The sequence below is a fragment of the Azospirillum sp. genome (genome assembly GCF_050789165.1).
The window spans coordinates 155,451-249,667 of record NZ_JBOZRT010000155.1 but is presented as its reverse complement, the minus strand read 5'-3'; the positions used below and the strand labels follow the sequence as shown (position 1 = coordinate 249,667).

92 protein-coding genes, 1 pseudogene and 1 riboswitch (1 of these 94 only partly in view) are annotated in these 94,217 nt (G+C 70.6%); of the genes and pseudogenes, 47 read left to right on the top strand and 46 right to left on the bottom strand.

Annotation, left to right across the window (positions count from 1 at the left end):
* Nucleotides 1-125 (top strand): annotated as a pseudogene (locus ACRWK7_RS33165) (methionine adenosyltransferase); the annotation flags it as partial.
* Nucleotides 126-278: 153 nt separating this feature from the next.
* Nucleotides 279-1,001 (top strand): tRNA (guanine(46)-N(7))-methyltransferase TrmB, encoded by a 723-nt coding sequence (gene trmB, locus ACRWK7_RS33160; protein WP_431861797.1) that lies wholly within the window; start codon nt 279-281, stop codon nt 999-1,001.
* Between the two features lie 124 nt (nt 1,002-1,125).
* On the opposite strand, the gene ACRWK7_RS33155 is transcribed toward trmB, so the two are convergent.
* Nucleotides 1,126-1,440: an antibiotic biosynthesis monooxygenase family protein gene (locus ACRWK7_RS33155; protein ID WP_431861796.1), complete on the bottom strand. Its 315-nt coding sequence runs from the start codon at nt 1,438-1,440 to the stop codon at nt 1,126-1,128.
* A 236-nt stretch (nt 1,441-1,676) separates the two neighbouring features.
* On the opposite strand from ACRWK7_RS33155, the gene rimP reads away from it, so the two are divergent.
* The 8 genes from rimP to pnp all read left to right on the top strand — a co-directional run bounded on the left by rimP (nt 1,677) and on the right by pnp (nt 11,798).
* On the top strand, nt 1,677-2,168 hold the full coding sequence (gene rimP / locus ACRWK7_RS33150; RefSeq protein WP_431861794.1) for a ribosome maturation factor RimP: 492 nt from the start codon (nt 1,677-1,679) through the stop codon (nt 2,166-2,168).
* A gap of 54 nt (nt 2,169-2,222) precedes the next feature.
* A complete protein-coding gene (nusA, locus tag ACRWK7_RS33145) occupies nt 2,223-3,764 on the top strand; it encodes a transcription termination factor NusA (RefSeq protein ID WP_431861793.1) in 1,542 nt (513 codons plus the stop codon).
* Between the two features lie 24 nt (nt 3,765-3,788).
* Nucleotides 3,789-4,484: an RNA-binding protein gene (locus tag ACRWK7_RS33140; RefSeq protein WP_431861791.1), complete on the top strand. Its 696-nt coding sequence runs from the start codon at nt 3,789-3,791 to the stop codon at nt 4,482-4,484.
* 13 nt (nt 4,485-4,497) lie between these two features.
* Nucleotides 4,498-7,278: a translation initiation factor IF-2 gene (gene infB, locus ACRWK7_RS33135; RefSeq protein WP_431861789.1), complete on the top strand. Its 2,781-nt coding sequence runs from the start codon at nt 4,498-4,500 to the stop codon at nt 7,276-7,278.
* 236 nt (nt 7,279-7,514) lie between these two features.
* On the top strand, nt 7,515-8,090 hold the full coding sequence (rbfA, locus tag ACRWK7_RS33130) for a 30S ribosome-binding factor RbfA (RefSeq protein ID WP_431861787.1): 576 nt from the start codon (nt 7,515-7,517) through the stop codon (nt 8,088-8,090).
* Nucleotides 8,080-9,018 (top strand): tRNA pseudouridine(55) synthase TruB, encoded by a 939-nt coding sequence (gene truB / locus ACRWK7_RS33125; RefSeq protein ID WP_431861785.1) that lies wholly within the window; start codon nt 8,080-8,082, stop codon nt 9,016-9,018. Before rbfA ends, truB begins: the two co-directional genes overlap by 11 nt.
* Nucleotides 9,019-9,034: 16 nt before the next feature.
* Nucleotides 9,035-9,304: a 30S ribosomal protein S15 gene (gene rpsO, locus ACRWK7_RS33120; RefSeq protein ID WP_431861783.1), complete on the top strand. Its 270-nt coding sequence runs from the start codon at nt 9,035-9,037 to the stop codon at nt 9,302-9,304.
* 283 nt (nt 9,305-9,587) lie between these two features.
* A complete protein-coding gene (pnp, locus tag ACRWK7_RS33115) occupies nt 9,588-11,798 on the top strand; it encodes a polyribonucleotide nucleotidyltransferase (RefSeq protein ID WP_431861781.1) in 2,211 nt (736 codons plus the stop codon).
* A gap of 67 nt (nt 11,799-11,865) precedes the next feature.
* Here the strand turns inward: pnp and ACRWK7_RS33110 are convergent, their stop codons facing one another.
* Nucleotides 11,866-12,453 (bottom strand): hypothetical protein, encoded by a 588-nt coding sequence (locus tag ACRWK7_RS33110; protein WP_431861779.1) that lies wholly within the window; start codon nt 12,451-12,453, stop codon nt 11,866-11,868.
* A 96-nt stretch (nt 12,454-12,549) separates the two neighbouring features.
* A complete protein-coding gene (ypfJ, locus tag ACRWK7_RS33105; RefSeq protein WP_431861777.1) occupies nt 12,550-13,467 on the bottom strand; it encodes a KPN_02809 family neutral zinc metallopeptidase in 918 nt (305 codons plus the stop codon).
* A gap of 113 nt (nt 13,468-13,580) precedes the next feature.
* On the opposite strand from ypfJ, the gene ACRWK7_RS33100 reads away from it, so the two are divergent.
* Nucleotides 13,581-14,093: a TspO/MBR family protein gene (locus ACRWK7_RS33100; RefSeq protein ID WP_431861775.1), complete on the top strand. Its 513-nt coding sequence runs from the start codon at nt 13,581-13,583 to the stop codon at nt 14,091-14,093.
* Here the strand turns inward: ACRWK7_RS33100 and ACRWK7_RS33095 are convergent.
* Entirely contained in the window at nt 14,090-15,112 is a 1,023-nt protein-coding gene (locus ACRWK7_RS33095) for a lysine-2,3-aminomutase-like protein (RefSeq protein ID WP_431861773.1), read from the bottom strand. The genes ACRWK7_RS33100 and ACRWK7_RS33095 overlap by 4 nt on opposite strands.
* A 65-nt stretch (nt 15,113-15,177) precedes the next feature.
* On the opposite strand from ACRWK7_RS33095, the gene ACRWK7_RS33090 reads away from it, so the two are divergent.
* The 6 genes from ACRWK7_RS33090 to ACRWK7_RS33065 all read left to right on the top strand — a co-directional run bounded on the left by ACRWK7_RS33090 (nt 15,178) and on the right by ACRWK7_RS33065 (nt 20,950).
* Complete coding sequence (locus ACRWK7_RS33090; RefSeq protein WP_431861771.1) at nt 15,178-15,918, top strand: glycerophosphoryl diester phosphodiesterase; 741 nt, start codon at nt 15,178-15,180, stop codon at nt 15,916-15,918.
* Between the two features lie 170 nt (nt 15,919-16,088).
* Nucleotides 16,089-17,486, top strand: coding sequence for an NAD(P)H-dependent flavin oxidoreductase (locus ACRWK7_RS33085; RefSeq protein WP_431861769.1), 1,398 nt, complete (start codon nt 16,089-16,091; stop codon nt 17,484-17,486).
* Between the two features lie 155 nt (nt 17,487-17,641).
* Nucleotides 17,642-18,091 (top strand): iron response transcriptional regulator IrrA, encoded by a 450-nt coding sequence (irrA, locus tag ACRWK7_RS33080; protein ID WP_431861767.1) that lies wholly within the window; start codon nt 17,642-17,644, stop codon nt 18,089-18,091.
* A 159-nt stretch (nt 18,092-18,250) separates the two neighbouring features.
* Nucleotides 18,251-18,670 carry a rubrerythrin family protein gene (locus tag ACRWK7_RS33075; protein WP_109118202.1) on the top strand — a complete coding sequence of 140 codons (420 nt, stop codon included), beginning with the start codon at nt 18,251-18,253 and terminating at the stop codon, nt 18,668-18,670.
* A 177-nt stretch (nt 18,671-18,847) separates the two neighbouring features.
* Nucleotides 18,848-20,203, top strand: a complete 1,356-nt coding sequence (locus ACRWK7_RS33070; RefSeq protein ID WP_431861765.1) for a heterodisulfide reductase-related iron-sulfur binding cluster — start codon at nt 18,848-18,850, stop codon at nt 20,201-20,203.
* A 153-nt stretch (nt 20,204-20,356) separates the two neighbouring features.
* Complete coding sequence (locus ACRWK7_RS33065; RefSeq protein WP_431861763.1) at nt 20,357-20,950, top strand: DUF3501 family protein; 594 nt, start codon at nt 20,357-20,359, stop codon at nt 20,948-20,950.
* Between the two features lie 26 nt (nt 20,951-20,976).
* Here the strand turns inward: ACRWK7_RS33065 and ACRWK7_RS33060 are convergent, their stop codons facing one another.
* On the bottom strand, nt 20,977-23,256 hold the full coding sequence (locus tag ACRWK7_RS33060) for an NADP-dependent malic enzyme (RefSeq protein WP_431861761.1): 2,280 nt from the start codon (nt 23,254-23,256) through the stop codon (nt 20,977-20,979).
* Nucleotides 23,257-23,539: 283 nt separating this feature from the next.
* Here ACRWK7_RS33060 and ACRWK7_RS33055 point away from each other — a divergent pair, with 283 nt between their 5' ends.
* Together ACRWK7_RS33055 and ACRWK7_RS33050 are read left to right on the top strand one after the other, a co-directional pair.
* The gene (locus ACRWK7_RS33055) at nt 23,540-24,001 is read left to right on the top strand and encodes a (2Fe-2S)-binding protein (protein WP_431861759.1); all 462 of its coding nucleotides are present in this window, start codon (nt 23,540-23,542) and stop codon (nt 23,999-24,001) included.
* Between the two features lie 2 nt (nt 24,002-24,003).
* Complete coding sequence (locus tag ACRWK7_RS33050) at nt 24,004-26,184, top strand: molybdopterin cofactor-binding domain-containing protein (protein ID WP_431861757.1); 2,181 nt, start codon at nt 24,004-24,006, stop codon at nt 26,182-26,184.
* 119 nt (nt 26,185-26,303) lie between these two features.
* Here the strand turns inward: ACRWK7_RS33050 and ACRWK7_RS33045 are convergent, their stop codons facing one another.
* Together ACRWK7_RS33045 and ACRWK7_RS33040 are read right to left on the bottom strand one after the other, a co-directional pair.
* The gene (locus ACRWK7_RS33045) at nt 26,304-27,050 is read right to left on the bottom strand and encodes a creatininase family protein (protein WP_431861755.1); all 747 of its coding nucleotides are present in this window, start codon (nt 27,048-27,050) and stop codon (nt 26,304-26,306) included.
* A gap of 73 nt (nt 27,051-27,123) precedes the next feature.
* Nucleotides 27,124-27,516 (bottom strand): hypothetical protein, encoded by a 393-nt coding sequence (locus ACRWK7_RS33040; protein ID WP_431861753.1) that lies wholly within the window; start codon nt 27,514-27,516, stop codon nt 27,124-27,126.
* Nucleotides 27,517-27,618: 102 nt separating this feature from the next.
* Here ACRWK7_RS33040 and ACRWK7_RS33035 point away from each other — a divergent pair, with 102 nt between their 5' ends.
* Nucleotides 27,619-29,145, top strand: coding sequence for a YifB family Mg chelatase-like AAA ATPase (locus ACRWK7_RS33035; RefSeq protein ID WP_431861751.1), 1,527 nt, complete (start codon nt 27,619-27,621; stop codon nt 29,143-29,145).
* A 474-nt stretch (nt 29,146-29,619) separates the two neighbouring features.
* Here ACRWK7_RS33035 and ACRWK7_RS33030 read toward each other — a convergent pair whose 3' ends face one another.
* A complete protein-coding gene (locus tag ACRWK7_RS33030; protein WP_431861749.1) occupies nt 29,620-31,113 on the bottom strand; it encodes an alpha/beta hydrolase in 1,494 nt (497 codons plus the stop codon).
* A gap of 204 nt (nt 31,114-31,317) precedes the next feature.
* Between ACRWK7_RS33030 and ACRWK7_RS33025 the strand changes: the two genes are divergently transcribed.
* Entirely contained in the window at nt 31,318-31,515 is a 198-nt protein-coding gene (locus ACRWK7_RS33025) for a hypothetical protein (protein ID WP_431861747.1), read from the top strand.
* Between the two features lie 364 nt (nt 31,516-31,879).
* Nucleotides 31,880-32,260, top strand: a complete 381-nt coding sequence (locus ACRWK7_RS33020; protein ID WP_431861745.1) for a MarR family winged helix-turn-helix transcriptional regulator — start codon at nt 31,880-31,882, stop codon at nt 32,258-32,260.
* On the opposite strand, the gene gcvA is transcribed toward ACRWK7_RS33020, so the two are convergent.
* Complete coding sequence (gene gcvA / locus ACRWK7_RS33015; RefSeq protein ID WP_431861744.1) at nt 32,257-33,129, bottom strand: transcriptional regulator GcvA; 873 nt, start codon at nt 33,127-33,129, stop codon at nt 32,257-32,259. The genes ACRWK7_RS33020 and gcvA overlap by 4 nt on opposite strands.
* A 94-nt stretch (nt 33,130-33,223) precedes the next feature.
* On the opposite strand from gcvA, the gene ACRWK7_RS33010 reads away from it, so the two are divergent.
* Together ACRWK7_RS33010 and chrA are read left to right on the top strand one after the other, a co-directional pair.
* Nucleotides 33,224-33,985: a chromate resistance protein ChrB domain-containing protein gene (locus ACRWK7_RS33010; RefSeq protein ID WP_431861742.1), complete on the top strand. Its 762-nt coding sequence runs from the start codon at nt 33,224-33,226 to the stop codon at nt 33,983-33,985.
* Nucleotides 33,982-35,319 (top strand): chromate efflux transporter, encoded by a 1,338-nt coding sequence (gene chrA, locus ACRWK7_RS33005; protein WP_431861740.1) that lies wholly within the window; start codon nt 33,982-33,984, stop codon nt 35,317-35,319. The genes ACRWK7_RS33010 and chrA overlap by 4 nt, the downstream gene beginning before the upstream one ends.
* A 1-nt stretch (nt 35,320) precedes the next feature.
* Here the strand turns inward: chrA and ACRWK7_RS33000 are convergent, their stop codons facing one another.
* The 3 genes from ACRWK7_RS33000 to murJ form a co-directional block, all read right to left on the bottom strand.
* Nucleotides 35,321-35,920: a pyrrolidone-carboxylate peptidase gene (locus ACRWK7_RS33000; protein ID WP_431861738.1), complete on the bottom strand. Its 600-nt coding sequence runs from the start codon at nt 35,918-35,920 to the stop codon at nt 35,321-35,323.
* A 13-nt stretch (nt 35,921-35,933) separates the two neighbouring features.
* On the bottom strand, nt 35,934-36,932 hold the full coding sequence (trpS, locus tag ACRWK7_RS32995; RefSeq protein WP_431861737.1) for a tryptophan--tRNA ligase: 999 nt from the start codon (nt 36,930-36,932) through the stop codon (nt 35,934-35,936).
* Between the two features lie 68 nt (nt 36,933-37,000).
* The gene (murJ, locus tag ACRWK7_RS32990; RefSeq protein ID WP_431861735.1) at nt 37,001-38,575 is read right to left on the bottom strand and encodes a murein biosynthesis integral membrane protein MurJ; all 1,575 of its coding nucleotides are present in this window, start codon (nt 38,573-38,575) and stop codon (nt 37,001-37,003) included.
* A 128-nt stretch (nt 38,576-38,703) separates the two neighbouring features.
* On the opposite strand from murJ, the gene ACRWK7_RS32985 reads away from it, so the two are divergent.
* Complete coding sequence (locus ACRWK7_RS32985; RefSeq protein ID WP_431861733.1) at nt 38,704-38,991, top strand: hypothetical protein; 288 nt, start codon at nt 38,704-38,706, stop codon at nt 38,989-38,991.
* Between the two features lie 120 nt (nt 38,992-39,111).
* On the opposite strand, the gene ACRWK7_RS32980 is transcribed toward ACRWK7_RS32985, so the two are convergent.
* Nucleotides 39,112-39,372: a hypothetical protein gene (locus ACRWK7_RS32980; RefSeq protein WP_431861732.1), complete on the bottom strand. Its 261-nt coding sequence runs from the start codon at nt 39,370-39,372 to the stop codon at nt 39,112-39,114.
* Between the two features lie 4 nt (nt 39,373-39,376).
* The gene (locus tag ACRWK7_RS32975; RefSeq protein WP_431861730.1) at nt 39,377-42,223 is read right to left on the bottom strand and encodes a [protein-PII] uridylyltransferase; all 2,847 of its coding nucleotides are present in this window, start codon (nt 42,221-42,223) and stop codon (nt 39,377-39,379) included.
* 197 nt (nt 42,224-42,420) lie between these two features.
* Between ACRWK7_RS32975 and ACRWK7_RS32970 the strand changes: the two genes are divergently transcribed.
* On the top strand, nt 42,421-42,618 hold the full coding sequence (locus ACRWK7_RS32970) for a hypothetical protein (RefSeq protein WP_431861728.1): 198 nt from the start codon (nt 42,421-42,423) through the stop codon (nt 42,616-42,618).
* A 9-nt stretch (nt 42,619-42,627) separates the two neighbouring features.
* Here the strand turns inward: ACRWK7_RS32970 and ACRWK7_RS32965 are convergent, their stop codons facing one another.
* On the bottom strand, nt 42,628-43,143 hold the full coding sequence (locus ACRWK7_RS32965; RefSeq protein WP_431861727.1) for a phasin family protein: 516 nt from the start codon (nt 43,141-43,143) through the stop codon (nt 42,628-42,630).
* A gap of 79 nt (nt 43,144-43,222) precedes the next feature.
* Complete coding sequence (gene metZ / locus ACRWK7_RS32960) at nt 43,223-44,428, bottom strand: O-succinylhomoserine sulfhydrylase (RefSeq protein WP_431861725.1); 1,206 nt, start codon at nt 44,426-44,428, stop codon at nt 43,223-43,225.
* Between the two features lie 83 nt (nt 44,429-44,511).
* Nucleotides 44,512-44,591: riboswitch (SAM riboswitch) on the bottom strand.
* A gap of 136 nt (nt 44,592-44,727) precedes the next feature.
* Here metZ and ACRWK7_RS32955 point away from each other — a divergent pair.
* Entirely contained in the window at nt 44,728-45,150 is a 423-nt protein-coding gene (locus ACRWK7_RS32955) for an STAS domain-containing protein (RefSeq protein ID WP_431861723.1), read from the top strand.
* A gap of 7 nt (nt 45,151-45,157) precedes the next feature.
* On the opposite strand, the gene mutS is transcribed toward ACRWK7_RS32955, so the two are convergent.
* A complete protein-coding gene (gene mutS, locus ACRWK7_RS32950) occupies nt 45,158-47,794 on the bottom strand; it encodes a DNA mismatch repair protein MutS (protein ID WP_431861809.1) in 2,637 nt (878 codons plus the stop codon).
* A gap of 163 nt (nt 47,795-47,957) precedes the next feature.
* On the opposite strand from mutS, the gene ACRWK7_RS32945 reads away from it, so the two are divergent.
* The 4 genes from ACRWK7_RS32945 to ACRWK7_RS32930 all read left to right on the top strand — a co-directional run bounded on the left by ACRWK7_RS32945 (nt 47,958) and on the right by ACRWK7_RS32930 (nt 51,114).
* A complete protein-coding gene (locus ACRWK7_RS32945) occupies nt 47,958-48,467 on the top strand; it encodes a hypothetical protein (protein WP_431861722.1) in 510 nt (169 codons plus the stop codon).
* A gap of 105 nt (nt 48,468-48,572) precedes the next feature.
* Entirely contained in the window at nt 48,573-49,223 is a 651-nt protein-coding gene (locus ACRWK7_RS32940) for a hypothetical protein (RefSeq protein WP_431861720.1), read from the top strand.
* A 130-nt stretch (nt 49,224-49,353) separates the two neighbouring features.
* Entirely contained in the window at nt 49,354-49,776 is a 423-nt protein-coding gene (locus tag ACRWK7_RS32935; protein WP_431861718.1) for a YciI family protein, read from the top strand.
* A gap of 60 nt (nt 49,777-49,836) precedes the next feature.
* Complete coding sequence (locus tag ACRWK7_RS32930) at nt 49,837-51,114, top strand: RNA polymerase sigma factor (RefSeq protein WP_431861716.1); 1,278 nt, start codon at nt 49,837-49,839, stop codon at nt 51,112-51,114.
* On the opposite strand, the gene ACRWK7_RS32925 is transcribed toward ACRWK7_RS32930, so the two are convergent.
* The 3 genes from ACRWK7_RS32925 to ACRWK7_RS32915 are packed head-to-tail and all read right to left on the bottom strand — an operon-like array spanning nt 51,111 to nt 53,444.
* Entirely contained in the window at nt 51,111-52,463 is a 1,353-nt protein-coding gene (locus ACRWK7_RS32925) for an ATP-binding protein (RefSeq protein ID WP_431861714.1), read from the bottom strand. The genes ACRWK7_RS32930 and ACRWK7_RS32925 overlap by 4 nt on opposite strands.
* Entirely contained in the window at nt 52,463-53,122 is a 660-nt protein-coding gene (locus tag ACRWK7_RS32920; RefSeq protein ID WP_431861712.1) for a response regulator transcription factor, read from the bottom strand. Before ACRWK7_RS32920 ends, ACRWK7_RS32925 begins: the two co-directional genes overlap by 1 nt.
* A gap of 1 nt (nt 53,123) precedes the next feature.
* Complete coding sequence (locus ACRWK7_RS32915; RefSeq protein WP_431861710.1) at nt 53,124-53,444, bottom strand: PepSY domain-containing protein; 321 nt, start codon at nt 53,442-53,444, stop codon at nt 53,124-53,126.
* Between the two features lie 114 nt (nt 53,445-53,558).
* Here ACRWK7_RS32915 and ACRWK7_RS32910 point away from each other — a divergent pair, with 114 nt between their 5' ends.
* Nucleotides 53,559-53,837, top strand: coding sequence for a PepSY domain-containing protein (locus ACRWK7_RS32910; protein ID WP_431861708.1), 279 nt, complete (start codon nt 53,559-53,561; stop codon nt 53,835-53,837).
* 3 nt (nt 53,838-53,840) lie between these two features.
* Here the strand turns inward: ACRWK7_RS32910 and ACRWK7_RS32905 are convergent, their stop codons facing one another.
* The 5 genes from ACRWK7_RS32905 to rsmI form a co-directional block, all read right to left on the bottom strand.
* Nucleotides 53,841-54,575, bottom strand: coding sequence for a molybdate ABC transporter substrate-binding protein (locus tag ACRWK7_RS32905; RefSeq protein ID WP_431861706.1), 735 nt, complete (start codon nt 54,573-54,575; stop codon nt 53,841-53,843).
* A 137-nt stretch (nt 54,576-54,712) separates the two neighbouring features.
* Nucleotides 54,713-55,666: a glutathione synthase gene (gene gshB, locus ACRWK7_RS32900; RefSeq protein WP_431861705.1), complete on the bottom strand. Its 954-nt coding sequence runs from the start codon at nt 55,664-55,666 to the stop codon at nt 54,713-54,715.
* 127 nt (nt 55,667-55,793) lie between these two features.
* A complete protein-coding gene (locus ACRWK7_RS32895) occupies nt 55,794-56,627 on the bottom strand; it encodes a SirB1 family protein (RefSeq protein WP_431861703.1) in 834 nt (277 codons plus the stop codon).
* 39 nt (nt 56,628-56,666) lie between these two features.
* Nucleotides 56,667-57,035 carry a YraN family protein gene (locus tag ACRWK7_RS32890; RefSeq protein WP_431861701.1) on the bottom strand — a complete coding sequence of 123 codons (369 nt, stop codon included), beginning with the start codon at nt 57,033-57,035 and terminating at the stop codon, nt 56,667-56,669.
* Nucleotides 57,032-57,964, bottom strand: a complete 933-nt coding sequence (rsmI, locus tag ACRWK7_RS32885) for a 16S rRNA (cytidine(1402)-2'-O)-methyltransferase (protein WP_431861699.1) — start codon at nt 57,962-57,964, stop codon at nt 57,032-57,034. Before rsmI ends, ACRWK7_RS32890 begins: the two co-directional genes overlap by 4 nt.
* A gap of 149 nt (nt 57,965-58,113) precedes the next feature.
* Between rsmI and ACRWK7_RS32880 the strand changes: the two genes are divergently transcribed.
* Nucleotides 58,114-59,151 (top strand): penicillin-binding protein activator, encoded by a 1,038-nt coding sequence (locus ACRWK7_RS32880; protein ID WP_431861697.1) that lies wholly within the window; start codon nt 58,114-58,116, stop codon nt 59,149-59,151.
* A 97-nt stretch (nt 59,152-59,248) separates the two neighbouring features.
* On the opposite strand, the gene ACRWK7_RS32875 is transcribed toward ACRWK7_RS32880, so the two are convergent.
* Nucleotides 59,249-59,434: a hypothetical protein gene (locus tag ACRWK7_RS32875; RefSeq protein WP_431861695.1), complete on the bottom strand. Its 186-nt coding sequence runs from the start codon at nt 59,432-59,434 to the stop codon at nt 59,249-59,251.
* Nucleotides 59,435-59,619: 185 nt separating this feature from the next.
* Here ACRWK7_RS32875 and ACRWK7_RS32870 point away from each other — a divergent pair, with 185 nt between their 5' ends.
* Both ACRWK7_RS32870 and ACRWK7_RS32865 read left to right on the top strand, forming a co-directional pair.
* Nucleotides 59,620-60,792, top strand: a complete 1,173-nt coding sequence (locus ACRWK7_RS32870) for a zinc-dependent alcohol dehydrogenase (RefSeq protein ID WP_431861693.1) — start codon at nt 59,620-59,622, stop codon at nt 60,790-60,792.
* Nucleotides 60,793-60,805: 13 nt separating this feature from the next.
* Nucleotides 60,806-61,321 (top strand): cyclase dehydrase, encoded by a 516-nt coding sequence (locus tag ACRWK7_RS32865; RefSeq protein ID WP_431861691.1) that lies wholly within the window; start codon nt 60,806-60,808, stop codon nt 61,319-61,321.
* Nucleotide 61,322: 1 nt separating this feature from the next.
* Here ACRWK7_RS32865 and hemW read toward each other — a convergent pair whose 3' ends face one another.
* The 3 genes from hemW to rph all read right to left on the bottom strand — a co-directional run bounded on the left by hemW (nt 61,323) and on the right by rph (nt 63,920).
* On the bottom strand, nt 61,323-62,480 hold the full coding sequence (gene hemW / locus ACRWK7_RS32860; RefSeq protein ID WP_431861689.1) for a radical SAM family heme chaperone HemW: 1,158 nt from the start codon (nt 62,478-62,480) through the stop codon (nt 61,323-61,325).
* On the bottom strand, nt 62,477-63,076 hold the full coding sequence (gene rdgB / locus ACRWK7_RS32855; protein ID WP_431861688.1) for an RdgB/HAM1 family non-canonical purine NTP pyrophosphatase: 600 nt from the start codon (nt 63,074-63,076) through the stop codon (nt 62,477-62,479). Before rdgB ends, hemW begins: the two co-directional genes overlap by 4 nt.
* Before the next feature lie 124 nt (nt 63,077-63,200).
* The gene (gene rph / locus ACRWK7_RS32850; protein WP_431861686.1) at nt 63,201-63,920 is read right to left on the bottom strand and encodes a ribonuclease PH; all 720 of its coding nucleotides are present in this window, start codon (nt 63,918-63,920) and stop codon (nt 63,201-63,203) included.
* Nucleotides 63,921-64,085: 165 nt separating this feature from the next.
* On the opposite strand from rph, the gene hrcA reads away from it, so the two are divergent.
* The 3 genes from hrcA (at nt 64,086) to ACRWK7_RS32835 (ending at nt 66,269) form a co-directional block, all read left to right on the top strand.
* Nucleotides 64,086-65,120 (top strand): heat-inducible transcriptional repressor HrcA, encoded by a 1,035-nt coding sequence (hrcA, locus tag ACRWK7_RS32845; RefSeq protein WP_431861684.1) that lies wholly within the window; start codon nt 64,086-64,088, stop codon nt 65,118-65,120.
* Nucleotides 65,059-65,775, top strand: coding sequence for a nucleotide exchange factor GrpE (gene grpE, locus ACRWK7_RS32840; protein ID WP_431861682.1), 717 nt, complete (start codon nt 65,059-65,061; stop codon nt 65,773-65,775). Before hrcA ends, grpE begins: the two co-directional genes overlap by 62 nt.
* 128 nt (nt 65,776-65,903) lie before the next feature.
* Entirely contained in the window at nt 65,904-66,269 is a 366-nt protein-coding gene (locus tag ACRWK7_RS32835; RefSeq protein WP_431861680.1) for a response regulator, read from the top strand.
* 147 nt (nt 66,270-66,416) lie between these two features.
* Here ACRWK7_RS32835 and ACRWK7_RS32830 read toward each other — a convergent pair whose 3' ends face one another.
* Nucleotides 66,417-67,304 (bottom strand): DUF1848 domain-containing protein, encoded by an 888-nt coding sequence (locus ACRWK7_RS32830; RefSeq protein WP_431861679.1) that lies wholly within the window; start codon nt 67,302-67,304, stop codon nt 66,417-66,419.
* A gap of 59 nt (nt 67,305-67,363) precedes the next feature.
* Between ACRWK7_RS32830 and ACRWK7_RS32825 the strand changes: the two genes are divergently transcribed.
* Nucleotides 67,364-67,846, top strand: coding sequence for a hypothetical protein (locus ACRWK7_RS32825; RefSeq protein ID WP_431861677.1), 483 nt, complete (start codon nt 67,364-67,366; stop codon nt 67,844-67,846).
* A gap of 30 nt (nt 67,847-67,876) precedes the next feature.
* Here ACRWK7_RS32825 and ACRWK7_RS32820 read toward each other — a convergent pair whose 3' ends face one another.
* Entirely contained in the window at nt 67,877-68,080 is a 204-nt protein-coding gene (locus ACRWK7_RS32820) for a hypothetical protein (RefSeq protein WP_109118871.1), read from the bottom strand.
* A gap of 592 nt (nt 68,081-68,672) precedes the next feature.
* Here ACRWK7_RS32820 and dnaK point away from each other — a divergent pair.
* From dnaK to ACRWK7_RS32805, 3 genes are all read left to right on the top strand, one after another.
* Nucleotides 68,673-70,604 carry a molecular chaperone DnaK gene (gene dnaK, locus ACRWK7_RS32815; RefSeq protein WP_431861675.1) on the top strand — a complete coding sequence of 644 codons (1,932 nt, stop codon included), beginning with the start codon at nt 68,673-68,675 and terminating at the stop codon, nt 70,602-70,604.
* 112 nt (nt 70,605-70,716) lie between these two features.
* Nucleotides 70,717-71,871, top strand: coding sequence for a molecular chaperone DnaJ (gene dnaJ, locus ACRWK7_RS32810; protein ID WP_431861673.1), 1,155 nt, complete (start codon nt 70,717-70,719; stop codon nt 71,869-71,871).
* 305 nt (nt 71,872-72,176) lie between these two features.
* Nucleotides 72,177-73,304 (top strand): diguanylate cyclase, encoded by a 1,128-nt coding sequence (locus ACRWK7_RS32805; protein ID WP_431861672.1) that lies wholly within the window; start codon nt 72,177-72,179, stop codon nt 73,302-73,304.
* 22 nt (nt 73,305-73,326) lie between these two features.
* Here the strand turns inward: ACRWK7_RS32805 and ACRWK7_RS32800 are convergent, their stop codons facing one another.
* The 4 genes from ACRWK7_RS32800 to ACRWK7_RS32785 form a co-directional block, all read right to left on the bottom strand.
* Entirely contained in the window at nt 73,327-73,470 is a 144-nt protein-coding gene (locus tag ACRWK7_RS32800; protein ID WP_431861670.1) for a hypothetical protein, read from the bottom strand.
* Nucleotides 73,471-73,590: 120 nt separating this feature from the next.
* Complete coding sequence (locus ACRWK7_RS32795) at nt 73,591-74,316, bottom strand: Bax inhibitor-1/YccA family protein (RefSeq protein WP_431861668.1); 726 nt, start codon at nt 74,314-74,316, stop codon at nt 73,591-73,593.
* A 132-nt stretch (nt 74,317-74,448) separates the two neighbouring features.
* The gene (locus ACRWK7_RS32790; protein WP_431861666.1) at nt 74,449-76,962 is read right to left on the bottom strand and encodes an ABC transporter permease; all 2,514 of its coding nucleotides are present in this window, start codon (nt 76,960-76,962) and stop codon (nt 74,449-74,451) included.
* 1 nt (nt 76,963) lies between these two features.
* Nucleotides 76,964-77,695: an ABC transporter ATP-binding protein gene (locus tag ACRWK7_RS32785; RefSeq protein ID WP_431861664.1), complete on the bottom strand. Its 732-nt coding sequence runs from the start codon at nt 77,693-77,695 to the stop codon at nt 76,964-76,966.
* 57 nt (nt 77,696-77,752) lie between these two features.
* Here ACRWK7_RS32785 and ACRWK7_RS32780 point away from each other — a divergent pair, with 57 nt between their 5' ends.
* Genes ACRWK7_RS32780 through ACRWK7_RS32770 form a run of 3 tightly spaced genes read left to right on the top strand, consistent with a single transcriptional unit; the run spans nt 77,753 to nt 80,634 of the window.
* Nucleotides 77,753-78,412, top strand: a complete 660-nt coding sequence (locus tag ACRWK7_RS32780) for an arylesterase (RefSeq protein WP_431861662.1) — start codon at nt 77,753-77,755, stop codon at nt 78,410-78,412.
* A gap of 4 nt (nt 78,413-78,416) precedes the next feature.
* Nucleotides 78,417-79,568, top strand: a complete 1,152-nt coding sequence (locus ACRWK7_RS32775) for an FIST signal transduction protein (RefSeq protein ID WP_431861660.1) — start codon at nt 78,417-78,419, stop codon at nt 79,566-79,568.
* A 22-nt stretch (nt 79,569-79,590) separates the two neighbouring features.
* A complete protein-coding gene (locus ACRWK7_RS32770; RefSeq protein WP_431861658.1) occupies nt 79,591-80,634 on the top strand; it encodes an NADP(H)-dependent aldo-keto reductase in 1,044 nt (347 codons plus the stop codon).
* Between the two features lie 111 nt (nt 80,635-80,745).
* Here the strand turns inward: ACRWK7_RS32770 and ACRWK7_RS32765 are convergent, their stop codons facing one another.
* The 6 genes from ACRWK7_RS32765 to coaBC all read right to left on the bottom strand — a co-directional run bounded on the left by ACRWK7_RS32765 (nt 80,746) and on the right by coaBC (nt 85,392).
* Nucleotides 80,746-81,183: a DsrE family protein gene (locus tag ACRWK7_RS32765; RefSeq protein WP_431861656.1), complete on the bottom strand. Its 438-nt coding sequence runs from the start codon at nt 81,181-81,183 to the stop codon at nt 80,746-80,748.
* 7 nt (nt 81,184-81,190) lie between these two features.
* A complete protein-coding gene (locus tag ACRWK7_RS32760; RefSeq protein WP_431861807.1) occupies nt 81,191-81,973 on the bottom strand; it encodes a HesA/MoeB/ThiF family protein in 783 nt (260 codons plus the stop codon).
* 214 nt (nt 81,974-82,187) lie between these two features.
* Entirely contained in the window at nt 82,188-83,141 is a 954-nt protein-coding gene (cysK, locus tag ACRWK7_RS32755; RefSeq protein ID WP_431861654.1) for a cysteine synthase A, read from the bottom strand.
* Nucleotides 83,142-83,216: 75 nt separating this feature from the next.
* Nucleotides 83,217-83,672, bottom strand: a complete 456-nt coding sequence (locus tag ACRWK7_RS32750; RefSeq protein ID WP_109118885.1) for an RrF2 family transcriptional regulator — start codon at nt 83,670-83,672, stop codon at nt 83,217-83,219.
* A complete protein-coding gene (dut, locus tag ACRWK7_RS32745) occupies nt 83,672-84,148 on the bottom strand; it encodes a dUTP diphosphatase (RefSeq protein WP_431861651.1) in 477 nt (158 codons plus the stop codon). Before dut ends, ACRWK7_RS32750 begins: the two co-directional genes overlap by 1 nt.
* On the bottom strand, nt 84,145-85,392 hold the full coding sequence (gene coaBC, locus ACRWK7_RS32740) for a bifunctional phosphopantothenoylcysteine decarboxylase/phosphopantothenate--cysteine ligase CoaBC (RefSeq protein ID WP_431861649.1): 1,248 nt from the start codon (nt 85,390-85,392) through the stop codon (nt 84,145-84,147). Before coaBC ends, dut begins: the two co-directional genes overlap by 4 nt.
* Before the next feature lie 222 nt (nt 85,393-85,614).
* On the opposite strand from coaBC, the gene ACRWK7_RS32735 reads away from it, so the two are divergent.
* Both ACRWK7_RS32735 and ACRWK7_RS32730 read left to right on the top strand, forming a co-directional pair.
* Complete coding sequence (locus ACRWK7_RS32735; RefSeq protein WP_431861647.1) at nt 85,615-87,000, top strand: sigma-54-dependent transcriptional regulator; 1,386 nt, start codon at nt 85,615-85,617, stop codon at nt 86,998-87,000.
* Between the two features lie 194 nt (nt 87,001-87,194).
* Entirely contained in the window at nt 87,195-87,404 is a 210-nt protein-coding gene (locus ACRWK7_RS32730) for a cold-shock protein (RefSeq protein WP_431861645.1), read from the top strand.
* 69 nt (nt 87,405-87,473) lie between these two features.
* On the opposite strand, the gene ACRWK7_RS32725 is transcribed toward ACRWK7_RS32730, so the two are convergent.
* The 5 genes in view from ACRWK7_RS32725 to ACRWK7_RS32705 are tightly spaced (at most 39 nt apart) and all read right to left on the bottom strand, a layout consistent with a single transcriptional unit that may run on beyond the window.
* Nucleotides 87,474-90,380, bottom strand: coding sequence for an ATP-binding protein (locus tag ACRWK7_RS32725; RefSeq protein WP_431861643.1), 2,907 nt, complete (start codon nt 90,378-90,380; stop codon nt 87,474-87,476).
* Nucleotides 90,381-90,419: 39 nt separating this feature from the next.
* Nucleotides 90,420-91,403 (bottom strand): metal ABC transporter permease, encoded by a 984-nt coding sequence (locus ACRWK7_RS32720; protein WP_431861641.1) that lies wholly within the window; start codon nt 91,401-91,403, stop codon nt 90,420-90,422.
* Complete coding sequence (locus ACRWK7_RS32715) at nt 91,394-92,587, bottom strand: metal ABC transporter permease (RefSeq protein ID WP_431861639.1); 1,194 nt, start codon at nt 92,585-92,587, stop codon at nt 91,394-91,396. The genes ACRWK7_RS32720 and ACRWK7_RS32715 overlap by 10 nt, the downstream gene beginning before the upstream one ends.
* Nucleotides 92,580-93,374, bottom strand: a complete 795-nt coding sequence (locus tag ACRWK7_RS32710; RefSeq protein ID WP_431861637.1) for a metal ABC transporter ATP-binding protein — start codon at nt 93,372-93,374, stop codon at nt 92,580-92,582. Before ACRWK7_RS32710 ends, ACRWK7_RS32715 begins: the two co-directional genes overlap by 8 nt.
* A gap of 12 nt (nt 93,375-93,386) precedes the next feature.
* A protein-coding gene (locus ACRWK7_RS32705; protein ID WP_431861635.1) for a metal ABC transporter solute-binding protein, Zn/Mn family crosses the window boundary here: on the bottom strand, nt 93,387-94,217 show its 3' portion. It continues 135 nt past the right edge of the window; the window shows 831 of its 966 coding nt (coding positions 136-966); the start codon falls outside the window, past its right edge — the gene reads right to left on this strand; it ends in the stop codon at nt 93,387-93,389.

The following is a 94,217-nucleotide window of genomic DNA, read 5'->3' as shown; positions in this document are numbered from 1 at the left end:
TGAACAAGCCGATCTACGCGCGCACCGCGGCCTACGGCCACTTCGGCCGCGAGCCGGACGCCGACGGCGGCTTCTCCTGGGAAAAGACCGATCTGGTGAACGACCTGCGCAACGCCTTCTTCTGATAGCAAGCGCATCGTGGTATCGAGCGCAGGGGCCTTCGGGCCCCTGCGTTTGTTTTTGGGAACGACCTGAACTTTCCCTTCTTTTCCGTCATCCCCGCCTTCGCGGGGATGACGGTTGAAGGAAGGTGTGCGCCTCATGGAAATGTGCCGTTCATGACCGAAGACACCTCCCCGGATTCCACCCAAGACCCCACCCGCCGCCTGTACGGCCGGCGCAAGGGCCGGCCGCTGCGCAAGCGCAAGTCCGGCCTGATCGACACGCTGCTGCCCGCGCTCACCATCCCGGTGCCGCAGCCGGGCGAGCGCCTCGACCCGAAGGCGCTGTTTTCCCGTCCGGTGGACGAGGCGTGGTTGGAGGTCGGTTTCGGCAGCGGCCACCACCTCGCCTGGCAGGCGGAGCACAACCGCGCGATCGGCCACATCGGCGCCGAGCCGTTCGTCAACGGCGTCGCCGGCCTGCTGGCGCTGGTGGATCAGGCGAATCTGGACAATGTCCGCGTCCTGCCGGACGACGCCCGCCCGTTGCTCGACGCGCTGCCTGACCAGTCGATCGGCCGCGCCTTCGTGCTGTTCGCCGACCCCTGGCCGAAGAAGCGCCATTGGGAGCGCCGCTTCATCGGGCCGGCGAACCTGGAGAAGCTGGCGCGCGTGCTGAAGGACGGGGCGGAGCTGCGGCTGGCCAGCGACGACATGGGGCTGGTGCGCTGGATGCTGGAGCACACGGTGAAGCACCCGGCCTTCGAGTGGACCGCCCGGTCGCCGCGCGACTGGCGCGAGCGCCCCGCCGACTGGCCGCCCACCCGCTACGAGCAGAAGGCCATCGAGGCCGGGCGCAAGCCGGTGTTCCTGCGGTTCGTCAGGAAGGCCCGGGCGTGAGCGGCTCGTCGGGCCTGAAGGTGACGTTGCGATAGAGGGTGGCGAGCGGCACCTCCAGGTCCGGCCACGGGATCCGCAGCACCGCCTCCGGTCCGACGAGGTCTTCCGGTCCGCGCCAGCTGCCTCACGCGCCCGGCTCCAACGCCTCCACCACCGGCGCGCCGTAGTGCCCCACCGTCGGGAACGGGTCGTAGAAGTGGTGAAGTAAGGCCTTCCAGCGGGTATAGCGGTCCGAACCGCGGAAGCCCACCTCATGGTCCTCCACGGCGCGCCAGCGCACCAGCAGCAGGTAGCGGTCCGCCGCCTCCAGGCAGGGGCGCGCCTCCATCCCCAGGAAGCCGGGCGTGGCCGCGATCAGCGGCGTTGCCTCGGCCATGGCGCGTTCGAAGGCGCCGCTCTGGCCGGGGCGGACGGAGAGGATGGCGAGTTCGACGATCACGGGCGGGCGCCTCCGGCTGGTGGGACGCTGCCCAGCGTACAGTATCCTGCCTGGGCCGGGAAAAGGGCTTGCAGCCCGCCGAAAGACGGCTATATTCGAAACCGAAATCCCATACGGCTTGGCGGCCCGAGCGATCGGGCCGGCGAGACGCTTTGCGGGTGCGCCTTGGCGCACCTATTTTTTTAATCTGGCGTGTGGAATCCCCTGGGGACGCGCTCCGGGGCAGGCTTGGTGGAATGGACGCAACCGGTCGGATCGAGCAGATCATCACCCCTTCGGTCGAGGCCCTCGGCTACGAGATCGTGCGGGTGCTCCTGTTGGGCGGGCAACGCCCGACGCTGCAGATCATGGCCGAGCGCACCGACGGCGCCCCCATGACCGTGGAGGACTGCGCCGACATCAGCCGCTCCGTGTCGGCGCTCCTCGACGTCGAGGATCCCATCGCCGGGGCCTACACGCTGGAGGTCAGCTCGCCCGGTCTCGACCGGCCGCTGACCCGGCTCAAGGACTTCGAGCGCTTCGCCGGCTTCACGGCGAAGCTCGAGACGCGCCTCGCGATCGACGGTCGCAAGCGCTTCAAGGGCACGCTGAAGGGCGTCGAGGGCGAGGAGATCATCCTCGACGCCGAAGGCGGCCCGGCGCGCGTGACCTTCGACAACGTGCTCCGCGCCAAGCTGGTGATCACGGACGAGCTTCTCCGCGCCGCCGGCGGCCAGGAACAGGGGTGACCGGACCGCATCCGGTCCGGGAAAGAACAACGGTCAGTCCAGGAAGTATGACGGATGGAACTGCTGCAAGTCGCTGACGCGGTTGCCCGCGAAAAGAACATCGACCGGGACGAGGTCCTGGAGGCGATGGAGCAGGCGATCCAGAAGGCCGGTCGCTCGAAGTACGGCCACGAGCACGACATCCGCGCGCGCATCGACCGCAAGACCGGCGACATCCACCTCGCCCGCTACCTCGAGGTCGTCGAGACCGTCGAGAACGAGGCGACGCAGGTGAGCCTGGCCTATGGCCAGAAGCAGCGGCCGCCCAAGGGCCTCGGCGAGTTCATCATCGACCAGCTGCCGCCCATCGACTTCGGCCGCATCGCCGCGCAGACCGCCAAGCAGGTCATCGTCCAGAAGGTCCGCGACGCCGAGCGCAAGCGCCAGTTCAACGAGTACAAGGACCGCATCGGCGAGGTCGTCAACGGCCTGGTCAAGCGCGTCGAGTACGGCAACGTCACCGTGGACCTGGGCCGCGCCGAGGCGATCCTGCGCCGCGACGAGCTGCTGCCGCGCGAGCACTTCAAGAACGGCGACCGCGTGCGCGCCTACATCTACGACGTGCGCGAGGAGGCCCGCGGGCCGCAGATCTTCCTGTCCCGCACGCATCCGATGTTCATGGCGAAGCTGTTCGCCCAGGAAGTGCCGGAGATCTACGACGGCATCATCGAGATCCGCGCCGTGGCGCGCGATCCGGGCAGCCGCGCCAAGATCGCCGTGGTCAGCCACGACAGCTCCATCGACCCGGTCGGCGCCTGCGTCGGCATGCGCGGCAGCCGCGTCCAGGCGGTGGTCGGCGAACTGCAGGGCGAGAAGATCGACATCATCCCGTTCAACAACGACGCCGCCACCTTCGTGGTGAACGCGCTGGCCCCCGCCGAGGTGGCCAAGGTCGTGCTGGACGAGGAAGGCCGCCGCATCGAGGTGGTGGTGCCGGACGACCAGCTGTCGCTGGCCATCGGCCGCCGCGGCCAGAACGTGCGCCTCGCCACCATGCTGACCGGCTGGGACATCGACATCCTGACCGAGCAGGAGGAGTCGGAGCGCCGCACCGAGGAGTTCCGCACCCGCTCGCAGCTGTTCATCGACGGCCTCGACGTGGACGACGTGATCGCCCATCTTCTGGTCGCCGAGGGCTTCAGCTCGGTCGAGGAGATCGCCTACGTCGAGACCGAGGAGCTCGCCGAGATCGAGGGCTTCGACGAGGACGTGGCCAACGAGCTGAAGCAGCGCGCCCTGAGCTTCCTCGAGGAGCAGGACGCCCGCGCCGACGCCCGCCGCCGCGAGCTGGGCGTCGAGGACGCGCTGGCCGAGGTGTCCGGCTTGACCGCGTCTCAGCTGGTCAAGCTGGGCGAAGGCGGCGTCAAGACGCTGGACGATCTGGCCGATCTGGCCGGCGACGAGCTGCGCGACATGCTCGGCAAGGACGGCCCGTCCGAGGACGAGGCGAACGAGATCATCATGGCCGCCCGTGCGCACTGGTTCGACGGTGAGGGCGACGGCGCCGCGGCGCCGCAGCCCGCCCCCGGCGGCGGCGCGCAGCCGGCGGCCGAGTAACGGTTCGAGGAAGCAACGCAAGGGATGGCAGGCCAGACCGACGCGATCGAGCAGGACCACGGTGCCGAGCCGGCGCACGAGGCGGACAAGGAGAAGGGTCCGCTTCGCCGCTGCATCGCCACCGGGGCGGTCCAGCCCAAGGACGGCATGATCCGCTTCGGGATCGCGCCGGACGGGGAGGTCGTGCCGGACCTGGAGGAACGCCTGCCCGGCCGCGGCCTGTGGCTGACCGCCGAGCGCGCCGCCCTTGACAAGGCGGTGTCCAAAGGCCTGTTCTCCAAGGCGGCCCGGCGCGCCGTCCGGCCGCCCGCCGATCTGGCGGACCGGTTGGCGCGGCTGCTGCGCCGGCGCTGTCTCGACCAGATCGGGCTGGCGCGCCGCGCCGGCCAGGCGGTGGCGGGGTTCGAGAAGGTCCGCGAGGCGCTGAAGGGCGGCCGCGTCGGCACCAAGGGACCGCCGCCGGGGCTTCTGCTGGAGGCGGCCGACGGGTCACCCGACCAGCGCGGCAAGGTGACGGCGCTGGCGCCGGGCCTGCCGGTACTGGATCTCTTCGAGTCGGCGGACCTCGCCGCCGCGCTCGGACGCGATCACGCCGTCCATGCCGTCGTCGCGGCTGGCCGGCTGGCCGACGGGTTGAGCCGCGATGCGGCTCGGCTCAGGGGCATTGAAGGAATGACCGACGGCACGGTGCCGGCGGACCATGGCAAGCAACGTATTTAACTGACCGGATCCGATGACCGACAGCAACGACCAGGACCACAAGAAAGTCTTGCACCTCAACGCCGGTGGCACCACCGGGAAGGGCAAGCTTGAGTTGAAGAAGCCGGTCGATGGCACGGTCCGGCAGAGCTTTTCGCATGGCCGCACCAAGACCGTGACCGTCGAGGTGAAGCGCAAACGCACCGTCGAGAAGGGTGCCGTCCCCGGCATCGCCGACGGCGGTGCCGCCGCCCGTCAGGCGGCGCAGGGCATGCCGATGCGCGGCGGGCCGGGCGGTGGACGTCCCGGCGGCCGCAGCGGCATGGGCGGCGCCGTGCGCCAGCTCACCAAGGAGGAGCGCGAGGCCCGCGAACGCGCCCTGCGCGGCGCGATCATCGAGGCCGAGCAGCGCCGCTACGAGCCCGAGGAGACCTACGAGGAGCCGGAGATCGCGGTGACCGAGGCCCCGGCGCCCGAGCCGGTGGTCGAAGAGCCGGAGATCCTCGACGCCGACACGCTGCGCCAGCGCGAGCTGGAGGAGCTGCGCGGCATCCAGGAGGCCGAGCGCCAGGTGGCCGAGGAAGCCGAACGCCGCCGCAAGGAGGAAGAGGCCCGGCGCAAGGAGGCCGAGGAGGCCCGCCGCGCCGCCGAGGCGCCCGCCACCCGCCGCACCGACGACCGCGGCGTGCAGGGTGCTCGCATGGCGCCGGCTGCCCGTCCGCCGGCCAGCACCACCAGCGAAGCCCCGTCGGCCCGTCCGCCGGTCGGCGGCCTGCCCCCCGCCCGCGTCGAGGAGGACGAGGACGACGGCGGCCGCAGCCGCGGCCGTCCCGGTGGCGGCGGCAAGGGCCCGGCCAAGGCGCCGGCCGCCCCGGCCCGCAAGCCCGGCGGTGCTGCCCCGGGTGCCGACCGCCGTCGCGGCGGTGCCAAGATGACCGTGTCCCAAGCCCTCAGCGAGGACGGTGGCGATCGCACCCGCTCGCTCGCCGCGGTGCGCCGCGCCCGTGAGAAGGAGCGGCTGCGTCAGCTGTCCCGTCAGGAGACCCAGAAGGTGACCCGCGACGTCGTGCTGCCGGAAGTCATCACCGTCCAGGAGCTGGCCAACCGCATGGCCGAGCGTGGCGCCGACGTCATCAAGGCGTTGATGCGCATGGGCGTGATGGCCACCATCAACCAGACCATCGACGCCGATACGGCTGAGCTGCTGATCACCGAGTTCGGCCACCGCGTCCGCCGCGTGTCCGAGGCCGACGTCGAGCTGGGCCTGCGCGGCAACGAGGACATCGACGAGGCGTTGGTGTCGCGTCCGCCGGTGGTCACCATCATGGGCCACGTCGATCACGGCAAGACCTCGCTGCTGGACGCGCTGCGCCAGACCGACGTGGTCAGCCGCGAAGCCGGCGGCATCACCCAGCACATCGGCGCCTACCAGGTGCAGCTGGAGTCGGGTGCGAGGATCACCTTCATCGACACGCCGGGTCACGCCGCCTTCACCGAGATGCGTGCCCGCGGCGCCAACGTCACCGACGTGGTCGTGCTGGTGGTCGCCGCGAACGACGGCGTCATGCCGCAGACCATCGAGGCGATCCACCACGCCAAGGCGGCGAAGGTGCCGATCATCGTGGCGATCAACAAGATCGACCTGCCCGACGCCAAGCCGGACCGCGTCCGCCAGGAGCTGCTGCAGCACGAGCTGGTGGTCGAGGAGCTGGGCGGCGACATCCAGACCGTCGAGGTGTCGGCCAAGGCCAAGCTCAACCTGGACAAGCTGGAGGAGGCCATCCTCCTGCAGGCGGAAATCCTGGAGCTGAAGGCCAACCCCGGCCGCAGCGCCGAGGGCGTGGTGGTCGAGGCCAAGCTGGAGCGCGGCCGCGGCTCGGTCGCCACCGTGCTGGTCCAGCGCGGCACGCTGAAGGTCGGCGACGTGTTCGTCACCGGGTCGGAGTGGGGCCGCGTCCGCGCCCTCGTCAACGACCGCGGCCAGAGCGTCGAGGAGGCCGGCCCGGCCAGCCCGGTCGAGGTGCTGGGCCTCAACGGCACGCCGCTCGCCGGCGACGACTTCACCGTCGTCGAGTCGGAGGCGCGCTCCCGCGAGATCGCCGAGTTCCGCCAGCGCAAGAAGCGCGAGGCCGCCAACGCGGCGTCCGCGCGCGGCTCGCTGCAGGACATGTTCAGCCGCATCCAGGCCGGCGAGGCCAAGGAACTGCCGGTCGTCATCAAGGGCGACGTGCAGGGCTCGATCGAGGCGATCTCCACCTCGCTGGAGAAGCTCACGGCCGAGAACACCGAGGTCAAGGTGCGCGTCCTGCACGCCTCGGTGGGCGCGATCAACGAGTCGGACATCACGCTGGCGAACGCCTCCAACGCGATGGTCATCGGCTTCAACGTCCGCGCCAACCCGCAGGCCCGCGACATGGCCAAGCGCGACGGCGTCGAGATCCGCTACTACTCGATCATCTACAACGTGATCGACGACGTGAAGGCGGCTCTGACGGGCATGCTGTCGCCGACGCTGCGCGAGCGCTTCATCGGCTACGCGACGATCCGCGAGGTCTTCAACATCACCAAGGTCGGCAAGGTCGCCGGCTGCATGGTGACCCAGGGCACGGTGAAGCGTGGTGCGGGCGTCCGCCTGCTGCGCGACAACGTCGTGATCCACGAAGGCACGCTGAAGACCCTCAAGCGCTTCAAGGACGAGGTCAAGGACGTGCGCGAGGGCTACGAGTGCGGCATGGCCTTCGAGAACTACGACAACATCGAGGCCGGCGACATCATCGAAGCCTTCGAGATCGAAGAGATCGCGCGGGTGCTCTGATCGGCCCAACATCACCAAGGGGGGCCGCGGTTCGCCGCGGCCCCTTCGCTCTCCTTCTCATTTTCCCGTCATCCCCGCGAAAGCGGGGATCCAGGCTTTCCGTCAAAGCGCCTGAACCGGCTGGATTCCCGCTTTCGCGGGAATGACGGAAGAGGGAACATGGTTGAAACACGGTGACGGTCTCCGTTGCCGGTTTCCCGCGGTGGCCGCGCGGCCGCAAGACGAAAGACACCATCATGGCGAAGAAGAATTACGCCACCATCCGTGCGGGCAAGGCGCCGTCCCAGCGCATGCTTCGCGTCGGCGAGGAACTGCGCCACGCGCTGGCGGCGGTGCTGCAGCGCGGCGACTTCCACGATCCGGACCTGCAGGGCCACCTCGTCGTCGTGTCGGAGGTGCGCATCAGCCCGGACCTCAAGGCCGCCACCGCCTTCGTCTCGCCGCTCGGCGGCGGCGACATGGATCAGATGCTGGCGGCGCTGCGCCGGGCCGGCCCCTACCTGCGTGGCCAGATCGTGCGCGCCGTCAACCTGCGCCACGCGCCGACGCTGAGCTTCGAGCCGGACACCTCCTTCGACTACGCCGGCCGCATCGACGCCATCCTGCACAGCCCCGACGTCGCCCGCGACCTCGGCAAGGGCCGCAACGGCGACGACGAGGACGATTCCTGGGACGAGGAGGAGGACGCCGAGGGCGCCGACGACCTCGGCTACGAGGAGTCCGACGACGTCGACGACGCCTTCGAAGAGGGCGAGGAGACCGACGACGTGCACGACGAGCCGGCCGGCGGCGGGGGTAAGCGTGGCACGTAAGCGGAAAGGCCAGCCGATCCACGGCTGGCTGGTGCTCGACAAGCCGGAGGGGCTGACCTCCACCCAGGCACTGTCCAAGGTGCGGCGCCTGCTCAACGCCGAGAAGGCCGGACACGGCGGCACGCTCGACCCGCTCGCCACGGGCATCCTGCCCATCGCGCTCGGCGAGGCGACCAAGACCGTGTCCTACGCCATGGACGGGGCGAAGACCTACCGCTTCACCATCCGCTGGGGCGAGCGCACCGCCACCGACGACCGCGAGGGCGAGGTCATCGACCGCTCCGACGCGCGCCCGGACGAGGCGGCGATCCGCGCGGCGCTGCCGGCGTTCCTCGGCGAGATCGATCAGGTGCCGCCGCAGTACTCCGCCATCAAGGTGGACGGCGAGCGCGCCTACGACATCGCCCGCGAGGGCGACGTGGTCGACCTCGCCGCGCGCCGCGTGCGCATCGACCGCTTCGAGCTGGTCGAGATGCCCGACGCCGACCACGCGGTGTTGGAGGTGGACTGCGGCAAGGGCACCTACGTGCGCTCGCTGGCCCGCGACCTTGCCGAAGCCCTGGGAACCGTCGGGCACGTCGCCGTGCTGCGCCGGCTGCGGGTCGGGCAATTCACGCTGGACAAGGCAATTTCCCTGGACGAATTGGCCGCCATGGATCATGGTGCGGCCGTCGAACGACTTCTGCTTCCCATCGAGACCGCGCTGGACGACATCCCGGCGCTGGCCCTGACGGAAGCCGAAGCGCACCGACTGAGACACGGCCAAGCGGTGGCGCTCCTCACCCGGCAGGACCTCGAACGCCTCACGGCGATCCGCGGTTCGGTCGGCGAGGACGGCATCGTCATTGCGCTTTCCGGCGGCAAGCCGGTGGCGCTGGTCCGCGTCGAGGGGGCGGAGGTCCGTCCGGTGCGCGTGATCAACCTTTAAGATTATAGGAGCCACGATGTCGATTACGCCCGATCGCAAGCAGGAACTCATCAAGGAATACAGCCGCGGCACCGCCGACACCGGCTCGCCCGAGGTGCAGGTCGCGATCCTGTCGGAGCGCATCCGCAACCTCACGGAGCACCTGCAGGGCCACAAGAAGGACTTCCACTCGCGCCGTGGTCTGCTGGTCATGGTCGGCCAGCGCCGCCGCCTGCTGGACTACCTGAAGAAGAAGGACCAGAGCCGCTACGCCACGCTCATCGAGCGTCTGGGCCTGCGCCGCTAAGTCCGGCTTCACCAGGTCAAGAGGTCCGTGAAAACCCGCACCACCGCATCCCACACCCAGGCGCCGGACACACGCGGCGCCACCGGGGCGGATGTGCGTGCGGCGGGTTCTTCATCAGCATCGGTACGCTAGACAGGCGGCCGGCCCGGGTTGACCGGGTCCGGCCGTTTGTCATTTTTGCTTAGGTCTTCATCGCGATTTCATACGGGGTCTGACGACTGGTGGCCCCGGCTCCGGGCAGGCAATCCGGCCTGACGGGGTGTCGGACGGAAGGAAAGACAGCATGTTCAACGTTTACCGCAAAGAAATCGACTGGGGCGGACGCAAGCTCACCCTCGAAACCGGCAAGGTCGCCCGCCAGGCGGACGGCGCCGTTCTCGTCACCTACGGCGAGACCACGGTGCTGTGCACGGCCGTCGGCGCGAAGGCGCCGAAGCCGGGCGTCGATTTCTTCCCGCTGACGGTCAACTACCAGGAGAAGACCTTCGCGGCCGGCAAGATCCCTGGCGGCTTCTTCAAGCGCGAGGGGCGCCCGACCGAGAAGGAGACGCTGGTCAGCCGCCTGATCGACCGTCCCATCCGTCCGCTGTTCGCCGATGGCTACCGCAACGAGACCCAGGTCGTCGCCACCGTGCTGAGCCACGACCTGGAGAACGATCCGGACATCGTCGCCATGGTCGGCGCCTCGGCGGCGCTGACGATCTCCGGCATTCCGTTCCTGGGCCCGATCGGCGCCGCCCGCGTCGCCTACATCGACGGCCAGTACGTGCTGAACCCGACGCAGGAGCAGGTCTCCGGCTCCGACCTCGACCTCGTGGTCGCCGGCACCACCGAAGGCGTGCTGATGGTCGAGTCGGAAGCCAAGGAGCTGACCGAGGAGGTCATGCTCGGCGCCGTCATGTTCGGCCACAAGAACTTCCAGCCGGTCATCCAGGCCATCATCGAGCTGGCCGAGCTGTGCGCCAAGGAGCCGTGGGACATCCCGGCCCCGGCCTACGACCGCGCCGCCCTGAAGGCCCGCGTCAGCGACCTCGTCCGCGCCGACGTGGAGGCCGCCTACACCGAGACGGTCAAGCAGGTCCGCTACGAGAAGATCGGCGCCGCCAAGGCCAAGGCCGTCGAGGCCCTGACCGCCGAGGGCGTCGAGGGTTCGCACATCTCCGCCGAGTTCAAGGAGCTGGAGGCCGACATCCTGCGCGGCTCGGTCATCAAGACCGGCAAGCGCATCGACGGCCGCGACACCAAGACGGTGCGGCCGATCATCTCGGAGGTCGGCGTGCTGCCGCGCGCCCACGGCTCGGCGCTGTTCACCCGCGGCGAGACGCAGGCGCTGGTCGTCACCACGCTGGGCACCAGCCAGGATGAGCAGATCATCGACGCGCTCGAGGGCGAGTACCGCGAGAGCTTCATGCTGCACTACAACTTCCCGCCGTACTCGGTGGGCGAGGCCGGCCGCATGGGCTCGCCGGGCCGCCGCGAGATCGGCCACGGCAAGCTGGCGTGGCGCGCCATCCACCCGCTGCTGCCGAGCAAGGAGAAGTTCCCCTACACCATCCGCGTGGTGTCGGAGATCACCGAGTCGAACGGCTCCTCCTCGATGGCCACGGTCTGCGGCACCTCGCTGTCGCTGATGGACGCCGGCGCGCCGCTGGAGCGTCCGGTGGCCGGCATCGCCATGGGCCTCATCAAGGAGGACGAGGGCGTCGCCGTGCTCTCCGACATCCTGGGTGACGAGGACCACCTCGGCGACATGGACTTCAAGGTGGCCGGCACCGAGCGCGGCGTCACCGCGCTGCAGATGGACATCAAGATCACCTCGATCACCGAGGAGATCATGAAGGTCGCCCTGGCCCAGGCCAAGGACGGCCGCATTCACATCCTCGGCGAGATGGCGAAGGCCATCGGCGGGGCGCGCGAGGCGGTCAACCAGAACGCGCCGCGCATCACCGTGATCAACATCCCGAAGGAGAAGATCCGCGACGTGATCGGCTCCGGCGGCAAGGTGATCCGCGAGATCGTCGAGCAGACCGGCGCCAAGATCGACATCGAGGACGACGGCACCGTCAAGGTGGCCGCGGTCGACTCGAAGGCGGCGCAGGCGGCCATCGACTGGATCAAGGGCATCGTGGCCGAGCCGGAGATGGGCGTGATCTACACCGGCAAGGTCGTGAAGGTGGTCGATTTCGGCGCCTTCGTGAACTTCCTGGGCTCGCGCGACGGTCTGGTGCACATCTCCGAGCTGGCGCCGCAGCGCGTCGGCAAGGTGGCGGATGTGGTGAACCAGGGCGACGAGGTGAAGGTCAAGGTCATCGGCTTCGACGACCGCGGCAAGGTCAAGCTGTCGATGAAGCAGGTCGACCAGGCCACCGGCGAGGACATCTCCGGCAAGGGCAAGCCCGAGGGTGCGGACGAGTCCGCCCCGGCCGAAGCCCGCGAGCCGCGTGAGCCCCGCGAGGACCGCCCGCGCCGTGAGCGCCGCCCGCGCGGCGAGTGACGTGAGGCCGAGCCTTACGGTGTGAGTAAGGGAAAGGGCGCCTTCGGGCGCCCTTTTTTCTTTCCGCTCAGCGCCCATCCTCGGGATGCAGGGCTGGCTTCGTGGCTTGTTTCTCCCAGTCCGGAAGGTAATTGGCCATCTTTGCCTTGACGCTGGGCATGTTCTCGCGCGCCCAGTCCCCGGCTGTCGGGCCGTTCTCGACCCACTTGCAGTTGTTCAACTCCCCGGCCAGTGCGGACGTGGATGCGGGAACCGGCTCAAGCACGAACCGCGCCTTCCAAATGCCCATTTGGGGCTCCACCCGGGCGTAATAGGTGCGCGCCGTGCCGAGTTCCGCATCCAGGAAACCGGCATTTTCCCCAACCACCATGAGCCGCCGCTTTCCCGGCGGCGAGGCATAGGCGAGCTTGGTGGACGCCGACACGATGCCCACGAACTGCGGGGCTCCATCCGTGACATCGAAGACCGGTGATTGGATGGCACCGCCGAAGAGCGATGGGCGAAGAAAAACCAGGGTGGCCTTGTCCGGCGCAGGGGTGGAGACGACGGCCGGTTCGGACACATTGAGCATGTGCTTGCTGGGGTTGGCGCAGCCAGACAGCAGGAGGGCTGCAGCTCCCATCACGCCCAGGATTAATTTCTTGCGTGCCTTCACTATCTCCTCCTGCGTTTTGTGCGTCATGCAAGGAGAAGATCATAGCGCAGAGCCACCATCCATTGTGGAAACGCGAATTGTCGCAACAAGTGGTAATTACAGCCGCTCCGCCGAGAACGTGTCGCAGGCGTCCAGCCGGCCGGTCTCCATGCCGCGCTTGAACCAGCGCACGCGCTGGGCGGAACTGCCGTGGGTGAAGCTGTCGGGGGTCACCCGGCCGCGGGCCTGCTGCTGGAGGCGGTCGTCGCCGATGGCGGTCGCGGCGTTCAGCGCCTCTTCCACGTCGCCGGGCTCCAGGACGCCGCGGCGCTGCGCGGCGTTGCCCCACAGGCCAGCGAAGCAGTCGGCCTGCAACTCCAGGCGCACGGACAGCGCGTTGGCCTCGGTCTTCGCGGCGCGCTGCTGCGCCTCGCTGACCTTCTGCGAGATGCCCAGCAGCGTCTGCACGTGGTGGCCGACCTCGTGCGCGACGACGTAGGCCTGGGCGAAGTCGCCCGGCGCATGGAAGCGGTCGCGCAGGTCGCGGTAGAAGCTGAGGTCGATGTAGACCTTGCGGTCGAGCGGGCAGTAGAACGGCCCCATCGCCGACTGCGCCATGCCGCAGGCCGAGTCCACCGCGCCGGAGAACAGCACCAGCCGCGGTTCCTGATAGGTGCGCCCCATCTGCTGGAAGGCGGCGTTCCAGGTGTCCTCGGTGTCGGCCAGCACGTGGCTGACGAAGCTCTTCAGCTCGTCCTCGGCGCCGGAGCGTGGGGCGCGCTGCACCGTGGTGGTCGGTCGTGATCCCTGGGGCGCCGTGGTGACCGTCGGGTCGCCGCCGCCCAGCAGCGCCATCGGGTCGATGCCCAGCACCCAGGAGATCAGCAGCACCGCCACCAGCCCGCCGATGCCCAGGCCGCCGCGGCCGATGGGGATGGGGATGCCCATGCGCCCGCCGCCGAAACCGCCGCCGGAATAGCCCTCGCCGCGCCGATCCTCGATGTTCTCGCTCTCCCGCCCGTCCTGCCAGCGCATGCCGTCCTCCCATTCCGATGCAGGGAAAACCAGCGGCAGCGGGGCGGCGTTCCCGCACCCGCCCTGATCCGTTCCGCACCGGCCCGCGTATACGCCGGCACCAAGGAGGTTCCATGACCGATACCGCTCTTCACCACCCCGCCGGCCCCGTGCGCTGGCGGCACGCCGTGCTGTTCTGGATCCTGGTGAGCATCCCCGGCTACCTCACCCGCCACAGCGGCGTGCCGTTCGACGGCTATGTGGTGGTGCCGCTGCAGCCGCCGCCCTGGGTGTTCCCGGTGGTGTGGTTCGTCCTGAACGTCTTCCAACTGTGGGGCGACGTACGGCTGCTGAACCGGCGGGCGGCGATCCGGCACTGGCGGGTGCTGGTGGCGATCCACGCCGTGCTGTGGCTGCTGTTCGCCACGTTTACCGGCGTTTACTTCGTGCTCGGCAGCCCGGTCCTGGCGGCGGTGTGGACCATCGCCTTTCTCGTGCTGACGCTGATCAGCATCGCGCTGGTCTGGCCCGACGACCGCGCCATCGCGCTGAGCTGGGCACCGATCATCCTGTGGACGGGCTTCGCGTCGGTGGTCGCCGTGCAGCAGGCGATGGTCAACCCCGACCGGGTGTTCGGCGGCGTTTAGGGCTCGTAGCGGTGCTTGGTGCCGGTGAAGTCCTCGACGGTGCCGTCCTCGGCCACCCAGGCCGGCGCGGCCGGCGCCTTGCCGTGGCCGCCGGGGATGTCCAGCACGTAGGTCGGCTGGCACACGCCGGACACCCGGCCGCGCAACGCCTTCACCAAGGCCTGCCCCTCGGCGATGGTGGGCCGGAAGTGGCTGGTGCCGGGGGCGAGGTCGGGATGGTGCAGGTAGTAGGGCTTGACCCGGTGGCGGACGAGCGCGCGGAACAGCGCCTCCAGGCTCGCCGCGTCGTCGTTGACCCCCTTCAGCAGCACCGTCTGGCCGAGCAGCGGGATGCCGGTGTCGGCCAGCCGCGCCAGCGCCGCCGCGGGCTCGGCGGTCAGCTCGGCGGCGTGGTTGGCGTGCACGGCGACCCAGGTCGTCACGCCCTCGGCGCGCAGGGCGGAGACCAGCTCCGGCGTCACCCGCGCCGGATCGGCGACCGGCACGCGGGTGTGGAAGCGGACGACCGCGACGTGCGGGATGTCGGCCAGCGCCCGCACGATGGCGGACAGGCGGCGCGGGCTGAGCAGGAAGGGGTCGCCGCCGGTGACCACCACCTCCCACACTTGGCTGTGTTCGCGCACGTACGCCAAGGCGGCGTCCAGCTCGGCGGGGGACAGCGCGTCGCCGCCGGGGCCGACCATCTCGCGGCGGAAGCAGAAGCGGCAGTACACCGCGCAGGCGTGCAGCGGTTTCAGCAGCACGCGGTCGGGATAGCGGTGGACGATGCCCTTGACCGGCGAGTGGGAGTCGTCGCCGATGGGGTCGGCCAGCTCCGACGGCGCAGTGTACGCCTCCTCGGGGGAGGGGATGTACTGCGCGTACAGGGGATCGTCCGCTTCCGCGCCGGCCAGCCGCTCCAGCACGTACGGGGTGAGCGCCACGGCATAGCGGTCGGCCACCGCAGACACGGCCCGTCCGGCCTCCGGCGTCATCAGCCCGGCGGCCACCAGATCGGCGACGCTGTTCGCACCCTTCATGTCCCGTTCCCGCGCGCGCTGCCGTGCGCCATAGTGAGGGCCCCGCTCATACTCCCGCAGGACCCATGCTGTCGACCCTTCCCCGCCTGATCGGCCACCGCGGCGCCAAGGAATCGGCGCCGGAGAACACACTGACCTCGATCCGCGAGGCGGCGCGCCAGGGCGCGGCCTGGGTCGAGATCGACGTGGCGCTGACCCGCGACGGCGTGCCGGTGGTGATCCACGACGACACCCTGGAGCGCACCACCTCCGGCCGCGGCGCCCTGGCGGCCATCGACTGGGCGGAGCTGCGGACGCTCGACGCCGGCTCCTGGTTCGGCGCGCCGTTCGCCGGCGAGCCGGTGCCGCACTTCGAGGCGCTGCTCGACCTTGTCCTGGATCTCGGCCTCGGCCTCAACGCCGAGATCAAGCCGACGCCGGGCCGCAGCCTGGAGACCGCCGAAACGGCGATCAACACGCTTAAACGCCGCTGGCCCGCCGACAGACCCCTGCTGGTCTCCAGCTTCCAGGTGGAGTGCCTGGAACTGGCCCGCACGCTGGCGCCGGAGATCCCGCGCGGCTACCTGATGGACAGGCCGCCGGCCGACTGGGCCGCCGTCGCCGACCGCATCGGGGCGGCCACCCTCAACGTGAACCAGAAGCGGCAGACCGCCGAGACCATCGCCGCCTACCGCGCCACCGGGCGGCCGGTGCTGGCCTATACGGTCAACGATGCGGCCCGCGCGAAGGCGCTGTTCGACTGGGGCGCGGCGGCCGTCTTCACCGACGCGCCCGGCCGTTTGGCGGAGCAACTCGGCCGGATGTGACGCTTTCCTGCGGAGGCCTATGCAAATCCGCTCGTCCTCCGTCGTTTTTCCTCCTATAAATGCCGCGGGAACAGGCGGGGCGCGCCGGCGGAGACGACACCTCTCCGGCGGAGCGCTCCCTTGACCCTGTTTCCGGTTCCGTGCATCGCTCGATCGGTTTGGAGGTTTCGTTGAAGGCGCTGAAGCCACTGGTCATGTCCGGCCGGGAAGTGCTCCCCCTCGTCGAAGGCGGCAAGGGTGTGGCGGTTTCCAACGGCGAAAGCTCCGGCGCCTGGGCGGCGGCGGGCGGCATCGGCACGTTCTCCGGCGTGAACGCCGACAGCTACGACGAACACGGGAACCTCATCCCGCAGATCTACCACGGCAAGACCCGCCGCGAGCGGCACGACGAGCTGATCGCCTACGGCATCCAGGGTGCCGTCGCCCAGGCCCGCATCGCGCACGAGCGTTCGAACGGGCAGGGCCGCATCCACATGAACGTGCTGTGGGAGATGGGCGGCGCCGAGGAGATCCTGCACGGCGCGCTGGAAGGGGCCAAGGGCCTGATCCACGGCGTCACCTGCGGCGCCGGCATGCCCTACCGCATCGCCGAGATCACGGCGCGGTACGGCTGCTACTACTACCCGATCGTGTCCTCGGCGCGCGCCTTCCGTGCGCTGTGGCTGCGCGCCTACCAGAAGTTCCGCGACAACCTCGGCGGCATCGTCTACGAGGACCCGTGGCTGGCCGGCGGCCACAACGGCCTGTCCAATTCCGAGGACCCGCGGGTTCCCGAGGATCCGTTCCCCCGCGTCCTGGCGCTGCGCCAGATGATGAACAGCTTCGGTCTGGAGCACGTGCCGGTCATCATGGCCGGCGGCGTCTGGTGGCTGAGCGAGTGGGAGGACTGGCTGGACAACCCGGATCTCGGCCCGGTCGCCTTCCAGTTCGGCACCCGCCCGCTGCTGACGCAGGAGAGCCCGATCTCCATGGCGTGGAAGAAGAAGCTGCTGGGACTCCAGGAAGGCGACGTGCTGCTGAACCGCTTCTCGCCGACCGGCTTCTACTCCTCGGGCGTCAAGAACCCGTTCATGCAGGAGCTGATGGCCCGCTCCGACCGTCAGGTCGCCTACATGCCGAAGCCGGTGGGCGAGCACGCGGCCGAGTTCCCCATCGGCCCGCGCGGGCGCCCGGTCTACCTGACCGAGACCGACAAGCAGCGCGCGCAGTCCTGGGTCGACCAGGGCTTCACGGCGGGTCTGAAGACGCCGGACAGCACCATCATCTTCGTCACGCCGGAGAGGGCGGAGCAGATCCTGCAGGACCAGATCGACTGCATGGGCTGCCTGTCGGCCTGCCTGTTCTCGAACTGGTCGCAGCACGGGGACGGATCGACCGGCAAGAAGGCCGACCCGCGCTCCTACTGCATCCAGAAGACGCTGCAGGCGGTCAGCCACTCGGACGACTGCGAGAACCAGCTGATGTTCGCGGGGCACAACGCCTATCGCTTCGCCAGCGACCCGTACTACAAGGACGGCTTCATCCCGACGGTGCAGCAGCTCGTCGAGCGCATCGCCACGGGGTACTAAGGCCTGAAGGGAAAGGCCCGGCGCGCGGTGCGCCCGGCCTTTCCTTCAGCGATTGCTTGCCGACCCGCTAAAACCGTTCTAATCTTACTTTCGGCTGCGGCGGTGTGTCGCGGCCCGGCGGCCGACGCCGTGGACCCCTCACGCCGACTCGACGCATGAACGGAACCCGACCCTACAAGCGCGCTCTCGACCGCCTGCACGCCGTCGGGCTCCGCCCCACGCGGCAGCGCCTTGGGCTGGCCCGGCTGCTGTTCGACGCCGGCGATCGCCACGTCACCGCCGAGCAACTGCACCTGGAGGCGATGGGCGCCAACATCCGCGTCTCGCTGGCCACCGTCTACAACACGCTGAACCAGTTCACCGCCGCCGGCCTCCTGCGCGAGGTTGTGGTGGAGGCCGGGAAGTCCTATTTCGACACCAACACGTCCGAGCACCACCATTTCTTCCTGGAAGGCACCGGGCGGCTGGAGGACATCCCCGGCGACCACGTCCTGGTCGCCAACCTGCCGGCCCCGCCCGACGGAACCAAGGTGGCGCGCGTCGACGTGATCGTGCGCCTGGCACCCTCGGTGCAGGCTCCGGCGCCGGCCCAGCCGCGGAACTGATCGGTTCCGCGGGCGGGCCTTTGTGGCCATATTTGGAAAAATTCTAAACCGTTGACGTCCGTTTCGGTCGGTGGCAGCCTAGTGTGTGCCCGGCCCGAACCGGCGCGCCTCGACGCATGCCGTGGTGCCGGCCGCCAATCCTTCAGGAGGGAACACACCATGCCGTCGCTCAAGGGCACCAAGACCGAGGACAACCTCAAGGCCGCTTTCGCTGGCGAGAGCCAGGCCAATCGCCGCTACCTCTATTTCGCACAGAAGGCGGACGTCGAGGGCTACAACGACGTGGCGGCGGTGTTCCGCTCGACCGCCGAGGGTGAGACCGGGCACGCGCACGGCCACCTGGAGTTCCTGGAGGAGGTCGGCGACCCGGCCACCGGCCTGCCGATCGGCGAGACCGCCAACAACCTGAAGGCCGCCATCGCCGGCGAGACGCACGAGTACACCGACATGTACCCGGGCATGGCGCGCAGCGCCCGCGAGGAAGGCTTCGACGAGATCGCCGACTGGTTCGAGACGCTCGCCAAGGCCGAGAAGTCGCACGCCGGCCGCTTCCAGAAGGCCCTGGAGCAGATGGCCTAAGGAAGGCTTCATGCCCCTCTCCCTTGACGGGAGAGGGGCTGGGGAGAGGGTGGCGAACGTACCTTTCGCGCGCTACCGCGCGCTGCCCCCCTCTCCCCAAACCCCTCCCCCGCGAGGGGGGAGGGGCTTTCGGGCAGAAACCGCAGACCGGGAGCGAACCCGGCCGCAGGAGGAACCATGCGCGAAGGCAGCCTCGAGGCGCCCGTCCGCCACCCGCTCGACTGGCAGAACCCGGACTTCTACGACGAGGCCAAGCTGGACGCGGAGATGCGCCGCGTCTTCGACATCTGCCACGGCTGCCGGCGCTGCTTCAACCTGTGTGACAGCTTCCCGCGGCTGTTCGACCTCGTCGACAACGCCGGCCCCGGCGAGATGCACGACGTGAAGTCCGAGGACTTCCGGCAGGTGGTCGATGCCTGCACGTTGTGCGACATGTGCTTCATGACCAAGTGCCCCTACGTGCCGCCGCACGAGTGGGCGCTGGACTTCCCGCACCTCATCCTGCGCGCCCGCGCCGTCGATGCGAAGACGCGCGGCGTGCCCTTCGCGGTGCGCCAGCTGGTGGAGACCGACCGCAACGGCAAGCTGGCCGGCCTGGTGGCGCCGCTCGCCAACTGGGCGTCGGACACCGGCAACACGCTGACCCGCCCCGTGATGGAGAAGGTCGCCGGCCTCCACCAGGAAGCCCACCTGCCGAAGTTCCACGGCCACACCCTGGTGCGCCGGGCAAGCGACACGCCGGTGGAGATCAACCGCGACGCGCCCGCCTACGCCAAGCGCAAGGCGGTGCTCTACGCCACCTGCTTCGCCAACTACAACAACCCGTCCATCGGCATGGCGGCGCGCGCCGTGCTCGCCAAGCTCGGTGTCGAGGTGGAGGTCGCCTATCCCGGCTGTTGCGGCATGCCGCAGCTGGAGCAGGGCGAGCTGGAGCGGGTCAGCCGCAACGCCGCGACCGTCGCCGGCGGGCTCGAGTCGTGGATCGACCGGGGCTACGACGTGGTGGCGCTGATCCCCAGCTGCGCGCTGATGCTGAAGCTGGAATGGCCGTTGCTGGTGCCGAAGGACGCGCCGCACCGCGCCCAGGTCGAGAAGCTCAGCCAAGCCACCTTCGACCTCTCCGAGTTCGTCGTCGACATCGCCAAGCGGCACGGGTTGCCGGAGGGGATGGAGCCGGTGCCGGGTGGCGTCGCCATGCACCTCGCCTGCCACGCGCGGGCGCAGAACATGGGAGCGAAGTCGGCGGAGATGCTGCGGCTGATCCCGCAGGCCGACGTCAAGGTGATCGAGCGCTGCTCGGGCCATGGCGGGTCGTGGGGCGTGTTGAAGGAGAACTTCCCGACCGCGCTCAAAGTTGGCCGCCCGGTCGCCAACCAGGCGGTGAAGGCGGGCAAGCGGTACGTCTCCTCCGAATGCCCGCTCGCCGGCATGCACATCATGCAGGGGATCGAACGGCTGGACGGCGAGGCGGCGGCGCCGGAGAACCTGCACCCCATCGAGATCTTTGCCCGCGCCTACGGCATCACCGTTTAAGCGCGTTTAACCGCGCTCGCCTCGTCATCGTCATCCCCGCGAAGGCGGGGATCCATAACCCCCGAAGCATGCGGGTGTGGAGCTTATGGATCCCCGCCTTCGCGGGGATGACGGCCGAAGAATGGAAGCATCTGGGCCAAGGAGCCGAATCCCATGACCGCCCTTAAGACCGAGATTACCCGCGCCGACATCATCCCGCCGGCCGAGTACGCCAAGGAGCGCGCCGCCCGCCGCAAGGCGCTGGTCGAGGTGAAGAAGCACCGCCGCGTCTCGGTCGGCCCCTACGCCACCTTCTACTTCGAGAACTACGACACGATGTGGCAGCAGATCCACGAGATGCTCCACATCGAGAAGGGCGGCGAGGAGCAGATCGCGGACGAGCTGCGCGCCTACAACCCCCTGATCCCCAAGGGGCGCGAGCTGGTCGCCACGGTGATGTTCGAGATCGACAACCCCGTCCAGCGCCAGACCTTCCTGACCCGCCTCGGCGGTGTCGAGGAGACCATGCAGCTGCAGTTCGCCGGCCACACCGTCCAGGCCCGGCCGGAGGCCGACGTCGAGCGCACCAACGAGGAGGGCAAGGCGTCGTCGGTGCACTTCATGCACTTCGACTTCACCGACGCCCAGGTGGCGGCCTTCCGCACGCCGGGCACCCAGGTGGTGGTCGCCTTCACCCACCCCAACTACGGCCACATGGCCGTGATGCCGGAGCGGGTGCGCGAGGAGCTGGCGAAGGACTTCGCGTGAGGGGGCTTTCGCCCCCTCCCTGACCCTTACCGCGCGATCGAGTCGTGCGCGGCCAGCGCCGCCATGGTGACGATGTCGTTCACGGTGGCGCCCATGGTGACGATCTGCACCGGGTGGTCCAGGCCGATCAACAGCGGGCCCACCACCGTGCCGCGCGTCATCTTCTGCAGCAGCTTGGCCGCGATGTTGGCGGCGTGCAGCGCCGGCATGACCAGCACGTTGGCCGGTCCGGACAGGCGGCAGAACGGGTAGACGCGGCGCATCAGCTCGTGGTCCAGCGCCACGTCGGCCGACATCTCGCCGTCGTACTCGAAGTCCACCTTGCGCTGGTCCAGCAGGGCGACGGCGTCGCGCACGCGTTTAACGTTCTCGCCGTGCCGGTTCTGGCCGAAGTTGGAGTAGGACAGCAGCGCCACGCGCGGCTCGTGCCCCATCTGGCGGGCCTTGGCGGCGGCCTGCACGGCGATGTCGGCCAGCGTCTCGGGGTCCGGCACCTCGTTCACCGTGGTGTCGGCGATGAACACCGTGCGCGAACGGTTGATCATCGCGGTCAGGCCGAACACCCGCTCGCCCGGCTTCGGGTCGAACACGCGGGTGACCTCGTCGAAGCTGACCTGGAAGCTGCGGGTCAGGCCGGTGACCACGGCGTGCGCGTCGCCCAGCGCCACCATCAGCGCGGCGAAGACGTTGCGGTCCTGGTTCACCATGCGCTGGCAGTCGCGGTGCAGCAGGCCCTTGCGCTGCAGGCGGCGGTACAGGAAGTCGGTGTAGCGGCGGTTCGAGTCGGAGAGCCGGGCGTTGTGGATCTCCAGCTGCCTGGCCATGGCCGCCTGCCCCATGGAGGCGAGCTGCTCCTTGATCACCTCCTCGCGGCCGATCAGCACCGGCGTGCCGTAGCCGGCCGCCTTGAAGGCGAGGGCGGCGCGGATCGCCCGCTCCTCCTCGCCTTCGGCGAAGACGACCCGGCGGGGCTGCGTGCGCACCTTCTCGAGGATCATCTCCAGCGAGTCGGCGGTCGGGTCGAGGCGGGTGCGCAGCGTGGCGCGGTAGCCCGCCATGTCGACGATCGGCTTGCGCGCCACGCCGCTCTCCATCGCCGCCTGCGCCACGGCGCAGGGCACGGTGACGATCAGGCGCGGGTCAAAGGGCGTGGGAATGATGTAGTCGGGGCCGTAGTTGAGGCGGCGGCCGGAATAGGCGGCGGCCACCTCGTCCGGCACGTCCTCGCGCGCCAGGGCGGCCAGCGCCTGGGCGGCGGCGAGCTTCATCGCCTCGTTGATGGTGCTGGCGCGCACGTCCAGGGCACCGCGGAACAGGTACGGGAAGCCCAGGACGTTGTTCACCTGGTTCGGGTAGTCGGAGCGCCCGGTGGCGACGATGGCGTCGGGACGCACCGCCTTGGCCTCCTCCGGCGTGATCTCCGGATCCGGGTTGGCCAGCGCGAAGATGATCGGCTTGTCGGCCATGCTCTTGACCATGGCCGGGGTCATCGCGCCCTTGGCCGACAGGCCGACGAACACGTCGGCGCCGGCGACCGCCTCCTCCAGCGTGCGCTTGTCGGTGTCGATGGCGAAGGAGGACTTCCACTGGTTCATGCCGTCGGTGCGGCCGCGGTAGACGACGCCCTTGGTGTCGCACAGCGTGATGTTCTCGCGCCGCACGCCCAGGTCGTTGAACAGCTGCGCGCAGGCGATGCCGGCCGCGCCGGCGCCGTTCACCACCATCTTCACGTCGGCGATGTCGCGCCCGGTGATGTCGCAGGCGTTGATCAGGCCGGCGCCGGCGATGATGGCGGTGCCGTGCTGGTCGTCATGGAACACCGGGATGTCCATGATCTCGCGCAGCCGCTCCTCGATCACGAAGCAGTCCGGCGCCTTGATGTCCTCCAGGTTGATGCCGCCGAAGGAGGGGCCGAGGAAGCGCGCGCAGTTGATGAACTCTTCGACGTTGCGGGTGTCGACCTCCAGGTCGATGCCGTCGATGTCGGCGAAGCGCTTGAAGAGGACGGCCTTGCCTTCCATCACCGGCTTGCTGGCCTGCGCGCCCAGGTCGCCCAGGCCCAGCACCGCCGTGCCGTTGGAGATGATCGCCACCACGTTGCCCTTGGCCGTGTAGTCGTAGGCCAGCGAGGGATCCTCGGCGATGCGCAGGCAGGGCGCGGCGACGCCCGGCGAATAGGCCAGCGACAGGTCGCGCTGGGTGGTCAGCGGCTTGGTTGCGGTGATTTCCAGCTTGCCCGGACGGCCGCTGGCGTGCAGCAGCAGGGCTTCTTCGTCGGTGACGCGCTTGGTGTCGGTTTCGGCCATGGGAGTGCAGTCCTCGGAGTCTGACGCTTCGCCGGTTCTTTGGTGCTGCCGGCTGTTCGGAACCGGCGATGTTAACGGCGACCAGCGCAACCTGCCAGCGCGGTGTGCACCGCGAAAGCACGATTCGATCATTTTTTTGTGTCGGAAGGACAGAAACGGCACACACTCGAAAGTCCATCCTCTCCTTCCGTCGGAATTGCATATCACTGAACCGAGGCGTTCACTTGCGCCTGACGCAAGCCCCGTCGAAGAGGGCGCGACACGCATTCCGCAGGAGGGTTCCATGGCCATCAGCCTCGTGCTCAACGGCCGCACCGTGACGCTGGACGTCGATCCGGAGATGCCGCTGCTGTGGGCGATCCGGGAGGCCGCCGGCCTCACCGGCACGAAATTCGGGTGCGGGCAGGCGCAGTGCGGCGCCTGCACCGTGCACATTGAGGGGGCGCCGGTGCGCTCCTGCTCCATCCCGGTGTCGGAGGCGGCGAACCGCGCCGTCACCACCATCGAGGGCGTCCAGGGCAAGGTCGCCCAGGCGGTGCAGGCCGCCTGGCAGAAGCTGGACGTGGTCCAGTGCGGCTATTGCCAGTCCGGGCAGATCATGTCGGCGGTGGCGCTGCTGACCAACACGCCGAAGCCCAGCGACGAGGACATCGACGGGGCGATGCAGGGCAACCTCTGTCGCTGCGCCACCTACCACCGCATCCGCGCCGCCATCCACGCCGCGGCCAAGACGCTGGAGGCCTGACCATGCAGCCCGGATTCCGTTTCGCGCTTCCGCAAGCCTCCCGCCGCGACGTGCTGAGGGCCGCCGCCGCGACCGGTCTGATCGTCGGCTTCCAGCTGCCCGGCCGCGGGGCGAAGCTCGCATACGCCGCGCCGGCCGACGGCGTGTTCAGGCCGAACGCCTTCGTCCGCATCGCGCCGGACAACAGCGTCACCGTGCTGATCAAGCACCTGGAGATGGGGCAGGGCACCTACACCGGCCTGACCACCCTGGTGGCCGAGGAGCTGGACGCCGACTGGGCGCAGACGCGCGCCGAGCACGCGCCGGCCGACCCGCTGCTCTACAACAACCTGATGTGGGGCCCGGCGCAGGGGACCGGCGGGTCGAGCAGCGTCGCCAACTCCTTCGAGCAGCTGCGCAAGGCCGGTGCCGCCGCGCGCGCCATGCTGGTGCAGGCGGCGGCCGACAAGTGGGGCGTGCCGGCGTCGCAGGTCGGCGTGTCCAAGGGTGTCGTCTCGGCCGGCGACCGCAAGGCGACGTTCGGCGAGCTGGCCGAGGCCGCCGCCAAGGTCACCCCGCCCAAGGACCCGCCGCTGAAGGACCCCAAGGACTTCACCCTGATCGGCAAGCCGGTGCCGCGCCTCGACTCGGTGGAGAAGACCACCGGCAAGGCGGTGTATGCCATGGACTTCACGCTGCCGGGCGCGCTGGTGGCGGTGGTCGAGCGGCCGCCGGTGTTCGGCGCCAAGGTGAAGGCCTTCGACGCCAGCGAGGCGAAGAAGGTGCCGGGCGTCGTCGACGTGGTGCAGATCCCGCGCGGCGTCGCGGTGCTCGCCACCGGCTTCTGGGCCGCCAAGCGCGGGCGCGAGGCGCTGGATGTGACCTGGGACCAGACGGGCGCGGAGGTGCGCGACTCGGGCACGCTCTTGGACATCTACCGGGGTTTGGGCAAGGCGCCCGGCCTGCCGGCGTGGAAGGACGGCGACGCCGACGCGGCGCTCGGCACGGCCGCCAAGGTGGTGCGGGCGGAGTTCGACTTCCCCTACCTCGCCCACACGCCGATGGAGCCGCTGAACTGCGTGGCCAAGCTGGCGCCGGACGGCAGCGTCGACATCTGGGCCGGCGACCAGTTCCAGACCGGCGACCAGGGCAACGCGGCGAAGCTGCTGGGCATCAAGCCGGACCAAGTGCGCATCCACACGCTGTACGCCGGCGGCAGCTTCGGCCGGCGCGCCAACCCGGAGTCGGACTACATCGTCGAGGCGGTCTCCATCGCCAAGGCGATCAACGGCAAGGCGCCGGTCAAGCTGATCTGGACGCGCGAGGACGACGTGACGGGCGGCCGCTACCGGCCGATGTACCACCACGTCATGGCGGCCGGGCTGGACGCGCAGGGCAAGCTGGTGGCCTGGAAGCACCGCATCGTCGGCCAGTCGATCCTCATCGGCACGCCGTTCGAGGGCATGATGGTGAAGGGCGGCATCGACGCCACCTCGGTCGAGGGGGCGGCCAACCTGCCCTACGCCGTGCCCAACGTGCTGGTGGACGTGCACAACACGGACGTCGGCGTGCCGGTGCTGTGGTGGCGCTCGGTCGGCAGCACGCACAACGGCTTCGCCACCGAGGTCTTCATCGACGAGCTGGCGCACGCCGCCGGGAAGGATCCTTACGCGTTCCGGCGCGAGCTGCTGGGCAAGCACCCGCGGCATCTGGCGGTGCTCGACCTCGCGGCGGAGAAGGCGGGCTGGGGCAAGCCCCTGCCGGCCGGCCGGGCGCGCGGCATCGCGGTGCACGAGTCGTTCAACTCGGTCGTCGCGCAGGTCGTCGAGCTGTCGATGAGCGGCGGCCGGCTGAAGGTGGAGCGCGTGGTCTGCGCGGTGGACTGCGGCCTTGCCGTCAACCCCGACGTGGTGCGCGCCCAGATGGAGGGCGGCATCGGCTTCGGCCTGGGCGCCGCGCTGGGCGAGGCGATCACCCTGGCGCAGGGCAAGGTGGAGCAGTCGAACTTCCACGACTACACGCCGCTGCGCATCGACCGCATGCCGGACGTGGAGGTGCACATCGTGCCGTCCGCGGCGCCCCCCACGGGCGTCGGCGAACCCGGCGTGCCGCCGATCGCGCCGGCGGTGTCCAACGCGCTGTTCTCGCTGACGGGGAAGCGGGTGCGCAGCCTGCCGTTCGCGACGCAGGGCGTGGAGGTATGATCCGATAAAGCCCCTCTCCCTGGACGGGAGAGGGGTTGGGGAGAGGGTGGCGCCGCGAGGCGGCCACGTCGCCTTCCCCCTCTCCCCAAACCCCTCCCCCGCAAGGGGGAGGGGTTTTATTACGCCTCCGCAACGAATTTTTGGTACTGATCGGCGATGGCTGCGGTGGCGGCGTCGAGCAGGCGCTTGCCGTGCTCCGGCCGGGCCAGCGAGGGGTCGGAGCCGATGCGGCCGTCCGGGTAGCGGCGGCGGAAGTCGCGGGCGTCGTGGAAGCTTCCCGACGGCGCCACCTGCGGCGACATGGTGGCGGTCTTGATGGCCTCGGGATAGGCGTGCTGGGTCAGCGAGACCTCCGACGGCGTGGCGTGCGAGCCCTCGACGCCGGCGTACAGCTCGCGCGACAGGCGGCCCACCGCCTCGTTCTCCCACCAGTTGACCAGCGCGCAGCGCAGCTCCGGCGCGTTTCCGCCCTTCTGCGCGCGGTTCGCGGCGTAGACCTCGTAGAAGGCGGCGCGGATGCTGGCGATGTTACCGCCGTGGCCGTTGACGAAGAAGAAGCGCTCGAACCCGTGCTCGGCCAGGGACAGCACGTAATCCTGGATCACCGCGATCAGCGTCGACGGGCGCAACGTCATCGAGCCCGCGAACTCCATGTGGTGCACGGCCATGCCCACCGCGATGGTCGGGCCGACCAGCGCGCCAGTCGCCTCGCCGACCGCCTTGGCCACGACCTCGGCGCAGATGGCGTCGGTGCCCACGAGGCCGTTCGGCCCGTGCTGCTCGGTGGAGCCGATGGGCATGACGATGCCCTTGGACGTCTTCAGATAGGCCTCGACCTCGGCCCAGGTGCACAGGTGGAGTTGCACGGGTCTCTGTCCCCTCGATGGGTGTTGCTTGGCAGTGATCATAGAGCGGCGGGTGGCGAGGCCCAAGCCCGCCTCAGCGCGCATCCGCCCTGCGCAGCTCCCGCACCCGCATCATCACCGGTGTGGCGTGCGGGCCGGGGTTGGCGCCGAACAGGGTGCCGGCGGCCACCACGCGCGTGTCGGGCAGCGACACGACGCGGCTGTAGACCTCGTGCGGCAGCTCCAGCTGGATCTCGCGCACCGCGTCGCGGGCGGCGTTGACGCCGGCGCTGCCCGGCTTCGCATCGACGCAGGCCGGGCGGTCGAGGCGCAGGTACCAGTAGACCTGCGGTCCTTTGACGCCGGGCACCGGCCGGCGCGTCAGCGTGCCGGCCAGCTGCTCCGGCGCGTCGTAGCGCAGGCAGGCCGCGGCGGCCTCCATGGGGCCGAGGGCCAGCACCGCCATGACCAGTCCGACGCGCAACATGCCGATCTCCTTCCGGCGCCGAGCATAGCCGCGTTCGGCGGCTGGCAAAAGCGGGCTGCCGCGCATACACTCGCGTGCATTTTCGACGAGGGGTGCAGCGGCGTGGTTGCGCGGGTCAGGACGGTCGCCTTCCAGGGCATCGAGGTGATGGACATCGACGTGCAGGTGCAGATGTCCAGCGGCGTGGTGGCCTTCACCGTCGTCGGGCTGCCCGACAAGGCGGTGGGCGAGAGCCGCGAGCGGGTACGCGCCGCGCTGCACGCGCTGGGCCTGTCGCTGCCGGCGAAGCGCATCACCGTCAACATGGCGCCGGCCGACGTGCTGAAGGAGGGGTCGCACTTCGACCTGCCCATCGCGCTGGGCCTGCTGACCGCCATGGGCGTGCTGCCGGACGAGGAGATGGCGCGCTACGTGGCGCTGGGCGAGCTGGCGCTGGACGGCGCGCTGACGCCGGTGGCCGGCGTGCTGCCGGCGGCGATCAACGCGCAGGCCAACGAACGGGGGCTGATCTGCCCGGCCGCGTGCGGCGGCGAGGCGGTCTGGGCCGGCGAGGATCTGGACGTGCTGGCGCCGCCGACGCTGCTGGCGCTGATCAACCACTTCAAGGGCAGCCAGGTGCTGACCCGGCCGAAGCCGCGGATGCAGGAGGAACCGGCCCAGCAACCGTGCCTGCGCGACGTCAAAGGCAACGAGACCGCCAAGCGCGCGGTCGAGGTCGCCGCGGCCGGCAACCACAACCTGCTGATGATCGGTCCGCCCGGGTCGGGCAAGTCGATGCTGGCGGCGCGGCTGCCGGGGTTGCTGCCGCCGCTCGATCCGGCGGAGGCGCTGGAGGTCTCGATGATCCACAGCGTCGCCGGGCTGCTGGAGGAGGGGCGGCTGATCCGCCACCGGCCTTACCGGTCTCCGCACCAGTCGGCCTCGCTGCCGGCCCTGGTGGGCGGCGGCACGCGCGGCAAGCCGGGGGAGATCTCCCTGGCCCACCAGGGAGTGCTCTTCCTGGACGAGCTGCCTGAGTTTCCCCGGCAGGTGCTGGAGGCGTTGCGCCAGCCGCTGGAGACCGGCAAGGCGGTGGTCTCGCGCGTCAACGCGCACGTCACATACCCGGCGCGGGTGCAGCTGGTGGCGGCCATGAACCCCTGCCGCTGCGGGCATCTGGACGACGCGGCGCTGGCGTGCGGGCGGGCGCCGAAGTGCGCGGCCGACTACCAGTCCAAGATCTCCGGCCCGCTGTTCGACCGCATCGACCTGCACATCGACGTGCCGGCGGTCAGCCCGGCCGACCTCAGCCTGCCGCCGCCGGCCGAGGGCAGCGCCGAGGTGGCGGCCCGCGTCGCCGTCGCCCGCGCCGTCCAGGCGGAACGCTACGCCGCGGTCTCGCCCGGCGGCCGGCCGGTGCGCACCAACGCCGACGCCGACGGCGAACTGCTGGAGCGCGTCGCCGCCCCCGACCAGCCCGGCCGCGCGCTGCTGACCGAGGCGGCGGAGCGGCTGAAGCTGTCGGCGCGCGGCTACCACCGGGTGATGCGGGTCGCCCGCACGCTGGCCGACCTGGAGGGGACGACCGGAGTGCGGCGGATGCACGTCGCCGAGGCGCTCAGCTACCGGCGGATCGCGCCTGGGAGGTAGGGGCGGCGCTGGGGGCGGCGGACGGATCCTCCGCGGGCGGCTGCTCCTGCGAGGGGGCCGGGCAGGTGGCCTTGGAAGGGCCGGTGACGACGTCGAAATCGAAATCCAACATGGTGACCTCCGGTCTGAGGGGGAGGCCGCGTCGGCGTCTGGCGGGGATCTGCGTGCACCGGGTGCTGAAAACACAAAAGCCGCCTCACGTCGGGCGGCTTCGGGTGCATCGTGGGTGTGCGATACCTAGGCCGCCGGTGTGTACCAGCGGTACCAAAATCGGCCCGTGAGGGCGAGCGAGGCGGATCGCACGTTCATGGGGCGCAGCCTAACCGCGGATCGCCAGCGGCGCAAGGGGGAGTGTTCGCGCCGGGCCCCCACCCAACCCTCCCCCACTTCGCGGGGGAGGGCTTTCAAGGCTGGCGGCGGAGTTCCTCCCCCCGCGAAGTGGGGGGAGGTTAGGAGGGGGGCCGGTGCGGAGACCTACCGCACCTCGAACGCCGGCGGCCGGTCGGCCGAGCCGCAGGTCGGCGGCTTGGCCGCCTCCGGGCGGTCGAGGAAGGCGGCGGCGAGGTCCAGCGCGCAGGGCTCGCCCAGTAGCACGCCGTGGCCGGCGGCGCGGAACACCACGTGGCGGCTCTGTGGCAGGGTGATGGCGGCGCGCTGGCCCCACTCGGGCGGAGTCACCGGGTCGTAGGCGCCGGAGAGCAGCAGCACCGGCGTCGTGCTCGCCACCGGCAGGCGCTCGCCGGGCTCCTGCCCGCCGACCGGCCAGACGGCGCAGACGCGCCGGCCGGTGTCGTCGCCCCCCAGGCCGGGCAGCACCGACCAGCGGCGGCGGTTGTTGGCGGTGCGCACGGGGTCGGCGGCGTTCACCGTCTCCCGGCACTCGATGGAGAAGGCCATGCCCTCGGCGGTGTCGGGGTCGCCAAGGCGCGGCGCCGGGACGTACAGCGCCAGCGGTGCCGGCCGGCCACGAACGGCGCGGTCGATCAGCGCGGGCAGGCGCGGGATTGCCTCGTCGCCGGCCATGGCCTCCAGCGCCGCGGCGATCAGCGCGGACCCGTCGAGGCGGATACCGAGCGGGTCCGAGGCGTCGCCGGCGTTCACCGTGGCGGGCAAGGCGTTCAGGTCGGACGCGAGCTGCAGGAAGCGGCGCTCCAGGTCGGGGAAGGCGGCGCGGCAGGCGCGGCTGGCGGTGCAGTCGTCGAACAGCCGCTTCAACGCCCGGTGGGTCAGCCACGCCTCCTCCTCCTCGGCGTTGATGTCGGGCGGGTAGACGCCGTCGAGCACCGCGGCGCGCACGCGCGGCCCGTGGCGGCGCAGGATCTCCAGCGCCACGCGGGTGCCGTAGGACACGGCGATCAGGTTGACGCGCGCCGCCCCCACCGCCGCGGCGATGTCCATGACGTCGTCGGCCGCAGCCGACGTGGTGAAGGAGCCAAGATCCACGCCGGCGGCGCGCAGGCGGGTGGAGCACGCCTCCAGCGCGGCGCGCTCCTCGGCCGCGGTGCGGGGGGTGCCGGCCAGGACGTCCAGCTCGGCGCAGTCGGTATCCGGCTCGCTGCGGCCCACGCCGCGCGGGTCGAACAGGACCACGTCGCGTGTGCGGCGGAGGACGGCCGTCAACTCCCACCAGCCCTCCATGCGCTCCTCCGACACCTCGTCGAGGCCGAAGGGCGAGGCGCCGGGGCCGCCGTCGATGTACAGCACCGGATCGTGCGCCGGGCGCTGGGCGGTGCTGCGCAGCACGGCGATGGTGAGGTGCAGCGTGCGGTGCGCGGCGCGGTCGCGGCGCTCCGGCACGGCGACGGTGCCGCAGCGCGCCGACTCGCCGGGCGGCGGGGTGAACCAGCAGGGCGCGGCCGTGAATCGCCCCTGCGCGGCGGCCGGCGGCGCCGCGAACGAGGCGCCCAGCAGCAGGCCGAGGGCCGGCAGGCGGAGCAAGCGGAGGGCGAGGACGGACACGGCGGGCACGGGGAAGGATCAGGTGGGCGCGGGCGGGGCAACCCACAGTCGCGCGTCCGCCCGCCGGCCGTCCAGCGCCGTCAGCCGCGCCGCGTATGGCGGACGGCCGGGCGTGTCCGCACGGCAACAGGATGGGTCTTTTCGGCATATTCTGTTGACGGAACACTTCCGTGAGCGGATGTTTTGCGCGTTCGAAAACCGAAGGAGGGCGCCATGCCCAGTCTGTGGAGTCAGTTGTTGAGCCGGTGGCTGGACCCCAGTCCCGGGGCCGGAGTCGAGCACCTGTGCCCGCGCATGCGGCGCGACATCGGGCTGGCCGATGTCGACGGGGTGGAGGTTCCGGCCGAACCCATCCTGCACCGGAACCTTTCTGAGGCCCGGATTTTTTGCAACTTGTCAGCTTACCGCTGATTGGCGATCCTCAAGCCCGCGTGTCCGCACGCGGTCCCTCACTCATGGAGACGACGATGAAACTCGTAACCCCTGTCACCCCGCTCAACCGAGCCCGCACCACCATGCATCGCGATTCCCATTGGCTTCAATCGAGCGCGTCCAGCGAATTCCGGATAACGAGAGGGTGTCATGAGTGTCTTTCTGGCTTTGCGCGGTCATCGGGTCTTTGCTGAACACGCCCTCTGGGCCTCTCCGGGTGCCTTCGACATCCGGCGGGAAAACGGGGAACTCGTGGTATGGCTTGGACGCCTGCACTTGATCTACACGCCGGCCACATGGTCGCCGCCGCCGCACCTGCGGCGCAGACGGGGAGGGTCCGCTGATGTCGACCCGCATCCGTCCTGACGAGATTGCGACCGTCACGCGCGTGCTCGAGGCGTTCCGTACGCTCGACCCCGACCTGCCGATCCAATACGCGCTGTCGTTCATGACGATCGCGCAGAACGAGGGCATCTCCATCGGCGAGCTGGCGGAACGCCTGGGCATCGCCCAGTCCTCCGCCTCGCGCAACGTGGCGGCGCTCAGCCGCTGGCATTCGTTCGGCAAGGCCGGCCTGGATCTGGTGAGCGCGCAGGAAGACCCGCGCGAGCGCCGCCGCAAGGTGGTGGCGCTGACCGACAAGGGCCGCGCCTTCCTGGACGAGCTGCGCGGCATCGTCGGCAACGTCGATCCCCGGCCCGACCTGCGCCGGAAGACCGCCTAGACCGCCGCCTGCTCCAGCAGCCACGCGCGGAAGCGCGCGATGGCCGGCGTGCGCGCCGTCTGCGGCGGGCAAACGATCCAGTAGGCGAAGGGGGCGTCGGTCGCCTCTTCCACCGGCCGCACCAGCCGCCCCGCCGCAAGGTCGAGCGCCACCAGCGCCGAGCGCGCCAGAGCCACGCCCTGTCCCGCCACCGCCGCGTCGACGGCGAGGCTCGTCTGGTCGAACACCGGGCCGTGCGGCGGCACCGGCGCCGCAACGCCGAAGCGCCCCAGCCAGTCGCGCCATGCCGCCGGGTCGCGGTCGTGCAGCAGCGTCTGCCCGGTGAGGCCGGCGAGGCCGCCGATGCGCGCGGCCAGCGCCGGGCTGCACACCGGGAAGACCCGCTCGTCGCACAGCTTGGCGACGTCCAGCGCCGGCCAGTTCCCGTCGCCGTGCCGCACCGCCATGTCGATGTCGCCGCCCCGGAAGTCCACGTGCCGGACCGAGGCGCTGAGCCGCAGGTCGATGTCCGGGTGCGCCTCCAGAAAGCGGCCGAGCCGCGGCACCAGCCACTTGTGCGCGAAGTTCGGCGACACCGACACCGTCAGCACCCGCCCCTTGCCCTGCCGGGCCACCGCGGCGCCGCCGTCGCGCAACTGGGCCAGCGCCGCCTCGACGTAGCGGCGGTAGGTGTCGCCGGCCGGGGTCAGCGTCAGGCCGCGCGGCTCGCGCTCGAACAGGCGGACGCCGAGGCGCGCCTCCAGTTCGCGGATCTGGTGGCTGACGGCGCCGTGCGTCAGGCCGATCTCCTCGGCGGCGCGCGTGACGTTCAGGTGCCGCGCCGCGGCCTCGAAGGCGCGCAGCGCCGGCATCGGCGGAAGGTGCGGCATCGGTCAATTCCGCTCACAGCTCGGCGAAGAGGATTGATTTGTTCTCCGGTCCTTCATGGGACCAGTGTGGAGCCGGATTGACAGGGAGGGACTTATGCCGACGTCCATCGACTCCGCCGCGCTGGCTGCCCTGATCGAGGATGGGCACGCCCCGCTGATCCTCGACGTGCGCCGCGAGCCGGCCTACGCGCAGGCCGGCGGCACGCTGCCCGGCGCGTTGCGCCGCACGCCGGAGGATGTCGCCACCTGGGCACCGGACCTGGAGATCGGGCGGACCGTCGTCGTCGCCTGCGTGCATGGGCACGAGGTGAGCCAAGCCGTGGCGGCGGCGCTGGCGGACCGCGGGCTGGACGCGCGGTACCTGATGGACGGCGTCGAGGGCTGGCGGGAGGCCGGCCGGCCGCTCGCCGCCAAGCCCGCCGCGCCGACGCGGTGGGTGACGCGGGAGCGGCCGAAGATCGACCGGCTCGCCTGCCCCTGGTTGATTCGCCGCTTCGTCGATCCGGACGCGCGGTTCCTGTACGTGCCGGCCGAGGCGGTGCTGGAGACGGCGGAACGCACCGGCGCCACGCCCTTCGACGTGCCCGGCGTGCACTACGGCCATCATGGCGATCGGTGCAGCTTCGACGCCTTCGTGACCGACTGCGGCATCGAGGATCCGGCGGTGCACGCCATGGCCGCCATCGTGCGCGGCGCCGACACCGGCGCGCTCGGCCTGACGCCGCAGTCGGCGGGGCTGTTCGCGCTGTCGCGCGGGCTGGGGCTGGTGTTCGACGACGATCAAACGCTGTTGCGGCACGGCTTGGTGCTGTACGACGCTCTCTATCGCTGGTGCAGGACCGAGGGGACGGCATGAGGGACGACGCGAACGCACCGGTCACCTTCCGCGAGGCGTTGCGGGTGTGGGCGCGCGTCGGGCTGCTCAGCTTCGGCGGGCCGGCCGGGCAGATCGCCACCATGCACCGCATCCTGGTGGAGGAGAAGCGCTGGATCGGCGAGGCGCGGTTCCTGCACGCGCTGAACTTCTGCATGCTGCTGCCGGGGCCGGAGGCGACGCAGCTCGCCACCTACGTCGGCTGGCTGCTGCACGGCACGCGCGGCGGCGTGGCGGCCGGCGTGCTGTTCGTGCTGCCGGGCTTCTTCGTGATCCTGGCGCTGAGCACGCTGTACGCGATGGGCAGCGACCTCGCGCTGGTGCAGACGCTGTTCTACGGCCTCAAGGCCGCGGTGTTCGCCGTGGTGGTCGAGGCGCTGCTGCGCATCGGTAAGCGGGCGCTGAAGGGGCGCGTGCACGTCGCGCTGGCGGCGCTGGCCTTCGTGGCGATCTTCGCGCTGGGCCTGCCGTTCCCGCTGATCGTGCTGCTGGCCGGGCTGATCGGGCTGGCCGGCGTGCGGGTGTGGCCGGGGGTGTTCGCGCCGGCGTCCGGCAATGGCGCGGAGGCCGACGACCGTCTCGCCGTCGGCACCATGGCGCCGGGCGACTCGCGCGGGCTGGGGCGCTCGCTGCACGTGGTGGCGGTGTGGTGCGCCTTGTGGGTCGCGCCGGTGCTGGCGCTGGCCGCGGTGTTCGGGAGCGGCAGCATCTACCCGGACATCGGCATCGTGTTCAGCCAGGCGGCGATGGTGACTTTCGGCGGCGCCTACGCGGTGCTCGCCTATATCGCGCAGGCGGCGGTGGGCACGCTGGGCTGGCTCAGGCCGGGCGAGATGGTGGACGGGCTGGCGCTTGCCGAGACGACGCCGGGGCCGCTGATCCTGGTGCTGACCTTCGTCGGCTATCTGGCGGCGTTCCGCGACCCGGGCGGGGTGGCGCCGCTGCTGGGCGGGTTCATCGGCGCGGGGCTGACGACGTGGGTCACCTTCGTGCCGTGCTTCCTGTGGATCTTCCTCGGCGCGCCGTACATCGAGGCGCTGCGGCACAGCCGGGCGCTGGCCGGCGCGCTGACGGCGATCACCGCGGCGGTCGTGGGGGTGATCCTCAACCTCACGGTCTGGTTCGGCCTGCACGTGGTGTTCCGCGAGGTCGGCGAGGTGGCCGGGATTCCCTGGCCGGTGTGGGGGACGGTGGACGGGTGGGCGTTGCTGCTGTCGGCGGGGGCGATGGTCGCGGTGCTGCGGTTCCACGTCGGCATCGTGTGGACGCTGGCCGGGTGCGCAGCGGCGGCTGTTGTGGTGCGGATGGTGCTCTGACTCAGGCGGCGGCCCGCACCGCCTCGATCAGCGCCCGCACCCCAGCCTCCAGCCGCTCGAACGCCAGCCCGCCGGCGCGGTCGGTGCAGTGCTCGGGCAGGGGCGGGACGTGGATGAAGGCAACGGGCGTGTCCAGCCCGCGCATCGCCACCGCGTGCAGCGCGCGGTAGTACAGGTGGTTGCAGACGTAGCCGCCGGCGTCGTCGCTGACGTCCACCGGCACGCCGGCCGCCTCCAGCGCCTGCACCAGCACGGGCGCCGGGAAGCCGCAGGCGTAGGAGGGCGGAGCGTCCTCCAGGATCACCACGCCCTGGCGCACGAGCCCGGTGTTGTCGGCCTGCTCGGTCTCGTCGCGGTTCCAGGCGACGCGCTCAACCAGCACCACGTCGGTCTTGGCGGCGAGGCCAAAGCACAGCACGGCGGCCGGCTCGTGCTTGTCCAGAAGATCCTCGAAGGCGTCGCCGGAGGTGCCGTACTCCACCGGCAGGGTGGCGGTGACCACCCCCTCCATCCCGGCCAGCCGCTCCATCAGCAGCATCGTCGGGTTGACCACGTTGCTGCCGAAGGGCTGGAAGCCGGTGAGGAGGATGGGCGCGGTCATTGCGGTCTTCCGGTCAGGGGCGCAGCAGGCCGATGATGTCCTTCACCTCGGCGAGGTGCTTGGACGCGATGGCCTCGGCGCGCTCGCCGCCCTTGCGCAGCAGGCGGTCGATCTCCGCCTTGTCGGCGAGCAGTTCGTTCATCCGCTGGGTGATGGGCGCGAGGTGCGCCACCGCGGCGTCGAGCAGCGCCGTCTTGAACTGCGAGAACTGCGCGCCGGCGAAGCGCTGGATCGCCTGCTCGCGGGTCTCGCCGGACAGCGCCGCGTAGATGGTCACGAGGTTGTCGGCCTCCGGACGCTTCTCCAAATCCTCCAGGGTGTCCGGCAGCGGCTCGGGATCGGTCTTCGCCTTGCGGATCTTCTGGGCGATGGTGTCGGCGTCGTCCGTCATGTTGATGCGGCTGTACTCGGACTCGTCCGACTTGCTCATCTTCTTGGTGCCGTCGCGCAAGCTCATGACGCGCGTCGCCTCGCCGAGGATCTGCGGCTCGGGCAGCGGGAAGAACTCGGTGTCGTAGTGCCGGTTGAAGGCACCGGCGATGTCGCGGGCCAGCTCCAGGTGCTGCTTCTGGTCCTCGCCGACCGGCACGTGCGTCGCCTTGTACAGCAGGATGTCGGCCGCCATCAGCACCGGGTAGGAGTAGAGGCCGAGGTTGGCCATCTCGCGGTGCTTGCCGGCCTTCTCCTTGAACTGCGTCATGCGGTTCAGCCAGCCCAGCGGCGTGTAGCACGACAGGATCCACGACAGCTCGGAATGCCCGGCGACGAAGGACTGGTTGAACAGGATGTTCTTGTCCGGGTCGATGCCGGCCGCGATGTAGGCGGCGGCGACCTCGCGGATGTTGTTGCGCAGGACCTCCGGCTGCTGGTCGATGGTCAGCGCGTGCAGGTCGACGACGCAGAAGATGCACTCGTACTCGTTCTGCAGCGCCACCCAGTTGCGCAGCGCGCCGAGGTAGTTGCCGAGGTGCAGTTGGCGGGTCGGCTGCATGCCGGAGAAGATGCGGTTCACAGAAGGGGCCCTCTCGCTGCGCTCGAGACGTGTGGGAGGCGGTTTTATGGGACGGCCCGGCGCGCGGGTCAAGGTGTGTGGGCGGTGGACGCCACGGCACGCCGCCCCGCCAGCGCCTTCAGGTCGCTCAGGTCCGTCCCGCCGGTGAGGTGCGCCAGCGCGAAGAACAGCCCGCCACCGCCCGCCACCAGCAGCGCGAGCGCGCCGAAGCGCACCGTCGTCGCCCCTGCCTCCAGCGCCGGCGCCAATCCCACCATGCCCGCCAGCAGCCCGGCCCCCATGCCCAGCGCCGCCAGCGCGATGCGCGGGGCTCGGCGCTTGAGGCGGGCGTCCACGTCGAACCGGCCGTGGCGGTGCAGGCCCCAGGCGAGCCAGCCGGCATTCAGCCACGCCGCCACGCCGGTCGCCAGCGCGATGCCGACGTGCCCCAGGACGGGGATCAGCGCCAGCGCCAGCGCGAGGTTGGCCGCCGTCATGGCGATGGCGGCGCGCACCGGGGTGGCGGTGTCGTGGCGGGCGAAGTGGGCGGCGCTCAGCACCTTCACCAGCACCGCGGCGGGGATGCCGGCGGCGTAGGCGGCCAGCGCCTGGGCGGTCGCCGTGGTCTCGGCCAGGCCGAAGGCGCCGCGCTGGAACAGCACGGCGATGATCGGATGGCCGGCCACCGCCAGCGCCGTCGCCGCCGGCAGGCCCAGCAGCAACGCGTACTCCAGCGCGCGGCTGATGTGGGCGCGCACCGCGCCGTCGTCGCCGGCCGCGACGTGGCGCGACAGCACCGGCAGCAGCGCCGTGCCGATGGCGATGCCGATGATGCCCAGCGGCATCTGGTTCAACCGGTCGGCGTAGTAGAGGAACGACACCGCGCCGCTGGGCAGCAGCGAGGCCAGGATCATGTTGATGAACAGGTTCACCTGCACCGCCCCGGCGCCCAGCGCCCCCGGCCCGACCAGCCGGAACAGGCGGCGCACGCGCTCGCTCAGCCGCGGCGGCCGCAGGCGCAGCGCGATCCCCTCGCGCCGGCACGCCCAGGCCATCCAGGCGAGCTGCACGGCGCCCGACAGCGTCACCGCCGCCGCCATCGCGGTGCCGGGTTGCAGCCCCAGCGGCGGGGCCAGCAGCATGGCCGCGATCAGCGTCAGGTTGAAGGCGATGGGCGCCGCCGCGAACGGCCCGAAGCGGTCGAGCGCATTGAGCACCCCGCCCAGCAAGGTCACCAGCGAGATCAGCACCAGATAGGGGAAGGTCAGCCGCGCCATGTGGACGGCCAGCGCGAACTTCTCCGGCTCGTCGGCGAAGCCGGGGGCCAGCAGGTGCATCAGCGCCGGCATGCCCAGCACCGCCAGGACGGCGAAGGGCACGAGCACGCTCAGCAGCACGCCCAGCGCCTCCTCGGCGAAGGTCACGGCGGCGGCGCGGCCGTGGCGCTGCAGCTCGGCGCTGAACAGCGGCACGAAGGCGACGGAGAAGGCGCCCTCGGCGAACAGGCGGCGGAACAGGTTGGGCAGCTTGAGCGCCACGAAGAAGGCGTCGGCCGCCGGCCCGGCGCCCAGCACGGCGGCGGTCAGGATGTCGCGGGCGAAGCCGGCCAGCCGGCTCACCATGGTCAGGCCGCCGACGGTGGCGATGGCGCGGGCGAAGCTCATGCCCAGGGGTATAGCGGCGAACGCCCGGGCCGGAAAGCCGCGCGGACGGGGAACATGGATCGCGCCCGCCTGTTTCTACCGGAATCAGCGCCGGCTCTTCCGGCGAGTCCGATCGCCAGGGTGCCTGTTTGTCGATGCAGCCCGCCGCCGCTTTCCTCGTCGATTTCCAGAGCGCCGACGATATCGCGCGCAAGCGCCAAGCGCTGCAGGGCTGGAGCGAGAGCCTCCTGCGCGCCGTGCTCACCCGCAACCACCTGGAGCTGATCAACGAGACCGACAGCCTGCGCTGCCGGCGGATCCTGTCCGGCTCGATCCTGATCCGCTGCGAGCTGACGCGGCGGCGGACGGGAGCGGCCTTGGGTGATCCGACGGTGGCAGGGGAGCGGCCGGACGGGTCGGTGGTGCGGTTCGCTTAGCGATCGGAGATGTCGGCCCCCTCCCTAGCCCTCCCCCGCTTCGCGGTGGAGGGAACTCCGCCGCTCTGCCCCCTCCACCGCGAGAGCGGGGGAGGGATGGGGAGGGGGCAGTAAGCCTTCTTACTCCGCCCGCGCCGTCTCGGCGAAGAACGCCTCGGTCACCACCACGGCGGTCGCCAGGGCCGCCCACAGCTCGCCGGGGATGGCGGTGTCCGCGGTGACGGAGACGATCAGCCCGACCACGCCGGCCCACAGCGCCGAGAACAGCGCCGCGCCGCCGGCCGCCAGGGCGCGGCCATGCGCACCGCTGCGCATGGTGCGGTAGGACAGCACGCCGGGTGCGGCGACCGACAGGGCGATGAGGAACTGCGCGTACAGCATCGCCTCAGTCCGCCGCGTCGACCGGGCGGGAGCGGCGCACCGCCGGCACCGGGGCCTGCAGTGGCGGCTCGCCGGCGGGGTCGGCGAGGGCGTGCAACAGCCGCTCGCGGATCTGCGCCAGCTTGCTGTCGTGCGTCACCTTCAGGCCGAACACGTCCTTCACGTAGAAGACGTCGATGGCCTTCTCGCCGTAGGTGGCGATCTTCGCCGAGGAGATCTGCAGCGACAGGTTCGACAGCGCGCGCGTCACGTCGTACAGCAGGCCCGGGCGGTCGCGGCCGTTCACCTCGATCACCGTGTGGGTGGTTGAGGCGGCGTTGTCGATCAGCACGCGCGGCGGCACGTGGAAGACGCGCGTCCGGCTGGTCATCGGCGAGCGGCGGTTCGCCAGCTCCTGCAAGGGCTTGAGCTGGCCGGCCAGAACCCTCTCGATGGTCACCGACAGCTTGGCCAGCTTGTCGCCGCCCTCGAAGGCGCCGCCCACCGCGGCGTCCTGCACCGAGAAGACGTCCAGCGCCATGCCGTTGGTCATGGTGAAGATCTTCGCGTCGACGATGTCCGCCCCGCTCGCCGCCAGCGCCCCGGCGAGGCGCGAGAACAGGCCGTGGTGGTCGGTGGCGTAGATCGTCACCTCGGTGATGGCGCGGCCGCGGTCGACCCGCGTCTCGACCGTCAGCGGGCGCTGGTCGCGCTCGGCGCTGCGGATCAGGCGGGCGTGGCGGCCCAGCGTGTCGGTGTCGAAGCTCAGCCAGTAGGCGGGGTAGCCCAGCGTCAGGTGGGTGTCGGTCTCCGCCGGCTCGAAGTCGGCCAGCTCTTCGCGCAGCGCCGCCTGCGCCGCCTGGATGCGCCGCTCGCGCCCCGCCACCGACAGACCGCCGGACATGATTTCTTCGGAACGGTTGTACAGCTCGCGCAGCAGCGTGGCCTTCCAGTTGTTCCAGCGCTGCGGGCCGACGGCGCGGATGTCGGCGACGGTGAGCACCAGCAGCAGCCGCAGGCGCTCCGGCGACTGCACCAGCGCCACGAAGTCGCGGGCGGTCTTCTCGTCCTCCAGGTCGCGCTTGAAGGCGACCTGCGACATGGCGAGGTGCCAGCGCACCAGCCACGCCACCGTCTCCGTCTCCTCCGCCGTGAGGCCGAGGCGCGGGCACAGCTTCTCCGCCACGCGCGCACCCAGCACCGAGTGGTCGCCGCCGCGGCCCTTGGCGATGTCGTGCAGCAGGACGGCCACGTAGAGGGCGCGGCGCGACACCACCTTGTGGATCACCTCCGACGACAGCGGCAGCTCGTCCGCCAGCTCGCCCTGCTCGATCTTGTGCAGGATGCCGATGGCGAACAGCGTGTGCTCGTCCACGGTGAACACGTGGTACATGTCGTACTGCATCTGCGCCACGACGCGCCCGAAGTCGGGCACGAAGCGGGCCAGCACGCCGGCCTCGTTCATGCGGCGCAGGGCCAGCTCCGGGTCCTTGGGGCCGGTCAGCATCTCCAGGAACAGCCGGTTGGCTTCCGGGTCGTTGCGCACCTTGGGGCCGAGCGCCGTGAGCGAGCGGGTGATCGAGCGCAGGGCGTTCGGGTGGATGTCCAGGTCGTTCAGCTGCGCCACGTGGAACAGCCGGATCATGTCGATCGGGTGTTCACGGAACTGCTTGTCGTCGCGCACGTTCAGGCGCTCGCCGTCGAGGACGAAGCCGTCGATGTCCTTGCGGCGGGTCAGCGCGGCGAGGCGCAGGATGTTGAACTTGGGTGGGCGTTTCGACTCCGCCTCCAGCGCCGCGCAGAAGATGCGCGTCAGGTCGCCGACGTCCTTGGCGACCAGGAAGTAGTGCTTCATGAAGCGTTCCACGCCCTTGGTGCCGGCGTGGTCGGTGTAGCCCATGCGGGCGCCGATCTCCGACTGCACGTCGAAGGTCAGGCGGTCCTCCATGCGGCCGGTCAGGTAGTGCAGGTGGCAGCGCGCGGTCCACAGGAAGTTCTGCGCCTTGGCGAAGCGCTGCGCCTCCTCGGGCAGCAGGACGTTCTTGCCGACCAGTTCGTCGGCCTCGTCGGCGCGGTACAGGTACTTGCCGATCCAGAACAGCGTCTGCAGGTCGCGCAGGCCGCCCTTGCCGTCCTTCAGGTTCGGCTCCAGCACGTAGCGGCTGTCGCCGAGCTTCTGGTGGCGGGAGTCGCGCTCGGCCAGCTTGGCCTCGACGAACTCCTGGCCGGACCCGGAGACGACCTCCTTGTCGAAGCGCTTCTTCAGCTCCTGGAACAGCTTGCGCGGGCCCCAGAGGTAGCGCGACTCCAGGATCGCCGTGCGGATGGTGACGTCGGCCTTGGACTGCCGGATGCAGTCGTCGACGCTGCGCACCGCGTGGCCGACCTTCAGGCCGAGGTCCCACAGGACGTACAGCATGTACTCGACCACCTGCTCGACCCGCGGCGTGCGCTTGTAGGGCAGCAGGAAGAGCAGGTCGATGTCGGAGAACGGCGCCAGCTCGCCACGGCCGTAGCCGCCGGTGGCGACGATGTCGAACTGCTCGCCCAGCGTCGGGTTGGCGGACGGGAAGATGTGCGTCAGCGTGAAGGCGGCCAGCGTGCGGATCAGCCGGTCGGCGAGGTAGCAGTTCTGCCGCACGCATTCCTCGCCGGAGCCACCCTGCTCGAACCGGGCGCGCACCTCGGCCCGGCCGCGGGTCAGCGCGCCGCGCAGGCACGCGATGACATGCGGGCGCACCTTGTCGCCGGTGCCGTGCTCCTCGACCAGCGCGTCCAGCTCCTCCATCAGCTTGGCCTTGGAGATGATGGCGCGGCGGTTCGGGATCTCCTGGGGCGGTGCGGCGGGGGCGGCGGCGCGGGGCGACAGCATCAGGGCGGGCTTTCCAGGCGGTGCGGACGATTCGCACTATAGACGGATTCGCCTGGGGGTGCACGGGCGTCGGCGGGGCGCGGAATTCACCGGTCAGACCCGCAAAGTTCGCGGGGCGCCTCGTCCCTCCTCAACGGCTTGGTAAGCCTTTTGGCGTATATCTATGGCTCATGGCGATAAACGCCGGAGTGCGTACAATGCTCGTTACCCTCGCTCCCACGCCGCGGGACCACACAGGCGGCGGCCTGCGCATCGGATCTCCGCTCCTCGAAATCGCGCAGGCCATCAACCGGGACTGCCCGAACGACGTGGTCGTCGAAGTGCTCGACGCGCACGGGCGCCGCGAGGCCGTGTTCGGCGACGAGCAGGACTACGGGTCGATCGACCTGTTCTGACGCTTCGGCTCAGCGCCGGACGCGCGACAGACGGCGCGCGTTGGCGCGGGCGCGGCGGTGGAAGGCCGGCAGGCCGGCGCCGGCCAGGCTGGCCGCGGATTCCACGAAATGCATGCCGGCGTTCATGCCGGCGCTCATGCTCTCTTCCCACCAGCGCTGCTGCACGGTGACCAGATCGAGCGGCGAGCGGCAGGTGCCCAGGCTGGCCATCGCCAGCGTCGCCGCCTGCACCGGGCCGGTGAACAGCGCCAGCCATGCGTGCTGAAGCTCGGCGACGCCGACCGCCATGGCGGAGGTCGCCTCGGCCACGGCCTCGACCTTTTCCGCGCCCATGCGGACGAACTCGGGATCGGTGGCCGACAACGGGTCGGTCAATGTGCCGGCCATCATCGCCGTTCGGTAGCCGATGGTGCGCGCCGCGGCGACGCCCATCTCGCCGTGCTTGCCGGCGGTCTTCGCCAGTTCGTTCACCACCGCCGCCATCCGGGTGGCGTGACCCGCAGGGTTGGCTCGCCGAGCCGCCATGTGTACCGTCCTTGTGCGCTGCAACAGAAAGCCCCTCCCCAACGCTGAAGGATGGGGAGGGGTTCCGCAGCGACGGGTTCTACGCCGAACGCAGGGCGCGGTCCAGATCCTCGACGATGTCCTGCGGATCCTCCAGGCCGACCGACAGGCGGATCAGGTCGGGGCGGATGCCGGCCTTGGCCTTGTCCTCCGGCGCCACCTTGGCGTGGGTGGTGGTGTCGGGGTGGGTGATCAGGCTCTTGGCGTCGCCCAGGTTGTTGGAGATCAGCACCATCCGCAGGTCGTTCATGAAGCGGAACGATTCGTCCCGGCCGCCCTTGATGCGGAAGGCGACCATGGTGCCGCCGCCGGTCATCTGCCGGCGCGCCAGATCGTGCTGCGGGTGGCTGGGCAGGGTGGGGTAGAGCACCTGCGTCACCTTCGGGTGGGTGGACAGGAACTCCGCCACCTGGGTGGCCGCCTGGGTCTGGGCGTTGACGCGCAGTTCCAGCGTCTCCAGGCCCTTGAGCAGGACCCAGGCGTTGAACGGGCTGATGGTCGGGCCGGTGTGGCGGACGAAGGGGTGGATCACCTCCGTGCCGAACTTGGCGTCGGACAGGATGATGCCGCCCAGGCAGCGGCCCTGGCCGTCGATGTGCTTGGTCGCTGAATAGACGACGACGTCGGCGCCGAACTCCAGCGGGCGCTGCGCCACCGGCGTGGCGAAGGCGTTGTCCACCACCACCTTGGCCCCGGCCTTGTGGGCGAGGTCGCACACCGCCTTGATATCGACGATCTCCAGCCCCGGGTTGGAGGGGGTCTCCAGGAACACCGCGGCCGTCGGCTGGGACAGCGCCTCCTCCCAGGCCGCCGGATCGGTGCCGTCGATCAGGACGGGGACGATGCCGTAGCGCGGGCAGAGGTTCTTGACGATGTGCAGGCACGAGCCGAACAGCGCGAACGGTGCCACGATGCGGTCGCCGGCCTTGAGGAAACACAGGAGCGCCGCCGTCACCGCGGCCATGCCGGAGGTGGTGGCGTAGGCCCACTCCGCGCCCTCGTAAGCGGCGAGGCGGTCCTCGAACATGGCGCAGGTCGGGTTGCGGAAGCGCGAGTAGACCTGACGCTGGCCGTCGTTGAGGAAGGCGCTCTCCGCCTCCTCGGCCGAGGCGTAGACGAAGCCGGAGGTCTGGAAGATCGCCTCCGACGTCTCGTCGAAGCCGGAACGCTGGGTGCCGCCGTGCACCAGCTTGGAGCGCGGGCGCAGCCCGGCGACGTTGGGTTTGCGGGTATCGGTCCTGGCCATGGCCGCCTCTCTCCTGTTCCCGCGGCCGGGGGGCGTGCCGGCCGCACAAACAAAAAACGCCCCGACCGTCCACAGGTCGAGGCGCGGACGCGGCTCGGACCTCTTTAGCGGATTGTTTTACGTGGCCCGCAAGCCGGTCGCCCAAATCACCACGTGACGACGGTTTTAGGCCCGGCCACCGGGCGCGTCAAGCCTCCGTGCGGCAACGTCACGCAGGAGTATGCGCTCCGCGCCGCTTGTCACGGCTGGGTTGCCTGATCATAGAGGTGTGGCTCCTTACTCTCTGCGCCGGTGATGCCGTGCAGTACCGCAAGTTCCACGACCGCCATTTCACGCGGTTCGCCCTCGCCGGGCGCCTGACCGGCCAGGGCGGCGACGAGGTGCGCGACCTGATCGCCGACGTGAAACACGCCACCGACCGCCGTTGCGTGCTCGACCTGGGCGGGCTGGAGTTCATCGATTCCGCCGGCATCGGCATGCTGCTGGTGGTCAACGGCGAGGCGATCGCGGCCGGCAAGTCGGTCGCCATGCTGACCGGCGAGGGGCAGGTGCTGCGCGTGGTGACGCTGACCCGCATCGGCATGATCATCCCGCAGTTCGAGAGCCTGGACGCCTACGTGGCCTCCTGCGTGCCGGAGGAGGTGCTGGCCGAGCACCCCTGCGCCCCCGGCGAGAACCCGCTGGCCCTGGCGGCGCGGGCGCTGAAGGCCGACGCGGCGTAACCGCCCCTTACCCCTTCAGCAACCCGCGCAGCCGGTACAGCTCCTCCAGTGCCTGACGCGGCGTCAGGTCGTCGGGGTTGACGGCCTTCAGCGCCTCCTCCACGGCGGAGGGCTGCGGCGGTGCCGCGGCCGGAGCGGCCGGGGGCGGGCGCTTCTTTGCGGCGCTGAACAGCGGCAGATCCTCGGCGAGGCGGTGGATGGCGGCGTTCTGCTCGCCGGATTCGAGGATCTGCAGCACCTCCTCGGCACGGCCGACCACCGCCGCCGGCAGGCCGGCCAGCTTGGCGACATGGATGCCGTAGCTGCGGTCCGCTGCGCCGGAGGTCACCTCGTGCAGGAACACCACGTCGCCCTGCCACTCCTTGATGCGCATGGTGTGGCAGTTGAGCGCCGGCAGCTTGGAGGCCAGCATGGTCAGCTCGTGGTAGTGCGTGGCGAACAGCGCGCGGCAGCGGTTGACGTCGTGCAGGTTCTCCACGCACGCCCAGGCGATGGACAGGCCGTCGAAGGTCGCGGTGCCGCGGCCGATCTCGTCGAGGATGACCAGCGCCCGCTCGCCGGCCTGGTTCAGGATGGCGGCGGTCTCCACCATCTCCACCATGAAGGTGGAGCGGCCGCGGGCGAGGTCGTCGGCCGCGCCGACGCGGCTGAACAGCCGGTCGACCACGCCGATGTGCGCGTTGTCCGCCGGCACGAAGCTGCCCATCTGCGCCAGCACGGCGATCAGCGCGTTCTGGCGCAGGAAGGTCGATTTACCCGCCATGTTCGGGCCGGTCAGCAGCCACAGCCGGTTTTCCGGCGCCAGATCGCAGTCGTTGGCGACGAACGGGCCGGCGTTCTGGCTGTCCAGCACCGCCTCCACCACCGGGTGGCGGCCGCCCTTGATCGAGAAGGCGAGGCTGTGGTCCACCACCGGACGGTTGTAGCGCCGCTCCGCCGCCAGCTCGGCCAGCGACAGCGCCACGTCCAGCGCGGCCAGTGCGCGGGCGGCGTGCACGATGCGGTCGGCCTGGTCGGTGACCAGGGCGACCAGCTCCTCGAACAGGCCCATCTCCACGGCCAGCGCCTTGTCGGCCGCCTCGGAGATGCGGCGCTCCAGGTCCGACAGCTCGACCGTGCCGAAGCGCACGGCGTTCGCCATGGTCTGCCGGTGCATGAACAGCTCGCGGTTCTTGCCCGACAGCAGCTTGTCGGCGTGCGTCGCCGTCACCTCGATGTGGTAGCCGAGCACGTTGTTGTGCTTGACCTTCAGCGCCGGCACGCCGGCGAGGTCGGCGTACTTGGCCTGCAGGCCGGCGATCAGGCGGCGGCTCTCGTCGCGCAGCGTGACCAGCTCGTCCAGCGTGTAGGAATAGCCCGGCGCGATGAAGCCGCCGTCGCGCGCCAGAAGCGGCAGCTCCGGCGCCAGCGCCTGGGCCAGACGGTCCACCAGCTCGAAATGCTCGCCCAGGTTCCGCACGATGGCGCCCAGGCCGTCGGGCAGCAGCGGGAAGGTGCCGTGCAGCAGCGCCTTCACTTCGGCGGCGGCGCGCAGCCCGTCGCGTACGCAGGCGAGGTCGCGCGGACCGCCGCGGCCCAAGGACAGGCGGGACAGCGCGCGCTCCAGGTCCGGGCAGCGCTTCAGCACCTCGCGGGCGTCGGCGCGCAGCCGCTCCTCGGTCAGCGCGAACTCGACCATGTCCAGGCGCTTGGCGATCGCCGTCGGGTCGGTCAGCGGGGCGGACATGTGGATCGCCAGCATACGCGCCCCGGCGCCGGTCACCGTGCGGTCGATGGTGGCGAGCAGGCTGCCGCGCCGCTCGCCGGTCATCGTGCGGGTCAGCTCCAGGTTGCGCCGGGTCGCGGCGTCTATCTCCAGGACGGCGCCGGGGCCGACGCGGCGCGGCGGCGAGAGCCGCGGCATGCGGCCCTTCTGCGTCAGCTCGACGTAACCGACCAGCGCGCCGGCCGCCGCCACCTCCGAGCGCGTGAAGCCGCCGAAGGCGTCCAGCGTGCCGACGCCGTAGAGGGTCAGCAGGCGCTGCTTGCCGTTCTCGGAATCGAAGCGCGGGTTGGGCTGGACGGTCAGGCGCTCCTTCCACTCGCCCCACAGCTCGAACAGGTCGGGGTCCTGGCACAGGCGTTCGGGGACCAGCACCTCCTGCGGGTCGAGGCGGCCGAGCGCGGCGCCGAGACCCGCGCGGTCCACCGGCTGCACCACCACCTCGCCGGTCGACAGCTCAAGCCACGCCAGCCCGATGGATCCCGCCACCTCGGCCACCGCGGCCAGCCAGTTGGAGGAGCGCGCGTCGAGCAGCGTGTCCTCGGTCAGCGTGCCCGGCGTGACGATGCGGATGACGCCGCGCTTCACCACCGACTTGGAGCCGCGCTTCTTGGCTTCCGCCGGGTCCTCCATCTGCTCGCAGATGGCGACGCGGAAGCCCTGGCGGATCAGGCGCTGCAGGTAGTTCTCGTGGCTGTGCACCGGCACGCCGCACATCGGGATGTCCTCGCCCAGGTGCTGGCCGCGCTTGGTCAGCGCGATGTCCAGCGCCTGCGCGGCCTTCACCGCGTCGTCGAAGAACATCTCGTAGAAGTCGCCCATCCGGTAGAACAGCAGGCAGTCGGGGTGCGCCTGCTTGATCTCCAGGTACTGCGCCATCATCGGCGTGGCATCGGACGGGACGGAAACGGTGAGGTCGGACACGGGTTGAAACCGGCAGTGGGGGATGGGGCGGGGGCGTGACCCTATAGCACGGCGAGCGCTCTGGCGCACCGCCCCCGCAGGGGGCTAGAGTGGGCCACCGTAACGTCGTGAGGAGATGGCCGTGGCGCAAGCGTCCGATACCGCAAACCCGGGCGAAGTCCGCGAGGTCGTGGCCCTGTTCGAGACACGGGAGTCCTTCGACCGCGCCGTGGGCGCCCTGCTGGCGGCCGGCTTCGCGCGCGAGGACCTCAGCGTGCTGGCGAGCCACACGTCCCTGGAGGCGGCCGAGAAGCGCCCGTCCACCCCGCGCGACGAGGCGCTGACCGGCCTGGTGGGCGAGCTGAAATACGCCTTCCCGCTGACCACCGCCGGCCTGATCGCCATCGTCGGCGGCCCGATCACCGCCAGCGTGGCGGCGGTGGTGGCGGCCGGCATCGGCGGCATCGCCATCAAGGACTACCTGGACGAGCTGACCAGCCACCCGGAGACCGACGAGTTCGCCCGCGCGCTGGAGGCCGGCGGCGTCATCCTCTGGGTCCGCGTCGACAATCCCAACGCCGAGCTGGACGCCAGCGCCGTGCTGATGCGCGAAGGCGGCAAGAACGTGCACCTCGTCACGCGCGAGGAATAGGAAGCCATACCGGCGGGGCTCACCCGATTCCCTAAAATGTCGGGTGACTCCGGCCGGCGAATCCGTTATCGAGCGCCCAACCCGTACAGCGGATGAGCGCTCGTGATGCGAACCGTCACCATCGGTCTGCTGGTCGCCGGACTTGCCGGCGTCGCGGCCTGTACCCCCAATTACTCGCCGAACACCTACGGTGCCGGCTCCGTGCAGCAGGCGAACAAGGTCGAGCCGGGTGTCGTCGTCGGCTTCCGGCAGGTGGCGATCAGCGCCAGCGGCACGGTCGGCGCGGTCACCGGCGGTGCCGCCGGCGGCGTGCTGGGCTCGCAGAGCGGCAGCTTCGGCGTCAACGCGGCGCTGGGCGCGGTCGGCGGCACGGCGATCGGCAGCCTGATCGGCACGGCGGTGGAGCACGTCACCGGCGACACCACCGGCTGGGAATACATCGTCCGCAAGGCGAACGACGAACTGGTGTCGGTCACCCAGCGCGAGGAGAAGCCGATCCCGCTGGGCCAGAAGGTGCTGGTGATCACCGGCAGCCAGGCGCGCATCGTCGCCGACTACTCCACGCCGGTCGAGCCGGCGCCCGCCAAGGCGGTAGAGAAGCCGAAGGCGGAGGAGAAGCCGGTGGTGAAGGAGGAGACGGCGCCGCCCGCTCCCGCCGCGCCGCTCCCTTCCCCGGCCGCCAGCGCCGTGCCCGATCCCTTCGCGCCGGTGCCGCTGCCGGTCGAAGCCCCGCCCGCCGTCCCGCCGGCCCCGTGATCCCGGTCCGGGACACCGGCGCCTCCACCCGCAAAAAAAATCCGGCGGTCTGTCGATTCCGCGGACACCCGTTCGTCGTATGGTCGCGGGAGGCCGCAGTGGCCTCCACGGATCATAGGGAGACGAGACGATGCGTGTCATGGTGATGGTGAAGGCGACCGGCGACAGCGAAGCGGGCGTGATGCCCTCGGCGGAACTCCTCGAGGCCATGGGCCGCTACAACGAGGAATTGGCGAACGCCGGCGTCCTCCTGGCCGGCGAGGGCCTGCACCCGTCGAAGAAGGGCAAGCGCGTCGCCTTCGACGGCGCGGCGCGCACCGTCATCGACGGCCCCTTCGCGGAGACCCGCGAACTGGTCGCCGGCTTCTGGCTGTGGGAGGTCAAGGACATGGCCGAGGCGGTCGAGTGGGTGAAGCGCTGCCCCAACCCGATGCCCGGCCCGAGCGAGATCGAGATCCGCCCGGTGTTCGAGGCGGCCGACTTCGGCGACGCCATGACGCCGGAAGCCGCTGAGACGGAAGAGCGGATCCGCGGGAAGCTGGCCGGCCGCTGAGGCCACGCCCGTCGCCGCCGCGGCTTGCCCTGCCATCCGCCCGTCCCGTAAGCTGGGCGCGTGGCGGCGACGGACACCCATCAGGCGATCGAAGCGGTTTTCCGGATCGAACAGGTGCGGCTCATCGCCGGCCTCGTCCGGATGGTGCGCGACGTCTCCCTGGCGGAGGAACTGGCGCAGGACGCGCTGGTCGCCGCCCTGTCCGAATGGCCGAGGAGCGGAGTGCCGGCGAATCCCGGCGCCTGGCTGATGGCCACGGCCAAGCGCCGGGCCATCGACGGATTCCGCCGCGACCGCATGCGCGCGCGAAAGCACGCCGAGATCGGCCGGGACCTCGACGGCGAACCGGCGACCAGCGTCGAGGACATCGAGGCGGCCCTCGACGACCAGATCGGCGACGAGGTGCTGGGGCTGACCTTCATCGCCTGCCACCCGGTGCTGTCCCGCGAGGCGCGCGCCGCCCTCACGCTGCGCCTGATCGGCGGGCTGACCACGGACGAGATCGCCCGCGCCTTCCTTTCGACCGAGGCGACCGTCGCCCAGCGCATCGTCCGGGCCAAGAAGACGCTCGGCAAGGCCGGTGCCGCCTTCGAGGTGCCGCGCGGCGAGGACCGGAAAGCGCGCCTCGCCTCGGTGCTGGAGGTCGTGTACCTGATCTTCAACGAAGGGTACGCGGCCACCGCCGGCGAGGACCTGATCCGGCCGGGCCTGTGCGCCGAGGCGCGGCGGCTGGGCCGTATCCTCGCCCGCCTGACGCCCGAGGAGCCCGAGGTGTTCGGCCTGCTCGCGCTGATGGACATCCAGGCCTCGCGCCTGAACGCCCGCACGGCGCCGGACGGCTCGCTGGTTCCCCTGACCGAACAGAACCGCGCCCGGTGGGACCGGCTCCTGATCCGGCAGGGGCTGGACGCCCTGGCGCGCGCCGGAGCGTTGGGTGGCGCCGACGGCCCCTACGCCCTGCAGGCCGCGATCGCCGCCTGCCATGCGCGGGCGCGCACGATGGACGAGACGGACTGGGCCAGGATGGCCGCGCTCTACGATGCGTTGCGTGCGGTCATGCCGTCTCCGGTGGTGGACTTGAACCGTGCCGTGGCCCACAGCATGGCGTTCGGCCCGGAGGCCGGACTGGCACTCATCGACGAAATCGCCGGGGCCGCGGCCCTGCGCGGCTATGCGCCCCTGCCGGCGGCGAGGGGGGATTTTCTGTTCCGGGCCGGTCGGCTGGCCGAAGCCAGGGAGGAGTTCGAGCGCGCGGCCGCGCTCACCCGAAACGAGCGCGAGAGGGCCTTCCTCCTCGCACGGGCGGCGGCCTGCGGCGGTCGGGCCGGGCGAAGCTAGCCCGCATCCGGCAACCGCACCGTCACCCGCAAGCCGCCCAGCGCGTCGGCGTCCAGCGCCACGTTGCCGCCGTACAGCTCCACCACGTCGCGCACGATGGCGAGGCCGAGGCCGGAGCCGGGGGTCTGCTCGTCCAGGCGCTCGCCGCGGGCAAAGACGCGGTCGCGGGCGGCGGCGGGCAGGCCGGGGCCGTCGTCCTCGATGGTCAGCACGAAATCGCCATCGCGGCTCTCCGCCGACGCGCGGATGGCGCCGCCGGCCCACTTCACCGCGTTGTCCAGCAGGTTGCCGGCGATCTCGTCGAAGTCCTGCACCTCGATCGGGGCGAGCAGCGCGTCGTCCGCCTGCACCGTCACCGACACCGCGCGGTCCGGGTGGGCCAGCGTCGCGACGCGGCCCAGGGAGGACAGACGCGCGCGCGCCGGGGTGCGGCTGCCGCCCACCGTGCGGGCGGCGGCGCGCGCGCGCGCCAGATGGTGGTCGACATGGCGGCGCATCGCCTCGATGTCCTCCAGCACCGCGCTGCGCAGCGCCGGGTCGGCCGTCTGCATGCGGTTGCGCAGCACGCTCAGCGGCGTCTTCAGCGCGTGCGCGAGGTTGCCGGCCTGGGTGCGGGCGCGCGCCACCACGGCGGCGTCGTGCGCCAGCACGGCGTTGAAGTCGTCCACCAGGGGCTGCACTTCGGTCGGCCAGGTGCCCTCGATGCGTTCCGCGGCACCCCGGCGCAGCCGGGCCAGCGCAGCGCCGAGCCGGCCGAGCGGGCGCAGACCCAGCGTCACCTGCGCCAGCGCCGCCGTCAGGATGCCCGCGGCGATCACCGCCAGCGAGGCGGCGAGCGCGCGGCCGAACTGCTCGGCCGGCCGGTCCAGTTCGGCGCGGTCGGCGGCGACGGCGACGCGCAGCGGCTCGCCGGCGGGCGGCTCGACGATGCGCTCGACCACCAGCAGCGGCCGGTCGCGCGGGCCGATGACCTGGTGCCGGTGCAACTCGCCGTCGCCCGGCTCGTCCTGCGGCAACGGCAGCGCCACGTCCCACAGCGAGCGCGAGCGCAACGGCTCGCCCGGCTGGTCGATCTGCCAGTACAGGCCGGAGAACGGCTTGGTGAATCGCGGGTCGCTCAGCGGGCGGACGGTCGGCGGGCCGTCCGCCGGGAAGTCCAGGTTGGCGAGCAGCTGGTCGAGGTGGGTGGCCAGCGTCGCTTCGACCTGCTGCTGCAGGTGGCTGCGGAACAGCGCCGTCAGCGCCAGCCAGGACCCGGCCATGGCGACCGCCAGCCACAGCCCGGCGCCGATCAGCAGGCGGGCGCGCAGCGAGCGCGGCATGGCGACATGCAAAAGCGGAAGCGGCATCACCCGCCGCCCAGGCGGTAGCCGGCGCCGCGCACCGTCTCGACGAAGCCGTCGCCAAGCTTGCGGCGCAGGCGGCCGACGAACACCTCGATGGTGTTGCTGTCGCGGTCGAAGTCCTGGGCGTAGATGTGCTCGGTCAGTTCCGTCTTCGAAACGATCTGCCCGGGATGATGCATGAGGTAGGACAGCACGCGGAACTCGTGCGCCGTCAGCTTGACCGGCACGCCGTTCAGCGTGACGCGCCCGGTGCGCGTGTCGAGCCGCACCGGGCCGTGCGTCAGCTCCGGCGAGGGTTGGCCGCTGGCCCGACGGATCAGGGCGCGGACGCGGGCGACCACCTCCTCCATGTGGAAGGGCTTGCCGAGGTAGTCGTCGGCGCCGGCGTCGATGCCCTCGACGCGCTCGGTCCAGCTGTTGCGGGCGGTGAGCACCAGCACCGGCACGGTCACCCCATCGGCCCGCCAGCGCTTCAGCACCGTCAGGCCGTCCATCACCGGCAGGCCGAGGTCGAGCACCACCGCGTCGTACGGTTCGGTGCCGCCAAGGTGCAGCGCGTCCTCGCCGTTGTCGGCGCGGTCCACGGCGTAGCCGGCCGCCTCCAGGCTGTGCGCCAGCTGTTCCGCCAGCTCGGCGTCGTCCTCGACCACAAGAATGCGCATGTCAGTGCCTGCCCCGCCGGCCCAGGCCGGCCCCTTTCGCCTTCAGCACCTCGGCCGTGGCGGCGTCCAGCTTCACCTCGATGATGCGGCCGTCCGACGCCAGCAGCTTCACCTCGTAGAGCCACCGGCCGTCGTCCTCGTCCAGCTCGACCTCCAGGACGCTGCCGCCGAACTGCGCTTCCACCGTGTCGAGGATGCGGCGCAGGGGCAGGACCTTTCCCTCCTCGACCGCGCGGCGGGCGTGGTCGTGGTCGCGGTCGGCGAGCACCGGCATGGGAGCCGCGAGCACGGCGCCGGCGAGGAGGAGGGTAAGGATCCGCATGGTCGGCATGCTGCTCCAAACAAGCTGAACGCCGGCTGAACGGCCGCTTCAGGCCCGGTTCAGCGGCGGGGGTGCATCGTGCCTCCACCATTCACCAAGTCCAAGGAGCAGACAATGCGTTTCGGAATCGCCGCCGCCGCCCTTCTCGCCGCCGGCCTCGCCACCGCCGCCTACGCGCAGCAGGCGCAGCAGCCGCAGACGACGGTGGCCGCAGACACCCTGTCGGTCCGCGCCATCCTCGACAAGGTCGAAGCGCAGGGCTACCGCGACATCTCCGAGGTGGAGCGGGAGGATGGCCAGTACGAGGTGAAGGCCACCGACGCCGAGGGGCGCAAGGTCAAGATCAAGCTCGACGCCCGCACCGGAGAGGTCGTCAAGGCCGAGCGGAAGTAGGTTCTACTCGACGCCGGCGGCCACCAGCAGGGCCTTGGCCTCCGGCGAGCCGAGGAAGCGGACGAAGGCGCGGGCGCCCTCCGGGTTGGGGGCGCCCGCCAGCGCCGCGGCGGCGTAGCGGGTGACGTTCTGCACCTCGGCCGGCAGCGGGCCGACGAAGGTCAGGCCCTTCCCGCGGTACAGCATGATCTCGGTGATGGCGCCGAAGCCGACCTCGGCGCCCTTTCCTTTGATCAGGTGCTCCATAACGGCGGCGCCGTCGGGGTAGCGGGTGGTCTTGGCCTTGGCCTCGTCCCACAGGCCGAGCTTCTGCAGCAGGCCCTCGACGTAGACGCCGGTGGAGGCCTGGTTGAAGACCAGCGACTCCGCGCCGCGCACGCCGGCCTTCAGCGCCTCGGCGCTGGAGACGTCGGGCTTCGGAGCGCCGTCGCGCACCGCCACGCCGACGCCGACCTTTCCGACCTCGGCGCGGACGTCCGGCATGAGCTTCGCCGCCGCCTCGTCGAGCACCGCGGGCGGGGCGAGCAGCACGTCGGCGACCTCACCGTCGGCGATCTTCTTGCGCAGCGCCGGGGCGGTGGCGAAGCGGACCGTCACGGCGTCGCCGGTCTGCCGCTTGTAGGCGTCGGCCACGGCCATGAGCCCTGGCTCGACCGCGCCGGCGCTGAGCACCTGGACTTCGCCAGCCAGGGCGGGTGTGGAGAAGGCGAGGAGCGCGGCGGTGATCCAGGTCTTCATGGTGCCCCCGATACGTTGTTCCCTCTCCCCTCTGGGGAGAGGGTTAGGGTTAGGGTGAGGGGGATGCCGGGGAACCGGGAACAGCCGCAACGCAGGGCCCCCTCACCCAGCCCTCTCCCCAGAGGGGAGAGGGTTTGTTACGCCTTGTTCGCCTTATGCCGCCGCTCGATGGCGTCCCACAGGGTCACTTCCAGCTGCACGCCGTTCAGGCGGTTGATCTCCTGGATGCCGGTGGGGGAGGTGACGTTGATCTCGGTCATGTAGTCGCCGATCACATCGATGCCGACGAAGACCAACCCCTTCTCGCGCAGCACCGGGCCGATGGCGGTGCAGATCTCCTGCTCGCGTGGGGTCAGCTCGGTCTTCCTGGCGCTGCCGCCGGCGTGGAAGTTGGCGCGCGCCTCGCCCTCCTGCGGCATGCGGCTGACGGCGCCGGCCGGCTCGCCGTCGATCAGGATGATGCGCTTGTCGCCCTGGCGGATCTCGGGCAGGTACTTCTGCACGATCACCGGCTCGCGGTAGAGCTGGGTGAACAGCTCCAGCAGCGAGCCCAGGTTCTCGTCGTCCGGCTTCAGGTGGAAGACGCCGGCGCCGCCGTTGCCGAACAGCGGCTTGACGATGATGTCCTTGTGCTGCGCGCGGAAGTCGAGGATCGCCTGCTTGTCGGACGTGATCAGCGTCGGCGGCATCAGGTCGGGAAACTTGGTGACGAACAGCTTCTCCGGCGCGTTGCGCACCTCGGCCGGGTCGTTCAGCACCAGCACCTTGGGCTGGACGTGCTCCAGCATGTGGGTGGCGGTGATGTAGGCCATGTCGAAGGGCGGGTCCTGGCGCATCAGGATGATGTCCAGGGTGGACAGGTCGGTCAGCGCCGCCTCGCCCAGCGTGTAGTGCGCGCCGCGCTTGCGCTCCACCGTCAGCGGGCGGACGCGGGCGGTCAGGGTGTTGCCGGTCAGCGACAGGTCGCGCGGGTGGTAGTGGAACAGCCGGTGGCCGCGCCGCTGCGCCTCCAGCGCCATCATGAAGCTGGAGTCCGTGTCGATGTTGATGGACTCGATGGGATCCATCTGAAGCGCGACGGCGAGGCTCATAGACGGTGTCTCCGGAAATCCGCTGCGGTTGGTGGGATGGCTTGAACTCTCCCGATCTCGTCATCCCCGCTTTCGCGGGGATGACGGCCATAAGGATGTGTCGGTTCACGCCATCCCGCAAATCGTTTCAGTCCAAACGGTTCTTGAGCTGCTGGATCAGCATGGCGGCCTGGTGCAGCTGCTGGTCGCTGCCGCCCAGGCGCATGAAGGTCTCGAGCGCGGCGATGGCCTCGTCCAGGTTGCCGCGGTGGGCTTCCAGCAGGCCGGTCTCGCGCCACAGCGCCGGCTCCTCCGGCGCCATCAGGCGCATGGCGTCCAGCACGTCGAGCGCCTGCGCCACGTCGTTGGCCGAGAGGTGGCGGAGCTTCAGGTTGTTCTGCAGGCGCAGCAGGATGTCGCGGTTGCCGACCGCCTGGTAGTAGGCGGGCTCCAGCTCCGCCGCGGTGCCGGCGGTGGCCTTGATCAGCTCGCGCAGGTCGACGACCGTGCGCACCTGCCCGCCGTTGAAGGGGTCGAGGATGGCGCGCTCGCCGTCCACCTCCAGGCGCACCAGGAAATGGCCGGGGAAGTTCAGCCCCACCATGTCCCAGCCCATGGAGCGCGCGGCGTGCAGGTACAGGATGCCCAGCGCCACCGGCAGCCCCTTGCGGCGGTCGATGACCCGCAGCAGGTTGGCGTTCTGCAGGTCGTCGTAGGTCTGGTCGTCGCCGCTGTAGCCGTGGCGGTCGATGACCACCTCGTGCAGCAGGGCGATGCGCGATTCCAGGCAATCGGTGTCGGGGTCGAAGCGTTCGGCCATGTCGCGGGCCAGCGCCGCGAGGTGGCGGCGGTAGCGGTCGAGCGGCTGGTCGGGACGGTCGAGCGCGCCGAGCGCCAGCGCACCTTCGGCGAGGTCGACGTCCTCGTCGCTCTGGGCGCCGATGCGGCGCAGGATCTCGCGGGCTTCCAGGCGGCTGCTCAAAGGACCGGTCCTTACGCTCGTTGCCGGTGGTCTCACCCCTTATAACCGCCAGGCGTCCACCAAGTGGCGCGGCAGGGCATAAGGCGTAACCAGCATCACGTCGAAGCGCAAGGTCAACCCGGCGTATTGCGGGTTGGCGCCCAGGAAGACGTGCGCCGCCCTTGAGAGCCGGCCGAGCTGCCGGGCGCCCAGCGCCTCGCTGGCGCTCTGCCAGTCGCGCCGGGCCTTCACCTCGATCACCGCCAGCGTGTCGCCGCGCCTGGCCACGATGTCGATCTCGCCCAGCGGCGTCTTCAGCCGGGTGGCCAGGATCCGGTAGCCCTTCAGGCGCAGCATGCCGCGGCACAGCGCCTCGGCGAAGCGGCCGAAACTCTCGCTCTTGCGGCGGCGCTCGTCGGTCACGGTCATCGCCCGCCCTCCCGCGACAGTTCCAGCGCGCGGGCGTAGACGTCCCGTTTCGGCCGGCCGGTCATCAGCGCAACCTCCGCCGCGGCGTCGCGCACCGACAGGCGGGACAGCGCGTCGCGCAGCGCGGAGTCGACGTCCACCGCCTGCGCCTCCGCCTCGGCGCCGGGCGGGGCGACGACGACGACGACCTCGCCCTTCGGCGGGCCGGCGGAGTCGTAATGCGCGGCGAGGTCGGGCAGCGGGCCGCGCCGCACCTCCTCGTACAGCTTGGTCAGCTCGCGGGCCACGGCGGCCTCGCGGGGGCCGAGCACGGCGGCCATGTCGGCCAGCGATTCGGCGAGGCGCTGCGGCGACTCGTAGAACACCAGCGTCGCCGGGACGGAGGCCACTTCACCGAGGGAGGTGCGGCGTGCGGCGCTCTTGTTGGGCAGGAAGCCGGCGAACAGGAAACGGTCGCTGGGCAGGCCCGACAGCACCAAGCCGGCCAGCGCCGCCGACGGGCCGGGCAGGGCGGTGACCGGCACCCCGGCCTCGACGCAGGCGCGCACCAGCTTGTAGCCGGGGTCGGAGACCAGCGGCGTGCCGGCGTCGGACACCAGCGCGATGGTTTCACCCGCCTGCATGCGGCCGATCAGGACCGGGCGCATCTTCGCTGCGTTGTGTTCATGGTAGGACACCAGCGGCGTCGCCACGCCGTGGATGCCCATCAGCTTGGAGGTGACGCGGGTGTCCTCGCAGGCGATGGCGTCGGCGCGCTTCAGCGTGTCGAGCGCCCGCAGCGTGATGTCGGCCGCGTTGCCGATGGGCGTAGCGACGACATACAGCCCGGCGGTCGGTTTACTTGCACGGCCGCTGCCGCTACCTTCACCCTGGCTTTGGGCGCCATGCCCTTGGGGCCTGGGATCAGGATTGGAGACCTTCGGTGGCACGACTGGCGACACCTTTCTCGCGCGCTCTGCGGTCGCGGCTTGCCCGCGGCCTGGGGGTGACGGCGGTTCTTCTTATGGCCGCCTGCGCGCCGAATGTAGCGGCCCCGCCCCCGGTGGTACAAGCGCCGCAACCCCCTGCCATTCAGCCTATGGCGCCGCAGGTCCAGAAGGTGGCGCTGCTGCTGCCGCTGACCGGCCCCAGCGCTGGCATCGGCCAGCCGATGCTGGACGCCGCGCAGCTGGCGCTGTTCGACGTGGCGGGCGAGACCTTCCAGCTGCTGCCGCGCGACACCAAGGGCACGCCGCAGGGCGCGGCCGAGGCGGCGCGGCAGGCGCTGGCCGAAGGAGCGCGCCTCATCATCGGCCCGCTGTTCGGCCAGGAGGTGCAGGCGGTGAAGCCGGTCGCCGCCGGCGCCGGAGTCGACGTGGTGGCCTTCACCACCGACGCGACGCTGGCCGGCAACGGCACCTGGGTCATGGGCTTCGTGCCGCTCGACCAGGTGCAGCGGGTCACCGGCTTTGCCCGGTCGCGCGGGGTGACGCGCTTCGTGGCGCTGGCGCCGCGCAGCCCGTACGGCGACGCGGTGGTCAGCGCGTTGCAGGGCGCCGCGCAACGCTTCGGCGGGCAGGTCGCGCAGGTCGAGCGCTACGAGCCGGCGCTGGCCGACCCTTCCGTCCCGGCGCGGCAGGTGGCGCAGGCGCCGGTGGCGCCGCAGGCGGTGATGCTGGCGGAAGGCGGCGAGAAGGTGCGCGCGCTGGGCGCGGCGCTGGCCGCCAACGGCGTCGATCCGGGACGGGTGAAGCTGCTGGGCACCGGGCTGTGGGACGAGCCGGGCCTGGGCCGCGAGCCGGCGCTGGTCGGCGCCTGGTACGCCGCCCCGGCGCCCGAGCAGCGCGCCGACTTCGAGGCGCGCTTCGAGGCGCTGTACGGCAGGAAGCCGCCGCGCCTCGCCACGCTGGCCTACGACGCCACGGCGCTGGCCGGCACGCTGGCGCGCATGGGCGGGGTGGCGCCGTTCGACCGCGCCAACCTGACCAACCCGAACGGCTTCGCCGGGGTGGACGGGCTGTTCCGCCTGCGCCCGAACGGCGCGGTGGAGCGCGGGCTGGCGGTGCTGGAGATCACGCCCGAGGGTGCCCGCGTGCTCGACCCGGCGCCGCAGACCTGGGAGGTCCTGGGGCAGTAGTAAATCCTCTCCCGGGGCTCTCGGCGGATCTTTGATCCGCCTGACGCCGTCAGCGCTGGCTGCGCCAGCGCGAGAGGCGGGAGAGGCGGGAGAGGGGTTAATCGTTCCACGGGTAGCCGCTGTCCACCTCGGCGAGGATGGCGGTCTCGCGCCGCCAGTCCGAGTGGTCGTGCAGCGGCAGCGTCGGCGACGGGGCGTGCAGGTGCGCCTCGTGGGCAGGGCGCGGCGTCATGGCGCCGATGGTCGCGGCGTCGGGGATGTACGGGGGCAGGGGACGGGGCATCGATGGTCTCCATCGTGAGCGGTGAGTTCACTGCACGAACACTGCCCCATCCCGGCCTATTCCCGCTGTGAGCCCGCCCACACGCGCCGCACGGAACCCATCGCCGCACCGTCCTGTCTTCGCATCGAGGGGAAACCAGGGGGAGCGCGGAGCGTGCGCCCGCCCCGGAACGATGGGAAGACGGCATGAAAGCGCTGTGTTGGCACGGCAAGGGCGACATCCGGTACGACACGGTCCCGGACCCGACGATCGAGGATCCGCGTGACGCCATCGTCAAGGTGACGACCTGCGCGATCTGCGGCTCGGACCTGCACCTCTTCGACGGCTTCATGCCCGGCATGCAGTCCGGCGACGTGGTCGGCCACGAGTTCATGGGCGAGGTGGTCGAGGTCGGCTCCGGCGCCAAGGGCAAGCTGAAGGTCGGCGACCGCGTCGTCGTCCCCTTCACCATCTGGTGCGGCGAGTGCGAGCAGTGCCGCCGCGGCAACTACTCGGTCTGCGAGCGCTCCAACCGCAACAAGGCGATGGCGGACAAGCTGTTCGGCCACACCACCGCCGGGCTGTTCGGCTACACGCACCTGACCGGCGGATACGCCGGCGGGCAGGCGGAGTACGTGCGCGTTCCCTACGCCGACAACACGCACGTGAAGATCCCGGATGGGCTGACCGACGAGCAGGTGCTGTTCCTCGGCGACATCTTCCCGACCGGCTGGCAGGCGGCGGCGCAGTGCGACATCCAGCCGACCGACACGGTGGCGGTCTGGGGCTGTGGCCCGGTCGGGCAGATGACGATCCGCAGCGCGCTGCTGCTGGGTGCGAAACAGGTCATCGCCATCGACCGCGTGCCGGAGCGGCTCAGCATGGCCAAGGCCGGCGGCGCCATCACCATCAACTTCGAGGAGGAGAGCGTCCTCGAACGGCTTTCCGAACTCACCGGCGGCAAGGGGCCGGAGAAGTGCATCGACGCCGTGGGCATGGAGGCGCACGCCACCGCCACGCTCGATTCCATCTACGACCGCGCCAAGCAGGCCATGATGCTGGAGAGCGACCGGGCGCATGTGCTGCGCGAGATGATCTACGTCTGCCGACCGGCCGGCACGATCTCGATCCCCGGCGTCTACGGCGGTCTGATCGACAAGATCCCGTTCGGCGCGTCGATGAACAAGGGCCTGACCTGGCGCATGGGGCAGACGCACGTCAACCGCTGGACGGACGACCTGCTCAAAAGGATCCAGGAGGGCCAGATCGACCCGTCCTTCGTCATCACGCACACCGTCGGCCTGGAGCAGGGGCCGGAGATGTACAGCACCTTCCGCGAGAAGCGGGACGGCTGCGTCAAGGTTGTGCTCAAGCCGTAAGGAGACTTTCGCGATGGCCTATTTCGTCAACAGCACGGCCGACACGTTGGCCCGCGGCATGGGCTGGTTCAGCATCGCTCTGGGCACCGCCGAGGTGGTGGCCGGGCGGAGCATCGCCCGCTGGCTCGGCATGGAGGAGCACACCACTCTGATCCGCGCCTACGGCGTGCGGGAGATCGGCGCCGGCATCGGACTGCTGTCGGTCGGCGACCCAAAGCCGTGGATGTGGGGCCGCATCGCCGGCGACGCGCTCGACCTCGGCACGCTGGCGGCCGGGCTGGGACGCGACAACCCGCGGCGCGACAACGTCGGCATCGCCATGGCGGCGGTGCTCGGCGCCACGGCGCTGGACGTGGCGTGCACCCGCATGCTGCACGCCGACGAGGCCCGCCACCGCGCCTTGCCGCCGCCGGACTACAGCGACCGCGTCGGCCTCGGCGGCCCGCCGGAGAAAATGCGCGGCGCGGCGCGCGACGCCCCCATCGGCGAGGACATGCGCACGCCGAAGCTGATGCGGCCGCTGGCGTAGGTCAGGCCAGCAACGCCGACAGCACGGCGTTGAGCCGCTGCCGCCCGGCGTGGGTGGCGCGCAGGGCGGTGGCGTCCACTTCCAGGAAGCCGCCGTCCACCAGGCGTGTCAGCGCATCCGCGTCGACCAGGGCGTCAAGGTCGCGGCCCGTCTCCTCGACGAAGCGGGCGCGGGCGACGCCCTCGGTCAGGCGCAGGCCCATCATCAGCAGCTCGGTGCCGCGGGAATCGGCGTCGATGGGCTCCGGCGCGTGGCCGCCATGGCCGTCGCGCTCGACGCGATCCAGCCAGATCTCCGGGGCGCGGTGGGCGCGGGTGGCCCATTTCGCCCCGTCCAGCGTCAGCCGGCCGTGCGCGCCGGGGCCGACGCCGACGTAGTCGCCGTAGCGCCAGTAGGTCAGGTTGTGCCGGCTCTCCTCGCCGGGGCGGGCGTGGTTGGAGATCTCGTAGGCCGGCAGGCCAGCGGCGGCCAGCAACTCCTGCGTCGCCTCGTAGAGGTCGCCGGCCAGCTCCTCGTCGGGGATCTTGAAATCACCGCGCTGGTGGGCCGGGAAGAACGCCGTGCCCTCCTCGATGGTCAGCTGGTAGACCGAGAGGTGGCCCACCGCGAAGTCCAGGGCGCGGGTCAGCTCCGCCTGCCACGCCGCGACGGTTTGGTCCGGGCGGGCGTAGATCAGATCGAAGGAGAAACGATCGAAGGTGCGCGCCGCCAGTTCGATGGCGCCCAGCGCTTCCGCCGCGTTGTGCTGGCGGCCGAGGAAGCGGAGCGACGCGTCGTCCAGCGCCTGGATGCCCAGCGACACCCGGTTCACCCCCGCCGCGCGGAAGGCCTGGAAGCGGTCGGCCTCGACGGAGGTCGGGTTGGCCTCCAGCGTCACCTCCAGGCTGTTGGCGACGCGCCAGCGCTGCTGGATGCGGTCGATCAGCGCGGCGGTGGTGCCGGGGTCCATCAGGGACGGTGTGCCGCCGCCGAAGAACACCGAGGTGACGGTTCGACCTTCCGTTGCGTCCGCGTAATGATCGAGTTCACGCAACAGCCCGTCGCGCCAGCGCGTCTGGTCGATGCGCTCGCGGACGTGGCTGTTGAAGTCGCAGTACGGGCACTTCGACTTGCAGAAGGGCCAATGGATGTAGATCCCGAAGCCGGGATCGGGGGTCATCGGAAGCATCGCTCCACGAGCTGGCGGAAGGCGTCGGCCCGGTGGCTCATCTCGTGCTTCTTGGCCGGGTCCATCTCACCGAAGGTAAGGTCGAACCCGTCGGGAACAAACATCGGATCGTAGCCGAACCCCTTTTCCCCACGCGGCGGCCACACCAGGGAGCCATAGCAGCGGCCCTCCACCGTCTCCACATGCCCGTCCGGCCACGCCAGGGAGAGCGCGCAGACGAAGTAGGCGGAGCGGTCGGCCGCGCCGGCCAACCCGTCCTCGACCTTCTGCATGGCGATGCGGAAGTCCTTGGTCGGCCCGGCCCAGCGCGCCGAGTAGATGCCCGGGTCGCCACCCAGCGCCGGCACCACCAGCCCGCTGTCGTCGGCCAGCGCGATGTGCCCGGCCTGGGCGGCCGCCAGCGCCTTGATCTCGGCGTTGGCGATGAAGGTGGTGCCGTCCTCCTCCGGCTCGGGCAGGCCGAGCTCGATGTTGGACTTGAAGGACTTGGCGTAGGGCCGCAGCAGGTCGGCGATCTCCCGCACCTTGCCGGGGTTGTGCGTGGCGATGACCAGCGTGTCGCCGGTGAAGTGGCGGGGGGTGGTCATGGTGGAAGGCTCCCGTTCGTTGCCCCCTCTCCCCACCCCCTCTCCCGCAGGGGGAGAGGGGCTTATTCGCATCGGCCCCCCTCTCCCCTCGCGGGAGAGGGGTTGGGGGAGAGGGGGCGGACGCTTAGCCGATGTTCAGCGCCGCCTTCTGCAGGGCGACCAGTTCGTTCACGCCCTTCTGCGCCAGCGCCAGCAGTTCGAGGAACTGGTCGTGGCCGAAGGGCTTCTCCTCGGCCGTGCCCTGCACCTCGACGATGCCGCCGCGGCCGGTCAGCACGAAGTTGGCATCGGCCTGGGCGTTGGAGTCCTCGGCGTAGTCGAGGTCGAGCACCGCCTTGCCCTGGAAGATGCCGCAGGAGACGGCGGCCACCTGGTCGGTCAGCGGCATGCGCTTGATGGCGCCGATGGTCAGCAGGTGCTGGAAGGCGAGGTGCAGCGCCACGTAGGCGCCGGTGATCGACGCCGTGCGGGTGCCGCCGTCGGCCTGCAGGACGTCGCAGTCCACCTTGATCTGCACCTCCGGCATGGCGGCGCGGTCGGTGACGGCGCGCAGCGCGCGGCCGATCAGGCGCTGGATCTCCTGCGTGCGGCCGGACTGCTTGCCCTTCGCCGCCTCGCGGTCGGTGCGCGAATGGGTCGAGCGCGGCAGCATGCCGTACTCCGCCGTCACCCAGCCGAGGCCCGTGCCCTTGAGGAAGCGCGGCACGCTGTCGTCGACGCTGGCGGTGCACAGCACATGGGTGTCGCCGAAGCGCACGAGGCACGAGCCCTCGGCGTACTTAGCGAAGCCGGGTTCCAGCGTGACGGTGCGCAGCTGGTCAAGGGCGCGGCCGGAGGGGCGCATCGGCGTAAGTCCTGTCTTTGCTTAAGAATGGGCAGGGAAGCTAGCGCCGCGTCCCCCCCAAGTCCAGACCGGTCGTCCAGGCCCGACCCAGACCCGACGTTGATTCGGTTGCACGACCTGCCTAAATTCCAACGCGTACACCGCGCATGGGAATTCGCAACCGACATGATCTCCGAGCTGAACCAGCGGTCGCGCGAGATCTTCCGGCACATCGTCGATGCCTACGTGGCGACCGGCGAGCCGGTCGGCTCGCGCACGATCTCGCGGCGGCTGGGCATGGCCCTGTCGCCGGCAACCATCCGCAACGTCATGGCCGACCTGGAGGAGCTGGGGCTGCTCTACGCGCCGCACACCTCGGCCGGCCGGATCCCGACCGAGCTGGGCCTGCGCCTGTTCGTCAACGGCATCCTCGAGGTCGGCGCGCTCACCGAGGACGAGCGCGAGTCCATCGAGGCCAAGTGCTCGTCCTCCGGCCGGGCGCTGTCCGACGTGATGCGCGAGGCCTCGGCCATGCTGTCCGGGCTGTCGCGCTGCGCCGGGCTGGTGCTGGCGCCGAAGACCGACCGGGCGCTGCGGCACATCGAATTCGTCTCGCTGGGGCCGGGCCGGGCGCTGGTGGTGCTGGTCAACGAGGACGGGCTGGTCGAGAACCGCGTCGTCGAGGTGCCGATCGGCCTGCCGGGCTCGACCCTGCAGATGGCGTCCAACTACCTGACGTCGCGTCTCGTCGGCCGCACCCTGGACGAGGCGCGCAAGGAGGTGCTGCGCGAGATCGGCGAGCAGCGCACCGAACTGGACGAGGTGTCCAAGCGCGTCGTCGCCGCCGGCCTCGCCACCTGGGCCGGCAGCGCCGGCGACGGGCAGCTGATCGTGCGCGGCCAGGCCAAGCTGCTGGAGGACGTCACCGCGCTGTCCGACCTGGAGCGTGTGCGCTCCCTGTTCGAGGCGCTGGAGACCAAGGAGGCCATGCTGCGCCTGCTGGAGGCCACCGGCCAGGGCGACGGCGTGCAGATCTTCATCGGCGCGGAGAACGTGCTGTTTAACCATTCCGGCTGCTCGCTGATCATCTCGCCGTTCCAGAACAGCCGCGAGCAGGTCATCGGCGCGATCGGCGTCCTCGGTCCCACACGGATCAATTATGCCCGTATCATTCCCCTGGTGGACTACACGGCGAAAGTCATCAGCCGGCTTGTCGGCTGAGGCGGACGCCAGAGAAAACAACAAGGTCGAGACCAACGAGAGAGACATGAGCGACACCAACAACACCCCCGCCGATCCCACGCTCGAGACCAACGGCCAGCCCGTCGCCGCCAATGACGGCGCCGCCGCGCCCGAGGCCGGTGGAGAGGACCGCGTCGCCAAGCTGGAGGCCGAGGTCGCCAGCCTGAAGGACCAGCTGCTGCGCGCCATGGCGGAGACCGAGAACACCCGCCGCCGCGCCCAGCGCGACCGCGAGGACGCCTCGAAGTTCGCCGTGTCCAGCTTCGCCAAGGATCTGGTGGGCGTGGCCGACAACCTGCGCCGCGCGCTGGAGGCGGTGCCGCCCGAGGGCCGCGAGAAGGACGAGATGCTCAAGAGCCTCGCCGTCGGCGTCGAGGCGACCGAGCGCCAGCTCCTGGGCGCCTTCGAGCGTGCGGGCATCAAGAAGGTCGATCCGACCGGCGAGCCGTTCGACCCGAACTTCCACCAGGTGATGTTCGAGATCGAGAACACCGGCAAGCCGGCCGGCACGGTGGTGCAGGTGCTGCAGCCCGGCTACACCATCCACGGCCGCCTGCTGCGCGAGGCGATGGTCGGCGTCGCCAAGGCGCCGGCCGACGGTGGTGCCGCGCAGCACATCGACACGACCGCCTGACGCATAGCAGGGATTCGGGGGCGGCGCATCGCCGCACCGCCCCCGGTCTTGCGCAAACCGGTCGCATTTGCGAGTTTCGCCCTTCGTGCTGCACTGCGGCGGCACGGTTCGACAGCCGAGGCGACACCGTGGCGAAGACGATCCTGACCGTCGATGACTCCAAGACCATCCGCGACATGGTCACCTTCACCCTGCAGAAGGCGGGCTATGCCGTGCAGGAGGCGGCGGACGGAGCGGCCGGCGCGGCGCTGGTCGCCAGACAGAAGTTCGACTGCATCATCACCGACCTGAACATGCCGGGCATGGACGGTCTCGCGCTGACCAGGGCGGTGCGCGCCAGCGCCACCAACCGCGCCACCCCGGTTCTGCTGCTGACCACCGAGGCCGACCCGGCCAAGAAGACCGCGGGGCGCGAAGCCGGCGCCACCGGCTGGCTGGTCAAGCCGTTCAATCCCGAGAAGCTGGTCGATACGGTGCGGAAGGTCTGCCCCTAAGGACGGTTTCCGCAGAGCCCGCATCTTTCCTTGCCGTCATCCCCGCGAAGGCGGGGATCCATAATTCCCAATGCGTTCCGCTATGCCAGTCATGGATCCCCGCCTTCGCGGGGGCGACGGCCAAAAGAGTGTCCGAGGCGGTGAACTTCACCGGCTCCCCAAGAACAGGAACTCCCCCTCCGGATCGTGCGCCTGGAAGCGGGCGCGCGCCGCCGTGCGATTCGACACGGCGTAGCAGTAGGCGCAGCCGTGCGGGCAGGTGTCGTAGGCGCCGATGTCGCGGCTCTCCGCGCACAGGCAGCCGGGGCGGTTGCCCTTCTGCCGCGCCGCCACCGGCGCGCCGGCGACGTCCGACAGGCGAACGGCGTCGACGCAGCGCGCCGCGGCCACGCCGGGAACGTCCGTCAGGTCCGGCTGCGTGCACAGCGTCAGGGCCATGCCGTTCTCCGCCGCGATCCCGGTGAGGGCGGCGAGCAGGGCGCGCTTCTCCTCCGGCTCCGGCGTTTGCCACGCGAAGCCGGCCGCCCGCGCCGCCGCGTCCAGGTTGCGAGTGGTCTTGCGGTAGGGCTGCAGGAAGGAGACGGTGACCTCGTCGGTGACGCCGCGCAGCGCCGCGGCCAGCCGGGCGAAGGCCTCGCGGTGCCAGGCGGGCGGCGTCAGCGTGGTCAGCACGATGGGATCGTAGCGCCACACCGCCGCCCGCGGTCCCCAGCGGTCGCGCACGGCGCGCAGCTGCGCCACCGCATCCTCCCAGGCGATGACCGAGCGCTCCAGCGCCCGCGGGTAGGCGGTGACGGTCACCTGCGCCACGAACGGCGTGCCGCGGGCGTCCACCGCGTCGAGGGCGGCGCCGAACGGGGCGAGGTTGCGGGTCCAGAACACGAAGCCGTCCACCGCGGCCGGCGTCAGGTCCACCTGCCCCGGCGGCCCGCCGTAGGGGTTGGCGACGCGGGCGAAGCCGGCCTCCAGGCGATTGAGGAACCAGCGGCCGTAGAAGGCCGGAATGTCGGTGCGGTAGCTGGCGGAGACGATCATCCCGCTTTCATGGGCCGTGCCCCACACGCTATCAAGGGCGCTCCAGCGCGGAGGAAGCGATGAACGAGGATTGGAAGGCGGTGGAGTGGGCCGGCACGGTGCGCTTCCGCGTGCCGATGGGCTGGACGGTGTCGTCCGAGGACCGCGAGGGGATCGAGGTGCTGGCCTTCGCCCCCAACAATTCCGGCGGCGGTGCCTTTCGTGTGCTGACCGACGAGCGCGCGCCGCGTCCCGGCGAACCGGCGGAGGCGGTGCTGCACGAGATGGCGTTGCGCTTCGTGCGCCCTGACGACGCCCGGGTCAGCGACCGCAGCGTCGAGGAGCGGGAGGACGGTGCCCGCCTCGCCCAAGCGATGATGGTAACCGAAGAGGATGGCCGCACCGAGAGCCACTATCTTTGGTTGCTCGGCCGCGTCTGCGACGGACGGGCGCGGGTGGCGATGTTCAGCTACACGGTGCCGGCGCTGTTCGACGGGCAGGAGCCGCACGTCTCGAACCTTGCCGGGCTCGACGCGGCGATCCGGGCCGCGGAGCTGCTGTAGCGCGGGGGCGTCACAGCCCCCGCAGCCGGTTCAGCAGTGGCCGACGCCGCCGGCCATCAGGGCCTTGAGCTGCATGGCCTTGGGGTCGGCCTCGATCGCCGCCTCCTCCGCGGCCATGGCGGCCAGCCCGATGAAGCGGGCCAGATCGTCGAGATCGCAGCGCGCGGCGTCGTCCTTCAGGCTGTCGAGGCAGGATTTGATGGCAAGCGCCACGCCGCGCCGGTCTTCGAACATCGGATCACCCTTCAACAGGTTATCTGCCAGGATACAACTCATCTGCGGCAACCTTCTTTCGCAAGGTCCGGTGCCGCGTTACCGCAGCATATAACATAAATGCGTGTCGGCTTCACCAGATGAATCTTACGATAAGCAGACGAATCTTGCGTCAACAAGCAGTTAACGCGCGTCTTTGACCGGTGGAATCGCGCAAGCGCGGTTGAATACTGTTAACGGAAGGTTAACGGCGACATATTGTCCAAGTTTTCCTGGTTGCGCTACTGTGCGAGTGCTTCTCGCTCCGGTAAGAGCTGTTGCGGGAGGCGGTGTGTACAAAACATATCACTGTATGCAGCGGGATTCTCTTGGTCCGCGCAAATGCTGGTTTTCCCGCTGGCGCGGGGCGAGGGGCTGCGTCATCTTCGCGCAATCCCGCTGCAATCTTCGTCGTCGGTAAGCGCGTGCGGGCGTTGCACGCCGTGGCGCACCTGCCTATATCTCCGGCGACAGTCGCGTTCACCCCGACACGTTCCAACCGAACCGAATGGGGATCACGGCGGTGCCGGTTCACTGGGCCGCCGCCGATCTGCCGGAAAACAGAGGTTTAGACATGAGCAAAGTCATTGGCATCGACCTCGGCACCACGAACTCGTGCGTGGCCGTGATGGAAGGCTCCAGCGCCAAGGTGATCGAGAACGCCGAGGGCGCGCGCACCACGCCGTCCATGGTCGCGTTCGCGCAGAACGGCGAGCGCCTCGTCGGGCAGCCGGCCAAGCGCCAGGCGGTGACCAACCCCGAGAACACCCTCTTCGCGATCAAGCGTCTGATCGGCCGTCGCTACGACGATCCGCTGACCGAGAAGGACAAGGGCCTCGTTCCCTACAAGATCATTGCGGGCGACAACGGCGACGCCTGGACCGAGGCGCACGGCAAGAAGTACAGCCCCAGCCAGATCAGCGCCTTCATCCTCGGCAAGATGAAGGAGACGGCGGAGAACTACCTGGGCGAGAAGGTGACCCAGGCGGTCATCACCGTCCCCGCCTACTTCAACGACGCCCAGCGCCAGGCCACCAAGGACGCCGGCAAGATCGCCGGCCTGGAAGTGCTGCGCATCATCAACGAGCCGACCGCGGCCGCGCTGGCTTACGGCCTGGAGAAGAAGGGCGCCGGCACCATCGCCGTGTACGACCTGGGCGGTGGCACGTTCGACATCTCCGTGCTGGAGATCGGCGACGGCGTGTTCGAGGTGAAGTCGACCAACGGCGACACCTTCCTCGGCGGTGAGGACTTCGACGCCCGCATCATCGACTACCTCGCCGACGAGTTCAAAAAGGAGCAGGGCATCGACCTGCGCAAGGACAAGCTGGCCCTGCAGCGCCTCAAGGAGGCCGCGGAAAAGGCGAAGATCGAGCTGTCCTCGACCACGCAGACCGAAGTCAACCTGCCCTTCATCACCGCGGACGCGTCCGGCCCGAAGCACCTGAACGTCAAGCTGACGCGCGCCAAGCTGGAAGCCCTGGTCGACGACCTCGTCCAGCGCACCATCGAGCCGTGCAAGGCCGCGCTCAAGGACGCCGGCCTGAAGGCCAACGAGATCGACGAGGTGATCCTGGTCGGCGGCATGACCCGCATGCCCAAGGTCATCGACGCGGTGAAGCAGTTCTTCGGCCGTGAGCCGCACCGCGGCGTCAACCCGGACGAGGTGGTTGCCATCGGCGCCGCCATCCAGGGCGGCGTGCTGAAGGGCGAGGTGAAGGACGTCCTGCTGCTCGACGTGACCCCGCTGTCGCTGGGCATCGAGACGCTGGGCGGCGTGTTCACCCGCCTGATCGACCGCAACACCACGGTGCCGACCAAGAAGTCGCAGGTCTTCTCGACCGCCGAGGACAACCAGACGGCCGTGACCATCCGCGTCTTCCAGGGCGAGCGCGAACTGGCGGCGGACAACAAGATGCTCGGCCAGTTCGACCTCGTCGGCATCCCGCCGGCGCCGCGCGGCGTGCCGCAGGTCGAGGTGACCTTCGACATCGACGCCAACGGCATCGTCTCGGTGATGGCGAAGGACAAGGCCACCGGCAAGGAGCAGCAGATCCGCATCCAGGCCTCGGGCGGCCTGTCGGACGCCGACATCCAGAAGATGGTGAAGGATGCCGAGGCCCACGCCGCCGAGGACAAGAAGCGGCGCGAGCTGATCGACGCCCGCAACCAGGCGGACGGCCTGATCCACACCACCGAGCGCTCCATCAAGGAGGGTGCGGAGAAGGTGCCGGCGGCCGAGAAGGAAGCGGCCGAGCGTGCCATCGCCGACCTCAAGGCGGTGCTCGACGGCGACGACCTGAACGCCATCAAGTCGAAGACCGACGCGCTGGCCCAGGCCTCCATGAAGATCGGCGAGGCCATGTACAAGGCCGGTGCCGGCGACGCCGCCGGCGCGGCGGGTGCCGCCGGGGCCGCCGGTGCGGGCGCCGGCCACCAGTCCGAGCCGGGCGTGGTCGATGCCGACTTCGAGGAAGTCGACGACGACAAGAAGAAGTCGGCGTAAGTCACGCCCGGGTCCGAACGGACTCGTGCTATACCGTCCGGCCCGCCGCCCGAAGCTCCGGGGGCGGGCCGGAACGGTGTTTTGGGGCTAACGCGAGGCGCTCGGGGCTTCCATGGCGAAACAGGACTATTACGAACTCCTCGGCGTGGCGAAGGGCGCCGGCGCGGACGAGATCAAGAAGGCGTACCGCAAGCTGGCGATGCAGTACCACCCGGACCGCAATCCCGGGAACGCCGAAGCCGAGCACAAATTCAAGGAAATCAACGAAGCCTACGACGTCCTGAAGGACGAACAGAAGCGCGCGGCCTACGACCGCTTCGGTCATCAGGCGTTCGAGAACGGCGGCCGGGGCAGCCCGGGCGGCGGCTTCGGCGGCGGCGGGTTCGACTTCGGCGGCGGCTTCGCCGACATCTTCGACGAGATGTTCGGCGAGTTCATGGGCGGTGGGCGTCGCCAGGGCGGCGGCGGCTCCGGCCGCGGCCAGGACCTGCGCTACAACCTGGAGATCGGCCTGGAGGAGGCCTTCAAGGGCTCGCAGGCGACGGTGCGGGTGCCGACCTCCGTGGCGTGCGAGAGCTGCAGCGGCACCGGCGCGGCGGCCGGCACGCAGCCGATCACCTGCCCGACCTGCGCCGGCCACGGCAAGGTGCGCGCGCAGCAGGGCTTCTTCACCATCGAGCGCACCTGCCCGGCCTGCCACGGCCAGGGCCGCATCATCAAGGACGCCTGCAAGAGCTGCGGCGGCGCCGGCCGCCAGCGCAAGGAGAAGACCCTCCAGGTCAACATCCCCGCCGGCGTCGAGGACGGCACCCGCATCCGCCTCGCCGGCGAGGGCGAGGCTGGCCTGCGCGGCGCGCCGCCGGGCGACCTCTACATCTTCCTGGCCATCGCGCCGCACCCGCTGTTCCAGCGCGACGGCGCCAACGTCCATTGCCGGGTGCCGATCCCCATGGTGACGGCGGCGCTGGGCGGCTCGGTGGAGGTGCCGACCATCGACGGCACCAAGGCCAAGATCACGGTGCCGGCCGGCACCCAGTCGGGCCACCAGTTCCGCCTGAAGGGCAAGGGCATGTCGGTGCTGCGCAGCCCGCACCGCGGCGACATGTTCATCCAGGCGATGGTCGAGACGCCGATGAACCTGACCAAGCGCCAGCAGGAACTGCTGCGCGAGTTCGAGAAGGCCGGCGGCAAGGACGGCGGCACCAACCCGCAGTCCGAAGGCTTCTTCGCCAAGGTGAAGGAGCTGTGGGAGGACCTGAAGGAGTAGCGCGCGGCCCCAGGCCCGCGGCGAGACCAGGACGGGAGGGCGGTTGCCCTCCCGTTTTCTTTGTCTGCACCTTTCGTCGTGTCATCGCGTCGCAGCCGGTCCTACCACTGGCTCCTTGACGGGTGCCCGTTGTAACGGGAGTTATCGAGCCGTTCGTGCACGCTCCGCGGTGCCGGGCCGTCTCGCCCGTGCGAGTTCGCGTGCCGACGATTTACACAGCGAAGTAAGTTGCCGGGAGGGAGGATCGCGTGTATCCAGGGGCCTCGAATCTCCTCAGACGCTTTGCGGAAAAGGCGTTCCAGGCCGTGAGCGGTGACCTGTCCCTCGAGCAGCTGCGCGACCTGGTGCACCCTGGTGGCCACACGCCGATCATCCAGCGGCGGCGGGCCGTCCTCATCCATTCCCGCGTGCGCATGGTGGCGGCGGTGTTCGCCGTGCTGACGCCGCTGTGGATCGGCATCGACGTCGTCATCTTCGAATGGCCACTGTGGGGCTGGCTGGCGCTGCTGCGCATCGTCGCCAGCGCGGCGTTCGGCGCGCTGGCGCTCGGCTACCGGATCAGCGACGACATCGGCTCGGCGTGGCGCGGGCTGGCGCTGCTGCTGGCGGTGCCGACGGTGTTCTTCCTGCTCTCCCACCCCATGCTGAACCAGCGCGAGATCATCGGCGTCGCCGCCGCGGTCGGGGCGGGATACGCCTTCCTGCCCTTCGTCATGGTGGCGGGGTTGAGCGTCTTCCCGCTGACCGCCATCGAGGGGCTGGTGTTCGCGCTGCCGCTGTTGTCGGCGCATCTGGCGGCGGGGCTCTACGGCTCGCTGGTTTTTCCGTTTCCCAGTTACGTTGGTGCCTTGTGGTTGCTGCTGCTGATCACCGTGGTGGCGGCGCTGGCGGCGATGAGCCAGCTGCATTTCATGATGGCGCTGGTTGACCAGGCCTCGCACGACAGCATGACCGGCGCCTTCGGCCGGCGCATCGGCGAGGAGCTGCTGCGCCTGCAGTTCGCCCACGCCCAGCGCAGCGAGCACCCGCTGGCGCTGGTGTTCGTCGATCTCGACAATTTCAAGAAGGTGAACGACCGCTACGGCCACGACGAGGGCGACCGGGTGCTCCGCAACGCCGCCGATGCCATCCGCGGCATGCTGCGGCAGAGCGACATCCTGGTGCGCTGGGGCGGCGAGGAGTTCCTGCTGGTGATGCCCAACACCGCGCGCGAGGGTGCGCGGGCGGCGGCCGAGCGGCTGCGCTCGGTGGGCCTAGGCAACCGGCCGGACGGCAGCCCGCAGACCGCCAGCATCGGCATCGCCGAGTACATGGCCGACCGGCCGGAGGACTGGGAGCGGATGGTCGACCTCGCCGACCACCGCATGTACCTCGCCAAGCAGGGCGGCAAGGACCGCATCGTGGCGGTCGAGATGGCGGACGCGGCGCAGTAGACGCGCCCGCCACCCCTGTCCCTCACTGATACCCGCCCTTCTCCGCCCGCTCCTTGGCCGCGTCCTCCTGCGCCTTGGAGGTCTTGTCGTCGAGCTTCCCGCTTGGCGTCGGCTTCCCGGCCGCCTGATCCTGCGGCTTGGCGTCGTCCTTACGGTCCTGATCCATGCGTGCCTCCGTTGCCGGTGTCCCCGGTGAACACGCCGGGCCGTCGTCCGTCACGCGCAAACGAAAACCGCCCGGGGGACGGACCCCCGGGCGGTTCGAACGGTTCGCTGCGAGCGCCGCTTACTCGTCGCGCTGGCCCAGGAACTGCAGCATGAACTGGAACAGGTTGATGAAGTCCAGGTACAGCGTCAGCGCGCCCATCAGGGCCAGCTTGCCGCTGCTCTCGCGATCGTAGCCCTCGGCGTAGCTCTCCTTGATCGCCTGCGTGTCGTAGGCGGTCAGGCCGGTGAAGATCAGCACGCCGATCACCGAGATCGCGAACTGCAGCGCGCTCGAGGCGAAGAAGATGTTGACCAGGCTGGCGATCAGGATGCCGATCAGGCCCATCACCAGGAAGCTGCCCATGCCGGACAGGTCACGCTTGGTGGTGTAGCCCCACAGGCTCATCGCCAGGAAGGTCGCCGCGGTGACGAAGAAGGTCAGCGCGATCGACGCCCCGGTGAACACCAGGAAGATCGACGCCATCGACAGGCCCATGGCGGCGCAGTAGGCCCAGAACACGCCCTGGGCCGCCGCGAAGGACAGCCGGTTGATGCCGAACGACAGCACCATCACGAAGGCCAGCGGCGCCAGCATCACCACCCACTTCAGCGGGGTGCCGAAGATGGCCTGCAGCATCGCCGGACTGGACGCGACGAAGAGCGCGACCAGACCGGTCACGATCAGGCCGCCGCCCATGTAGTTGTAGACGCGCAGCATGTGCTGGCGCAGGCCTTCGTCGAAGTAGCCCCGATCGAACGCCCGGCCCGCGGCGGTGTCGTAGCGCTGGAAAATCGGGTCAGCCATTGTGGTATCCTCGGAAACGATGTTGGTCTCAACAGCGTAGCATATCGTGGAGTCCACCGCTTCGTTCAAGATGCCCACCGGATGACTCGGGTTTCATGAACGAAGCTTCATCCCGATGTCATGCGGGTGCCGCTACTCGTTGCGCAGCAGCGGTGCCGCCGGCTGCCCCAACGCCCGCCACGTGCCCAGGAAGCCGAAGAGCAGCGTGATCGCCGTGCACAGCGCCGCCGTCCACAGCACGGCCGAGGGCAGGAAGGTCCAGTCCCAGCGCATCAGCCGCGTCAAAATGGCCCACGCCGTGATGGTGCCGATGATGCCGGAGATCAGCGCGGTGACCAGTCCCAGAAGGCCGTATTCCATCAGGAAGGCGCCCAGCACGTCCTTCCGCGTCGCCCCCAGCACCTTCAGCACCACCGAATCGTAGACCCGCCGCCGATGCCCGGCCGCCACCGCGCCGGCCAGCACCAGCGTGCCGGCGATCAGCGTGATCGCCGCGGTCAGCCGCACCGCGAGGCCGATGTTGCCCAGCATGCCGGACACCGTCTCCAGCGCGTCCTTGATGCGCACGCTGGTGATGTTGGGGAAGCGCTTGAGCACCGCGCGCTGCACCGCCGGCTCCACGTCCACGGGCGCGCGGACAGTGGCGATCCAGGTCTGCGGGGCGGACTCCAGCACGCCTGGCGACAGTACCAGGGCGAAGTTGATGGCCATGGTCGAGAAGTCGGCGGCGCGCACGTTCGCCACCTTGGCCTCGATGACGCGGCCGAGGATCGACAGGCCCAGCCGGTCGCCGACGCCGATGCCGAACGCCTCCGCCACGTCCTTGTGGATGGAGAGCAGCGGCGGCCCGCGGTAGTCCTCCGGCCACCAGGAGCCGGCGACGATCTCGCCGTTGCGCGGCGGGGCGGCCGAATAGGTGATGCCGCGCTCGTTGCGGATGATCCAGGCCTTCTCCGGGTTCTTCAGCGCCTTCTCCGCCTCCTCGCCGTTCACCGTGGCGAGGCGGCCGCGCAGGCTGGGCACCGCCTCGAAGCCGTGCGTGCCGGGGACGGAGAGCACCGTCTGCCTGAACGCGTCGAACTGGTCGGGCTGCACGTCGACGAAGAAGAAGCTGGGCGCGTCCTTGGGGATCACGTCGTTGATGCGGCGGGCGAAGTTGCCCTCCACCAACGCGATGGCGACCAGCACCGTCAGCCCGAGGCCGAGCGACAGCACGACGCTGGCCGTCGGGTTGCCGGGCCGGTGCAGGTTGGCGAGCGCCAGCCGCAGCCCCGGCCGCTTCGGCCGGCCGGCGCGCGCCGCGCCGCGGGTGACCAGCCACGCCGCCCCGCGGAAGGCCAGCAGCGTGGCGATGGCGCCGCCGACGAACCACCAGGCGAACCGCTTGTCCGCCGCGGTGACGATGGCCAGCGCCGCCAGCGCGGTGGCCGATGCCGCCAGCGCCGCGACGTAGACCCAGCGCGGCCGGCCGCCGGACGGTGCGATCACGTCGCGGAACAGCGCCCCCGCCGGCACCTCGCGCGCCCGGCCGAGCGGCCACAGCGAGAAGGTCAGCGCGGTCAGCAGCCCGAACAGCGCGGCGACGGCCAGCGCGCCGGGGTAGATGCCGAAGTGCGCGTTGATCGGCAGCACGCCCTCCAGCAGCCGGCCGAGCAACAGGGGTGCCGTCCCGCCGATCACCAGACCGAAGGCGATGCCCAGCGCCGCCAGCAGCATCACCTGGATCAGGTAGGTGCGGAACACCAGCGCGCCGGGGGCGCCGACGCACTTCAGCGTGGCGATGGTCCCGGCGCGGGCGTCGAGGTGGGCGTGCACGGCGTTGCTCACGCCTACGCCGCCCACCAGCAGCGCGGTCAGGCCGACCAGCGTCAGGAACAGCGTCATCCGCTCGATGAACTGCTCGATCTGCGGCGAGGCGTTGGTCGTGTCGCGCACCCGCCACCCGGCGTCGGGGAAGCGCCTGCCCAACTCCGCCTGCCATGCTTTGGCGTCGGTGCCGGGGGAAAGCGCGATCTTCTCGGTCCAGTAGACGATGCTGCCGGGTTGCAGCAGCGCGGTGTCGGGCAGGGCGGCGGTGGACACCATCAGCCGGGGGCCGAGCGCGAAGGCGCCGGACGAGGCCTTGTCCGGCTCGCGGGCCAGCACGGCGCGCACCTCGATCTCGGCGTCGCCGAGGCGCAGGCGGTCGCCGGGCTTCAGCTCCAACCGGTCGAGCAGCGTGTCCTCGGCCACCGCGCCCCAGGCGCCGTTGCGCTTGGCGAGCAGGGCCTGCAGATCGCCGCCGTCGCGCAGTTCGACCGCGCCGAACAGCGGGTAGGCGCCGTCCACCGCCTTCAGCTCGACCAGGGTGGAGCGCTGCTCGTCGAGGGAGCGCGCCATGCCGCGCATCTCCGCCGACTCGGAGATGCGGCCGGACCGCTTCAGGAAAGCCAGCGCGTCGTCGGCCGGCGGAGTGTAGATCTGGCGGACGCTGACGTCGCCGCCGAGGATGGCGCGTCCATCCTCCTGCAAGCCGGTCAGGATGCCGCTGGACACCGACTGCACCGCGGCGATGGCCGCGACACCGAGCGTCAGGCAGGCCAGGAAGATGCGGAACCCTTGCAGGCCGCTGCGCAGCTCGCGGAGTGCCATGCGGAAGGCGAGCATCTCACTCCCCCGCAACGCGCAGGTCTTCGCGCACGCGCCGCTCGTCCGCCGCGATGCGCCCGTCGCGCAGCGTCACCGTGCGGTCGCAGCGGCGGGCCAGCGCCGGGTCGTGGGTGATCAGCACCAGCGTGGTGCCGCGCCGCTCGGCCAGACCGAACAGCAACTCGACGATGGTGGCGCCGGTGTCGATATCGAGGTTGCCGGTCGGCTCGTCGGCCAGCAGCAGCGACGGTTCGGCGACGAAGGCGCGGGCGATGGCGACGCGCTGCTGCTCGCCGCCCGACAACTGGCCGGGGTAGTGGGTCAGCCGGTGCGCGAGGCCGACCGCTTCCAGCCCGGCGCGGGCGCGCTCGAAGGCGTCCGACGCCCCGGCGAACTCCAGCGGGATCGCCACGTTCTCCAGCGCCGTCATGGTCGGCACGAGGTGGAAGGCCTGGAAGACGATGCCCACATGGTCGCGGCGGAAGCGCGCCAGCCGGTCCTCGTCGAGGCCGCCGAGGTCGTGCCCCGCCACCGAGATGCGGCCGGAGGTGGGGCGCTCCAGCCCCGCCATCACCATCATCATGGTCGACTTGCCGGAGCCCGACGGGCCGACCACGCCGACCCTCTCGCCGCGCCCGACCGAGAGATCCAGGCCCCTCAGGATGTTGACGGGTCCGGCGGCGCTGTCCAATCTCAGGTGGACGTCCTGAAGCTGGACGATCGGAGACGCCGCGGAATCGGGTCGGGACATGCGAAGGGTCTCACCGGGATACGGGACGGGGAACGAATGGGATTTCCGCCATATGGCATGGCACATCGCCTTTTCAACGCCGCGCTGGCGGGCCTGCTGGCCCTCGGGGTGTGCCTGGGAGCTCTATCCATGAGCGCGGCGGCGCACGCGGCGCCGGTGAAGCTCGTGGCGCTGGGCGACAGCCTGACCGCTGGCTACGGCCTGCCGCCGGACCAGGGCTTCACGGTGGTGCTGGAGAAGGCGCTGAAGGCCAGGGGCTACGACGTGACGGTGGTCAACGCCGGCGTGTCCGGCGACACCACGGCCGGCGGCCGGGCGCGGCTGGAGTGGACGCTGGGCGACACGCCGGACGCCATGATCGTCGAACTGGGCGCCAACGACATGCTGCGCGGCATCGATCCCGGCGCATCGCGCGCCAACCTCGACACCATCCTGAAGACGATCACCGAGCGGAAGATCCCCGTGCTGCTCGCCGGGATGTACGCGTCGGGTACGTACGGCAAGGCGTACGTCGACCGCTTCAACGCCATCTACCCGGACCTGGCGCAGGCGTACGGGGTGCCGCTGTACCCTTTCTTCCTTGAGGGCGTGGCGACGGAACCCCGCCTGAACCAGGGGGACGGCATCCACCCGAACGCTGCCGGCGTACAACGGGTCGTCGAGGGCATCCTGCCCTACGTCACGCGCCTTTTGGACCAGCGGGCGCACGGAGGCTGAAGGCATGGGCACCACCACCGCGGCAACGCGCTTCCACGCCGCTTCGGCCGCCGGGCCGGACTGGGGGCAGACGGTCAAGGCGTGCCTGGACAAGCTGGGCGACGTGCGCGGCTGCAACCTGGGCTTCCTGTACGTCACCGATTCGCTGGCTGAGCAGGCGTCCAGCATCCTCAACCTGCTGCGCGGGGTGACCGGGATCCGCGACTGGGTCGGCACCGTCGGGATCGGCGTGCTGGGCGGCGGGGAGGAGCTGTTCGACCAGCCGGCCATCGCCGTGATGGCCGCCCGCCTGCCCGAGGAGTCGTTCCGCGTCTTCCCGGTGGTCAGCGGCGATCTGGAGCCGATGCGCCGCGTCGCCGGCGGCTGGCTCGACCGCAACGGGGCGACGCTCGGTCTCGTGCACGCCGACCCGCGCAACGCCGATCTGGCCGATCTGATGACGCAACTGGGCGAGGCGACCGGGGCGTTCCTGGTCGGCGGGCTGGCCTCGTCGCGCGGCGAGTACCCGCAGTTCAGCGGGCCCGGCAGGGGCAGCGACGACCCGGTGGGCGACGGCGGGGTGTCGGGCGTGCTGTTCGGCAACGGGCTGGAGGTGGCGACCGGGCTGACGCAGGGCTGCTCGCCCATCGGGCCGATGCGCACGATCACTGCGGCCGAGGAGAACCTGATCATCGAGATCGACGGCCGCCCGGCGCTGGAGGTGTTCAAGGAGGACATCGGCGAGCTGCTGGCGCGCGACCTCAACCGCGTCGCCGGCTACATCTTCGCCGGGCTGCCGATCACCGGGTCGGACACGGCGGACTATCTGGTGCGCGACATCATCGCCATCGACCCGCGCATGGGCTGGTTGGCGGTCGCCGAGCGGGTCGAGCCCGGCCGCCGCATCCTGTTCGCCCGCCGCGACCGGCAGTCCGCCGTGCTCGACATGGAGCGCATGCTGGAGAAGCTGAGGAAGCGGCTGTCCGGCCCGCCGAAGGGCGGCGTCTACGTCAGCTGCGTCGCCCGCGGACCGAACTTCTTCGGTGAGGGCAACCAGGAGGTCGCCATGATCCAGCGCGCGCTGGGCGAGTTCCCTCTGGTCGGCTTCTTCGCCAACGGCGAGGTCTCCAACGCCCGGCTGTACGGCTACACGGGCGTGCTCACCCTCTTCCTCTGACCCATAGTTCAGGAATTTCCGCATGCAGTACCGCCCGCTGGGCCGCACCGGCCTCCAGGTGAGCGTCCTTGGCCTCGGCACCATGACCTGGGGCCGCCAGAACACCGAAGCCGAGGGGCACGCCCAGATGGATCTGGCGCTCGACCACGGCATCACCTTCTGGGACACCGCCGAGATGTACGCGATCCCGCCGATCGCCGAATCCTACGGCACCACCGAGGAGATCATCGGCGCCTGGTTCCAGAGCCGCGGCAAGCGCGACCAGGTGATCCTCGCCAGCAAGGCCATCGGCGCGGCGCACGGCGGCTTCCCCTGGATCCGCGGCGGCAACGCGAAGCTCGACCGCGCCAACCTCGTGGCGGCGGTGGACGCCAGCCTGAAGCGGCTGCGGACCGACGTCATCGACCTCTACCAGCTGCACTGGCCCGACCGCGTCACCAACCGCTTCGGCGGCCGCAGCTACCAGCACAAGCCGGAGATGGACGGCACCCCGCTGATCGAGACGCTGGCGGTGCTGGGCGACCTCATCCAGGCCGGCAAGATCCGCCACATCGGCCTGTCCAACGAGACGCCCTGGGGCGTGATGACCTGCCTGAAACTGTCGGACATGCACGGCCTGCCGCGCATCGCCAGCGTCCAGAACGCCTACAACCTGCTGAACCGCGCCTACGAGACCGCGCTGGCGGAGATCGGGCTGCGCGAGGACGTCGGGCTGCTCGCCTACGCGCCGCTGGGGGCGGGGACGCTGTCGGGCAAGTACCTGGGCGGCACGGTGCCGCCGGGCACCCGGCGCGCCATCGACCACCGCAAGTCGCGCTACGACACGCCGAGCGCCGAGGAGGCGACGCGGGCCTACCTGGACATCGCCAGGCGGCATGGGCTGTCGCCGACGCAGATGGCGATCGCCTTCGTGGCGCGGCAGCCGTTCGTGGCCTCTGCGCTGATCGGGGCGACGCGGCTGGAGGACCTGAAGTCCAACATCGAGGCGCTGGATGTGGCGCTGAGCGACGCGGTGCTGAAGGAGATCGACGCGGTGCACGCACGGCTGCCGGATCCGTGCCCGTGAACTGGCGTTTGCCCCCTCCCTAACCCTCCCCCGCTTCGCAGGGGAGGGAACTCCGCCGCTCTGCCCCCTCTCCCGCGTCAGCGGGGGAGGGATGGGGAGGGGGCAAAAAGCTCAGACGAACAGCATCGCTCCGCCGGCCGGCGACTCGTTCAGGAAGGTAACCACGCCGCCCTTCCGCACCGGCACGTCGGGCCGCAGGCCAGCGCCGGGCGGCAGGCCCAGCGCCTTCAGGCCCATCTCGCAGGCCATGACGGTGACGCCCAGCGCCACGCAGGCGTCCAGCAGTTCCTCGAAGGTGGCCAGCCCGTTCTTGGCGAAGTAATGGTCGCGCTCGGTCGGTCGGCTGCCGTCGTCGGCGGCGTCCAGGTCGTGCCAGCCGAGCACGCCCGGCTCCTGCTCGTGCACCAGGGCGCGGAGCGCCCGGCCGGTGAAGAACAACGTCACCTTGCGGTTGGTCGCCGCCGCGGCGCTCGCCATGACGAGCGCGTAGTGCACGCGGTCGAAGCCGCCGGCGAACACCACGATGGACAGGCTGTCGGGTCCCTGCATGGCGGCCTCAGTGGTGCGACAGGTCATGAAGCGTGCGGTCGGTGCCGCACAGCGGGCAGGCCGGATCGGGCTTCACCGAGATGCGGTGGTAGCCGGCGTTGAGCGTGTCGAGCATCAGCAGGCTGCCCGACAGGCTCTCGCCGATGCCCAGCAGCTCCTTCAGCACCTCGGTCGCCTGCAGCGAGCCGACGACGCCGGCCAGCGCTCCCAGGATCCCACCCTCCGAACAGGACGGCACCAGCCCGCGCGGCGGCGGCTCGCGGAAGATGCAGCGGTAGCAGGGCCCGCTCTCGTGCGCCTTGAAGGTCGAGATCTGCCCGTCGAAGCGCAGCATCGCCGCGGAGACCAGCGTCTTCCTGGCGAAGAAGCAGGCGTCGTTCAGCAGGAAGCGCGTGCCGAAATTGTCCGACCCGTCGGCCACCACGTCGTAGCGCCCGATCAGGTCGAGTGCGTTGTCCTTGGTGATGCGGGCCTTGTGCGCCTCGATCCTCACGTCGGAGTTCAGCGCGCGGACGCGGGCGGCGGCGCTCTCCACCTTCGGCACGCCGAGAGTGGATTCGTCGTGGATGATCTGGCGCTGCAGATTGGAGAGGTCCACCACGTCGTCATCGACGACGCCGATGGTGCCCACTCCGGCGGCCGCGAGGTACAGCAGCAGCGGCGAGCCCAGGCCGCCGGCGCCCACCACCAGGACCCTGGATTTGAGAAGCTTCTCCTGCCCCACCCCGCCGACGTCCGGCAGGATGATGTGGCGGGAATAGCGGTTCAGCTGGGTGTCGGTGAAGTCCATGGGCGCCAGTGTAGCGCAGGACGGAGCGATCATGCATCCCCTCTCCCCTCTGGGGAGAGGGATAGGGCGAGGGGGACCCGCGGGGCGGAAGGTCACGGCGGTGCCGGACCCCCTCACCCCAAACCCTCTCCCCGCTTTCTGCGGGTCCATAGGACCCGCCTGTCGCGTCAGCCGGATCGAGGATCCGGCGTGAGCGAGGGGAGAGGGAGTATCCTTACTCCAGCCCCTCGAACAGCGCCGTCGACAGGTACCGCTCCGCGAAGGACGGCAGGATCACCACGATCAGCTTGCCCTCGTTCTCCGGCTTGGCACCGATCTCCAGCGCCGCGGCGAGGGCCGCGCCCGAGGAGATGCCGACCGGCAGCCCCTCCAGCTTCGCCACCTTGCGCGCGGTCTCGAAGGCGCGCTGGTTGGAGATGCGCACCACCTCGTCGATCAGCTTGGTGTTCAGGATGTCCGGCACGAAGCCGGCGCCGATGCCCTGGATCTTGTGCGGGCCGGGCATGCCGCCGGACAGGACGGGGCTGTCTTCCGGCTCCACCGCCACGGCCTTGAAGCCGGGCTTGCGCGCCTTCAGCACCTCCGACACGCCGGTCAGCGTGCCGCCCGTGCCGACGCCGGAGATCAGGATGTCGGCCTTGCCGTCGGTATCCTTCCAGATCTCCTCCGCCGTGGTGTTGCGGTGGATCTCCGGGTTGGCCGGGTTCTTGAACTGCTGGAGCATGTAGGTGTCGGGGCCTTGGGCCACCAGCTCCTCGGCGCGGCGGATGGCGCCCTTCATGCCCTCCGGCGCCGGGGTCAGCACCAGTTCGGCGCCCAGCAGCTTCAGCATCTTGCGCCGCTCGATCGACATGCTCTCGGGCATGGTCAGGATCAGCTTGTAGCCCTTGGCGGCGGCGACGAAGGCCAGCGCGATGCCGGTGTTGCCCGAGGTCGGCTCGACCAGCGTGGTGCGGCCGGGGGCGATCTTGCCCTCGCGCTCCGCCGCCTCGATCATCGCGAAGCCGATGCGGTCCTTGACGCTGGCCAGCGGGTTGAAGAATTCCAGCTTGCCGACGATGTCGGCCTTCACCCCGGCGTCCTCGGCCAGGCGCTTCACGCGCACGAGCGGCGTGGCGCCGATGGTGTCGACGATGCTGTCGTAGATCCTGCCGCGGAACTCGGCCATGGTTTCACCTCCCGAACGCGTGAATTGGTGGTATCTCACATCTGAAATGTGAGTTTAGGCGCCTCTTGACCAGAATCAAATGGTAAAGTCGATCCGGTCTTCGGTCTCGCTCTCGACGCCGGCGGCGCGGGCGCGCAGGCAGAGGTCCTCGATGGTGATGCCTTCCAGCTTGGCGATGAACTCGTCCTGCAGTTCCGCCCACATCGGCCGCACCACCTTGTGGCCGAGGATCGAGCCCGCGGGATCCTCGATGGGGTCCGAGGCGGTCTCCATGGAGCGGACGACGCGGACGATCTCGCCCAGCGTGATGCGGCGCCGCTCGCGGGCGAGGCGATAACCGCCGCGGGGGCCGCGCACGCCGGCCAGGATACCGTCGCGCACCAGCTGTTGCAGCACCTGCTCCAGGTAGCGCTTGGGGATTCCCTGGCGGCGGGTGATCTCGCCGGACTGCACCGGCTCGGTGCCGGCGTTGTAGGCGATGTCCAGCACCGCCTCGATGGCGAACATCAGCTTCTTGGAGATGCGCAGCATCACGACCTCTGCGTGGGCGACTGGGTTGAATGACCGGTGGAACCAAAGCCGCCCGCGCCGCGCGCCGTTTCCGGCAGGCGGTCGGCGGGCGCCCAGGCGATGCGCTCGTAGCGCGCCAGCACCAACTGGGCGATGCGGTCGCCACGGTTGATGGTGAAGGGCTCGGCCCCGTGGTTCATGAGGATGACGCCGACCTCGCCACGGTAGTCGGCGTCGATGGTGCCCGGCGTGTTCAGCACCGTCACCCCGTGCTTGAGCGCCAGGCCGGAGCGCGGCCGCACCTGCGCCTCGAACCCTGGCGGCAGGGCGATGGCCAGGCCGGTGGGGACCAGCGCCCGGCCGCCCGGTGGCAGCACCACCGGCCCGGCGACCGCGGCCACGAGGTCGAGGCCCGCCGAGTCGGCGGTGGCGTAGGCCGGCAATTCCAGGCCCTCCGCGTGGGGCAGGCGGAGGACGGGGACGGTCACGGCGGTCACGAAGCGGCTCCCTTCAGGTGGTCGGCGATGGTGCGGGCGAGGCGGTCGGCGACGGCGTCCTTGTCCATGGTCGGCCAGTCCTCAACCGCGTCCCCTTGATTGTTTGAAGCGGCGCGGATCAGGTGGACGGTGTTGGCGTCGCCGCCGAAGGTCTGGGTGCCCAGGGAGACATCGTTGGCGACGATCCAGTCGCAGCCCTTGCGGGCGCGTTTGGCCTGGGCGTAGGCGACCACGTCGCCGGTCTCCGCCGCGAAGCCCACCACCAAAGCGGGCCGTTGCGCGGACCTGGACACGGTGGCGAGGATGTCGGGGTTCTCGCACAGCTCCAGCGTCGGCGGGCCGCCGCCGTCCTTCTTCAGCTTGCGTTCGGCGGCGTCCTTGACGCGCCAGTCGGCCACCGCGGCGGCGAACACCGCGACGTCGACGGGAAGCGCGGCTTCACAGGCGGCGAGCATGTCGCGGGCGCTCTCGACGTGCCGGACGGTGCAGCCGGGCGGGTCGGGCAGGCGGGTCGGGCCGCTGACCAGCGTCACCTCCGCGCCCAGCCGCGCCAGTGCCGCGGCGATGGCGTGTCCCTGCTTGCCGGACGAGCGGTTGGCGATGTAGCGCACCGGGTCGATGGGCTCGTGCGTCGGACCGCTGGTGACCAGCGCGCGCGTGCCGGACAAGGGCTTCGGCGCCTCGCGGGCGGCGAAATGGTCCGCGATGGCGTCGACGATCTCCATGGGCTCGGCCATGCGGCCGGGGCCGTACTCGTTGCAGGCCATCTCGCCGTCGTTGGGGCCGACGGTGGCCACGCCGCGCGACCGGAGAAGCGCCATGTTGGCCTGCGTCGCCGGGTTCAGCCACATGCGCACGTTCATGGCAGGCGCCACCAGGATCGGCTTGTCGGTGGCGAGCAAGGCGGTGGTGGCGAGGTCGTCGGCCATGCCGGCGGCCATGCGCGCCAGGATGTTGGCGGTGGCCGGCGCCACCACCAGCAGGTCGGCGGCGCGCGAGAGCTGTATGTGCCCCATCTCCGACTCGTCGGTCAGCGACCAGAGGTCCTGATAGACGGTGTCGCCGGTCAGCGCCTGCACCGACAGCGGCGTGACGAACTGCGCGCCCGCCCGCGTCAGGACGGCGCGCACGGCGCAGCCGCGCTCGCGCAGGCGGCGGATCAGGTCCAGGCATTTGTACGCGGCGATGCCGCCCGCAATGATCAGCAGGACCCGCTTGCCGGCCAGGATGGAGTGGTCGCTCAACGCCGCCTCGCGGAGTACGCGGTTGGAAGTGTAGAATCTAGATATTCCATCACGGGGCCGCGGACAAGTCGGATGCGTACCCCATTTCCACGGTGCGGCCGTCATCCACTGGTTGTATCGGTCCTGTGAAACCGGTGCGGACGGACGGGATCCAATCGCGGTTTGCGCTGGCTCCCCAAACGTCGTAGCCTGGGAAGACACCAGTTTGCCGAGCAAAACCGCATGCTCTCTGCTCCCGCCACCGTCCTGCTGGTCGAAGACACGCCCTCGCTGGCTCGGGTCTACGCCGAGTATCTGAAGAAGGAGGCGTTCACCGTCGTCGCCGTGGAGACCGGGGCGGCGGCGCTGGAGGCCGTCTCCGACGGGGCGCCGCGCATCGTGCTGCTCGACCTGCAATTGCCGGACATGCACGGCATGGAGGTGCTGCGCCGGATCGAGGTGCAGGGGCTGCCCTGCGCCGTGGTGGTGATCACCGCGCACGGTTCGGTCAACGTGGCGGTCGAGGCGATGCGCCACGGTGCCTACGATTTCCTGGTGAAGCCCTTCTCGGCCGAGCGCCTCACCGTCACCGTGCGCAACGCGGTGGAGCGGCTGCGGCTGGCGCAGCTGGTGGACACCTACCAGAAGGACCTGGCGCGCACCCGCTACCACGGCTTCATCGGCTCGTCGCTGGCGATGCAGGCGGTGTACCGGATCATCGACAGCGCCGCCGCGTCCCGCGCCACCGTGTTCATCACCGGCGAGTCGGGCACCGGCAAGGAGGTCTGCGCCGAGGCCATCCACCGCCAGAGCCCGCGCGGCGACAAGCCCTTCGTCGCCATCAACTGCGGCGCCATTCCCAAGGACCTCATGGAGTCGGAGATCTTCGGCCACATGAAGGGCTCGTTCACCGGGGCGGTGGCCGACCGCGAGGGCGCGGCGGCGCGCGCCGACGGCGGCACGCTGTTCCTCGACGAGATCTGCGAGCTGGAGCCGAACCTGCAGACCAAGCTGCTGCGCTTCATCCAGACCGGCACCTTCATGCCGGTCGGCGGCAGCAAGCTGGAGAAGGTCGACCTGCGCATCGTCTGCGCCACCAATCGTGACCCGTTGAAGGAGGTGGAGGAGGGCCGCTTCCGCGAGGATCTCTACTACCGTCTGCACGTCATTCCCATCCACCTGCCGGCGTTGCGCGAGCGCGAGGACGACGTGATCGAGGTGGCGCGCCACTACCTCGCTGAGTACGCCCGCGAGGAGGGAAAGGGCTTCCAGCGCTTCTCGCCGGAGGCGGAGCAGGTGCTGCGCCTCTACCACTGGCCGGGCAACGTGCGGCAGCTGCAGAACGTGGTGCGCAACATCGTGGTGCTGCACGACGGCGACACCGTGCTGCCCGGAATGCTGCCGCCGCCGCTGGCGCCGCAGGCCGCGTCCCCGCCGCCGCCCATGGTGACCGCGCCCGCCGCCGGACCGAAGACGATCCGGCCGCTGTGGCAGGTCGAGAAGGACGCCATCGAGGACGCCATCGCCGCCTGCGACGGCAACATCCCGCGCGCCGCGGCGCTGCTGGACATCAGCGCCTCCACCATCTACCGCAAGCGTCTTGCCTGGCAGGCGGAGGGCAAGATCTAGCGTTATACGCCCTTTGCACAAGTCTCCTTTCCAAATCGCACTAGACGATCGAAAGTTTCGACTGCAAAGGATTCGCAATAAACGGCGTATTCCATTGTGGAATGGCGTGTCGATCGGCATATCTCCTCGACGGGTCTTGTCGATGGACAAGTGCAAGGACTAGCCTCGGCGCTCATCGTCTTCGGAGCACGCCCATGACCACCGGCACCGTCAAATGGTTCAACACCACCAAGGGGTATGGTTTCATCGCGCCGGAGGCCGGCGCCAAGGACGTGTTCGTCCACATCACGGCGGTGCAGCGTTCGGGCTTGCACGGCCTCGCCGAAGGCCAGCGCGTCCAGTTCGAGGTCGCCCGCGGCGCCAACGGCAAGGACGCGGCGGTGAACATCGCGGTGGTTAGTTGAGGTTCTGAAACCCCCTCCCTACCCCCCGCCTTTGGCGGTGGATGGAAGGGGAGGGGGCAAAGCTGTCGCCTACCCCACCACCCCCTTGACCCGGTATGCCTCCGCCGCCTCGCGGGCAAGCTGGGGGATCTGGCGGCGCAGGGTGCGGATTTCCGCCGTGGCGTGGCCGCGGCAGGCCATCTCCAGCTCGCGCGCGGCGACCGACAGGCGCTGGGCGCCGAAGGTGCCGGCGGTGCTCTTCAGCGTGTGCGCCTCCTGCGCCAGGGCCGAGGCGTCGGCTCCCGTTCCGGCGATGCGCTCGACGCGCTCGCGCGTTTCCTCCAGGAACTGGCGGATGACGTCGGCCAGCAGCTCGGGGTCGAGGTCACGGGCGAGCTGCGCCAGCACCTCGTCGTCCAGCGCGTCGGGCGCCGGTCCCTCCTCCTCGCCGACGGCGGGAGCCACCGGTTCGGGGGGCAGCCAGCGCTCCACCACCTCCAGCAGGCGGGTGCGGTCCACCGGCTTGCCGACATGGTCGTTCATGCCGGCGGCGAGGCAGCGCTCGCGGTCGCCCTCCATGGTGTCGGCGGTCATGGCGATGATCGGCCGCGTGCCGGCCGGCGGCGGCAGCGCGCGGATCGCCCGCGTGGCGCTCAGCCCGTCCATGTCCGGCATGGCGATGTCCATCAGCACCAGGTCGTAGGGCACGGTGCGCACCGCTTCCACCCCCTCCAGCCCATTGGCTGCGACGTCGATGCGGTAGCCGGCGGCTTTCAGGAAGGCAGTGGCGACCATCTGGTTGGTCGGGCTGTCCTCCACCAGCAACAGGCGGCGGCCGTTTGGGCGCGGTGCCGGGCGGGCGGCGGGCAGGGCCGGTTCGGGCGGCACCGCGTTGCCGTCCAGCGCGGCAAGCAGGCGGGCCTGCCGCGGCGGCTTGACCAGCGTGGCGTCGATCCCCGGCCGGGCGCGGCCGGCGGCCGGCCCGACCTCGGCGAGCAGCACGACGCGCCTGGCGCCCGCTTGGCGAAGGGCGTCGGCAAGGGCCGTGGCGCTGCCGATGCCGGTGTCGAGAAGCGCGGAGTCGACCGGGCCGGCACGCAAGGCGGCATCGGCGTCCGACGCTTCCACCACCTCCGCCCCCCAGGAGGCGATCTGCAGGCGCAGCGTCGCGCGGTTGAGCGGGCAGGGATCCACCAGCAGCACTCGTCGACCGGCCAGCGGCGGCGCGGCCGGGGTAGTGCCGGGCTGCGGCTCCAGCGGCACGGTGAACCAGAAGCGGCTGCCGCGGCCGGGCGCGCTGTCGAATCCGATGCTGCCGCCCATCAGATCGACCAGCCGGCGCGAGATGGCGAGACCCAGCCCGGTGCCGCCATAGCGCCGCGACAGGATCGGGGCGGCCTGGGTGAACTCCTCGAACAGGTGGGGGTGTGCGTCGAGCGGAATGCCGACGCCGGTGTCGGCCACCTCGAAGCGCACGCGCTCGCGGCCCTGATTGTCGAGGCCCTCGGAGGCGACGGTGACGGCGACGCCGCCCTCCTCGGTGAACTTCACGGCGTTGCCGGCGAGGTTCAGCAGCACCTGCCGCAGCCGCCCGGCGTCGCCGCGCAGCGCCGCGGGCAGCGTCGCCGGCACCGCGGCGGCGAGGCCGATGCCCTTGGCGGCGGCGCGCGGCGACAGGAGCTCCATGGCGCCCTCCACCAGCTCGACGAGGTCGAAGCCGGCCGGCTCCAGCTCCAGCTTGCCGGCCTCCATCTTCGACAGGTCGAGGATGTCGTTGAGGATCGCCAGCAGCGCCTCGCCCGACTCGCGGGCGGTCAGCGCGTAGGTGCGCTGCTGCTCGCTGAGGTGGCCGTCCAGCAGCACGCCGATCATGCCCAGCACGCCGTTCAGCGGCGTGCGGATCTCGTGGCTGATCATGCGCAGGAAGTCGGACTTGGCTTGGCTGGCCAGCTCCGCCTGCTCCTTGGCGCGGCGCAGCTGCGCCTCGGCGTCGCGGTAGGCGGTGATGTCGTGCACCGAGACGATGGCCACGGTGCGCCCGCGGTAGGGAACGTAGCGCGTCTCGCCGCCGACGACGTAGCGCGAGCCGTCGGCGCGCAGGCCGGTGATCTCGAAGCGGGTCTGGCTGCGGTCGGCCATCCGCTTCAGGCCCTTGGCGTGGTCCTCGGGCGCGACCAGGGTGATGAGCGGACGGCCGATCAGTTCGTCCGCGCTGTAGCCGGTCATGGCGAGCGCGGCGCGGTTGATGTCGACGATGATGCCGTCCTCGTGGACGATGATGCAGTCCGTGGCGGCGTCCGAGAGCTGGCGGAAGCGCTCCTCGCTCTCGCGCAGCGCCGCCTCGACCTGCCGGGGGGCGGTGATGTCCGTGTAGGTCATCAGCAGCGCGCCGTCGTCCAGGTGGCTGGTCAGGATCTCCAGCACCATGCCGTTCGGGCGCGTGCGCTCGAACCGGCCATCGAGCGCGACCAAGGCGTGGCGCTGCGCCACCAGCTCGTCGAGGTCGCCGACGCCGAATTCGCCCTCCAACGCCATCCGCCGCAGGAACTCGTCGGTGTGCAGGCCGACCGCCAGGAAGCCCGGCGCCAGGTCGAGCAGCGCCTCGAACCGGCGGTTCCAGGTCAGCAGGCGGCCGTCGGCGCTCCACACCACGATGCCCTGGGCCATGGCGGCGAAGGTCGCCTCCAGCAGGGTGGATTTCTGCGCCATCGCCTCGACCGCCTCGGACAGGCGGCGGTGCGCGGCGGTGGCGCGCTCCTCCGCCTCCTGCGCGGCGGCGCGGGCGCGCCGGGCGGCGCCGGTCTCGCGCAGGGCGAGGGCGAGCAGCAGCAGCGCCGCGGCCAGCGGCCCCGCCATCTCCAGCAACGCCGCCCAGAGCGTGGTGAAGGCGTCATGGAGCGGGTAGCCGAAGAAGTGCAGCAGGTCGTGCACCAGATCGCCCACCAGCAGGACCAGCGCGGCGGCGATCAGCAGGCCTCGGCGAGTGGCAGGGGACATGGGGAGCTCCGGTGACGACCGGGCCGATCCTAGATCCCCTCAACGCTCAAGGGAATTGCCGGATTGCGCCACCGCCGCGGCGAGCCGCCGCTGTCCCAGCACGCGGCCGAGGATGCCGTGGCGCGGACCCAGCAGCACGGCGAGCGTCAGGATCGCGCCGGCCGCCACCGCGATCATGCCGGCGGCGTTCAGCGAGTGCTCCGCCCCCAGCCAGAATGGCCCGAACGCCGCGCCGGCGTAGCCGGCCACCCCGGCCAGCGCGCCCAGCGCGGTGCTCAGCGCCAGCTGAACCGGCAGCCGGTCGGTCAGCAGCCGCGCCGCCGCGGGCGGGGCGATCAGCATGGCGACGACGAGGATCGAGCCCACCGCCTCGAACGCGGCGATGGCGGTGGCGGCGGTCAGCAGCAGCACGCCGTAATGGAACAGCCCCGGCCGCAGCCCCAGCGCGCCGGCCAGACCGGGGTCGAAGGCGGCGATGGTCAGTTCCTTGCGGAACAGCAGCACGCAGGCCAGCACCAGGGCGAACACGGCCGCGAGCGTCACCACCTGCCGCGGCAGCTCCAGCCACACCGCCGGCCTGAGCAGGGAGGACCAGGTGGTGGGCGCCAGCCACAGGATGGTCTCCAGCTGGCCGTACAGCACGCAGTCGGCGTCGAGATCGACGGCGCGCGCCGGCCCCTGCTCGATCAGCACCACGCCGGCGGCGAAGAACAGCGTGAACACCACACCCATCGCCGCCCCGGATTCGAGCCGGCCGAGACGCCGCACCGCCTCGATCAGCACGCCGGCCAGCGCGGCGGAGACCAGCGCCCCGGCCATCATCGGCAGCGTGTCGCGCGACCCCACCAGCAGGAAGCCGCCGACGATGCCCGGCAGCACCGCGTGGCTGACCGCGTCGCCCATCAGCCCCTGCCGGCGCAGCACCAGGAAGTTGCCGACCAGCGCGCAGGCGGCGCAGGCCAGCACGGCGGCCATCAGGGCGGGCAGGTCGATCTGCAGGAAGTCCTGAAGGGTCAGGTGCATCGCGCGCGCTCCTCCAGCACCCGCACGAGGTCGGCCGGCAGCACGCGGTCGATGGGGGCGATTCCCCAGTCGGGCGTGGCGGGGGCGAGGGCGGGGTGGTCGATCAGGAAGCGCTCCCACAGGCGGCGGTTGCGCTCTGCGGCGCGGGCGGCGGCGTGGCCGCGGCCGGTGAGGGCGCCGTTGCGGCAAAAGCCTTTCAGCGCCAGCCAACGCCGCATGGCCGGGGACGCGTCGGCGTCGGCCAGCAGCCGGCGCAGCGCCTGCTGCTCGGCCAACGCGAGGCGCAGGCGGCCGGCGCGCAGCGCGGCGGCAAGCAGACCGCGGGCCGGAGCGAACAGGAAGCTCAGCAGGAAGAAGCCGCCGGCCACCAGCACGATCACCGCGCCGGCCGGCAGCTTCGGGAACAGGGCCGACAGCGCGGCGCCCAGCCAGCCGCTCAGCGCGCCGAGCACGGCCGCGATGACGGTCATGGCCGCCAGCCGCTCGGTCCAGAAGCGCGCCGCGGCGGGCGGGATGATCAGCAGCGCCACCACCAGGATCAGTCCAACCGTCTGCAGGCCGATCACCGTGACCAGCGCCGCCAGCGCCATCAGCGCAATGTCCAGACGCTGCACCGGCCAGCCCTGGCCGTGTGCGAAGCCGGGATCGAAGGCGACCAGCCGCAGCTCCTTGAACAGCAGCGCCGTGGTGCCGGCGGCGGCGAGCGCCAGCACGCCCATGGCCACCGCCTCGCGCCACGCCATCGCCGCGGTCTGGCCGAGGATGAAGTGGCCCAGGCCTGCCTGTCCGCCGACCTGGAGGGTCTGGATGTAGCTCAGCAGCACCACGCCCAGGCCGAACGCGGTGGCGAGCACGGCGCCGATGGCCGAGTCCTCGGTCAGGCGGGTGAAGCGCACCAGCGCCTGGATGGTCAGCACCCCCAGCACGCCGCTGGCCGCCGCGCCGGCCAGCAGCAGCGGCAGCGAGCGCCCCGGCAGCCCCAGCCAGACGCCCAGCAGGAAGGCCGCGGCGATGCCCGGCAGCGTGGCGTGGCTCAGTGCGTCGCTGACCAGGGCGCGGCGGCGCAGCAGCAGGAAGGTGCCCACCGTGCCCCCGGCCATGCCCAGCGCCGCGGTGCCGGCCACCACCACCGCGGTGTTGAACCCGGCCTTGAGGGTGAGGACGCGCGCCGCCTCCTCAAGCACCGGACACCTCGAAGGGCAGGGGGCGGCCGCCGTAGGCGGCGCGCAGGTGGTCGGGCGTCAGCACCTCGCGCACGGGGCCGTCGGCGATCACGCGGGCGTTCACCAGCAGCGCGTGGTCGAAGTACTCGGCCACCGTCTGCAGGTCGTGGTGCACGCAGACCACGGTCCGCCCGGCGGCGTCGAGGTCGCGCAGGACCTGGAGCACCGCGCGCTCGGTGGCGGCGTCCACCCCGGCGAAGGGCTCATCCATGAAGTAGAGCTGCGCCTCCTGCGCCAGCGCGCGGGCCAGGAAGACGCGCTGCTGCTGGCCGCCGGAGAGCTGGCCGATCTGCCGGTGCGCGAAGTCGGCCATGCCGACGCGCTCCAGCGCGTGCAGGGCGGCCTCCTTGTGGGCGCGGCCGACCGGGCGGAACCAGCCGATCATGCCGTAGCGCCCCATGGCAACGACGTCGAGCGCCGACACCGGGAAATCCCAGTCCACGCTCTCGCGCTGCGGCACGTAGCCGACGAGGCGGCGCTGCTTGCGCAACGGCCGGCCGAACACCTCGACCGAGCCGGCGACGGTGGGCACCAGGCCGAGGCACGCCTTGATCAGCGTCGACTTGCCGGCGCCGTTCGGACCGACCACGGCGATCAGGCCGCGCGGTGGTGCCACGTAGGTGACGTCCCACAGCACCGGCTTGCGGTGGTAAGCGACGGTAAGGCTGCGGACCAGCAGCGGGCTCGGCCCCATCGGGGTCTGGCCGGCCTCGTCGCGGGCTCCGGGCGTGCGCCAGAGATACTGCATGGTCGGCCTCCCTTACCGCTGCGCCAGTGTCAGCTTGCCGCGGAAGCCGCCGGCCGGGGCGTCGCCGCCCAGCGCCCGCGAGATCAGCGTGACGTTGTGGTCGATCATGCCGATGTAGGTGCCCTCATAGGTGCCGGGTGCGCCCATCGCGTCGGAGAACAGCGCGCCGCCCAAGGCCACGGTGTGGCCGCGTGCCGCGGCCCCCTCGACCAGCGCCTGGACGTTGCGGTCGGAGACGCTGGTCTCCGGGAATACGGCGGGGATCTTGCGCTCGACCAGCAGGGCGACCAACTCCTCGATGCTTTTCAGGCCGGCCTCGGACTCGGTGCTGACGCCCTGGATGCCGCGCACCTCGATGCTGTAGGCGCGGCCCAGGTAGTTGAAGGCGTCGTGCGCGGTGACCAGCACCCGCGCGTTGCCGGGGATCGAGGCGAGGACGCGGCGGGCGTAGGCGTCCAGCTCGGCCAATTCCTTGCGGTAGGCATCGGCGTTGCGGGCGTAGGTCTCGGCGCCGGTCGGGTCGGCGGCGGACAGCGCGTCGCGCACCGAGTCGAGCGCGTGGATCCACAACGCCGGAGCCATCCAGACGTGGGGGTCGTCGTTCCCCTCGAACTGCGGCGGGGTGATGCGCTGCTCCCGCGGCACCCGGTCGGCGACGCGGACCACCGGCTTGCCGGACGAGGCAACGCGCTGGAACGCCTCGTCCATCTTGCCTTCCAGGTGCAGGCCGTTGACCAGAACCACGTCGGCGCGGGTCAGCCGGGCGATGTCGGAGCGCGTCGGCTTGTAGAGGTGCGGGTCCACGCCCTCGCCCATCAGCGCCGACACCTCGGCGCGCTCGCC

Bases quoted from the DNA above. Each gene is read 5' to 3' on its own strand.
- metZ (WP_431861725.1), bottom strand. From the start codon at position 44,428: ATGGCCAGGACCGATACCCGCAAACCCAACGTCGCCGGGCTGCGCCCG.
- hrcA (WP_431861684.1), top strand. From the start codon at position 64,086: ATGATCTCCGAGCTGAACCAGCGGTCGCGCGAGATCTTCCGGCACATC.
- ACRWK7_RS32785 (WP_431861664.1), bottom strand. From the start codon at position 77,695: ATGTCCCGACCCGATTCCGCGGCGTCTCCGATCGTCCAGCTTCAGGAC.
- ACRWK7_RS32915 (WP_431861710.1), bottom strand. From the start codon at position 53,444: ATGCGGATCCTTACCCTCCTCCTCGCCGGCGCCGTGCTCGCGGCTCCC.
- ACRWK7_RS32830 (WP_431861679.1), bottom strand. From the start codon at position 67,304: ATGATCGTCTCCGCCAGCTACCGCACCGACATTCCGGCCTTCTACGGC.
- ACRWK7_RS32725 (WP_431861643.1), bottom strand. From the start codon at position 90,380: ATGTCCCCTGCCACTCGCCGAGGCCTGCTGATCGCCGCCGCGCTGGTC.
- ACRWK7_RS32790 (WP_431861666.1), bottom strand. From the start codon at position 76,962: ATGCTCGCCTTCCGCATGGCACTCCGCGAGCTGCGCAGCGGCCTGCAA.
- irrA (WP_431861767.1), top strand. From the start codon at position 17,642: ATGAACGGAACCCGACCCTACAAGCGCGCTCTCGACCGCCTGCACGCC.
- ACRWK7_RS33010 (WP_431861742.1), top strand. From the start codon at position 33,224: ATGCCGACGTCCATCGACTCCGCCGCGCTGGCTGCCCTGATCGAGGAT.
- ACRWK7_RS32710 (WP_431861637.1), bottom strand. From the start codon at position 93,374: ATGCAGTATCTCTGGCGCACGCCCGGAGCCCGCGACGAGGCCGGCCAG.
- ACRWK7_RS32750 (WP_109118885.1), bottom strand. From the start codon at position 83,672: ATGCTGCGCATCTCCAAGAAGCTGATGTTCGCCATCGAGGCGGTGCTG.
- ACRWK7_RS32875 (WP_431861695.1), bottom strand. From the start codon at position 59,434: ATGCCCCGTCCCCTGCCCCCGTACATCCCCGACGCCGCGACCATCGGC.
- ACRWK7_RS32760 (WP_431861807.1), bottom strand. From the start codon at position 81,973: ATGGACTTCACCGACACCCAGCTGAACCGCTATTCCCGCCACATCATC.
- ACRWK7_RS33000 (WP_431861738.1), bottom strand. From the start codon at position 35,920: ATGACCGCGCCCATCCTCCTCACCGGCTTCCAGCCCTTCGGCAGCAAC.
- rbfA (WP_431861787.1), top strand. From the start codon at position 7,515: ATGGCGAAGAAGAATTACGCCACCATCCGTGCGGGCAAGGCGCCGTCC.
- ACRWK7_RS33025 (WP_431861747.1), top strand. From the start codon at position 31,318: ATGCCCAGTCTGTGGAGTCAGTTGTTGAGCCGGTGGCTGGACCCCAGT.
- pnp (WP_431861781.1), top strand. From the start codon at position 9,588: ATGTTCAACGTTTACCGCAAAGAAATCGACTGGGGCGGACGCAAGCTC.
- ACRWK7_RS32980 (WP_431861732.1), bottom strand. From the start codon at position 39,372: ATGCTGTACGCGCAGTTCCTCATCGCCCTGTCGGTCGCCGCACCCGGC.
- ACRWK7_RS32920 (WP_431861712.1), bottom strand. From the start codon at position 53,122: ATGCGCATTCTTGTGGTCGAGGACGACGCCGAGCTGGCGGAACAGCTG.
- ACRWK7_RS32925 (WP_431861714.1), bottom strand. From the start codon at position 52,463: ATGCCGCTTCCGCTTTTGCATGTCGCCATGCCGCGCTCGCTGCGCGCC.
- rph (WP_431861686.1), bottom strand. From the start codon at position 63,920: ATGCGCCCCTCCGGCCGCGCCCTTGACCAGCTGCGCACCGTCACGCTG.
- ACRWK7_RS33065 (WP_431861763.1), top strand. From the start codon at position 20,357: ATGACCGCCCTTAAGACCGAGATTACCCGCGCCGACATCATCCCGCCG.
- ACRWK7_RS33070 (WP_431861765.1), top strand. From the start codon at position 18,848: ATGCGCGAAGGCAGCCTCGAGGCGCCCGTCCGCCACCCGCTCGACTGG.
- ACRWK7_RS33020 (WP_431861745.1), top strand. From the start codon at position 31,880: ATGTCGACCCGCATCCGTCCTGACGAGATTGCGACCGTCACGCGCGTG.
- ACRWK7_RS32775 (WP_431861660.1), top strand. From the start codon at position 78,417: ATGGGCACCACCACCGCGGCAACGCGCTTCCACGCCGCTTCGGCCGCC.
- dnaJ (WP_431861673.1), top strand. From the start codon at position 70,717: ATGGCGAAACAGGACTATTACGAACTCCTCGGCGTGGCGAAGGGCGCC.
- dnaK (WP_431861675.1), top strand. From the start codon at position 68,673: ATGAGCAAAGTCATTGGCATCGACCTCGGCACCACGAACTCGTGCGTG.
- ACRWK7_RS32765 (WP_431861656.1), bottom strand. From the start codon at position 81,183: ATGCAGGGACCCGACAGCCTGTCCATCGTGGTGTTCGCCGGCGGCTTC.
- ACRWK7_RS32905 (WP_431861706.1), bottom strand. From the start codon at position 54,575: ATGAAGACCTGGATCACCGCCGCGCTCCTCGCCTTCTCCACACCCGCC.
- ACRWK7_RS32965 (WP_431861727.1), bottom strand. From the start codon at position 43,143: ATGGCGGCTCGGCGAGCCAACCCTGCGGGTCACGCCACCCGGATGGCG.
- ACRWK7_RS32865 (WP_431861691.1), top strand. From the start codon at position 60,806: ATGGCCTATTTCGTCAACAGCACGGCCGACACGTTGGCCCGCGGCATG.
- ACRWK7_RS32910 (WP_431861708.1), top strand. From the start codon at position 53,559: ATGCGTTTCGGAATCGCCGCCGCCGCCCTTCTCGCCGCCGGCCTCGCC.
- gshB (WP_431861705.1), bottom strand. From the start codon at position 55,666: ATGAGCCTCGCCGTCGCGCTTCAGATGGATCCCATCGAGTCCATCAAC.
- ACRWK7_RS32970 (WP_431861728.1), top strand. From the start codon at position 42,421: ATGCTCGTTACCCTCGCTCCCACGCCGCGGGACCACACAGGCGGCGGC.
- ACRWK7_RS33040 (WP_431861753.1), bottom strand. From the start codon at position 27,516: ATGTTGCGCGTCGGACTGGTCATGGCGGTGCTGGCCCTCGGCCCCATG.
- hemW (WP_431861689.1), bottom strand. From the start codon at position 62,480: ATGACCCCCGATCCCGGCTTCGGGATCTACATCCATTGGCCCTTCTGC.
- ACRWK7_RS32880 (WP_431861697.1), top strand. From the start codon at position 58,114: ATGGCGCCGCAGGTCCAGAAGGTGGCGCTGCTGCTGCCGCTGACCGGC.
- ACRWK7_RS32735 (WP_431861647.1), top strand. From the start codon at position 85,615: ATGCTCTCTGCTCCCGCCACCGTCCTGCTGGTCGAAGACACGCCCTCG.
- ACRWK7_RS33060 (WP_431861761.1), bottom strand. From the start codon at position 23,256: ATGGCCGAAACCGACACCAAGCGCGTCACCGACGAAGAAGCCCTGCTG.
- ACRWK7_RS32820 (WP_109118871.1), bottom strand. From the start codon at position 68,080: ATGTTCGAAGACCGGCGCGGCGTGGCGCTTGCCATCAAATCCTGCCTC.
- ACRWK7_RS33140 (WP_431861791.1), top strand. From the start codon at position 3,789: ATGGCAGGCCAGACCGACGCGATCGAGCAGGACCACGGTGCCGAGCCG.
- ACRWK7_RS32975 (WP_431861730.1), bottom strand. From the start codon at position 42,223: ATGCTGTCGCCCCGCGCCGCCGCCCCCGCCGCACCGCCCCAGGAGATC.
- ACRWK7_RS33050 (WP_431861757.1), top strand. From the start codon at position 24,004: ATGCAGCCCGGATTCCGTTTCGCGCTTCCGCAAGCCTCCCGCCGCGAC.
- infB (WP_431861789.1), top strand. From the start codon at position 4,498: ATGACCGACAGCAACGACCAGGACCACAAGAAAGTCTTGCACCTCAAC.
- ACRWK7_RS33090 (WP_431861771.1), top strand. From the start codon at position 15,178: ATGCTGTCGACCCTTCCCCGCCTGATCGGCCACCGCGGCGCCAAGGAA.
- ACRWK7_RS33075 (WP_109118202.1), top strand. From the start codon at position 18,251: ATGCCGTCGCTCAAGGGCACCAAGACCGAGGACAACCTCAAGGCCGCT.
- ACRWK7_RS32800 (WP_431861670.1), bottom strand. From the start codon at position 73,470: ATGGATCAGGACCGTAAGGACGACGCCAAGCCGCAGGATCAGGCGGCC.
- ACRWK7_RS33095 (WP_431861773.1), bottom strand. From the start codon at position 15,112: ATGAAGGGTGCGAACAGCGTCGCCGATCTGGTGGCCGCCGGGCTGATG.
- cysK (WP_431861654.1), bottom strand. From the start codon at position 83,141: ATGGCCGAGTTCCGCGGCAGGATCTACGACAGCATCGTCGACACCATC.
- ACRWK7_RS32720 (WP_431861641.1), bottom strand. From the start codon at position 91,403: ATGCACCTGACCCTTCAGGACTTCCTGCAGATCGACCTGCCCGCCCTG.
- rimP (WP_431861794.1), top strand. From the start codon at position 1,677: ATGGACGCAACCGGTCGGATCGAGCAGATCATCACCCCTTCGGTCGAG.
- ACRWK7_RS32770 (WP_431861658.1), top strand. From the start codon at position 79,591: ATGCAGTACCGCCCGCTGGGCCGCACCGGCCTCCAGGTGAGCGTCCTT.
- gcvA (WP_431861744.1), bottom strand. From the start codon at position 33,129: ATGCCGCACCTTCCGCCGATGCCGGCGCTGCGCGCCTTCGAGGCCGCG.
- rdgB (WP_431861688.1), bottom strand. From the start codon at position 63,076: ATGACCACCCCCCGCCACTTCACCGGCGACACGCTGGTCATCGCCACG.
- ACRWK7_RS32940 (WP_431861720.1), top strand. From the start codon at position 48,573: ATGCGAACCGTCACCATCGGTCTGCTGGTCGCCGGACTTGCCGGCGTC.
- murJ (WP_431861735.1), bottom strand. From the start codon at position 38,575: ATGAGCTTCGCCCGCGCCATCGCCACCGTCGGCGGCCTGACCATGGTG.
- ACRWK7_RS33055 (WP_431861759.1), top strand. From the start codon at position 23,540: ATGGCCATCAGCCTCGTGCTCAACGGCCGCACCGTGACGCTGGACGTC.
- chrA (WP_431861740.1), top strand. From the start codon at position 33,982: ATGAGGGACGACGCGAACGCACCGGTCACCTTCCGCGAGGCGTTGCGG.
- ACRWK7_RS32935 (WP_431861718.1), top strand. From the start codon at position 49,354: ATGCGTGTCATGGTGATGGTGAAGGCGACCGGCGACAGCGAAGCGGGC.
- ACRWK7_RS33100 (WP_431861775.1), top strand. From the start codon at position 13,581: ATGACCGATACCGCTCTTCACCACCCCGCCGGCCCCGTGCGCTGGCGG.
- rpsO (WP_431861783.1), top strand. From the start codon at position 9,035: ATGTCGATTACGCCCGATCGCAAGCAGGAACTCATCAAGGAATACAGC.
- nusA (WP_431861793.1), top strand. From the start codon at position 2,223: ATGGAACTGCTGCAAGTCGCTGACGCGGTTGCCCGCGAAAAGAACATC.
- mutS (WP_431861809.1), bottom strand. From the start codon at position 47,794: ATGATGGCGCAGTACCTGGAGATCAAGCAGGCGCACCCCGACTGCCTG.
- ACRWK7_RS32795 (WP_431861668.1), bottom strand. From the start codon at position 74,316: ATGGCTGACCCGATTTTCCAGCGCTACGACACCGCCGCGGGCCGGGCG.
- ACRWK7_RS32780 (WP_431861662.1), top strand. From the start codon at position 77,753: ATGGCACATCGCCTTTTCAACGCCGCGCTGGCGGGCCTGCTGGCCCTC.
- ACRWK7_RS32870 (WP_431861693.1), top strand. From the start codon at position 59,620: ATGAAAGCGCTGTGTTGGCACGGCAAGGGCGACATCCGGTACGACACG.
- ACRWK7_RS32825 (WP_431861677.1), top strand. From the start codon at position 67,364: ATGAACGAGGATTGGAAGGCGGTGGAGTGGGCCGGCACGGTGCGCTTC.
- grpE (WP_431861682.1), top strand. From the start codon at position 65,059: ATGCCCGTATCATTCCCCTGGTGGACTACACGGCGAAAGTCATCAGCC.
- ACRWK7_RS32730 (WP_431861645.1), top strand. From the start codon at position 87,195: ATGACCACCGGCACCGTCAAATGGTTCAACACCACCAAGGGGTATGGT.
- ypfJ (WP_431861777.1), bottom strand. From the start codon at position 13,467: ATGCGCTGGCAGGACGGGCGGGAGAGCGAGAACATCGAGGATCGGCGC.
- ACRWK7_RS32890 (WP_431861701.1), bottom strand. From the start codon at position 57,035: ATGACCGTGACCGACGAGCGCCGCCGCAAGAGCGAGAGTTTCGGCCGC.
- trmB (WP_431861797.1), top strand. From the start codon at position 279: ATGACCGAAGACACCTCCCCGGATTCCACCCAAGACCCCACCCGCCGC.